The organism is Rhodobacter ferrooxidans (genome assembly GCF_000176015.1).
In the GTDB taxonomy this organism is placed as follows: domain Bacteria; phylum Pseudomonadota; class Alphaproteobacteria; order Rhodobacterales; family Rhodobacteraceae; genus Pseudorhodobacter_B; species Pseudorhodobacter_B ferrooxidans.
On the sequence record NZ_ACYY01000009.1, the window covers coordinates 1 to 110,624 of the forward strand.

A 110,624-nucleotide genomic window follows, 5' to 3' on the forward strand; every position below is an offset into this window, starting at 1 on the left:
ACGGGGTCGCACCGATGTGCCGAAAATCGTGGATTGGTACATGGACGGCAAGATCCAGATCGACCCGATGATCACCCATATCCTGACGCTGGACGACATCAACAAGGGGTTCGACCTGATGCATTCCGGCGAATCCATCCGGTCGGTCGTGGTGTATTGATGCAAATCCTGTCGCAAAGCCAAAGCCACGGCGGCACCCAGACGGTGTTCCGACACCGCTCGGCGGTTTGCGACTGCGAGATGACCTTTGGCGTTTTCCTGCCGCCGCAGGCCAAGGCGCATCCGGTGCCGCTGCTGTGGTATCTTTCCGGGCTGACCTGCACCCACGAGAACGCCATGACCAAGGCCGGGTTGCAGGCACATGCCGCGAGATACGGGCTGGCGCTGGTGTTTCCCGACACTTCGCCGCGCGGCGCCGGGGTGGCTGACGACGACGCTTATGATCTGGGCCAGGGCGCCGGGTTCTATGTCGATGCGACGCAGGAACCCTGGAGCCGCCACTACCGGATGTTCGCCTATGTGGTGCACGAATTGCGCGCCCTGCTGGCCGAGGCGCTGCCGCTGAACGGCAGCCACGGCATCACCGGTCATTCGATGGGCGGCCATGGCGCGCTGACCATCGCGCTGCGCAATCCGGCGCTGTTCCGCTCGGTTTCCGCCTTTGCGCCGATCAGCAACCCGACCCGCTCGGACTGGGGTCGGCGGCAGTTCTCGGCCTATCTGGGCGATGACGAGGCGGCCTGGGCCGGGCATGACGCCAGCCTCTTGCTGGCCGCACATGGCTGGCCGGGCGACATTCTGATTGATCAGGGCACCGCCGACCAGTTTCTGGACCAGTTGCGCCCCGAGGTGCTGGCCGGGCTGATCGCCAGCCGCCGCCAGCCCGCCACGCTGCGGCTGCAGGGCGGTTACGACCACAGCTATGCCTTCGTCGCCAGCTTTGGCGAAGACCACGTGCGCTGGCACGCCGAACGGCTGCTGGCGGCATGACCGCCCCGCCAGCCCCCGAAAGGAGACCGGATACCGACTGACACCAAGGATTTCGCGCGAAACCGATCCCGGAAAGAAGGAGGCCGCAAGGTCTTTCCGGGGCGCAGGGGGCAGGCCCTGATCGGGGACAATCACATGGGAGGTGACAATGAACAGAATAATTCTGCTGACCACCGCGCTGTCGCTGGGAGGTGCGCTGAGCGTAAGCGCCAACCCCGCGTTGCAGGCGCTGATCGACGACCCGAACCAATGGGTGATCCAGACCGGCGACTATGCCAACCAGCGCTATTCCGAGCTTGACCAGATCAACACCGGCAACGTCGCGGACCTGCAGGTGGCCTGGACCTTCTCGACCGGGGTGCTGCGCGGCCATGAAGGCTCGCCGCTGGTGGTGGGCGACATCATGTATGTCCACTCGCCGTTTCCCAACAAGGTCTATGCGCTGGACCTGAACGACAACGGCAAGATCATCTGGCGCTACGAGCCGGTGCAGGATCCGACGGTGATCCCGGTGATGTGCTGCGACACGGTGAACCGCGGTGTGGCCTATGCCGATGGCAAGATCTTCCTGCACCAGGCCGATACCACGGTGGTGGCGCTGGATGCGCTGACCGGCGCCGTGGTCTGGAGCGTCAAGAACGGCGATCCGACCAAGGGCGAGACCAACACCGCCACGGTGATGCCGGTGAAGGACAAGCTGATCGTCGGCATCTCGGGTGGCGAGTTCGGGGTGCGCGGGTCGGTGACGGCCTACAACATCGCCGATGGCAGCCTGGCCTGGCGCGGCTATTCGATGGGGCCCGACAGCGACACGCTGATCGACCCGGTCAACACCACGCATCTGGGCAAGCCGGTGGGGCCGGATTCCGGCACCAACACCTGGGAGGGCGACCAGTGGAAGATCGGCGGCGGCACCACCTGGGGCTGGTATTCCTATGACCCGGAGCTGAACCTGATCTACTACGGCTCGGGCAACCCCTCGACCTGGAACCCGTCGCAACGGCCGGGCGACAACCGCTGGTCGATGACAATCTGGGCCCGCGATGCCGATACTGGCGTCGCCAAATGGGTCTATCAGATGACCCCGCATGACGAATGGGACTTTGACGGCGTCAACGAGATGGTGCTGACCGAACAGCAGATCGGCGGAGTGGATCGCAAGCTTCTGACCCATTTCGACCGCAACGGCTTTGGCTATACGCTCGATCGGGTGACCGGTGAATTGCTGGTGGCGCAGAAATACGACCCGCAGGTCAACTGGGCCAGCGAAGTCGTGATGGACCCGGCCTCGGACCAGTATGGCCGCCCGCAGGTGGTGGCCGCCTATTCCACCCAGCAGAACGGCGAGGACGTGAACTCGACCGGCATCTGCCCGGCGGCTTTGGGCAGCAAGGACCAGCAACCCTCGGCCTATTCGCCGAAGACCCAGTTGCACTATGTGCCGACCAACCATGTCTGCATGGACTACGAGCCGTTCCGCGTCAGCTATACCGCCGGGCAGCCCTATGTCGGGGCCACACTGGCGATGTATCCGGCACCTGACAGCCATGGCGGCATGGGCAACTTCATCGCCTGGGACGCCAAGGAGGGCAAGATCAAGTGGTCGCTGCCCGAGCAGTTCTCGGTCTGGTCCGGGGCTTTGGCCACGGCGGGCGATGTGGTGTTCTACGGCACGCTGGAAGGCTATCTGAAGGCGGTCGATGCCAATACCGGCGCCGAGCTTTACCGCTTCAAGACCCCCTCGGGCATCATCGGCAACGTGATGACCTATGGCCACGGCGGCAAGCAATACGTCGCGGTCTATTCGGGCGTCGGCGGCTGGGCCGGGATCGGTCTGGCGGCGGGGCTGACCAACCCCAACGACGGTCTGGGGGCGGTGGGCGGCTATGCGGCGCTCAGCGACTATACCGCGCTTGGCGGCACGCTGACGGTGTTCGCGCTGCCCGATTGATCTGACCCTGCGCCAAGGGGGCTGGCGCGGTTTTCCCTGCCGCGCCAGCCCGATCCTTCGACTTCTGAAGCCTGCTCAAAGCCCGACTGCTCAAAGCCCGACTGCTCAAAGGACGCATGATGACCAAAGGAACGCTCTGCGCGGCGCTGGCGGTGATTGCCGCAACGACCCTGACCGATGGCGGGGCTTTGGCTCAGACCGCCCCCGACCCGAACGCTGTTGCCACACCCGACGCGACCCCCGCTGCTGCGGCGGCCGCCGACAACCTGACCGCCGTCACCTTCGAGGGCGGCCGCTATCTGACCGCCGATGGCGTGCCCACCTTCAAGATCGCCGCCGATGGCACGATGGACTGGGCCACCTATTCCGGCTTTCGCCGCTATCATTCCGAATGTCACGTCTGCCACGGCCCCGAGGGCGAAGGCTCGGCCTATGCGCCGGCCATCAAGAATTCGGCGGTGCGGCTGAGTTATTACGACTTCATCGCCGTGGTGGCCAATGGCCGCACCGTGGTGAACGCGGCGCAGAACCAGGTGATGCCGACCTTCGGCACCAACCCGAACGTGATGTGCTATCTGGACGACATCTACACCTATCTCAAGGCCCGCGGCTCCGAGGCGCTGCCGCGCGGGCGCCCGTCGAAAAAGGAACCCAAGCCCGATGCAATCCGCGATGCCGAAGCGGCCTGCCTTGGGCTGTAATGCCGCCCGGCTGGCGTTGGCGCTGCTGCTGGCCTGCGGCACGCCCGGTCTGGCGCAGACCTCGGATCTGGTGGCGAAAACCGAATTCCGGGTCTGTGCCGATCCGGCCAACCTGCCACTGTCCAGCACCGATGGCAGCGGGTTCGAGAACCACATCGCTGATCTCTTCGCCGCCGAGCTGGGCTTGCCGCTGCACTACACCTGGTTTCCGATGGCCACCGGTTTCATCCGCCGCACCTTGCAGGCCAACGAATGTGACGTGGTGATCGGCTATGCGCAGGGCGACGAGATGGTGCTGAACACCAACCATTATTACACCTCGGCCTATGTGCTGATCGTGGCGGCTGCGGGGCCGCTTGCGGGGGTGACCTCGCTGGCCGATCCGGTGTTGCAAGGGCAGCGGCTGGGGGTAGTGGCCGGAACGCCGCCCGCCTCGCATCTGGCGCGGTTGGGGCTGATGCCACTGGCCAAGGGCTATGAGTTGATGGTGGACCGCCGCTACCAGTCGCCGGCCGAGGACATGCTGGCCGATCTGGAGGCAGGGACGATCGACGCCGCCATCCTGTGGGGGCCGATCGGCGGGCCGCTGGTGGCGCAGGCGCATCCGGGTCTGAAAATCACGCCGCTGCTGGCCGAAACCGCGCCGCCCAAGCTTTTCTACCGCATCACCATGGGGGTGCGGCAGGGCGAAAAGGTCTGGGAGCGCAAGCTGAATTCACTGATCCGGCGCAATCAGGGCAAGATCAACAGCATTCTGGCCGAGGCGGGGGTGCCGCTGATCAACGACATGGGCACCGGACCGCTGGCGGTGGCACCATGATCCGCGTGGCCGTGCTGTGCCTGTGCCTTGCCCCTGTGATGGCGCTGGCGCAGGAAGACCCCGCCGCCTACCGGCAGGACAATTACCGCGCCCCGGTGCCGGATACCCTGGAAGGCGGCACGGTGATCTCGACCGAGGCCGCCTTTGCGCTGTGGAAAACCGACCGCGTGGCCTTCATCGACGCGCTGCCGCGGGCACCCAAGCCCGCCGACCTGCCCGAAGGCACGATCTGGCACGAGGCGCCGCGCGTCTCGATCCCCGGGGCGCTGTGGCTGGCCAATGTGGGCTACGGCCAGTTGGCGCCGGTGATGCATGACTATTTCCGCGCCGGGCTGGCCAAGGCCAGCGGCAATGACCCCGATCATCCGCTGGTGTTCTTCTGCCTCTCTGAGTGCTGGATGTCGTGGAACGCCGCCAAACGGGCGCAGGGTTACGGCTATACCCATGTGTTCTGGTATCCGCAGGGCAGCGACGGCTGGCTGGCACAGGGCTATCCGAGCGCGGAATTGCAGCCGGAGCCGGGCGGGCAATAGCGGCTAATCCGCCACGAACGTCCCGAAGGCGCGCGGGCCGTCGCCGGTGGCCACCTCGCCCAGCAGCGTCAGGCTTTGCGCGTCGATCACCGACAGGCTGTTGGAAAACCAGTTGGCCACCACGATGCGGCGGCCATCGGCGGTGGCGTCGATGCCTTCGGGATACTCGCCCACCGCCACCTCGGCCAGCACCGCCAAAGTCGCCAGATCGAACACCGTCACGCTGTCGGCATACTGGTTGGTGACAAAGCCGCGCCCGGCGGCGAAGGCCAGCCCGTAGGGTCGCTTGCCGGTGGCGACATGGCCCAGCACCGTGCCGGAGGCCGGATCGACCACGCTGACGGAATCGCTGCCGACATCGGCGGAAAACACCCGCCCGTCCGGCGCGAAGGCCACCCCGAACGGCCGCTGGCCAACCTTGACGCTGTGCCGCAGCGCCAGGGTTTCGGCATCAAAGATCGAAAGCTGGTCGGCATCGCGGTCCGCCGTCACCAGCCAGCGCCCGTCCGGCGACAGCGCCAGCCCCGCAGGCGCGCTGCCGGTGGCCAGTTCGCGCTGCACCGCCAGATCGGCGGCACCGATCACCCAGACCCGGGCGTTGAACCAGTCGGAGACGAACACCCGGCCCCGAGCGGCATCGACCGCCACCCCCATCGGCCCGCCGTCCAGCACCAGTTCGGCCTGCACCGCGCCATCGGTCAAGGCATGCCGGCGCAGGGTCTTGGATTCGGGGCTGACGGTGAATACCACGTCCCGCCCCAGCGCCACCCCGGCAGGATTTCCCGGCACCGGCACCCGCGCCACCTCGGTCATCGCTGAAAGGTCGATCACGCTCAGATCGCTGCTGGACTGGTTGGTGACATAGGCCACCTGCCCCGCTGCCGGATCAGCCAGCGCCAGCAGCAGGGCGGCGGCAAGCCTACTGGCCAAACCGCGCCACCAGCGCATCCAAGCCCGCCTGATACACCCCGTTCACCGCCGCAATCGCCGCGGCATCGTTCAGGTTTTCCGGCGGGTCATTGTTGGGATAGCCGCGATAGAACGCGCCTTTCCACTCGATATGGGTGCCGCCCGCCGCCGTTGGCGTCAGCGTCAGATGCGAGGAATAATTGGTGACCGGCAGCACCGCCACATCGACCGCCTCGATCATGTAGGAATAGCTCATCTTCTCGGCGCTGTATTTGGTCAGCACTTCTGCGATCGTCGGGCCATCGGCGGCACCCAGCGTCAACAGCCGCTTGGCATCGACCGCGTTGCCGCCCTCGCCGGTGGTGGAAAATACCAGCGGATGCCAGCTCATGTCGTGGAAATTGCCGATCACCGCCCAGACCTCGGCCGGCGGGGCCGCGACATCCACCGACAGCACGGTTTTCTGCCGGGTCGGGCCATGCGCCAAGGCCAGCGACGGCAGCACCGCCAGAACGATCAGCATCAAATATCGCCATATGCGCATCTTGGCCCTCATGGTTTGAAGAAGTGGTTTTTCAGGATGTAGCGGATGCCGCGCAGCCAACTGTCGTCGGTGTTGGAGCGGATATCGACCGACATGCCGCGCAGCATGGTGCCGCTGTCCACGTCGCGCAGCACCAGATTCATCGCCAGGATCAGGTTCGACACCTTCTGCACCTCGCCCACCAGCACATAGTCGGCCCCCAGCTTTGCCGCCATCCGCCGCTCGCAGCCATAGCAGTCGGCGGGGTTGGCGGTGGCGGCCAGTTCGGCGGCCAGCGCATCGGTGGGCAGCAGCACGAACCCTTCCTGCAAAAAGCGCTGGCGCACGGCGTTTTCCAGCAGCGGGATACGGGCGGTCTCGTCGGCGCGGACGCCGTTATAGGCGCCCTCGGTCGAGGTATCGAGGAAGGTGATGCCCAGGAATGCCACCTTGGCACCCGGTGCCAGGGGATCGTCCAGTGCGGCGAAAGCCAGCGCCGGCCACAGGGCCAATAGCAGGATCAGGATGCGTGCCATGGCCGGAAGTGTAACGGCGCGCCGGGGGGCGACAATGCTACATAAGTATCGGTTCCGCGGCGCGGATTTCGCGGCCACCATGCTGGTTCAAGCGGATGGAAACAGCCAGCAGGAATGCCGTCGATGCCCGGTTTGCGTGCCTTCATAGCCGTGGTTCTGGCCGCCCTTTTCGCCGCCGGTCCGGCGTTGGCGCTGGAGGTGAAGGTGGGCCTGCTGCAGATCGAAAGCGCGGCACCCCTGCCGCTGTCGCGGCTGGACCTGCCGCCCGCCGATCTGGGGCTGGCCGGGGCGGCGCTTGGCCAGCAGGACAACCAGACCACCGGCGGCTTTCTTGGCATCGACTACAGCCTGCAAACCGCCAGCGTGCCGCCCGATCAGGCGCAGGCGGCGTTCGACGCGCTGCGGGCCGAAGGCATCGGCATCGTCGTGCTGATGGCCGATGCCGCCACCCTGACCACACTGGCCGACAGTGCCGGGCCGCAAGTGCTGCTGCTGAACGCCACCGCCCGCGACGAGGCGCTGCGCAACGCCGATTGCCGCGCCAATGTGCTGCACGTCGCCCCCAGCCGTGCCATGCTGACCGATGCGCTGGTGCAGTTCCTGATGTGGAAGCAGTGGCCGAAACTGCTGCTGATCCACGGCTCGCACCCCGAGGATGTGGCGCTGGCCGAGGCCTACCGCGCCTCGGCGGCGAAGTTCGGCGCCAGCATCGTCGAGGAACGCGAATTTGCCGATACCGGCGGCGCGCGGCAGGCCGATACCGGCATTGCCCTGGTGCAGCGCCAGATCCCGGTGTTCACCCAGCGCGCTGCGGCGCATGACGTGGTGCTGGCCGCCGACGAGGCCGAGGTGTTTGCCGCCTACCTGCCGTATCACACCTGGGATGCGCGGCCGGTCGTTGGCTCGGCGGGGTTGCGCCCCGTCACCTGGGATGCGGCGCTGGAGGCCTGGGGGGCGGCGCAGTTTCAGGAACGCTTCGAAAAGCTGGCAGGCCGGTCGATGCGCGAGGCAGATTATCAGGTCTGGCTGGCGCTGCGGGTGATCGGCGAGGCGGTGACCCGCAGCCAAAGCGCCGACCCCGCCACCCTGCGCGCCTATGCCCTTTCGGACGGCTTTGAACTGGCCGCCTTCAAGGGGCAGAAGCTGACCTTCCGGCCCTGGAACGGCCAGTTGCGCCAGCCGATCCTGCTGTCGGACGGGCGGATGACGGTCTCGGTGTCGCCGCAGGACGGCTATCTGCATCAGGTGTCGCCGCTGGACACGCTGGGCACCGATGCGCCCGAAACCACCTGCACCGCGTTTGGAGGCTGACCGCATGAAACCCGCCCTGATCCTTGCCGCGCTGCTGCTGGCCGCCCCCCCGGCACTGGCCAACAAGGTGTTCGTCACCAACGAGCGCGGCAATTCCGTCACCGTGCTGGACAGCGCCACCTGGGAGGTGATCGCCACCTTCCCGGCAGGCAACCGTCCGCGCGGCATCACCATCAGCCCCGATGGCAAGGAGCTTTACGTCGCCGCCTCGGACGACGATACCGTGCGGGTGTTCGACCCCGAAACCTACCGCGAACTGCACACCCTGCCCTCGGGTGCCGACCCGGAACTGTTCGTGCTGCACCCCTCGGGCAACCCGCTTTATATCGCCAACGAGAATGACAATCTGGTGACGGTTGTCGATGTGAAAACCCGTCAGGTGCTGGCCGAGGTGCCGGTGGGGGTAGAGCCGGAGGGCATGGCGATTGCCCCCGATGGCCAGATGTTCGTCAACACCTCGGAAACCACCAACATGGCGCATTTCATCGACGCCACCAGCTATCAGATCACCGACAATGTGCTGGTGGACCAGCGACCGCGCTATGCCCAGTTCACCGCCGACGGCAACAAGCTTTATGTCAGTTCGGAAATCGGCGGCACGGTGTCGGTGATCGACCTGACCGCGGAAAAACCGGTGGTGACAAGGAAGATCGGCTTTGCGATCCCCGGCGTGCTGCCGGAATGGATACAACCCGTGGGGGTGCGCATCACCCGTGACGGCAGCCGGGTGTTCGTGGCGCTGGGGCCGGCCAACCGGGTGGCGGTGATCGACGGTGCCACCGACGCGGTGATCGACTATCTGCTGGTCGGCCAGCGGGTCTGGCAATTGGCCTTCACCCCCGACGAAGCCTTCCTGATCTCGACCAGCGGCAATTCCAACGATGTCAGCATCATCGACGTGCAGGCGCAGACCGTCATCCGCTCGGTTCAGGTGGGCGAACAGCCCTGGGGCGTGGTGGTGGCACCCGATTGATTGCACAGGCTTTCAGGGCAAGCGGCGCGCAAGGCCGCAATTCCCGCTCCGCAGCACCGCGCCCGAAACAGACCAAAGGGAGGAAACCACATGACGATTGCGACCTGGATGAAACGGCTGCTGGGCGGCCTTGCGGTGGCGGCATTGGCGGCTCCGGTGCTGGCCGAAGACCTGCCGGTGCTGCGCGCGGCGCTGCTGGCCTCGGGCACGGTGAACTGGGAGATCGCCACCATCAAGGCCAACGGCCTGGATACCGCCAACGGCTTCACGCTGGCGGTGCAGGACTATGCCGACAACGGCGCCACCCGGGTGGCGGTCGAGGGTGGCGAGGCCGATGTGATGGTCACCGACTGGATCTGGGTCGCCATGCAGCGGGCCGAGGGCAAGGATTTCGTGTTCATCCCCTATTCCCGGGCGGTGGGCGGGCTGGTGGTGCGCGACGACAGCGGCATCACCGCCCTGCCCGACCTTGCGGGCAAGAAGATCGGCATCGCCGGCGGGCCGCTGGACAAAAGCTGGCTGATCCTGCGCGCCTATGCCCAGCAGGAATACGGCTTTGATCTGGCCGGCCAGACCGAGCAGGTCTATGGCGCGCCGCCGCTGATCTTCAAGGCCGCCCTGGGCGGCGAGACGGCGGGGGCGATCAACTTCTGGCATTTCCTGGCCAAGATGAAGGTGCAGGGCATGCATGACCTGGTCACCGTGACCGAGGCCGCCACGGCGCTGGGGCTGGACCCCGACACGCCGCTGCTGGGCTATGCACTGCGCGGCGAATACGTCGCCGCCCACCCCGAACTTGCCTCGGGGCTTTACCGCGCCTCGCTGTCGGCCAAGGAAATGCTGCGCAGCAATGATGCAGCATGGGAGCCGCTGCGCGAACGGATGAACGTCGCCAATGACGCCGAATTTGCCGCGCTGCGCGACGGCTACCGCGCCGGTATTCCCAGCGGCGCGCCGGTCGATCTTGCTGCCGCCGACCGTTTCCTGCGGCTGCTGGCGGACCTCGGCGGTGCCGATCTGGTCGGCAAGGCCACCACTCTGCCGGATGGGGTGTTCCTTGCCACCCAATAAGGCGCAAACCCCGGCGGCAGTGGTGCGCGCCCTGTCGCTGGGGCTGCTGCTGCTGGTCTGGGTCGGCGCCGCCATTCTGACCGCCGATGCGTCGGTCTTGCCCGCCCCCTGGGCGCTGGCCGAACCCTTTGGCCGCGAGATGGCCAGCGGCGCACTGCCCTTTCATCTGGGTATGACGCTTTGGCGGGTGGTCTGGGCCTTCGCGCTGGCGATGAGCATCGGCATGGCGCTGGGGCTGGCGATGGGGCGCTATCCGGGCCTTGACCGCTGGCTCGACCCCTGGCTGGTGGTGTTTCTGAACCTGCCGGCACTGGTGCTGATCGTGCTGTGCTATCTGTGGATCGGGCTGAACGAGACCGCGGCGATCACCGCGGTGGTGCTGAACAAGATCCCCAATGTCACCACCCTGCTGCGCGAGGGGGCGCGGGCGCTCAGCCCCGATCTGGCGGCGATGGCGCGGGTTTACCGCATGGGACGGCTGGCGCGGCTGCGGCATGTCGTGCTGCCGCAACTGGCGCCGTTCATCACCGGGGCTGCAAGGTCCGGCATCGCAGTGATCTGGAAAATCGTGCTGGTGGTGGAATTCCTGGGCCGCTCGAACGGCATCGGCTTTCAGATTCACCTGTATTTCCAGCTTTATAACGTCGGCATGGTGCTGGTCTATGCCTTGTCGTTCATCGTGGTCATGCTGGTGGTGGAATGGCTGCTGCTGCAACCCGCCGAGGCGCGGGTGCGGCGCTGGAGGCTGGCATGATCCGGGTCGAAGTAGCGCGCAAGACGTTCGGCAGCACCGAGGTGCTGCGCGACATCGGCTTTTCGCTGGGCCGCAGCGAATGTATCGCCATCCTCGGCGCCTCGGGCATCGGCAAATCGACGCTGCTGCGGCTGATCACCGGCATCGACCGGGATTTCGAGGGCAAGATCACCACGCCGCCGCGCATGGGCATGGTGTTTCAGGAACCAACCCTGCTGCCCTGGCGCAGCGTGTTGCAGAACCTGACGCTGCTGCATCCGGGGCTTTGCGATGCCGCGGCGCTGGCGGCACTGGATCGGGTCGGTCTGGCCGACAAGGCACGCGCCTTTCCGCGGCAGTTGTCGCTGGGCCAGCAGCGGCGGCTTGCGCTGGCGCGGGCGTTTGCGGGCAAGCCCGAGCTTTTGGTGCTGGACGAACCCTTCGTGTCGCTGGATGCCGACACCGCCGAGGACATGCTGGCGCTGACCGAGGCGCTGATTGCCGAAACCCGCCCCGCCACCATCCTTGTCACCCATTCCGAGGCCGAGGCCAAACGGCTGGCCGGGCGCATCCTGCGGCTGGTCGGCCGCCCGGCGACGCTGGCCTGCGCGCCGCAGCCGGTGCCCGACCGCAGCAAGCCCGGTCGGCACAAGGGGGTGGCATGACCGGCTTGCAGATCGACGGGCTGGGCTTTCGCTACGGGCCGCGGGTGGCGCTGGAGGATGTCAGTTTTGCGGTGGCACCGGGGCAGTTCTGCGCGCTGCTGGGGCCGAACGGTGCTGGGAAATCGACGCTGTTTGCGCTGCTGACCCGGCTGATGGTCAGCCGTCAGGGCCGCATCCGGGTGGCCGGGTTCGACCTTGCCCAAGCGCCGCGTGCAGCACTTGCCCGCATCGGCGTGGTGTTCCAGCAACCGACGCTGGACCTTGATCTGACGGTGCGCCGCAACCTGCGCTACTTCGCCGGGCTGCACGGGCTGTCGGGGCGCGCGGCGGCCATGGCCATCGACGCGGCCCTTGACCGGCTGGGCATGCTGGAACGCGCAGGCGAGACGGTGCGGGTGCTGAACGGCGGCCACCGGCGGCGGATGGAGATCGCCCGCGCCCTGATCCACGCCCCCGCCGTGCTGCTGCTGGATGAACCCACCGTCGGGCTGGATGCCGCCTCCCGCCGCGCCATCACCGCCCATGTCCACGATCTGGCGGCTGGCGGCATGGCGGTGCTGTGGGCCACGCATCTGGTGGACGAGATCGGCCCTGCCGATCAGGTGGTGGTGTTGCACCGCGGCCGGGTGCTGGCGCAGGGCACCGCCGCCGCCATCGCAGCAGGCCAACCCCTCGCTGATGCGTTCATGGCCATGACCGCAGGCGAGGACGCATGAGCGCCTATGCCACCGCCCTTGCCGCCATCGTCAGCCGCGAGGCCATGCGCTTTGTGCAGCAACGCGGCCGGTTTCTGGCGGCACTGGTGCGGCCGCTGGTCTGGCTGGTGGTGTTCGCCGCCGGGTTTCGTGCAGCCCTTGGCCTGTCGATCATCCCGCCCTACCAGACCTACATCACCTACGAGGTCTATATCCTGCCCGGCCTCTGCGGCATGATCCAGTTGTTCAACGGCATGCAGTCGTCGCTGTCGCTGGTCTATGATCAGGAAATGGGCTCGATGCGGCTCTTGCTCACCTCGCCGCTGCCGCGCTGGTGGCTGCTGTTCAGCAAACTGCTGGCCGGGGTGGCGGTGTCGATCCTGCAAGTGGCGGTGTTTCTGGGCATCGCGGCGCTGACCGGAATCACGGTGCCGCCCTGGGGGTATCTGGCGGTGCTGCCTGCGCTGCTGGCCAGCGGGCTGATGCTGGGGGCGCTGGGGTTGGTGCTGTCCTCGACCATCCGGCAGTTGGAGAATTTCGCCGGGGTGATGAACTTCGTGATCTTCCCGATGTTCTTTCTGTCGTCGGCACTTTACCCGCTGTGGCGGATGGCGGAAAGCTCGCCCCTCTTGCGCGACATCTGCGCGCTGAACCCGTTCACCCATGCGGTCGAACTGATCCGCTTTGCGCTTTACGGCCAGTTGAACCTGACGGCACTGGCCTGGGTGGTGGGCTGCGGCGCGCTGTTCATGGCCGCGGCCCTCTGGGGCTACGACCCGGCGCGGGCGATGCAGCGGCGCCGGCCGGGATAGCCGCTGCCCGGCCAAAACCCCGACTTTCGGCTGTATTGCCGGAAGGCGGATTTGCGCAGAGGCTAAGGCCGGAACCGGGGCACGACGACCCCGCGGCTGGTCGGAAAACTGGCGGAGGAAACAATGTTCAAACTGTGGAGGAGAAAGAAAGTGCTGGCACTGCATCCCGCGATCGACAATGGCATCGCCCCGACCGCGCCGGGGTTTTCCGGCGGCACGCTGACCTGCCATTGCAAGACCAATCCGGTCAAGGTGCGCATCAGCGGCCAGACCGCGCACAACCACGCCTGCGGCTGCACCAAATGCTGGAAACCGGCGGGGGCGATCTTTTCGCAAGTGGCGGTGGTCGGACGCGACAAGGTCGAGGTGATCTCCGGCGCCGACAAGCTGGTGGTTGTGGACCCCAATGCCACCATCCAGCGCCATGCCTGCAAGGATTGCGGCGTGCATATGTACGGCCGGATCGAGAACAAGAACCACCCGTTCTATGGCCTTGATTTCATTCACACCGAACTCAGCGATGCCAAGGGCTGGGCCGCGCCGGAATTTGCCGCCTTCGTGTCGTCGGTGATCGAAAGCGGCGTCAGCCCCGACAAGATGCCCGCGATCCGCGCCCGGCTGACCGAGATCGGCCTGCCGCCCTATGACGCGCTGTCACCGGCGCTGATGGACGCCATCGCCACCCATGTCGCCAAACAATCGGGCAAACTGCCAGCCTGACGTCGATGGCCGCGCGCCGTGCCGTTGCCGTGCCGTTTCTGCGGCAGGGCAGCAGTCCGTCACCGATGGATGCAATCTTTCCGTCCTCGGCCCAAAGGGCAATCGGCGCCCTGTTTGAACGCACCGCGGGGCGTGGATCAGCGCGTCGTGGGAGCCAACGCCCGCAACGCCCGGATCTGCACCAGCGCCTGCCAGGGCGAGATGGTGCGGAAAATGTCGGTCATCATCGCCGCATCGGCGCGCAGACCGGCCAGCCGCCCGCGCTTGGCGGCCTTCGACGGGCTGGCGACATTGGGCCAGCGCACAATCTCTACCGGCGCTTTGGCGGCGATCAGCAGCCGGTTCAGGAACACCTCGAAGCCAAAGCGCGGCAGCGCCTCAAGTGCCACCAGATGCGCCACCAGCAGCGCCCGCGGGATCACCCGCTCGCCCGAGATGTAGTCGATGCCGATCAGCCGCCAGGTGCGGGGCGCATTGCCGCGCAAGGAAATCGTGGCCACCGCCCGATGCTCGATCACCGGGCGCAGCAGGGCGGTGATGTCCGCCGCGGTCAGCCCCAGCAGGTCGGCATCCAGCAGCAGCACATGCTCGGCATCGGTCTGCCGCAGCCCATGCGCCAGCGCCGCGGTCTTGCCGATGTTGCCCGGCGTCGCCAGCACCCGCGCGCCATGCTGATGCGCCACTTCGGCGGTGGCGTCGGTCGAGCCGTCGTCGATCACCAGAAGCTCGTCGATCAGCGGATGGTCTTGCGCCGCTTGCAGCACGCCGCCGATCCGGGCGGCCTCGTTCCAGGCCGGGATCAGGCAGGCGATGGTCATGGAGCGCCCCAGGCGACCAGCTTGTGCCGCAAGGTGACGGCCAGCACCAGCAACCCGATCACCGCCAGCGACGCCCAATAGAGGCCGTCAGCGATCTGGCCATAAGCCGCCCCCGCCAGAGAACCCAGCGCCACCAGGCTCAGGCTTTTCGGCACGGTGGCGATGAAGTTTGCAGCCAGAAACGCCGGAAACGGCATCCGCGCCGCCCCCGCCGCCAGCAGCACCGCAAAGCCCGCCGCATGGGTCAGTTTGCCGATGATCAGGATCTTCATGCCGCTGTGCTGGAACGTCCGCGCCAGCCGCACCATGCGCCGCCGGTTCAGCCCGATCCAGCGTTGCCAGCCCAGCGGCACCCGGCCCATGCCATAGCGGCCCACCAGATAAAGGATGCTGTCGCCCACCAGATCGCCGATGATCACGCAGACCAGCACCTGCCACAGCACCAGCACCCCAAGGCTGGCCAGCCAGGCCGCGATCAACGTGATGATCGGGCCTTCCAGTATCGCAAGCGGTGCCAGAATGGCGATGCCATGGCTGGACAGCAGCGCCAGCAGGTCCATTTCCGAGGTCATGCCGCCTGCCCCTTGTCCGCCATCGCCGTGCCGCGCCATTCAAAGCCGCGCCGCAGGAAGGTGGCCGCCCACAGCACCGGCATCGCCAGATCGCGCAGCGGCAGCGCCGCAATATCGCGCCAGCCGGCGGGCCAACCCGCCTGCCGCAGCAGCAGCACCTCGGCCCCATACCACAGCGCCAGCAACGGCAGCAGCCCCCACAGCGTCCCGCCCGAGGCCAGCAGTGCAGCGCCCGCCACCGCCATGGGCAAGGCCGCGCCATTGGCGATCTCGAACAAAAACAGCGCCGGGAAGGCATCGCGGCGCACCCGGCTCCAGCGCAACTGCCGCTTCCAGACCTGCACCACGCTTTTGCGGCCCACCGGCTGCGCAAAGGGCAGCGGCGGCAGCGTCACCTTCAGCCCCAGACGGCGGATCGCCAGCGTGGCGCAGGCATCCTCGGCCAGATGGCGGTGCAGCGCGGGCAGGCCCCCGGCGCGCTCCAGCAGCGGACGGTTGAAAAACATCGTCTTGCCCTGCGCATAGCCGAACCCCAGACTGTCGGCGGCAAATTGCAGCCGCGCCTGATTGCTGTTCAGAAACGCCGCCTCCAGATGCCCTCCCGCCCATTCGGGCCGCGTGCCGATGGCGGGCGAGGACACCATGCCGGTCTGCGGCCCCCAGCACCGCACCAGCGTTTGCAGATAGTCCGGCGGCAGCATCAGGTTGGCGTCGGTCATGCAGATCCAGTCGCTTTGCGCCGCAGCCCAGCCCTTCCAGACATTGTCCAGCTTGGGATTGGCCGATTTTCCGGCCGCGCCGATCAGCACCCGCGCCGGAACCTGCGGGTATTTCGCGATCAGCCGACGCAGCAGCGGCACGGCGGCATCATCGGCCCGGGCAGCACAGAAAATCACCTCGTAGGCCGGGTAATCCTGATGAAACGCGCTTTCCAGCGTCTCGGCGTCATGCGCGTCCAGCCCGCAGACCGGGCGCAGCAGGGTCAGCCTGGGCCGACCGATAATGCCCTCGCCCACCGGGCGGTGCAACCGCCGCAGATAGAGCGCGATGCTGGCCAGATGCGCCAGCAGAAAGCCACCCGCCACCAGCCACAGTACCAGCGCGATCATGGCGACACCCCGTTGCTTGCGTAAATCGGTCGCGGCAGGGGTGCCAAGGCGGCGCGCCCGCCCATCAGGCCAAGCCGCCCGTCGAAATCCTCGGCCAGGGCGGTGAAACTGTCCACCCAGTCGCCGCAATTGGCATAGATCAGCCCGTGGTCGTCATGCAGCGCCGCCAGATGGAAATGGCCGCAGATCACCCCGTGATAGCCGCCCGCGCGGGCCAGTTGCACCAGCCGCCGCTCGTGCCCCCGGGTGGGATAGAGGGCGGCGTTGAGACCCGACAACAACGCCTCGATCAGGCTGCGCCGCTGCGGCGCCGCCCGCCACGCCAGACGCCCCAGCCAATGGTCCAACAGCCGCAAGCCGTGATCCAGCCGGGTGCCCAGCCGGGTCAGGATGTGAAAGCGCAACAGCCGGTGGTCCTGACAATCGCCATGCACCACCAGAAAGCGGCGGCCATCGGCGGCGTGATGCACCATCTCGGTCAGCGCCTGGGCGGGAATACGGCGGGGGTGTGCTACGGTATCGGGATGCGGGTCGTGGTTGCCCAGCAGATACACCACTTCGGCCCCCTCGGCCTGCCGCGCCGCCAGATGGTCGATCACCCCCTGCGCCGCCTGGCTCCAATGCGCGGGCATCGGTCGCCACAGATCAAGGATGTCGCCCACCAGCACATAGCGCTCGGCGCGGTTGGCTTGCAAAAACGCCAGCGCCAGATCGGCGCGGCAGCTGAGCGACCCCAGATGCAGGTCGGACAGGAACAGGCTGCGGTGGTCGCGGACAGGCCGGACTGGGGTGTGAGGTGGCAGGCTCAAGATCGGCTCCTTCCCGCGGCACATGCCTTTCCTTGGCAGCCCCGCGCCTTGCGGCCTGCCCGGTGCAAGCCGCTTTGGTGATGGCCCGGAACTTACCGGCACTTTGTGACAGTTTTCGTCACGGCACCGAGTCTGTGCATTAACCTGGGTCGGTGTGATGTGCTTTTGATGGCAAACAGATCGCACGCGGCGATGGCAGGGCTTGGGTCCGCAGCCAACGGCGGGTTACGCCAGCGCCAGCCCGCCTTCGGCTTGCAGAAACGCCACCACCGCGTCCACCCCCTGCCCCGCCCGCAGCCGCGCCATCACATAGGGCCGGCTGCCACGGGCGGCCTTGGTATCCTGCTCCAGCAAGGCAAGATCGACGCCGACATGCGGGGCGAGGTCGATCTTGTTCACCACCAGCAGGTCCGACCGCGTCACCCCCGGCCCCTTCTTGCGCGGAATGTCCTGACCGGCGGCAGTGTCGATGACGTAGATCGAGATATCGGCCAGTTCGGGCGAGAAGGTCGCCGCCAGATTGTCGCCACCGGATTCGATCAGGATCAGGTCAAGGTCGGGGAAGTTGCGGCGCAGGTCGGCCACGGCCGCCAGATTGATGCTGGCATCCTCGCGGATCGCGGTGTGCGGGCAGCCGCCGGTTTCAACGCCGCGGATGCGGTCTGCGGCCAGCACCTGCGCCCGGGTCAGGTAATCGGCATCCTCGCGGGTGTAGATGTCGTTGGTGATCACCGCCATCGAGCAGCGATGCGCCAAGGCCCGGCACAACTGTTCCGTCAGCGTGGTCTTGCCCGCACCCACCGGGCCGCCGATCCCCACCCGCAGCGGGCCGTGCTTGCTGTTCATGACCGGAATATCCTGACCTCAAGGGTTTCATGCCGCATCGCCGCCAGATCGGCGGCAAAACCGGCGCTGGCAAGGTCGTCAAGGCTGGCCTGCGCGCAGCTTGCCGCCAGTTGCAGGATCAGCGGGGAAAGGGATGCCAGCACCGCCTGCCCATCGGCCCCGCCCAAGGGCAGAAACCGCACCGCCGCCGAAATCAGTTGTGCCGCCTGGGCGTGCAGCCACAGCGCCAGTATTTCCGGGGTTTGCAACGCCATGCCGCGCGTCGCATGGCCCACCGCCAGCGCATAAGGCAAGGGCGGTGGCGCGACCCCGGTCAGCCGCGCCACCACCTGCCCGAACGCCGCGCCCTGATCGCGCATCTCGGCGGCCCGTTCCGCACAGGGCGCATAGGCAAAGGCCAGATCGGCAAGGGCGTCCAGATCGCCGGTCCTTGCATGGGCCAGAAAAATCGCATCCATCCGGCCCGTGCCGCTGCGCAGCACCGCCGCCACCCAAGCCGCGAGGCTGGCGGCATTGCGCACCGATCCATCGACCATCGCCTGCTCCAGGCCCTGACTGTAGGCATAACCGCCCACCGGAAAGCCCGGCGACAGCAGTTGCGCCAGCGCCAGTCGGTCGGCGGCTTCAGTGGTCATGGCCCATGGTCCGGCCATGGCCATAGGCCCCGCCCTCGGGATGAAACGCCAACATCATCGGTTGCAGCGCCGCCCCAAGCTGCGCCAGCATTGCCTCCAGCACCGGGTCGCGGCGGATCAGCAGATGATCCTCGGCCACCTGGCAGGGGGTATGACGGTTGCCGATGTGCCAGGCCAGCCGCGGCAGGGCGCCACGGATCACCACCACCGGCTCTGCCGCCGCCGCAATCTCGATCACCCGGCCATCGTCCAGCAGCAGCGCCTGCCCGGGCAGCAGATTGGTCACCTCGGCCAGATCGAGCATGAAATCGGCACCACTGTCAGTCCCCAGCCGCTTGCGCCGCAGCAACCGTTGTTCATAGTCCAAAGTCACCCGGTCATGGGCGGTATCCCATTGGCCGGAAAGCAGAACCTGACGGGCGATGGCAAGCGGGGTCATCGGATCAATACAGGAAATAACGCTGCGCCAGCGGCAGTTCGCGCGCCGGTTCGCAGGTCAACAATTCGCCATTGGCCCGCACCTCGTAGGTTTCGGGATGCACCTCGATCTGCGGCAGCGCGTCGTTCAGCACCATATCGGCCTTGCCGATGTGCCGAGTATTCTCCACCGCCACGGTCTCCTTGGCCAACCCCAGGCTGCCGCGCAACCCGTCGGCCTGTGCGGCGGCGGATACGAACAGCACCGACCCCCGCTCCATCGCCCGGCCAAAGCTGCCAAACATGGGGCGCGAATACACCGGCTGCGGCGTGGGGATGCTGGCGTTGGTGTCGCCCATCTGCGCACAGGCGATGGTGCCGCCGACCAGAACCATCTCGGGCTTGGCCCCGAAAAACGCAGGCCACCACAGCACCAGATCGGCGCGCTTGCCGACCGCGATGCTGCCGATATGGCGGCTCATGCCTTGGGCAATCGCCGGGTTGATGGTGTATTTCGCCACATAGCGCCGGGCGCGGATGTTGTCGTTGGCGCCGGTTTCCTCGGCCAGCCGCCCGCGCTGCTGCTTCATCTTGTGGGCGGTCTGCCAGGTGCGGGTGATCACCTCGCCCACCCGCCCCATCGCCTGACTGTCCGACGACAGGATCGAAAACGCCCCCATGTCGTGCAGGATATCTTCCGCCGCAATCGTCTCGCGCCGGATGCGGCTTTCGGCAAAGGCCACATCCTCGGGGATCGAAGGGTCAAGGTGATGGCAGACCATCAGCATGTCCAGATGCTCTTCCAGCGTGTTCACTGTGTAGGGCATCGTCGGGTTGGTGGAACTGGGGATCACATTCGGGCTGGACACCACCTTGATGATGTCGGGCGCATGGCCACCCCCCGCGCCTTCGGTATGGAAGGCATGGATGGTGCGGCCCTTGATCGCGGCCAGGGTATTCTCGACAAAGCCGGACTCATTGAGCGTGTCGGTGTGGATCATCACCTGCACGTCCATGGCATCCGCCACCGTCAGGCAGCAGTCGATGGCGGCAGGGGTGGTGCCCCAATCCTCGTGCAGTTTCAAGGCACAGGCGCCGCCGCGCACCATTTCCACCAAAGCCTCGGGGCGGCTGGCGTTGCCCTTGCCCGACAGGCCGAAATTGATGGGGAAGGCATCCAGCGCCTGCAACATCCGCCCGATATGCCACGGGCCGGGGGTGCAGGTCGTTGCGAGGGTGCCATGCGCAGGCCCGGTGCCGCCGCCCAGCATGGTGGTGATGCCCGAATGCAGCGCATCCTCGATCTGCCCGGGTGCTATGAAGTGGATATGCGCGTCAAAACCACCGGCGGTGACAATCTTGCCCTCGCCCGCGATCACCTCGGTGCCGGGGCCGATGATGATGGTCACACCGCTTTGGGTGTCGGGGTTGCCCGCCTTGCCGATGGCATGGATCAGCCCGCCCCGCAGCCCGATATCGGCCTTGTAGATACCGGAATGGTCGAGGATCAGCGCGTTGGTGATCACCGTATCCACCGCGCCGCCCGCCCGGCTGACCTGCGATTGCCCCATGCCGTCACGGATCACCTTGCCGCCGCCGAACTTCACCTCCTCGCCGTAAGTGGTCAGGTCACGCTCGACCTCGATGATCAGATCGGTATCGCCCAGCCGCACCCGGTCGCCGGTGGTCGGGCCATACATCGCGGCATAGTCGGGGCGGGAGATGCGGGTGGGCATACCTAATCCTCTGAAATCATATACAAATACGGAACTACTTTTCTACGGGACCATCGTTCGCCACGGGCGTGCATAGGACCACGGCCAGATGTGTGAAGATTGGGAGGCTCCTCGCGGACACAGGTCCGCTCCACAAGGAGCCACACGAATGAAATTTAGTTCGCTTCTCAACATCGTTGCCATCACGTTGGCGATCCATTCCGAAGGTGTTTCACCTGAGTGCCTTGTTGCCTTTGTCGCCGCGTTGCTCGAAGTTGCCGAGCAATAGATCAAAATCACAAATCCCCCATCGCGGCGCCATTGAACCCGAACACCCGGCGCGCGCCGCCGTAGGGGACAAGGCGCACTTCGCGGCGTTGGCCGGGCTCGAAGCGGACGGCGGTGCCGGCGGCGATGTCCAGCCGCATGCCACGGGCGGCGGTGCGGTCGAAGGCGAGGCCTGCGTTGGTTTCGGCGAAATGGTAGTGCGACCCCACCTGCACTGGGCGGTCGCCGGTATTGGCCACCATCAGGGTGATCGCCGCCGCCCCGGCGTTGAGTTCAATCTCGCCCGCGGCACAGATCACCTCGCCGGGGATCATTCCTGCCGCCCCTTGTGCCACCAGACCGCCAGTGCCACGGCGACCACGGCGACGGCAAGCATTGCCAGATGGTCCGGCTCGGTCAGCAGGTGAAACAACCCGACATGGGAATGGTCGCCCGCATGGGCCAGGGCGGCGGTGGGCAGCAGGGTCAGCAGGAGGAGCATGCGCATGGGAAACCTTTCAGCGGATGGGATGGTGAACGGTGACAAGCTTGGTGCCATCGGGAAAGGTCGCCTCGACCTGCACCGACGCGATCATCTCGGGGATGCCGTCCATGCACTGCTCGGCACGGATCACTTGCGCCCCGGCCTGCATCAGATCGGCCACGGATCGGCCATCGCGGGCGCCTTCCACCACGAAATCGGTGATCAGCGCCACCGCCTCGGGGTGGTTGAGCTTCACGCCGCGTGCCAGCCGGTTGCGCGCCACCATCGCGGCCAGCGACACCAGCAGCTTTTCACGCTCGCGCGGGGTCAGGTTCATGGGAAGCCTCCGCCTTGCCAGACCCGCGGCAATTGCCGCCCGGTCAGTATCCGCAACACCTGCGCCAGTTGCTGCCGCAGCGGCCAGCCATCCGGCGCACAAAGCCGCACGATGCAGCGCCCATCCCAGCCGGACACAGCGCCATCGCCCAGCACCGCCCGCACCGGGCCGACCGCATCCTCGGCCCCCTGCGCCACCAGACAGACCACCGCCAAAGCCCGCGCGCCGTTCAGCAGCGCCGCTGATCCGTCGGCCAGCACGCCGCCGTCCAGATAAAAGCTGTCGGCCCAGACCGGGCGGCCGTCGCGGCGGATCATCCGGCGGTCTTGCAGGGTGGCGCTGCGCAAGGTCTCGCCCATCGCCTGCCGCCCCAGCACCAGACTTTCGGCCAGCAGACACTCGGCACCCGTGGCCAGATCAATCTCGGTCCGCCGTTCCAGATGCGCGTCCTGATACAGCAGCGTCTCCTGCGGCAGCCAGTCCAGCCGCGCCCCGGCCCCAATGCTTGCCCGAACCAAAACCTGCGCCGGAACCCCCAGGGCGGCATAGCCACGCTCGGCGGTCTGGGTGGTGGCCAAAACGCGACACCCCGCGCCGATCTGCAATTGGAAAGACAGCCGATCACCGCCGGTCAGCCCGCCCGAGGTGTTCAGCAGCACCACCTCCGGCACATCGCCCGGCACGCGCGGCAGCATCACCTTGGCCGACCCCGCCATTGCCAGATCGGCCAGCCTTGTGGCACCGCGGGCGTGGTGAAACGCCACCATCGCCGTGCCGCGACTGCGCTGCATCCGTGGAGGGTGGGTGGTATCCAGCATGTTGCGCCCCGATCTGACGTCCATCGTGGGCAGAGCGGTGCCTGTCGCAACCCGGCAGCCGTGCGGCGCTGGAATTTTGCTGTGGGGAAAGTTTGTATGCCCAAATTTCCGGCGTTGTGCCGGATTTTCGGGCGATTGCAGCAACGGCCCTAAGGTGCCAGTCCTGCGCTGCGCTTGCGGTCGTAAGAGGACAGGATGCCCAGTTGCTCGCGGTATTTGGTGACGGTGCGGCGGGCCAGCGTCGCCCCGGCGGCCTTGGCCAACGCCTGAATCGCCGCGTCACTCAGCGGGCGGGACTTGTCTTCACCGGCCACGATCTCGGCCACCAGGGCGATCAGCGCGTCTTGCGATTGCGCCTCGTCGCCGGTGTCCGGGCCAACCGCGCGGCTGAAGAAAGCCTGCAACGGCAGGGTGCCGCGCGGGGTTTCGATCAAGCGCGAGGCGGTGGCGCGGCTGATGGTGGAAGGATGCAACGCCAGTTCCGCCGCCACCTCGTCCATCGACAGGGGCTTGATATGCCGCGCGCCGTGCGACAGGAACGCCACCTGATGCTGCACCAGCAGCATGGCGGTGCGCAACAGCGTGGACTGCCGCCGCTCCATCGCCCGCAGCAAAAACCGCGCCTCGCTGCGGGCTTGCACCAGATAGGCGCGGGTTGCAGCATCGGGGGCGGGCAGATCGTCGCCGGTCAGCCGCAGGCGCGGCAGGGTCGAGCGGTTCAGCTCCACCACCCAGCCGCCGTCCTGCCAGAACACCCGCAGATCGGGCGGATGGATCGGCGCCGGGGCGGCGGCAAAGCGGGCGCCGGGCTTGGGATCGAAGCTGCGGATCACCGCCAGGGCGGCGCGGATGTCGTCGGGGGTGGCGTCGCAAAGGCTTGCGAGGTCAGCCAGCTTTCCCGCCGCCAGCAAAGGCAGGTTGGCCAGGAGGGTCTGCATCTCCCAGGTCAGCAGCCCCTGGTCGGCGGCTTGCAGGCTTAGACATTCCGCCAGATCGCGGGCGAAAAGCCCTGCGGGTTCAAACTGTTGCAGATGCTCCAGCACCGCCAGCGCCTCGGCCTCATCCACCCCGCAGCTTTGCGCCACGAATGCCAGCGGCACCCCCAGCCAGCCCGAAGGCTCCAGACCTTCGGCAAAGGCCAGGGCGATGCGGCGGTCCTCGGCCCCCGGAAACGCGGTTTCGATCTGCGCCGCGACATGGGCGTAAAGGCTGCGGGGGGCCGCGGCCAGCGTGGCGATCTCGTCCCAGTCGGCGCCCTGCGCCCCAGTCAGCCGCGTCACCTTGGGCGGGCGCAGATCGAGGCAGGGGTTTTCCAGCGCCTGCTGCGCCAGATAGTCCGTCAGGTCGAGGTTGTTCATCTGCAGGATGCGCAAGGCCGCCTGCATCGTGGTGGTCATGGCCAGAGCGGTGGTCTGGCGCTGGAAGCGTTGCATCTCCATGCGGACAGCCTAGCACGATGCTGCAGTTGCAGCGTGGTCAGATCGTCGCGCCAGGCCCCGCCGCGGCAGGGATCAGCCGAACTTGAACAGGATGCCGAAGCCGCCGCGCGGGTAGGACCATTCGATCTCGCCGGTGGCCTGGGTCAGGATACGGCACGAGCCACATTCCATGCAACCATCGGGCACCACTTCCACTCGGCCATCCTCGCCGGTGCGATAGCAGCCCGCCGGGCAGATCTCGGTCAGCGATTTCAGTGCTGCACTGTCGCCGCCGGGCTGCGAATGGATGGTGACATGCGGGTTGCCCTCGTCCACCAGATAGCGGTTCTGATACAGCCGCTCTTCCATCTGCGGCCCGGTCTTGTTGGTCTTGTCGGTCATCGCCAGGCCCTCGCCATTTTGAAAATATCCGTCACCACGCCCCACCAGCCGCCACGCGCCTTGGCCACGCCGCGCATCATCGCGGCCTCCTTGCTGGCCTTGTCCACGCCATCGACCCGCAGGAACATCTGCATCGCCTTGTTCACCACCGCGGGATAGGTGGTGAAGAACTGCCGGTTGCCTTCCAGCAAGCGCGGCACCTTGCGGTATTTCTTCAGGTCTTTCATCACGAAGCTGTCGGCCAGCTTGTCGCGGTAAAGCTTCAGGGTGGCCTCGGTGACCGGCTTGCCCTCGGCCCGAAGCTGGATCAGCGTTTCCGCCGCCAAGCGCCCCGAGGTCATCGCCAGATTCGAGCCTTCACGGTGAACGGCGTTCACGAACTGGCCTGCATCACCGACGATCAGCCAGCCATCCCCGGTCAGCCGCGGAATGGCGTCATAGCCACCCTCGGGGATCAGGTGCGCCACATATTCCTTCATCTCGGCGCCCTTCAGCAGCGGGGCCACCGACGGGTGCTGCTTGAACTTGTCCAAAAGCGCATAGGGCGCGATCTTGGTTTCGGCAAAATCCGACAGAAGACAGCCGACGCCGATCGAGATGGATTCCTTGTTGGTATAAAGGAAGCCGGTGCCGACCATGCCCGAGGAAACCGACCCCAAGACCTCGATCACCACGCCGTCCTCCTCGCCCGCCAGGTTGAAGCGTTCGCGCACGGTTTCTTCGGGCAGGAACAAGGTTTCCTTCACCGCCAAGGCCACATGGTTGGCCTTGATTTCCGGGCGCAGCTTGGCGCGTTGGCCGACGATGCCGTTCACGCCTTCGGCCAGCACCACGGCATTGGCATAGATCGGCCCGCCCTCGCGGTCGGTGATCACGCCGATCACCCGGCCGGCGTCGTCCTTGATCAGGTCTTTCACCGTGGTTTCGGTGATCAGCACCGCCCCCGCCGCCCGCACCTGCCGCGAGAACCACTTGTCGAACTGTGCCCGCAGAATGGTGTAGCGGTTCGGGCGTTCCTCGTTGAACTCGTCGGAGCGATACTGCGCGCCGGTGTGGGATTTTTCCGACAACATCCAGAACCGCTGTTCGATCACATGCCGCTCCAGCGGGGCATCGTCGCGGAAATCGGGGATGATGCGTTCCAGCGCGTCGGCATACAGAATGGCGCCCTGCACGTTTTTCGAGCCGGGATATTCGCCACGGTCGATCTGCAGCACGTTCAGACCGGCCTTGGCCATCACATAGGCGCAGGCATTGCCCGAAGGCCCGGCCCCCACCACGATTGCGTCGAAATGGTCAGACATCGCGGGTGCTCCTCAGCTTGCCAGCGCGCGCGCGCCAAGGCGGCGGGCGAAGGCTTCGGTCAGCGCCGGCAGAAGTGTCAGCGCATCGGCCACCACGCCCAGATGGGCGAAATCGAAGATCCTTGCGTTGGGATCGGTGTTGATCGCCACGATCAGATCGGCACCCTCCACCCCCACGCGGTGTTGAATGGCGCCAGAGATCCCCGCAGCAATGTAAAGCCGCGGCCGGATGGTGTTGCCGGTCTGGCCGATCTGCCGATCCGCCGTGGCCCAGCCCTTCTGCACCACCGGACGCGAGCAGCCCCATTCGCCGCCCAGCACCTGCGCCAGATTGCGCACCAGCCGCAGGTTGCCCTCGTTGCGCAGCCCCATGCCGCCCGCCACCACGATATCGGCATAGGCGAGGTTCGCATCCTTGCTGGTGTTGTCGGACACGAACTCCAGCACCTTGGTGATGATGTCGGCCTCTTTCATCTTGAAGCTGTCCCAGACCATCCGGCCAGAAAGGCTGGGGTCGGGCGTCGGCATCGCCATGACGCGGGGGCGCACCGTGGCCATTTGCGGGCGGTGGTTCAGCGAATAAATGGTGCAGAGCAGCGTGCCGCCAAAGGTGGGCCGCGTCGCGCCAAGGCACATGTCGTCGTCGATGGCCAGTTCGGTGGCATCCGCCGTCAGCCCGGTCTGCAAGGTGGTCGCCACCGACCCCGCCAGATCGCGGCCCAAGGGCGTCGCGCCCAGCAGCAGGATCTCGGGCTTGTGGGTATCGACCAGATTGGTCAGCACCTGGGTATAGGGCTCGTTGCGGTAGTCGGTCAGGGCGGCATGTTCGACGATGTAGCAAACGTCGGCGCCGTAATGGTAGGTCTGCTTGATGGCGCGCTTGGTGGTTTCGGCCTTGGGGCCGATCACCACGGCGGCCAGTTGGCAGCCCAGCTTGTCGGCCAGCTTGCGGCCTTCGCCCATCAGCTCCCACGACACCGGATGCACCCGGCCGCGTTCGACCTCGATGAACACCCAGACATCCTTGTAGTCGCGGAACCGCTCGGGCAGTTCCTTCTTCATGCCGGCGCGGCTGGCGGCTGGTGGTTTCGGGGCTTCGGCCATGGCGTGCTCCTTACGGGCGGGGGGCGGTCATCACCGCTTCAAGTTTCGGATCGCGGGCGAACAGCAGGTCGATCAGCGCGTCACCGATCTGCGCCGGCGCCTTGCCTTCGATGGTCACCATCTCGGCCTTCTCAGCCCGCGGGCTGGGGGCAAACACCCGCTTCACCACGGTGGGCGAGCCGCGCAGACCGCATTTCATCGGGTCGGCAACGCCTGCATCTTCCGCCGACCAGATCGCCACCGGGGCGCGGGCGGCGCGCAAAAGGTCCTGGATCGAGCCGCGGCGGATGGTGTTGGTATCCTCCAGCATGGTAATCAGGCAGGGCAGTCTGGATCGCAGCACCTGCACCCCGCCTTCCGAGCGCCGCCGCACCACGATGGCCTTCTGGCCAAGGTCAAGCGAGTCGATGGCCGAGACATAGGTCAGCTGGTTCAGCCCCATGCGCCGAGCAATGCCGGGACCAACCTGGGCGGTATCGCCGTCGATGGTCTGCTTGCCGGTGAACACGATGTCGATGGGCCGTTCCTCGGCAATCTTGCCCAGGGCGGTGGCCAAGGCGAAGGACGTGGCCAGAGTATCCGACCCGGCAAACCGGCGGTCGGTGATCAGCACCGCGCGGTCGGCCCCCAGCCCCAAGGCGCGGCGCAAGGCATCCTCGGCCATCGGCGGACCCATGCTCAGCACCGTCACCTGCCCGTCATACTGGTCGCGCAGCCGCAAGGCTTCTTCCAGCGCGAACAGGTCATAGGGGTTGATGATCGTGGGCACGCCTTGCCGCATGATGGTGTTGGTCACCGGATGCACCCGGATCTGCGCCGAATCCGGCACCTGCTTGATGCAGACCACGATGTTCAGCCCCTTGGGTTCGGGCTTTGGCGGCTCCAGGGCTTCGATGATCGGCTCATCCATGGCGGGCTTCCTTGTGGTCATTTCTTCAGGGTCATTTCAGGGTCGCGGGGCGGATCGCGCTCAGCGGCACCAGCCGCGGGCTGCGCTTGGCATTGGCATTGGCCAGCACCTTGAACACCTTTTCCTGCAACGGCGTGCTGGTTTCGAAATCGGCATGCGCCCGGCGCAGCGCGTCCTTGGCGGCGGCCAGAATGGTGGCATCGCTTTGCCCCGACAGGCTGGCGGGTTGCAGATAGACCCCCATGCGTTTGAGGATATGCAGGCGGGCGACGTTCACCACCTCGGGGTTGTAGGGCACGTCGAGGAATTCGAAGATCGCCTCGGTCGAGGGCAGCGCCTGGATCTGCGCCAGCACGGAAGCGCGCGGGGTGGCAATCGGTTTCTGGATCACACGGGTCATTCTGAAGCCTTTCCAAGGGGTTGAACACAGGCCAGCAAGGCCGCCAGATCGCCGGGGCCAGCCCAGCGTTTCGAACGGGATGCCCAGGTGCGCAGGCCCGGTTGCAGGGCGCGCACGGTGTCGGGGTCATGCGGCAGGCCGGCTTCGGCCAGCGCCCGGGCAATTCCCGCAGCGCCGGAGTGCTTGCCCGCCACCAGCCGGTGTTGCCGTCCAAAGCGTTCCGGCGGCAGGGCGGCACTTTCATAGGTGCGGCGGTCCTTCAGCAGCGCATCGACATGGATGCCCGCCTCGTGGGTGAACACCGCATCCCCGACGATGGGTTTTGCCGCAGGCACCGGCCGCCCGGAGGCCTTTGCCACCAGCGCCGACAGGGCAACCAACTTGTCCAGCGCGATGCCGGTTTGCCGCCCGCCCGCCGCCAGCACCGCCGCCACCTCCTCCAGCGCCGCGTTGCCCGCCCGTTCGCCCAGACCGTTGACCGTCACCGACAGATGGCTGGCCCCGGCCTTGGCAGCCGCCAGAGTGTTGGCGGTGGCCATGCCGAAATCGTTATGAGCGTGAAACTCCAGCGGCAGGGTCAGGCGCGGCAGCAATTGCGCCACCAGATCATGCGCCGCAAAGGGGTCGAGGATGCCCAGCGTATCGGCCAGCCGGAAGCGGATCGCGCCCGCCTTGGCCGCAATGCCCGCAATCTCGGCCAGAAAGCCGGGGTCAGTGCGCGAGGCATCCTCGGCGCCGACCGACACCGCAAAACCACCTTGGGTCGCCCGCCCCACCCAACCGGCCAGTTCGCGCTTCAGCCAGGCGGCATCCACCCGCAGCTTGCCCGCCATCTGCCGGTCGGAGGTGGGGGCCGCCACATGCAGCCGCCGCACGCCGCATTTCGCGGCCTGCTCCAGATCCTCGGGGCGCAACCGGCACCAGACCACCGGTTCCGCGCGGCGCAGATCGGCGGCCATGGCGCGGATGTCGGCAATCTCCGATGGCCCCATCGCCGCCACGCCAAGCTCGATCTCGGCCAACCCTGCGCCGTCCAAAGCCCGGGCGATCGCCCGCTTTTCGGCGCTGGAGAACGCCACACCGGCGGTCTGCTCGCCGTCGCGCAGGGTGGTGTCGCACAGCACCAGCGGTTTCATCGCACGGCCTCCCCGGCAAAGTCGGGCTGGCCCGCGCCAAACGGCGACAGCGCCCGCAGCTTTTCGACGATGCCCGGCAGCACCGCCAGCACATGATCGACCTCCGCGTCGGTGGTTTCACACGACAGCGACAGCCGCAGCCCGCCATGCAGCGCCGCAAACGGCAGCTTCATCGCCCGCAACACCGGGCTGGGTTCCATCGCCCCCGAGGCGCAGGCCGAGCCCGACGAGGCCGCAATCCCTTCGCGGTCCAACAGCATCACCAGCGCCTCGCCTTCGACGAAATCAAAGGCCAAGGCGCAGGTATTGCCCAGCCGGTCCAGCCGGTCGCCAAGCACCTGCACCCCGGCGATGCGGGACAGAATCCCCGCCTCCAGCCGGTCGCGCAGGGTGGCTATCTTGCGGAAATCATGGGTGGAAACCAGGTCTGCCGCCGCCCCGAAACCCACAATCCCCGGCACGTTCAAGGTACCCGCCCGCCGCCCGCGTTCCTGCTTGCCACCGCGCAGCAAGGGCTGGAACCGCGTGCCCTTGCGCAGATAAAGCGCGCCGACGCCCTTCGGCCCATGCAGCTTGTGGGCGGAAACCGAGGCCATATCCACCCCCGACGCCGCCAGGTCCAGCGGGCATTTCCCCGCCGCCTGCACCGCATCGGTGTGAAACAGCGCCCCCGCCTGATGCGCCAGTTCCGCCAGCCCCTCGATGGGGAAAATCGTGCCGGTTTCGTTGTTGGCCCACATCAGGCTGACCAGCGCCGTCTGCGGCCCCAGGGCGGCGCGATAGGCGTCGATGTCCAGCCGCCCCTGCCCGTCCACCCCGATGCGATGCACCCGCACCCCGGCGCTTTGCTCCAGAAAGCCGCACAGCGCCAGGATCGACGGGTGTTCGACGGTCGAGGTGATGATCTCGCGCCGCGCAGGATCGGCCAGCCCCGCCATGATCGCCGTGGTATTGGCCTCGGTGCCACCCGAGGTGAAAATGATCTCCTCCTCCAGCGCCGCCCCCAAAAGCCCGCGCACCTGTGCCCGCGCAACACCCACCGCCCGCGCCGCCTGATTGCCCAGCGCGTGCATCGACGACGGGTTGCCATAAGCCTCGGCCAGATGCGGCAACATCGCGGTCAACGCCTCGGAGGCAAGGCGGGTGGTGGCGTTGTTGTCGAGATAGCTGCGCATGGCCTGACCCTCAGCTTTTCGCCACGGGGATGACGCGGATCGGCCGGCCCAGCGCGTCGGCAATGCGCTTTTGCAAGCCGCCCAGCGTCAGCGAGGCCATCTGGCAGCCCTTGCAGGCGCCGGTCAGATGCACCTGCACCCGGCTGCCGGAGAACTCCATCAGCTCGACATCGCCGCCATCGGCGCGGAACACCGCCCGCATCTGCTCCAGGATCCGCGCCACTTCGGCGGCTTCCTCGGCGGGCGACAGCGGCACCTCGCGGGCAACGCGGGGCTGCGAGGGATGGGTGGGGGCAATCGGCACAAAGGATTGCCGCGGCGAGACGGTCAGCGGCGTCACCGGCTGCGGCACCGGCAACGGCTCGCCGGTGAACACCGCCAAGGCCGCGGCCAAAGCCTGCGCGCCCATCGCCGGGCTTTGCATCTGGTCTTCCGGCAATCCACCCAATGCCTGCGCGATATCGGCGCCAGTCAGCAGCCGCGCCTCGGCCACCGATTTGCCCTGCACCAGTTCGGTCAGCACCGACCCCGCGGCAATCGCCGGAAAGCCGCCAAAGCTCTGGAAACGGGCTTCCTCGATCACTTCGGTTTCCGGGTTGACCCGCAGCATCAGCCGCAGCGCATGGCCCGCGCTCAAGGAACCCGCCTCGCCCACCGCATTGGCACCCTCAAGGGCACCGCCATTGCGCGGGTTGAAGAAATGGTCGCGGACCTGATCGGAAGACCCCAGCATCGTCGCCCCCTAGCAGAAGGATTTGCCGCAGCCGCAGCTGCTGGTGGCATTCGGGTTGTCGAACACGAAACCCGCGCCTTCGAGGTTGGACACGAAGTCGATGGTGGCACCCTGCAGATGCGCCTGGCTTTCGGCATCGACCAGCACGGTCACGCCATCGGATTCGATCACCGCATCGCCGGGGGCGGCGTCAAGCTCCAGCGCCATGCCGTATTTCAGGCCGGCGCAACCGCCGGTCTGCACCATGACCCGCAGGCCAGCGACCGGTTGGGCGGCCCCGGCAATCGCGGTGCGGATGGCGTCACGGGCGGCGGGGGTGATTTCGATCATCGTCTGCTCCTGTTCCGACGGAGGGTTCGGGATAGGAGAAGCAGCAGCCGTGCCAAGTGTGGTTTTATCGGGATTTCAGCGGCTTGGCTGGGCCGTGTCGCAAGGGGCCAATCCGACAATGGCGGGTTTGCGACAGCGCGTCACGCCTCGGGGGCAAAGCAGACGGTCTTTTCCGGGCAATCTTCGCAATTCGGCGACAGGCACATCGTGGCACCGGTTTCGCTGCAGATCTGGCGGTAGAAGAACCGCTTCCAGCGCATGTTGCGGCTGTTGGCGGCGGCAAGCCGGGGAAATTCGCGGGCGATCAGGCGGCCAAGCGCCGGGCGGTCGGGCAGACCAAGGTCTTCCCACAGGTGCCGCGCCTCCATCGACCGGCGGGCAAGGATATGCGCCAGCCAGAAGCTTTCCTCGGAATTGGCGCCGCCGCGCCAGCGGATCATCAGGGTGATCGCCGCCTGATCCTCGGGCACCGCAGCCAGCGGGGCATCCAGATCGGGCAGCGCCAACCCCGGAAACCAGCGTTCGCCCAGCCGCGCCAAGGACTTGCCCTCCAGCCCCAGCAGGTCGGTCAGCCGCCCCCGGCCCTGCGCCCGTTCGGCCAACGCATGCAGCAGAATGGCGCCCAGATCGGCGCGCAGGTCGCCCAAGGGGGCCGGGTCAGGCTTCGGCGGCTGCATGGGTCTGGCAGTCCTTCGGGCAGACCCGGTTGCAGGCGCCACAGCCGACGCAGGCCCCGGCATCGACCATCACCATGATCTTGCGGACGATATCGCCGTCGTCGTCATCATCGTCGTCATCCTCCGACACCTCGACAATCGCGCCATCCTCGGTGACTCCGCGCAGGGTCATCACCGGGCGGCCACAAACCTTGTAGCAACGGCCGCAGCCGATGCATTTGGCGGCGTCGATCGCGGTCAGGAACAGCGGCACATATTCGGTGCCATCGCGGGTAAAGGCAGTGATCGGCATGAGTTTTCCTTTCCCGCAGACCTCAGGCCCGCGCGGCATCCGGGTAGGTTTCAATGGTGGCAACGGCATCGGCGGTCAGCTTTTCGCCCGCCTCGGCCAGCTTGGCCCAGGAGGCAAAGCCGAAACGGTGGATGTCGCGCAGGTGTTTCGAAAGCACCACCAGCTTGCCGGCAATCAGCACCATGCGGCCAAAGCCTTCATGGCTGAACTTGCTCATCGGCGTGGCCATGCAGCCCGATTGCCGTTCGATCAGCAACCCGATGGCGGCGTAGAACTTCTCCAGCCGCCAGACGGTATCGGGGTCGGGGTCGCCCATGATCGGCATGTCGCGGCGTTCCTCGGCGGTCAGGATGAATTCCGACAGCAATTCGGGGTCGGTCTTGTTGTCCCAGGCGCCATGGCCATCCTCGGCCCGCACCACCGCCACCAACTGTTTCAGAAAGGCGCTGTCCGGCCAGTCGCCGCCGCGCGCGGTGAGGGTCTGCGTGTCGGTCATTGGCCCACCTCGGCGTCGATGAAACTGCCGCGCGAAAGCCCCATCGCCTTGCGCAGGAACGGCGGCGGGCCGTTCTTCAGCATCTCCTGCACCTGCGCCAGCACCGCCGCAATCGGCTCGGGGTCGCGGCGCTTGATCGGATGCACCCCGGCCCGCACCACCCGCGCCGCCGACGGCCCGCCGATGGCCAGCACGAACATCAGCGCGCAACCCTCCAGCGCCTCGACCTTGGCAGAGATGCGGTCCACTTCGTCGTCGTGTTTCGCGGTCTGGCCGGTGACGCTTTCGAACGACACCGCCTCGACAAAGCGCGCGGCGGTGGCGCTGACCTCGTAGATCGCGAAGTTGCGGGCCGAGCCGAAATGCGCGTTCAGGTTTTCCATGTCATTGGTGGCAATGGCGATTTTCAGGGCGTTGGTCATGGCGGGCTCCGGGTCAATGAGTCGAAGGCGGCGGGGAGGCATGGTCGAACTCCTGCGCAACGGGGGTGGCGCCGAAATCCTCGGGCCTCGGGCGGTGGGGGTGGGCCAGCACGGCATTGGCAATCTCGTAATAAAAGGCGCGGGTTCCGGCATAGCCGACCCGGCACTGGTCCTGCGCACCCAGCCGGTCGAACACCGGAAATCCGGCGCGGACATGCGGCAGGTGCAGCCGTTCGGCGGCCATCCGGCCATGCGCGTGGGTCAGGATCAGGTGGGCCTTGGCCGTGGCAGCACCGCGTTCCAGATCGCCCAGATCGCCCAGGATCACCTCGGCGGCGGGGATATCTGCGGCGATGGGGTTCAGGCCAGAGGTGGTCACGGCGGTGACGATCTCGGCCCCCAGGGCGGTCAGCGCGGTGCCAAGGGCAAAGCCCAGATCGGGGTCGGCCCCCAGGGCGACCCGCAGCCCGCCAATCTGGAAATGCGCATCAAGGCAGGCGTCGGCCAGCCGCGCGCGGTCGCGCTTGATGGTCGCCGGGGCATCGCGGCCGGAAAGCTGCATCAGGGCGGTGACAAACGCATCGACCGCCTTCAGCCCGGTCAGTGACGCGAATACCTGCGGCGGCACACCCCGGTTTGCCAAAGCCTCCGCCGCAGGGCGCATCGCGGTGCCGATGGCCAGGGTAGCGATGCTTTGGCCCATGCGGGCGATCTCGGCCAACCGGGTGCCGCCCAGCGAGGTGCCCGACCAGTCATCCGACAGATGCCCATCCAGCGAGGTGGAAAGATCGGGCAGCACGATCGGGGTCAGGCCAAAGCCGCGGACCATATCGGCCACCGCCTCGACTTCCGCCGGGGTCAGGTGACTGCCCGCCAGCAGGTTCACCTGCCCGGCGATTTTCGGACCAGCCTGCGCAGGCACCAAGGCGGCGATGATCGCCTCGACCGCCCGCGCCCAACCATCCTCCAGCCCGCCGGCGAAATCCGGGGTGGCGGCGTAAACCACTGCCGTACCGGCGAAATCCGCCCGCCGCGCCAGCATTTCGCGCAATTCGCCCGCCACATCCTCGCCGCGGGTTTCCACCAGCGCGGTCGAGGCAATGCCGATGAACTTCGGTTTCGCCCGCTTGCGCAGGTTCTCGATCGCTTCCTCGATCTGCTCGCCACCGCCCAGAATGGCGGACACCTCGTTCATCGCCGTGGTCTGCAACGGGATCGACTCGCGGAAGTGCCGCACCAGATGCACCATGGCAAAGGCGGTGCAGCCCTGCGCGCCGTGAAACAGCGGAATTGCGCCCTCGATGCCCAGATAGGCCATCGCCGCCCCCAGCGGGGCGCTGGTTTTCAGCGGGTTGGTGGACAGCGCGCGCTGCGGGTGAACCAGATGCGCCATCTCAGCAATCCTCGAAATCGGCGGGCGAGCCGCTGGCAAGCCGCAGGGGGGCGGGCGCCGGGGCTTGCACCGCAACCTCCCACGGTGCCGGGCCGCGCAGGTCGGCCCACATCGGGTTGTTCATCTCGCGGTCGATGGCGCGCAGCAGGCCGATCATGCCCATGTAACCGGCATAGGGTTCGTGCTTTTCCTGGTTCACATCCACCCAGGGCACCCGCGCCTTCAGCGCCACGAACTGGCTGCGGCCGCCCGACATCAGCACATCGGCGCGGGCCTCGCGCAGCAGGGCATACATCTCGCGCGGGGCCATGTTGTCGAACATGTGGCTGTCGTCGCCCATGATCTCCACCACCCGGCCCTTGTCCTCCTCGGTGGCCTTGCGGACCGAGGTGCCCACGACCTCCATCCCCAGTTCCTGCAGCGCCGAGACCACCGACCAGCTTTTGTGCCCGCCGGTGTACAGCAGCACCCGCTTGCCCGCGACGCGCGGCCGGAACGATGCGAGGGCGGCCCAGGTTGCCGCCTCCTCCTGCGCAATCAATGCCTCGCAGCGCGGGATCAGATCGGCGGGGGCGCCGCGTTCGACCAACTTCATGCAAAGGGTACGAAGTGCCGCCGAAGTGTCTGAAATGCCGTAGAAAGAGCCTTCGAAGAACGGGATGCCATAGCCGTCTTCCAACTGCCGCGCCAGACCGATCAGCGCCTTGGAGCAGACCAGCATCGTCACTCGCGCCCGGTGCGCCATCGCCACCTGCGCATAACGGGCATCGCCGGAGATCGACCCCAGAATGCGGATACCCAGCCGATCCAGCAGCGGCTTGACCTGCCAAAGCTCGCCGGACAGGTTGAAATCGCCGATGATGTTGATGTCGCAAAGCCCCGGCTCGGCAGGCTCCATCGTGCCGATGACATGGGCATACAGCGCCGCCCCGGCCAGCTTGTTGCCGAGGTTTTTCGAGCCCACATAGCCCGGCGCGTTGATCGGGATCACCGGCGTGCCAAGGCGTTCGGTGGCGGCCTTGCACACCGCCTCGATATCGTCACCGATCAGGGCGGAAACGCAGGTGGCATAGACGAACACCGCCGCCGGCGCCTGTTCGGCAATCACCTCGCGGATGGCGCGGTACAGCTTCTTCTCGCCATTGCCCATGACGATATCAAGCTCGGTCAGATCGGTGGTGAAACCGGTGCGGTAAATCTCGGACCCCGACGAGGCAGAGCCGCGGTTGTCCCAGCCGTTGCCCTCGCAGGCCAGCGGCGCATGTACCAGATGCGCAACGTCAACAATGGGTTGCAAGGCGATCTTCGCACCGTCAAACGCACAGCCACCCGCCGCCGCACCCGGCGTCAGTTGCTTGGTGCAGCCCTTGCGGCGGCTGCCCTCGTCCTTGGCGCGGTTGGTGTCGCAGGCGGGCTCGTTCAGCAGCCCGGCGATCTGGGTCTTGAGTGCTTCGGCCATCGCTTGCCCCTTGGTTGCGGCCCCGGCATTGCGCCGGGGCCAGCGGTTTCAGCGGGTCAGATCGAAGGAGATGTCGCCCTCGCCAGCGCCGGTTGCCGCGCCATCCAGCTTGTCGAAGATGGTGTCCAACAGCTTGACCAGCACGTTGATCGCGCCCTGATAGCCCCAGGTCGGCGACCGGTGGTGGTGATGCCGGTCGAAGATCGGGAAGGACAGGCGGATCAGCGGCGTGCCGGTGTCGCGTTGCAGATACTTGCCGTAGGACGAGCCGATCAGCATGTCCACCGGCTCGGTCGCCATCAAGGACCGCATGGCCCACAGATCCTTGCCCGGCCAGACCTTGCAGTTGGCGCCAAAGGGCGACGAGGCCAGCAGCGCCTGCATCTTTTCTTCCCAGTCCTTGCCGCCGTTGGTGGCGAGGCAATGGATCGGCTCGCCGCCGGTTTCCATCACGAAACGCGCCATCGAATAGACGAAATCCGGGTCGCCGAAGATCGCGTAGGTCTTGCCGTGCAGGTAGGATTGGCTGTCGGCCATGGCATCGACCAGACGGCCCCGCTCCAGCCGCAGGCTTTCGGGGATTTCCTTGCCGGTCAGTTCCGACAGTTTCATCAGGAACTCGTCGGTGCCGGAAACGCCCATCGGGTAATGGAAGGCGGCGGTGTCCTGTCCATGCTCGGCGCAGAACGCGAGGGTCTTGCGGCTGCAATATTCCTGCATGGAAATCGTCGCCTTGGCGTTCAGCGCGCCCTTGATTTCATCCTGCGTGGTGCCACCGGAATACATGCGGAACTCGCCATCCGAGGGGGTGTCATAGACGTCCGAGACATCCGACAGGATGGTGGCCTTGACGTCCATCAGCGCCAGCACGCGCTTCAGCTCGCGGATGTTGCCCACGGCAAAGCCGTCGAAACCCGGGATGATGTTGATGCTGTCGTCGGCGACGCGGGCGACATCCTTCCAGAACGGCGTCAGGATGCCTTTCTGCATGTTGTCATAGCCGTCCACATGGCTGCCCACGAAGGCGGGCGTGTGGGCGAAGGGCACCGGGAAATCGGCGGGCACCGATTCCTTTTCGCGCGCCTTCAGGATGAAGGAGTTCAGGTCGTCGCCGATGACTTCCGCCATGCAAGTCGTTGAAACCGCGATCATCTTCGGGGAATACAGGGTGTGGGTGTTCTGCAACCCCTCGATCATGTTGTTCAAGCCGCCGAACACCGCCGCATCCTCGGTCATCGAGGACGACACTGCCGAGGCCGGCTCCTTGAAGTGCCGCGCCAGGTGCGAGCGGTAGTAGGCCACGCAACCTTGCGAGCCGTGCACGAAGCTCATGGTGGCCTCGTAGCCTGCGGCGGCGAACACAGCACCCAGCGGCTGACAGGCCTTGGCCGGGTTGATGGTCACACATTCGCGGGCCAGGTTCTTTTCGCGGTAGTCCCAGGACTTCGTCCATTCGCCGATCTCGGCGACCTTTTCGGCCGAGTGGCCGTTTTCGTAGGTGGCGCGCTTGTTGTCCAGCATCGCCTTGTATTCGGGTTCGTTGAACAGGTCGGCGTGGTCAAGCACCTTGTCTGCCGATTGGGGCATGGTCGCATTCCTTCTGCTGGCCGTCCGCATTCCGGGACGCGCCGCGAGGGTTGAGGGGAGTGGGGGGCAGAGGTGCCCCCCGCCGGATCAGGCCGATTTCTTCCACGGCGCGTCGAACAGACCCCAGACCGGGTTGTTGATCGCAAGGTCCATGTCGCGGGCGAAGATCGCAAAGCCGTCATAGCCATGGTAGGGGCCGGAATAGTCCCACGAGTGCATCTGACGGAACGGGATGCCCATCTTCTGCACCGGGTATTTTTCCTTGATGCCGGAACCGACCAGATCGGGGCGGATGGTCTCGATGAACTTTTCCAGCTCGTAGCCGGTCACGTCATCATAGATCAGCGTGCCTTCCTTGACGTATTCGCCGGTGCGCTTGTAGTCGTCGCCATGGCCGAATTCGTAGCCGGTGCCGGCGATCACCATGCCCAGGTCTTCATAGGCGGTGATGACGTGGCGCGGGCGCAGGCCGCCGACGTAAAGCATCACGGTCTTGCCTTCCAGCCGGGCCTGATACTTGGCCTTCACCGCATCGACCAGCGGCTTGTATTTGGCAATGACCGCCTCGGCGTTGGCCTGAATGGTGGCGTCGAACTTGGCGGCAATGGCGCGCAAGGACGCTTCGATCTGGCTGGGGCCGAAGAAGTTGTATTCCATCCAGGCGACGCCGTGCTTTTCCTCCATGTGGCGGCAGATGTAGTTCATCGACCGGTAGCAGTGGATCAGGTTCAGCTTGGCTTTCGGGGCGCGTTCGATCTCGGCCAGGGTCGCATCGCCCGACCAGTTGCCGATCACGTTCAGCCCGATTTCCTCCAGCAGGATGCGCGAGGACCAGGCATCGCCGCCGATGTTGTAATCGCCGATGACGTTGACATCGTAGGGCGTGCCCTCATAGCCCGCCCGCGCGCCCTCGCCCGCTTCCAGCACCCAGTCGCGGATGGTGTCGTTGGCGATGTGGTGGCCCAGGGATTGCGAGACCCCGCGGAAGCCTTCGCAGCGCACCGGCACGATGGTCTTGCCGATGTCCTTGTTCTTCTTGCGCGACACCGCCTCGATGTCGTCGCCGATCAGACCGATCGGGCATTCCGACTGGATCGAGATGCCGTTCAGCAGCGGGAACAGCGTGTTCAGCTCGTCAATCGACTTTTCCAGCTTCTTGTCGCCGCCGAAGATGATGTCGTTTTCCTGAAAATCGGTGGTGACCTGCATGGTCACGAAGCTGTCGATGCCGGTGGCGCCGGTGTAGTAGTTGCGCCGCTGGCTCCAGCTATACTGGCCGCAGCCGACCGGGCCGTGGCTGATGTGGACCATGTCCTTGATCGGGCCCCAGACCACGCCTTTCGACCCGGCGTAGGAACAGCCGCGGATGGTCATCACGCCGGGGATCGACTTGATGTTGGATTTCACCGTGTCGCATTTCGACAGGATTTCGGTCTCGCCTTCCTCCACCGCCCCGGCCACGTTCAGATGGCGGGCGCGTTTCTTGGCGGTCTTGGCGGGATAGGCGGCAAGCACCTCTTCGATCAGCTTGTTGTTCTGTTCGGCGGTATCGGCAATGTCTTTGGCCATCGGGCGGGCTCCTTGAGGGATGGGGGGACCGGTGGGGCGCACCGGTCCCGCGTGACGTCAGGCGCTGGCAGCAGCCTCGGTGGCGGCGATGGCGGCCAGACGGTCGTCCTCGGATTGCATGATGCCGAAATCCATCAGCATCTGCTCCAGCTCGTCCATGGTGATCGGGGTCGGAATGACGCCCTTGCCCGAGTTGGCGTGGATCTTGCGGGCCAGTTCGCGGTATTCGGCCGCCTGCGCGCTTTCGGGCGCATACTGGATCACGGTCTGGCGGCGCAGTTCGGCATGCTGCACGATATTGTCGCGCGGCACGAAGTGGATCAGCGTGCAGCCCAGCTTGGCGGCCATGGCTTCGGCCAGTTCAAGCTCCTGGTCGGTCTGACGCTCGTTGCAGATCAGCCCGCCCAGACGCACACCGCCGGAGTTGGCATATTTCAGGATGCCCTTGGCGATGTTGTTGGCGGCATACAGCGCCATCATCTCGCCCGACATCACGATGTAGATTTCCTGCGCCTTGTTCTCGCGGATCGGCATGGCGAAGCCGCCGCAGACCACGTCGCCCAGCACGTCATAGGACACATAGTCCACGTCCTCGTAGGCGCCGTTTTCTTCCAGGAAGTTGATGGCGGTGATCACGCCACGGCCCGCACAGCCAACCCCAGGCTCCGGCCCGCCGGCTTCGGTGCATTTGATGCCCTTGTAGCCGACCTTCAGCACGTCTTCGAGTTCGAGGTCTTCGACCGAACCCATTTCGGCCGCGAGGTGCAGCACGGTGTCCTGCATCTTGGTGTTCAGGATCAGGCGGGTAGAGTCGGCCTTGGGGTCGCAGCCGACGATCAGGATTTTCTGGCCCATTTCGACCAGCGCCGCGAGGGTGTTCTGCGAGGTGGTGGACTTGCCGATGCCACCCTTGCCGTAAAAGGCGATCTGCCGGAGTTTGCTCATCTTGATATCCTTTGCATCTGGATCAACTTCAGGAGTAAGGCGTCTCCGCCGATCTCGAAGACATAGAAGCAGGGGGCGTGCCAAGTGGTTTCCGAATGGTGAAACCTTTGTTTTTCAACGACCTGTCAGGTTCGTGTCGCAACCCGACGCATGTGGAGATTCCGACAATTCCGCGACAATCGCCCTGTCGCGCCCCTGAAATGCCAACGGCCCCCGCTTGGTGCGAGGGCCGTGCTGCCGTGTCAGAGTGTCAGGCCGGTTGCCCTGCCCCGATGCTCTCCACCACCGCCGACAGCGGCAGGTCCAGCCTTGTGATGCCCAGTTCGACCATGAACTGCTGCTCCATCCGGGTAAGCTCCCCGTCGATCACCGCCACATGGCCGCCACCCGAGCGTTTGGCGATCTGCCGGGCAAAGGTGCGCAGGGTCTGGTCGTCGAACCGGCAGCCGAGGAACAGGAAACCGCGGTTGGCCCTTCGCGCCTGCACCTCGTCGGGGATCGGGGTCTGGATGTCGATTTCGGTCAGCACTTCGACATAATCGGCGTCCGACACCAGGAAGGAATGGCCCGGCGCCGCCAGCCCGTGCGGCTTGTAAAGCAGGGTCTGCCAGTGCCGGTCGGCGCCATCCGGGCGCAGAACGCCCGCCGCATCATAGGCGCGGTGCCAGATTTCCGCCCATTCGCCATTGCGGCTGACCCCCTGCACCCAGCCCCAACTGCTTGGCCCTTCCCGAAGCGCCGCAATCAGATTGCCGTCATACCAGGCATCGACGATCATCGGGCAGCCCAGCCCCACCAGCCACTGATGCAGCGGGTTCGGCCCGGCTTGCGTGGCAAAGGCGCGGCGCACCAAAGCCTCCAGCGTGGCGCGAAACTTGCGGCTTTCGACATATTGCGCCACCGCCCACAGGTTGCCACGCGCCCGTTTCGGCGCCCGCACTTCCGCCTCGATCAGCGCGCAAAGCCCCTGCGGCTCGGTCGGCCCACCGCCCTGCCCCAGGGCGGAAACCGACGGCCCGAGGTAGGGCAGCAACCGCCCCGCCGCCAGATCGTCCAGCGCCACCCGCAGCCGTTTCCGGTCGTCCACCGCCTAATCCCCCGCGCCGGGGTGTTTGCGCGCCTCCACCGTCACCGGCAGCGACGGCGGTTCGGCAAAGGCCGGCAGGTCCAGCACCCAGCCGTTGCCCAGCCGCGCCCAGCCGCCCCAGATCGCCGGGGTTTCGGTTTCCACGATCATCTCCTCCAGGTCCTTCTTCGGGACATAACATTCCAGCCCCTTCGGCGTGCGGCGGATCATCACTTTCATCTGTCGTCCCCTTCGCTTGTCAACTCGCGGGCGCGCATACCGACGATGTTGCCGCGGTCAATGAAATCAACCGCATAGACATAGAATTCCTGCAGGTAGGTGCCGATGTCGCGCACGTAGCCCACGTCGCCCTTGCGCACGACGATGTGGCCCACCTCGACCCCCGGCATGGTGCCATCGTTGCGCACGGTCATGCGTGATCGCACTTTGTCGCCGGGTTGCCACAGCGGCGGTGAATAGACCTCCAGCGGCTTGTCATCGTTTTTCATCATCATCCTTTCGTGCCGCCAGCCGTTCGGCGGCGGTCTCGGCGATCAGCGGTTCGGGGTCGGCCAGCATCGCCCGCGCCAAGGCTTCGGGGGCGCGTTCGGCGACGGCGTGGCGCACCCGGATGTCGGGGTCGTGGGCCAGCCGGTGCAGCTTGTCGGGCGGCAGGCGCAGCGCGGTGGCGCGGCGCACCAAAGGTTCGGGGTCGGTGAGCAGATGCACCAGCCAGCTAGGGCCGATGCGATCGGCCACCAGACAGCGGATTTCCGGGTCGGGGTCGTGCAGCATCACCGGCAAGGCGCCCGCGTCAATCCGCCGCACCGCAATCAGCCGCACATAGGCGTCGGCGTCCGACAGCAACGGCAGCAGATCACCCGGAGGTAACCTGTGCGCCACCGCCAGCCGCACCGCCCGGTCAGGGTCGCGCAACCGGCGCAGCGCATGGGCGGCAGGCAGGCGCAGGATGGCGACCGAGCGCACCGCCGGGTCGGGGTCGTCCAGCAAGGGTGGCAGGCGGAACAGCGTTGCCGCCCGCGCCGCCTGCGCCCGCGCCTCGAAATACGGCAGGGTCAGGCAATCGTCGGCAAGGTCCGGGTTCAAAAGGAAAAACCGCTCGATCCGCCGGGACTGGCGGTCCTGCACGCAGGCCCAGCCCGGCGCACATTGCCCGGTTCCGGCCCGGCCCCGATAGCGGCAGGCGCTGCAATCAACGGCAGCGCCCAGCCAATCCACCGGGTCCGGGCCTTCGGGCATCGGCTCAGGCCGGGATGCAGGTTTTCGGCACCGGGCAGACCGCGACGCATTTGGGCGCATCGCCGTCACATTCGGTGCATTTCACCGGGTCGATCTTGTAGGTGTCGTTCTTGAACTTGATCGCGGCATTGGGACATTCGAACTCGCAGGCGCCGCAGACGGTGCAGGACGAGGTGACGATCTTGTAGGCCATGGGGGTCTCCTTCAGGGTCAGGCGGTCTTGGCCGCCGTTTCAGCGTTGCGGTCGCGGAACACGGCGGCAATCGCGGTTTCGATGTAGTCTTGCGCATGGGCGTCGATGACCTCGATGCCCGCCGCGGCCATATGGGCACGCGGCGCGTCACCGATGCGGGCGCACAGCACCACAGGCACGCCGTCCAGGCTGCGGATGATCTCGGCCAGCCGGTCGTCGGTGCCGTGGCCATCGGTGCAATAGTTGTCGGCGCGGCGGTGGGTCAGGAAGCGCACGCCGTCGCTGTCCACCTCGTAGATCTGGAACTCGGTGGCATGGCCGAAGTGCTGGTTGATGCGACCGCCGCCCTTGGTGGCCACGGCGATGCGCAGGGCGGCGGGGGCTTCGGGCAGGCTGGCGGTGGCTTGCTCGGTCGCGGCACGGCGGTCCTCGCGTTCGCGCGCCACCCAGTCGCGATAGGCGGCGCGGGCTTCGGGGGCATCCTCCACCACCTCGGGCAACTGGTCGAGGTTGAACTCCTGCCCGCGATCCTCGCCCAGCAGACCCACCGCATCGGCGCGGCACTGGCGGCAATGCCGCATCAGGTTGGCGCCACCGGCGCAAGCCTCCTGCACCGCCGCCAGTTCGGCAGCCGTCGGGCCGCGCTGGCCGGTCAGGCCGAAATGCGTGCCATGTGCCGGGTCGGAGATCAACGGCATGATGTTGTGCAGGAAGGCGCCCTTGGCCTTGACCACCTTGTTCAGTTCCAGCATCCCCGCATCGTTGATGCCGGGGATCAGCACCGAGTTGACCTTGACCAGAATCCCGCGTTCCACCAGCAATTCAAGGCTTTGCATCTGCCGCGCCAGCAGGATGCGCGCGGCCTCGACGCCCTCGTGGCGCTTGCCCTGGTAGTAGATCCACGGGTAGATCTGCGCGCCCACCTCAGGGTCGAGCGTGTTGATGGTCAGCGTCACATGGTCGATCCGCATCGCGGTCAGCTCGTCGATATGGTCGGGAAGGGCCAGGCCGTTCGACGACAGGCACAGCTTGATGTCGGGCAGCCGGTCGGAGACGGCGTCGAAGGTGGCCTTGGTCTTGCGCCAGTCGTAGGCGGCATCGCCCGGCCCGGCGATGCCCAGCACCGAAAGTTGCGGCACGGCGGCGGCGACGGCAATCACCTTGCGGGCGGCCTGATCGGGGGTCAGCCGTTCCGAAACCACGCCGGGGCGACTTTCGTTGGAACAGTCATACTTGCGGTTGCAATAGTTGCACTGGATGTTGCAGGCGGGGGCCACCGCCACATGCATCCGGGCGAAATAATGGTGGGCTTCCTCGGAATAGCAGGGGTGGTCCTTGACCTTGGCCCAGGTGGCCGGGTCCATGTCCGCCGGGCCTTCCTTCGATCCGCAGGAAGACGCCTCGCAACCGCCCAGCGACTTTTCCAGATCGTCGCGCGACGCCACCTGCAATGCGCCGAGTGAGATGATTTGCGCCATGATCCGCCCCTTTGCTGGTCTCGCAGGGGGAGAAGCAGCAAGCGTGCCAAGTGCCGGGCGTTGGGTTTTCAGGCGGTTTCGGCAGGGGTGTTGGTCGCAAAGCCGACAAAGCCGCGAAGGCCTGTCGCAAAGCGCCCCTTCAGAACCGCTCGATCGGAATGGCGTGCTTTTTCAAGGCATAGCCGATCTGGCGCGGGGTCATGCCCAGCAGCCGCGCCGCCTTGGCCTGCACCCAGCCCGCGCGTTCCATCGCATCGACCAGGGCCGCACGTTCGTCGGCATCCACCGGCAATGCGGCAGGCTTTTCCGCCACCGGCGCAGGCTCGGGTCGCCGCCCCAGCACCGGCAGCACGATGGCCCCGGCGGCCAGCCCGCCGATGGGCGAGGCCGCACCGGTCTGCAAGCGCCACAGGTCGGCCGACAGGCACTGGTTGGTGTGGCAGGCCAGATCGTCGGCGTTGATCACGCCCCCCGCCGACAGCGTCGCCACCCGGCTGATGCAGTTTTCCAATTCCCGCACGTTGCCGGGGAAATTGCAGGCCCGCAGCCCCTCCAGCGCCTCTTTCGACAGCTTCTTGTCCATGCCGTTGCGCTTGTTGAACCGGTCCAGAAAGCCCTTGGCCAGCATGTCGATATCGGTGCGCCGCTCGCGCAGGGGCGGCAGCGAAATCGGCACCACGCAGATGCGGAAATACAGATCGGCGCGGAAGCTGCCACTGGCCACCGCCTGTTCCAGATCGCGGTTGGTGGCGGTGATCAGCCGCACATCGACGTGCAGGGTTTTGGACCCGCCCACCCGTTCGAATTCGCCTTCCTGCAATATTCGCAACAGCTTGGCCTGAAATTCCGGGCTGATCTCGCCGATCTCGTCCAGAAACAGCGTGCCGCCATCGGCCAGCTCGAACCGGCCCTTTTTCTGCGCCAAAGCCCCGGTAAAGGCGCCCTTCTCGTGGCCGAACAGTTCGGATTCCAGCAGGCTGTGGCTGAGCGCGGCACAGTTCAGCTTGACAAACGGCTTGTCGCGCCGCGGGCTGAGGTTGTGCAGCGCCGAGGCAAACAGTTCCTTGCCGGTGCCGCTTTCACCGCGCAGCAGCACGGGGGCTTGCGTCGGGGCGACCTTGCGGATTTGTGCGATCACATGCTTGATCGCCGGGCTGTTGCCGATGATGCCGGCAATCGGTGTGGCCTGCGCCGGGGCGCCCTGCCCGGCCACATCGGCGGCGGCATGGATGGCGGCGCGGGCTTCCTGCAAAATGCGGTCGCGGTCGCGCGCCACGTTGCGGCGGAAGCGGATCGACTGCTCCAGTATCGCCGCGATCATGTTCAGCACCCGCAGGTCGGTATCCAGATGCCGCACCGCGCCGCCCGCATGGTCGCGGTAGGCACACAAGACCCCCAGCACGAATTGCGAATGGGCCTGATCGCGGATCGGCACCGCCAGCAGCGCCATCCGGCTTGATCGCGCCCCGGGCGGCAGCGCCTCGGGTCCCAGTTCCGACACCAGATCGCGCGACACCATCGACACGCCGTTGCGGAACACATGCCGCGCCACCCGCTGCGGTATCGCCTGACAACTGGCGGGGCTGGCCACCGCCCCCTTGGTGGTGGCGGCGATGACATAGGGGTTGACCGCAGCGGCACCGCCCGGCGTGCCGCCCTCTTGCAGCAGCGCCAGGGCCGCGTGCCGCAAGCCCATGAACGAGGCCAGCATCTGCAACACCGACGGCATCGCCGCAATCGGATCGGCGGCGCCGGTCAGAATCTTGGCGGCCTCGCAGACCGCGTCCAGCGGGTGATATTCATCGCTGGCGACAGGTGCGGTGCTGAAGGTTGTGGCAGGGTCTTGTTGCATCGGAACCTCGCGGGCTGCACCTTTCAAGATGGGCGGTTTCTGCGCAAAGTCCACGGCAGAGCAAGGTCGGAAGGATCACTTTGGCCGCAGCGGGCGCTGGCAGATCGGCCAAATGCTGCAACTGCACAAAATCGCGCCGCTTCTGCTGCAAGTTGATGCGGATTGGTAACGCGCAGGTGCCGCAGGGCCGGGTGGCGCCGCATTGCAGCCCGACCACGGCACCCGCGACAGGCGGGTTTATTCCAGCCGCGCCGGAAAGCCCTCGGCCCGCAGGTCGGTTTGCAGCAGGTCTTCCAGCAGCTTGACGATCTGCGTCGATTGCGCCCTTCCGCCATAGGCGGCCTTGCCCTTGACGAAGGTCTGCTGGGTCATCGAGGCCAGATCCAGCGGCACGCCGAATTCGCGGCCAAAGCCCATGGCAAAGCCCAGATCCTTCAGCGCCAAGTCCATCGAAAACGCGATGTCATAGCTGCCGTTCAGGATCAATTGCCCCTCGGTTTCATGCACGAAACTGCTGCCCGACGAGGCCGAAATCGCCTCCCACGCGGTTTTCAGGTCCAGCCCGCCGCGCTTGGCCAGCATCAGCGCCTCGCCATCGGCCACCAGATGAATGAAGGCCAGCATGTTGGTGATGACCTTGATCACCGCCGCCGAGCCCAGCGGCCCCATGTGGAAAATCCGCCCCCCCATCGCCTGCAGGGCGGGCAGGTGCAGGTCGTAAAGATCGCTGTCGCCGCCCGCCAGCACGGTAATCTCGCCCTGTGCCGCCAGATGCACGCCGCCCGTCACCGGCGCCTCCATCAGCCGCACGCCGCTTTCCGAGGCCAGTTGCCCCAGCCGCAGCACGTCGTCGCGCCCCAGCGTCGAATTCTCGATCCAATGCGCGCCGGGGCGCATGTCGGGCAGCAGTTGCGCCAGCACCGCCTCGGAAATCGCGGGCGACGGCAGGCAGGTAAAGACGTGATCGACCATGCCCGCCAGTTCCGCCGGGCTGTCGGCCCAACCCGCCCCCAGCGCCAGATGCCGCTGGGCAAGCGCGGGGTCGATGTCATGCACCGTCACCTGAAAGCCCTCGCGCAGCAGGCTGGCCGCCAGATGGCCGCCGAGGTTACCCAGACCGATATAGCCGTAATGCATCACGCCTCTCCATAGCCGACGATGGCCTTGACCTCGCAGAAATCGTGGATGCCCCAGTCGGCATATTCGCGGCCGTTGCCCGACTGCTTGTAGCCGCCGAACGGCGCGAAGGTGTCCCAGTCGGGGTAGTTCAGGCTGACCTGCCCCGCCCGCAGCCGCCGCGCCACCGCCCGCGCCTCGGGCAACGGCCCCTGCACATAGGCGGCAAGGCCATAGACCGTGTCATTGGCCATCGCCACCGCCTCGTCCACCGTGTCATAGGGCAGGATCGACAGCACCGGGCCAAAGATTTCCTCGCGCGCGATGGTCATCTGGTTGGTCACGTCGCCGAACACCGTCGGCTTGACGAAATAACCGCGGTTCAGGCCGGCGGGCCGCCCGGTGCCGCCGGTCACCAGCGTGGCGCCTTCGTCGATGCCCTTCTGGATCAGCCCCTGAATCTTGTCGAACTGCGCCTTCGAGATCACCGGCCCCTGCGTGGTCGCCGCCTCGCGCGGGTCGCCCGGCACCATCGCCTCGGCGGTGGCTTTCGCCACTTGCAGCGCCTCGGCGTGGCGGTCGCGCGGCACCAGCATCCGGGTCGGCGCGTCGCAGCTTTGCCCCGTATTGCCAAAACAGCCCTCGACCCCCGCCGCCACTGCCGCGGCAATATCCGCCCCCGGCAAAAGGATGTTGGCCGACTTGCCGCCCAATTCCTGCGCCACCCGCTTCACCGTCGGCGCCGCCGCCGCCGCCACCGCCGTGCCCGCCCGGGTCGAGCCGGTAAAGCTGACCATATCGACCTGTGGGTGGCTGGCCAGCCGCGCCCCCACCACCGGCCCGGTGCCGTTGACCAGATTGAACACCCCCGCAGGCACCCCCGCGGCATGGCAGACCTCGGCGAACAGCACCCCCGAAATCGGAGCGATTTCCGAGGGTTTCAGCACCACGGTGCAGCCCGCAATCAGCGCCGGCGCCACCTTGCAGGCGATCTGGTTCATCGGCCAGTTCCACGGCGTGATCAGGGCGCAGACGCCAATGCCCTCGTGGACGATGCGGGAATTGCCGCGCGAATATTCCCATTGCATCGTCTTCGCCGCAGCAATGGTGCTTTCGATATGCACCTGCCCGGCCCAGGCCTGCGCCGAACGGGCAAACTCCAGCGGCGCACCCATCTCCAGGCTGATGGCCTGCGCAAATTCCTCGTAGCGGGCGTTGTATTCGTCAAGGATGCGCTGCACCAAAGCGATCCGCTCGGCCACCGGCCAGACGGAAAAGCTGTCAAACGCCGCCCGCGCCGCCGCCACCGCAAGGTCGGCATCGGCCTCGTTGCCCAGCGCCAGTTCCGCCACAATCTCCTCGGTCGCCGGATTCTCCACCCCCATGCGAGCCTTGCCCAGCGGTTCCACCCAGGCGCCGTTGATGTAGAATTTCAACAGGTTCAAGCAATCCATTGTTTCCTCACCTGAAATAGATGTTGTGCGTGGCCCGGATCGCCGCGTCGATCTGCGGGTCAATCTGGCAGCCCGCCTTGGCCAGGATATCATTCTTCCGCGCAATCGCCCGGTCAAGCAAAAGCGGCCGCCCGGCCTCGACCCATTCCTTGGGCGACATGCGGTTGCCCAGCACCGGATAGACATATTCGGTCTGCATCAGGGCCAGAGTCTGATCGGACCCCAGGTAATGCCCCGGCCCGCCCAGACAGACCGCCTTCATCGCCTCGATGCTGGTGGAATCTTCCGTCACGTCTATCCCTCGCACCGTCCGCAGCACCTGCCCCAGGATGTCGTCGCCCAGCACCAAGGATTCCATGCAAAAGCCCAGCAGCGAGGCATGCATCCCCACCGCCTCATAGACCATGTTCAGCCCGGAAAGCCCGGCCAGGGTGTTGGTGATCGCCTGCTCCCAGCCCGCCTGCATGTCGGGCATCTTGCTGTCGGAAATTCCCGCCGCCGCCCCGCCCGGCAGGTCGTAGAACCGGTGCATCTGCGCGCAACCGGCGGTCAGCAACGCCTGTTCCGCCGACCCGCCCGACATCGCCCCCGTTCTCAGATCGGAAACAAACGGCCAGGTGCCGAAGATGCAGTGCGCGCCGGGCTGGATGGCGTTGGCATAGACCACGCCCGCCAGACACTCCGCCATCGCCTGCACGATCGCCAGCGCAATCGGCGCCGGTGCTGTGGCTCCCGCCTGCCCCGCCGACAGCAGCAGCATCGGCATGCCCGCGCGGATGCAGGCCTCCATGGTGATGCAGCTTTCTTCGGCAAACTTCATCGGCGGCACCACGAAGCAATTGGAATTGCTGACAAATGGCCGCGCCCGCCAGGCCGCCTCGCCCCCAGCTACCTGATGCAGCAGATCAAAACAGCCCTTCACATGCGCGGGGTCACTGAACGAGGTGCCAACATGCTTGGTGGTGCCGCTGAGGCAGGCATAGAGCGTGTTGATATCCATGTCATAGTTGTCAGGCACGTCGCGGCAGACCATGGCGCGCTGAAAGAAATGCACGTTATCAAGGTGATGGGTGATCCGCGCCGCATCATACAGGTCCTGCGCCGTGCTGTCGCGATACTCGCCCGAGATCGCATCGACGATATGCACCGCCGCCCCCGCCGTGCCAAAATGCACCTTCGTGCCGCTCAGATGCAGGTCATGCTTCTCCTCGCGGCCAAACAGCGTGATGTCGCGCGCGGCCACCGCCAGCATGTCCTCGACCAGCGCCCGTGGAAAGCGGATGCGCCCGTCATCCCCCTGCACCGCCCCCGCCCCGGTCAGCAATTCCACCCCCGAAGGCGGCGCCTGCGAAAGCCCGATCACCTCCAGCGCCTCCAGCGCAGATTCATGGATCTTCGCCATCCCCGCGTCAGTCAAAGGCCGATACTGCCCCCCCGGCAACCCCGCCCGAATCGGCCGCAGCCCCTCCGCCAAAGGTGCCGCCCGCAACGCCACCCGGCTCGCCCGCCCGCCACTGCGCCGCCCACGCGCGGGTTCGCAAATCTCGCCGGTATCGCTCATCGCAAACCCTTTCTTCTCTGGAAAAATATCCCGGGGGTGCGGGGGCTGGCCCCCGCTCCGGCCCAAGTCACCCGCGCACCCGCAAGGCTTTCGGATCATGCATCGCCACCAGCGACGCCACCGCCTCATGCCGCCGGCCGGCGATCTCGATCTCGTAGCGCGACCCAAGCACCGCCTCGGCGCTCTCCCCCTTGCACGGCACATAGCCCAGGCCCACCGAGGCCCCCCAGGAAATGCCCGTAAGCCCCCGAGGTCACCGGCCCGACGATCTTGCCATCGCGCACCACCGCCTCGTTGTGAAACAGCATCGGCTCGGGGTCGGTCAGCCGGAACTGCACCAACCGCCGCTCCAACCCGGCCTCCGCCTTGCGCAACACCGCCTCGCGGCCAATGAAATCGCCCTTGCCGGTCTTCACCGCAAAGCCCAGACCCGCCTCCAGCACATGATCCTCGTCAGTGATGTCATGGCCGAAATGTCGATAGGCCTTCTCCATCCGGCAACTATCCAGCGTGTGCAGCCCGCAGAGCTTCAGCCCCGGATCGGCCTCCAGCAAAGCCTCGAACACATGCGCCGCCTGATCGGTGGAGACATAAAGCTCCCAGCCCAATTCACCGACATAGGTCACCCGATGCGCCCGCGCCACGCCCATGCCAATCTCGATTTCCCGCGCTGTGCCAAAGGGATGCGCGGCATTGCTGAAGTCGTCCGGGCTGACCGACGCCAGCATCTCCCGCGACTTCGGCCCCATCACGCACAGCACCGCCTCGGCCGCCGTCACATCCGTCACCACGGCGAAAGCCTCGCCCAGATGCCGCCGCAGCCAGGCCAGATCGCGCTGCAACGTCGCCCCCGGCACCACCAGCAGGAACGCCGTCTCGGTCAACCGCGTCACCGTCAGGTCGCTTTCAATGCCGCCGCGCGCATTCAGCATCTGGGTATAGACAATCCGCCCCACCGGCACATCGACATCATTGCCACAAAGCCGTTGCAGCAATGCACGGGCATCCCGGCCCTCGACCCGGATCTTGCCGAACGAGGTCATGTCGAACAACCCCACGCCGTTGCGCACCGCCAGATGCTCGGCCTTCTGGTTGGCAAACCAGTTCTGCCGCCCCCAGCCATACTGATACTCCGCCACCTGCCCCGGTTCGGCAAACCAGTTCGCCCGCTCCCAACCCGCCACTTCGCCAAACACCGCCCCGCGCGCCGCCAGATGCGCGTGCAGCGGCGAGCGCCGCACCCCGCGCGCCGTCGCCATCTGCCGGTAGGGGAAGTGGTCGGCATAAAGCAGCCCCAGCGTCTCGCTGACCCGCTCCTTCAGATAACGCCGGTTGCGCTGGAACGGCTGGGCGCGGCGAATATCCACCTCCCACAGGTCGAACGGCGGCTCGCCCTCGGTGATCCAATGCGCCAGCGCCATCCCGGCCCCACCCGACGACACGATGCCGACCGAGTTATACCCCGCCGCAATCCAGTAGCCGCCCAGCTCCGGCGCCTCGCCCAGATAATAGCGATCATCCGGCGTGAAACTCTCCGGCCCGTTGAAAAACGTGTGAATCCCCGCGGTCTGGAACAGCGGCATCCGCTGCATCGCCGCCTCCAGGATCGGCTGGAAATGGTCGAAATCCTCGGGCAGCGTGTCGAAGCAGAAGTCTTCCCGAATCCCCCCCATGCCCCAGGGCTTTGCTTTCGGCTCGAACGCCCCCAGCATCATCTTGCCGGCATCCTGCTTGTAATAGGCACATTCATCCGGCACCCGCAGCACCGGCAAATGCCCAAGCCCGTCAATGGGTTCGGTGACGAGGTAAAAGTGCTCGCAGGCATGCAGCGGCAGCGCCACGCCGTTCTGCGCCGCCAGATCCCGCCCCCACATACCGCCGCAGTTGATCACCATATCGGCGGCAATATGGCCCTTTTCGCCATCAACTTCATAATCCACCCCGGTCACCCGTCGCCCGGCCTCCGTGACGCCGGTGACCTTCACCCCCTCGATGATCCGAGCGCCCCGCAGCCGCGCCCCCTTGGCCAGCGCCATGGCGATATTGGCCGGGTCGCATTGCCCGTCCAGCGGCAAAGCCACCGCCCCCACCACGTCCGAGACATTCAGATGCGGATAGCGCGCCTTGACCTCGGCAGGCGAAATCTCATGCACCTCGACATCGAAAATCCGCGCCACCGTGGCCTGCCGCAGTAACTCCTCATGCCGCGCCGCCGTCAGCGCCACCGAGATGCTGCCCACCTGCCGCATCCCGGTCGCCACCCCGGTCTCGGCCTCCAGCTTCACATAAAGATCGGCGGAATACTTCGCCAACCGCGTCATGTTGGCCGAGCCGCGCAACTGCCCGATCAGCCCCGCCGCGTGCCAGGTGGTGCCGCAGGTCAACTGCTTGCGCTCCAGCAGCACGATGTCGGTCCAGCCGGCCTTGGCCAGATGATAGGCCACCGAGCAGCCCGAGACCCCCCCGCCAATAATCACCGCCCGCGCCGTCTTCGGAACCTCAACCATCCGCCCAACCTCATTCATCTTTGCACAAATATCCCACGGGGGTCCGGGGGTGTGAAACCCCGGCTCCGGCTCATCAGCCGCGCAAGCGTTCGTTCTTGCTATCCCACAACGGCGCATCCGCCTGCACCACCGCCGGATACCGCTGCCCGAACACCTCGACCTCCAGCGCCACCCCCGGCACCGCCAGATCGGCCCGCAGCATGCCCAGCGCCACGCAAGCCGCCACCCGATGCCCCCAATCGGCGCTGGTGGTCTCGCCCACCACCGCGCCGCCGTGCCACAGCGTTGACATGTAGGGCGGATCGCAGTCGCCCGCCTGCACCACCAGCGTCACGAACCGCTTGGCAACCCCCGCGTCCCGCTCGCGCGTCAAGGCCCCACGACCGCGGAACGCGGGTTTGGCGAAATCGACGAACCGCTCCAGCCCGCCCTGCAACACCGTGTAATCGGTGGACAGATCGCCCTTCCAGGCGCGGTAGCCCTTCTCGATCCGCAAGGAATTCAGCGCAAACATCCCGAAGGGCCGCAGCCCATGGCCCTGCCCCGCCTGCATCACCCGATCAAACACCGCCGCCGTATCGGCAACGCGCGAATGGATCTCCCAACCCAATTCTCCGGCAAACGACACCCGGAACAGCAGCACCTCCGCCCCGCCGATCCGCGCCGCCTGCCAAGTCAGCCAGGGCCGCGTCAGGTCCGCATCGCAAACCTGCGCCAGAATCGCCCGGCTGCTTGGCCCGGTCAGAATCTGGCAGGCCCAGGCGTCGGTCTCGTCCGACAATTCCAGCCCCGCCGCCAGATGCCGCTGCAACCACTCGCGGTCATGCGCCTGCGCCGTGGCGGCGGTGATCAGCAGCACCTCGTCCTCGGCCAGACGCGCGATCGACATCTCGGTGACGATCCGCCCCTTGCCATCGGCAAAATACCCCAGCCCCAGCCGCCCCACCCCCGGCACCTTGCCGGTGATCTGCGCCCCCAGCCAGGCCGCCACATGGCCGCCCTTCACCCGGAACCGCGAGAATCCCGGCAGGTCCAAAATCCCCGCCGCATCCCGCACCGCCAGACATTCCTCGCGCACCGCGCCAAACCACGGCCCCGCGCGCTTCCAGGTCTGCTGCCCGGCGTCCGACACATCATCGCCCGGGCGCGCATACCACAACGCCCGCTCCCAGCCGGCATAGGCGCCAAACTGCGCGCCCAAAGGCGCCACCCGATCATGCACCGGGCTGAGCTTCATGTCGCGCCCCTCGGGCCAGGCGTGGCGCGGGAACTGGATGGCGTATTCGTGGCCGTAAACCTCCATCCCCTTCTTCACGCAGTAATCCTGATCCTCGAAACCGGTAAAGCGGCGCGGATCACACGACCACATGTCCCATTCGGTCGCCCCTTCGGTCACCCATTCCGCCAGCACCTTGCCCGCGCCCCCGGCCTGACAGATGCCAAAGGTGAAAACACAAGCCTCATAGGCATTGCGCACCCCCGGCATCGGCCCGATCAGCGGATTGCCGTCCGGCGTGTAGGGGATCGGGCCGTTGATCACCTTGGAAAGCCCCGCCTTCTGCAACAGCGGCACCCGGGCCATGGCGTCGTTGATATAGCCCTCCAGCCGCTCCAGATCGTCGGGGAACAACTGGAAACTGAAATCCTGCGGGAAGGGATCGTCGGGCGTCACCCAATGCGCGCGGCAGTTCCGCTCATAGGGGCCAAGGTTGAAGCCGTGCTTCTCCTGCCGCAGGTAATAGCTGCTGTCCACATCGCGCAGCAGCGGCAGCTTGTGGCCGACCTCGCGGCTCCAGGCTTCCAGTTCCGGAATGGTGTCGAACAGCATGTATTGATGGCTCATCACCATCATCGGCAACTCGCGGCCAAACCAGCGGCCGACCTCGCGGGCATAATATCCCGCCGCATTGACCACGATCTCGCAGCGGATATCGCCCTTCGGCGTCGAGACCACCCAGTCATCGCCGTCGCGCCGCACCCCGGTCGCTGGGCAGAACCGCTCGATCCTGGCCCCCATCGCCCGCGCGCCCTTGGCCAGCGCCTGCGTCAGTTGCGCGGGGTCGATGTCGCCATCGTTGGGGTCATACAGCGCCCCGGTCAGGTCGTGGGTTTCCAGAAACGGATAGCGCGCCCGGATTTCCTCGGGCGCCAGAATGTCCAGATCCATGCCCTGATAGCGGCCCATCCCGACCACCCGGCGAAACTCTTCCAGCCGTTCGGGCGTGTGCCCCAGCCGCACCGAGCCTGTGACATGGTAGTTCATCGGATAATCCACCGCCGCCCCAAGGCCACGGTAAAGCCCCGCCGAATAGCGCTGCATGTTCATGATCGACCAACTGGAGGAGAAGGTCGGCACGTTGCCCGCCGCATGCCAGGTGGAGCCTGCGGTCAGTTCGTTCTTCTCCAGCAGCACGGCGTCGGTCCAGCCCGCCTTGGCCAGATGGTAAAGTGCGGAAACCCCCACCACCCCGCCGCCAATGATCACCACCCGCGCCTGCGAAGGAAATTCCGCCATGCCCGCCCCCCTGTTTGCCACCCTACTATCAACCGGCCCCTTCAGGCTTTCAATTCGCCATTTCCGGTCTTATTGATCGGAAAACCCGATCAGAGCGCCAAATGCACATCGACCAGCTTGAAACCTTCCTCGACCTGATCCAGACCCGCAGCTTCAACCGCAGCGCCGAGCGGTTGGGCGTCACCCAATCCACCGTCTCGGGCCGGATCGCGGCGCTGGAGGCGGCGCTTGGCACCCGCCTCTTCACCCGCTCCCGCGCGGGCACCGATCTGACCACCGAAGGGCTGAAGTTCGAAGCCCACGCCCGCGCCCTGCGCCACGGCTGGACCGAGGCGCAACGGGCAGTGCGGCCCAGCGGCACCGCGGCGCTGTCGCTGCGCATCGGCATCCAGAACGATCTGGCGGCGGGCCATATCGGTGACTGGGTGGCCGAGTTCCGCAGCAAACTGCCCGATTGCGCCTTCTATCTGGAACCTGACTACTCCGCCCAGATGTGCACCGACCTGGCACAAGGGGCCCTTGATTTCGCGGTGATCTTCACCCCGCGCGCCCTGCCCGACCTGCATTTCGCCTCCGTAGGCGAGGTGCGCTACCGGCTGGTCAGTTCCGACGGCGACAGCCGCGAAAGCCTGACCGCCGCCCGCTACATCCGCGGCAATTACGCCCCGGCGTTCGAGCAAACCCAGCGCCAGCTTTTCCCCGACCTCGCCACAGCCCCGCTGGCCGCCGGGCAGAACGCCGCCGTGGCGGGCCTGCTGACCAGCCTTGGCGGTGCTGCCTTCGTGCTGGAGGAAACTGCGGCGCAACTGATCGCCCAGCACGGCTTTCGCGCCGTCACCGATGTGCCCGCGATCACCCAGCCGGTCTATGCCGCCATGCACCTGCGCCACCGCCCCGCCCCGCTGCACCGCCGCCTGACCCGTATCGTGCAACGCCAACTCGCTGGCCGCTAGTCATTCATCTGTTCTCAAATATCCCCGCCGGAGGCTCCCGCTGCCAGCACAGACGCTCCGCGGGGGATATTTGAGAACAGATGAAAGCCTTAGACCAGCGTGTGCAGCCGATAGCCCGGCGCGTGGGCCAGTCGAACGGCAGTGATCGGTTGCGCCTCGCTCCAGGTGCTGCGTTCGGTGACAAACAGCGCGGTGCCTTTGGGCAGACCCAGGATCGCCGCCTCGGCGTCGCTGGCGTTTTCGGCGGAAAAGGCAATGTCGCCAGAGGTATAGGCCACATGCGTCACCAGCCATTCATTGGCCGAGATCGCGGCAAAGTCCGGTAGCGGCTGCGGCAGGGCGGCGGGGTTCAGCCAGCGGTCCTCGTGCAGGAACGGCTTGCCATCGGCCAGATGCAGGGTGCGCAGGTGCAAAAGACGCGACCCCGGCGCCAGACCCAGTTTCAACGCCACCGGCACCGGCGGCAGCGCCATCTCCGACTGCAGCAGCCGGAAGCTGTAGCTTTGGCCGCGCGCCTCGACCTCGGCGCGGGTCACCGGGATGTCCAGCGTCGCCTTGCGCACCGGGTGCAGCGCCACGCGGGTGCCGGCCTTGCGGCGACGTTCCAGAACCCCGGCGGCGGCCAGATCGCGCAGCGCCCGGTTCACCGTGGCGCGGGCGCAGCCGAATTCCGCCGCGAGGTCCGCCTCGTTCGGAATGGCCTCCCCCGGCGCCCAATCACGCGCTCGGATGCGGCGCAGCACCTCGGCGCGGATCGCCTCCCAGCCCTTGGGTTGCCCGCTCACAGCCGCCCCCGCAGCCGCTGCGTGCAGGCGCGGTAGGCGGCGGTGATGGCGTCATGCGCGTGGTGGCGGCCACCTGTCACCAGATGCCGCCCGGCCGACCAGACTTCGCTGATCATCCGGTCGTCGCCTGCGAAAATCCAGGCGTCGAGCGTGGCATCGCCCGCCGTGCCCGCCAGATCGACCGCCCCCCTATCCAGCGCCAGCATATCGGCCCAGCCGCCGACCCGCAGCCCGCCAGGCCCGCGCCCGCAAGCCTGCGCGCCCCCGGCAACCGCGCCGTCATACAGCACCCGGCCGGTCGAGCGGTCCGGCGTCGCCAGCACCGCGCGGCCATGATCGCGCAGCCGCTGGCCGTATTCCAGCAGCCGCAATTCCTCGGCCAGCGCGATCCGCAGGTTGCTATCCGACCCGATGCCGAAGGCGCCGCCCGCCGCCAGATGGCGCGCGCCGTCAAAGATGCCGTCACCCAGATTGGCCTCGGTGATCGGGCACAGCCCGGCCACGGCACCCGATTGCGCCAGAGCCACAGTCTCGGCGGCGGTCATCTGGGTGGCATGAATGGCGCACCAGCGGGCATCGACCGAAGCATTGGCCAGCAGCCATTCGGTGGGGCGCGCGCCGTAAGCCGCCTGCACTTCGGCCACCTCGGCCTGCTGCTCGGCCAGATGCAGGTGGATCGGCGCTTGCGGGGCCAGGGCCGCGGCCATCTGCAAGCCCTGCTTGCTGACCGCGCGCAGCGAATGAGGGGCCACGCCCAGCACGGCATCGGCGGGCAAGGCCGCAAGCGCCCGCGCCGCCCCCTGCCACAGGTCGGCAAACCGCGCGTTGTCATTGCCAAAGCGCATCTGCCCCGGCCCAAGGCTGCGCCCGTCGCAACCGCCCTGCTGATACAGCACCGGCAGCAGCGTCAACCCGATGCCGGTCTGATGCGCCGCCGCCACGATCCGCGCCGCCATCTCGGCCAGATCGGCGTAGGGTGCCCCGCCCGGCTGGTGGTGCAGATAGTGGAACTCGCCCACCGCGGCATAACCCGCCTCCAGCATTTCCATCTGCACGAAGGCGGCGATGGCCTGCACGTCGTCGGGGCTCAGGTGGTCGAGGAAGCGATACATCAGCGCCCGCCAGGTCCAGAAGCTGTCGGTGCCGGAGCCGCGCCGCTCGGTCATCCCAGCCATGGCGCGCTGAAAAGCGTGGGAGTGCAGGTTGGCAGGTGCGGGCAGCAGGCATCCCAGCCGCTGACCCGAGGGGGACGCCCCCGGCGTGATCGCGGCAATCCGGCCCCCGGCCAGATCGACCCGCACCGATTGCGCCCAGCCATCAGGCAGCAGCGCGGTTTCGGCCCAAAGCGTCGTGGCGGTCATGGCGGCCCTCTTGACAGCGGTTATTATGTGCAGACATATTAGCCGCATCGGCAGCGATATGGCAAGGGGCGGCGATGATTCTGACCAATGCCCGGGTGGCAACCATGGCGACAGGCTACGGCCTGATTTCGCATGGCGCGATCATGGTGCAAGAAGGCCGCATCGTCTGGGTGGGTGCCGAGGCTGACCTGCCCGACGCCAGCGGCCCGCGGCACGACATGGGCGGTCGGCTGATCACCCCGGCGCTGATCGACTGCCATTCGCATGTGGTGTTCGCGGGCAGCCGGGCTGCGGAATTCGAGATGCGGCTGAACGGCGCCAGCTATGCCGATGTCGCCCGCGCCGGCGGCGGGATCATGGCCACGGTCACCGCCACGCGGGTGGCATCGGAGGATGATCTGCTGGCGCAGGCGCTTGCCCGTGTTGACCAGATGCTGGCGCAGGGCGTGGCGACGCTGGAGATCAAGTCGGGCTATGGCCTTGATGTGGATACAGAACTGCGGATACTGCGGGTGGCGCGGCGGATCGGGCACCTGCGTGCGGTGACGGTGCGCACGACCTTTCTGGGTGCCCATGCCGTGCCGCCCGGCCTGACCGCCGACACCTATATCGACCAGCAGGTGCTGCCCGCCCTGCATGCCGCCCATGCCGAAGGGCTGGTGGATGCGGTGGACGGCTTTTGCGAAACCATCGCCTTTTCCCCCGCCCAGATCGAACGGGTGTTCACCGCCGCCCGCGCGCTTGGCCTGCCGGTGAAACTGCATGCCGAGCAGCTTTCCAACCTGCATGGCGCCGCCCTCGCCGCCCGCCATTCCGCCCTGTCCGCCGACCATCTGGAGTATCTGGACGAAGCCGGCGCCGCCGCGATGGCCGAGGCGGGCAGCGTGGCGGTGATCCTGCCCGGTGCTTTCTACACCCTGCGCGAGACGCAATTGCCCCCCATCGACCTGCTGCGCAGCCATGGCGTGCCGATGGCGGTGGCCACCGATTGCAACCCCGGCACAGCGCCAATGACCAGCCTGCCGCTGGCGATGAACATGGCCTGCACCCTGTTCCGCCTGACCCCGCTGGAGGCGCTGCAAGGCACCACGCTGCACGCCGCCCGCGCCCTTGGCCTGGCCGACCGGGGGCACCATTACCCCCGGCCAGCGCGCCGATCTGGCGGTGTGGGACGCCGCGCATCCCGCAGAACTTTCCTATCGCATCGGCGCCACCCCGCTGTTTGCCCGCATGGTCGGAGGCCATCTTGACGCCTGAAATCCTGACACCCGGTGCCACCACGCTTTCGCAACTGGAACGGCTTTTCCGCACGGAAGCCCCCGCCCGGCTTGACCCCGCAGCCCGCCCCGGCGTTGAAGCCGCTGCCGCCTGCATCGCCCGCGCGGCGGCGGGCGAGGCCGCGGTTTACGGGGTGAATACCGGCTTTGGCAAACTCGCCAGCCTGAAGATCGCCCCCGCCGACACCGCGACGTTGCAACGCAACCTGATCCTGTCGCATTGCTGCGGTGTGGGCGATCCGATGCCGCGGGCCGTGGCGCGGCTGATGATGGCGTTGAAATTGCTGTCGCTTGGCCGTGGTGCCTCGGGCGTGCGCTGGGACATCGTGGCGCTGCTGGAGGGGATGCTGGCGGCAGGCGTGACCCCGATTGTCCCGGCCCAGGGCTCGGTCGGCGCTTCGGGCGATCTGGCCCCCTTGGCGCATATGGCGGCGGTGATGATTGGCGCGGGCGCGGCGGAATACCTTGGCGAAACCCTGCCCGGCGCGCAGGCCTTGGCGCAGGCTGGCCTGACCCCGGTGGTGCTGGGGCCGAAAGAGGGGCTCGCCCTGATCAACGGCACCCAGTTTTCCACGGCCTATGCGCTGGTCGGCCTGTGGGGTGCCTGGCGCGGCGCGCAGAACGCGCTGGTGACCTCGGCGCTATCGACCGACGCCATCATGGGCTCCACCGCCCCCCTGCACCCCGAAATTCACACCCTGCGCGGCCAACCGGGGCAGATCCTCGCCGCCGCCACCCTGCGGGCGCTGCTGGACGGCTCGGTGATCCGCGAAAGCCACCGCGACGGCGATACCCGCGTGCAAGACCCCTACTGCATCCGCTGTCAGCCGCAGGTCACCGGGGCGGCGCTGGACGTGCTGCGGATGGCCGCGACCACCCTGCAGACCGAGGCCAACGCCGCCACCGACAACCCGCTGGTGCTGTCGGACGGCAGCATCGTTTCGGGCGGCAATTTCCATGCCGAACCGGTGGGCTTTGCCGCCGACATGATCGCGCTGGCGATCAGCGAGATCGGCGCGATAGCCCAGCGGCGGGTGGCGCTGATGGTCGATCCGGTGCTGAGTTGCGACCTGCCCGCCTTCCTGACCCCGCGCCCCGGCCTGAACTCCGGCCTGATGATCGCCGAGGTGACGACGGCGGCTTTGATGAGCGAAAACAAGCATCTGGCCCATGCGACGGTGATTGATTCGACGCCCACCTCGGCCAATCAGGAGGATCATGTGTCGATGGCCGCCCATGGCGCGCGGCGGCTGGGGCGGATGGTCGAAAACCTGAATGTGATCCTCGGGGTCGAGGCGATCTGTGCCGCGCAAGGCGTGGATTTCCGGGCGCCGCTGGCGACATCCGCGCCGTTGCAGCGGGTGGTGGCGCGGCTGCGGGTCGATGTGGCCACGCTGGAAAACGACCGCTACCTGGCCCCCGACCTCGCCGCCGCCGCGCGTCTGGTCGCCGCTGGCGCGCTGACCGATGCCGCCGCGATCAGCCTGCCGGAACTGCCATGAAACCGCTGCAAGGCATCCGCGTGCTTGATCTGACCCGCGTCTTGGCCGGGCCGTTCTGCACCGCTCTGCTGGCCGATCTGGGGGCCGAGATCATCAAGCTGGAACCCCCGGCGGGCGATGATTACCGCCACATCGGGCCGTTCCTGCAGGGCGAATCGGCGCTGTTCACGCTGGTGAACCGCGGCAAGGACTCGATCGTGATCGACCTGAAAGCGCCGAAAGGTCAGGCGCTGGCCGCCGCGATTGCCGCGCAATGCGATGTGGTGGTGGAAAACTTCCGCCCCGGCGTGGCCGCGCGGCTTGGCCTTGGCGCCGAGACGCTGCGCGCCGCCAACCCGGGCCTGATCTACGCCTCGATCTCCGGTTTCGGCCAGACCGGGCCGAACACCCTGCTGCCGGCCTATGATCTGGTGGCGCAGGCGATGTCGGGGCTGATGGCGGCGACCGGCGAGGAAGGCGGTGCTCCGCTGAAGGTTGGCGAAAGCTACGGCGACCTGATGGCGGGGCTTTACGCCAGTTGGGCGATCCTCGCCGCGCTGCTGCGCCGCAATGCCAGTGGTGAAGGGGCGACGCTGGATGTCGCCATGTTCGACGCGCTGTTCTCGCTGCTGCCGACCAGCCACGCGCTGCAATTCTACGCCGGGCGCGCGCCGCAGCGGGTCGGCAATCGCCACCCCCTCTCCACCCCCTTCGGCTGCTACCCCTGCGCCGATGGCCAGGCGGTGATCGCGGTGCTGGGCGACGGCCAGTGGAGCCGCCTTTGCACCCTGATCGGCGCGCCGGAAGCGGCAACCGACCCGCGCTTTGCCACGGATGAGTTGCGCACCGAGCATGAACCTGCGGTGAAAGCCCTGATCGAGGCCTGGACCAAACCCCGCCCCGCAGCCGAAGTGACCGCCGCCCTGTCCGCCGCGGGCATCCCCACCGCGCAGGTGCAAAGCCTGGCCGAAGCCGCCGCCTCGCCGCAGGCCACCGCCCGCGGGCTGGTGAGCGCCCTGCCACACCACAGCCTCGGGTCAGCCCCCACCATCGGCCAACCCGTTCATTTCGATGGCGAAAAACCCATCGCTGCCGCGTCGGCCCCGGCGCTTGGCGGCCAGTCCGACGCCATCCTGACCCGGCTTGGCATGGCCGACCAGATCGCCGCCCTGCGCGCCGCCGGTATCCTGCAAGGAGGCAGCGATGATTGACCTCTTTCACATGCTGACCGACGAAGAACGCGCCTTCCTCGCCATGCTTTCCCGCTTCTGCGCCGCCGAAATCGCGCCCAAAGCCGCGGCAACCGACGCCACCGCCCGCTTCGTCGCCCCCCAGATCAAAGCCCTTGCCGAAACCGGCATGTTGGGCGCCAACCTGCCCGAGCCTTGGGGCGCAGGCATCTCGGCGCAAGCCCTGCTGAAAGCGGTGGAGATTGTCGCCGGTGCCTGCGGCTCGACCGTTTCAGCGCTGACCGCGCATTATCTGGCCACCGACAGCCTGCTGCACGGCGGCGATGATGCGATCCGCGCCCGCTATCTGCCCGCCGCCGCCGCTGGCACCAGCCTCGGCGCCTTTGCCCTGACCGAACCCAACGCCGGCTCCGACCCCGCCGACATGCGCAGCCGCGCCACCCGCACCCCGCAGGGCTACCACCTGAAGGGGCGCAAATGCTTCATCTCCAACGGCGGCGTGGCGGATTTCGTGGTGGTTTATGCGGTGACCGACCCCGCCGCCGGGCATCGCGGCATTTCGGCCTTCGTGGTGGACAAGGGCACGCCCGGCTTCACCCCCGGCCGGGCCGAACAGACCATGGGCCTGCGCGGCGGCCATGTCTGGGAACTGGATTTCGACTGCCACCTGCCCGAAACTCAACGCCTTGGCCAAGAAGGGTCCGGCTTCAAGACCGCGATGAAAGTGCTGGACGCAGGTCGGGTGGAAGTGGCCGCCATGTGCATCGGCATCGCCCAGCAAGCCCTTGATCTGGCAACGCAATGGGCGAAAACCCGCATCATCGGCGGTGCGCCGCTGGCCGACCGGCAAGGCATCCGCTGGCAACTGGCGGATATGGCGCTTGATCTGCAATCCGCGCGCCTGCTGGCCCTCGAAGCCGCCCGCCAACGCCAGAACCACGAACGCTTCAGCCTTGCCGCCAGCATGGCCAAACTGCACGCCTCGGAAATGGCGCATCGCGTCACCGATGCTGCCCTGCAACTGCACGGCGGCTACGGCTACACCCGCGATTTCCCGCTGGAACGGCTGGCCCGCGACGTCCGCATCATGCGAATCTACGAGGGCAGTTCGGAAATTCAACGCAACATCATCTCGGCCTATCAGCTTTCCTGAGGACACCATGACCCGCCACAACACCCGCGACATCTACCCCGCCGTAGGCTCCGAAATCACCGCCAAATCCTGGCTGACCGAGGCGCCGATGCGGATGCTGATGAACAACCTGCACCCTGATGTGGCCGAAAACCCGCATGAATTGGTGGTTTACGGCGGCATCGGTCGCGCCGCCCGCACCTGGGAGGATTTCGACCGCATCGTGGCCAGCCTGAAAACCCTGAACGACGACGAGACCCTGCTGGTGCAGTCGGGCAAACCGGTCGGCGTGTTCCGCACCCACAAGGACGCGCCGCGGGTGCTGATCGCCAACTCCAATCTGGTGCCGCATTGGGCCACCTGGGACCACTTCAACGAACTCGATAAACGGGGTCTGGCGATGTATGGCCAGATGACCGCGGGATCGTGGATTTACATTGGAACTCAAGGCATTGTGCAGGGAACCTTCGAAACGTTTGCCGAGGCCGGGCGGCAGCATTACGGCGGCGACCTGAAGGGCCGCTGGATTCTGACAGCCGGCCTGGGCGGCATGGGCGGCGCGCAACCCTTGGCGGCGGTAATGGCCGGGGCCTGCTGCCTGGCGGTGGAATGTGACGAGACCAGAATAGATTTTCGCATCAGAACCAGATACCTGGATGCCAAAGCTCAGACTCTGGATGAAGCCCTTGCAATGATCGCCGGCTGGACGGCCAAGGGCGAGGCGAAGTCGGTGGGCCTGCTGGGCAACGCCGCCGACATCTTCCCCGAACTGGTCGCCCGGATGAAACAGGGCGGCCCCCGCCCCGATATCGTCACCGACCAGACCTCGGCCCACGATCCCTTGCACGGCTACCTGCCGCAGGGCTGGGGCGTGGCGCAATGGCGCGCGGTGCAGGAAACCGACCCGAAAGCGGTGGAAAAGGCCGCCCGCGCCAGCATGAAAACCCATGTGGCGGCAATGGTCGATTTCTGGAACGCACGCGTGCCGACCCTCGACTATGGCAACAACATCCGGCAGGTGGCGCTGGACGAGGGGCTGGAAAACGCCTTCGCCTTCCCCGGCTTCGTGCCCGCCTATATCCGCCCGCTGTTCTGCCGCGGCATCGGCCCGTTCCGCTGGGTGGCGCTGTCGGGCGACCCCGAGGATATCTACAAGACCGACGCCGCGATGAAGAAACTGTTCCCGGAAAACACCCATCTGCACACCTGGCTCGACATGGCCGCCGAGCGCATCGCCTTTCAGGGCCTGCCCGCCCGCATTTGCTGGATCGGCCTTGGCGACCGCCACCGCGCCGGGCTGATGTTCAACGACATGGTGGCCTCGGGTGAACTCAAGGCCCCGATCGTGATCGGCCGCGACCACCTCGATTCGGGTTCCGTCGCCAGCCCCAACCGCGAGACCGAGGCGATGCAGGACGGCTCGGATGCCGTCTCTGACTGGCCGCTGCTGAACGCGCTCTTGAACACCGCCTCGGGCGCCACCTGGGTCTCGATCCACCACGGCGGCGGCGTCGGCATGGGCTTTTCGCAACACTCCGGCATGGTCATCGTCGCTGACGGCACCCCGGACGCCGCCCGCCGCCTGCAAAACGTGCTGTGGAACGACCCCGCCACCGGCGTGATGCGCCACGCCGACGCGGGTTACCAAACCGCCCTCGACTGCGCCCGCGAGCACGACCTGAACCTGCCCGCCATCCTCGGCACCTGATTTCTCCTTTGCTCAAATATCCCCGGGGGGTCCGGGGGGCAGGCAGCCCCCCGGCCTCTCCACCAGACCGGAGCCTGCCCATGCACTACGCCCCCGGCACCGAGCCCTGCCCGCTGCCGTTCAGCCCGTTCAAATCCTGCACCGTGCCGCGGCCGATCGGCTGGATCTCCACAATCTCGAAAACCGGCCGCCCCAACCTCGCGCCCTACAGCCAGTGGCAGAACCTCAGCTTTGACCCACCGATGGTGATGTTCGCCGCCAACCCCTACAGCGACGGCCGCCGCAAGCACACGGTGATCAATGCCGAGGATACCGGCTGGTTCGTCTGGAACATGGCCACCTACGCGCTGCGCGAGGCAGTCAACATCTCGGCGATGGAATGGCCCGAAGGCGTGGACGAGTTCGAAAAGGCCGGCGTCACCCACGCGCCTTGCATCGACGCCCCCGGCCCGCGGGTGGCCGAAAGCCCGGCGCAGTTCGAGTGCCGGTTTCATTCGACCCACCGGCTGCGCGGCAACTCGGCGCATGGCGGGGTGGATGTGGTTTACGGCGAGGTGGTGCGGATTCACGTGGCCGACCATGTGCTGACCGCCGAAGGCAAGCTCGACATCGCAGCGATCCGGCCGCTGGCCCGGCTGGGGTATTACGATTACACCACCGTCACCGAGGTGTTCGAGATGCGGATTCCGGGGGCCTCGGGCATGGCGGCGGCGGGGCTGGAGGGCAAGGCTTGAGCAAGGGGGGCTCGCCCCCCTCTTGGCCTTTGGCCAATTCACCCCGGAGGATATTTGTCCAAAGGAGAAATGCGCAGGTCAGGGGGTGGCGCGCAGCACGGCGCCGGGGTTCATGATGCCAAGCGGATCGAGGGCGGACTTGATTGCCCGCATTGCCGCCAGTTTGGCGGGGTCGGCGTAGTTCTCCAGATCATCGACCTTCAGCCGCCCGATGCCGTGTTCGGCAGAGACCGAGCCGCCCATCGCATCGACCATGTCATGCACCAGGGTCTTGATCGCGGCGCGCTGATCTTCATGCGCCGCCCGGTGGCCGCCGCGCGGCGGAAAGACGTTGTAATGCAGGTTGCCGTCGCCCAGATGGCCAAAGCAGTTGATCCGCCAATCGCCCAAAGCCGCCAGCGCCGGGGGAGCCGTGGCAAGGAACTCGGGGATCAGGCTCAGGGGCAGCGAGATGTCGTGGCTGGACACCGCGCCGATGCGGCGGTTGGCCTCGGGCAGGCTTTCGCGCAGGGTCCAGAAGCTGGCGCGTTGAGCGGCGGAACTGGCGATCACCCCGTCGAGGGCCAGGCCTCCGGCTTCGGCGGCGGCGAACAGGCCTTCCAACGCCGCGGTCGGATCAAGCCCCATCGGCATGCCGATGTCGATCAGCACCATCCATTCGGGCGGCGTGGCGAAGGGTTGCCGCACGCTCGGCATGGTCTCGGTCAGGAAATCGAGGCCGGTGCGGTGGATCAGCTCGAAGGCCGAGATCATCCCGCCCAGCCGCGCCTGTGCCAGGGCCAGCAGATGCAGCGCCGCTTGCGGGTCGGGCACCGTCAGGAAGGCCGCCCCTTCCGCAGCAGGCCGCGGAAACAGCTTCAGGCTCGCGGCGGTGATCACCCCCAAGGTGCCTTCCGACCCGATCAGCAGGTTCTTCAGATCATAGCCGGTGTTGTCCTTGCGCAGCCGTTTCAGCCCGTGCCAGATGCTGCCATCGGGCAAGACCGCCTCCAACCCCAGGCACAGGTCGCGCGCATTGCCATAGCGCAGCACGTTCACCCCCCGGCATTGCAGGCCAGATTGCCGCCGATCCGGCAGGAGCCTTGCGCGGCAAGGGTCAGCGGGAACAGCCGCGCCGCCGCTTCCGCCGTCGCCTGCACATCGGCCAGAACCGCGCCCGCCTCGGCGATCAGCACGTTTTCCTCCGGGTAGATCGCCCGCACTTTCGCCATGCGTTCCAGCGAGATCAGCAACGGTGCGGGGCCATCTGGCATCACCTGCCCGCCCACCAGCCCGGTGCCCCCGCCCAAAGGCACCACGCCGACACGGGCCGCGGCACAGGCGCGGATCAGGGTCGCCACCTGTTCCACCGTCCGCGGCAAAGCCACCGCCGCCCCCTGCCCGTGCCAGCGCCCGCGCGGCTCGGACAGGTGGCGCGGCTCGGGGGGGCGCAGGGTGTCGGGGGGCAACTGGCTGGCCAGCATTTCCAGAAAGGCGGGGGCGGCGGGGTTCAGCATCAGGGGCCTTTGCGGTTCAGGGCAGAGTTCGGGCAATCTTTGCCAGCGCCTGCACCGTGCGCAGATTGCGCGCAGTCACCGGCAGTTTCAACCGCCCCAGCGCCTCGGCAAGGCGCGAGCGGCCGATGCCGACCGGGGCGTGCAGCCAAGCGAGATCGTTGGCGACCACCAGCGTCTCGCCATCCACGGCGCGGGCTTGCAGCGAAACCTGAAGATCGTCCGACAACCCATTACCAAGAAAGAAGAAATGTAGTGCGGTCGGTGCGGCTTCGGGAAACGGATTGGCCGCCAGTGCCGCCTCGATCTGCGCAAGGCTGCGCAGCAGCACCGGGGTGGCAATGCCGAACCGGCGGGCAAGGCCGTGCGAAATCCGCGCCGCCAACACCTCGGGCGCCTCCGCCGCGCGGAACACCGCATTGCCGCTTTGGATATGGCTGACCGCCCCCGGCAGGCCCAGATCGGCCAGCAGCGCGCGAAACTCCGGCATCGGCAACCGGTTGGCGCCGCCGACATTCACCCCCCGCAGCAGGCAAACCCACACCGTCATCGCCACGAAGACCGCGCGGCAGCGAGGGATGAGGGTGCCCTAGCCCGCATCGGTGCGCCCGCGCCGATCACCGCGCAGGTTGGCGTAAAGCACATGGTTGCGCCAGCGCCCGGCGATCTGCAGATAGCTTTGCGCGACGCCCTCATACTTGAAGCCGGTCTTTTCCAGCACCCCGCGCGACGGCGTGTTTTCGGGCAGGCAGGCGGCCTCGATCCGGCTCAGGTCCATCACCGTGAAGGCGTGATGCACCACCGCCAGGATCGCCTCGCGCATGAAGCCCTGCCGCGCGAAGGGCTGGCCGATCCAGTAACCCAGCGTTCCCGCCTGCACCGGGCCACGGCGGATGTTGTCCAGCGTGATCGCCCCCAGCAACTGACTGTCGCTGCGCCGGATCAGCACCAGCGGCAGCGCCGTGCCCTGCGCCTGCGCCCGCGCCGCCCAGGTGACGCGGTTCACAAACGCCTTGCGGCCCAGGTGGTCTTCGGCCCAGACCGGTTCCCACGGCACAAGGAATGTGGCGGAAACCTCGCGCAACCCCGCCCAGGCGCGGAAATCGCCCTGCACCGGCAGCCGCAGCGTCATGCGTTCGGTCTCGACCCGCAGTTTGCGCCGCAGCCCCAGCATCAGCCGACCAGCCCGGCGCGGATCACCTCCAGCGTCGGCGCGTCCTGCACCGGGCCATACAGTGCCAGTGCGGCAGGCGAGGCCGCCATCTGGCCGGCATAGCGGCGCACATCCGCCGTGGTCACGGCGTCGATCTTGGCCACGGCTTCGGCCACATCCGGCACCCGGCCAAAGATCGACAGCAGCCGCGCCAACCGTTCGGCCCGGCTGGAGGGGCTTTCCAGCCCCATCAGCAGCCCCGCCTTCAGTTGCGCCCGCGCCCGCGCCACTTCGGCCTCGGCCATGTCGCCCGCCGCACGTTTCAACTCGTCGATGGTCAGTTGCGTGAGGTCACCGATCTCCTCGGCCGAGGTGCCAGCATAGATGGTGATCTGGCCGGTATCCTCGTAAGCGCCCGACTGCGCGAAGATCGAGTAGCAAAGCCCTCTTTCTTCACGGATTTTCTGGAACAGGCGGCTCGACATGCCCCCCCCCAGTGCCGTCGCATAGATCTGGGCGATATAGACATCGGGGTGCAGATAGCTTGGCGCCTCGAAGGCGAGAGCGAAATGCACCTGCTCCAGATCCTTGACCTCGCGCCGTTCGGCCCCCGAGAACCGCGCGGGCTGGATCGCCGATGCGCCCACCGGTTTCAGCCCGCCAAAGATCGCCTGCGCCTGCGCCAGAATGGCGTCGTGATCCACCCCGCCCGCCGCCGCCAGGATCATCTGGTCCGGCCCGTAATGTTCCGCCACAAAGCCGGTCAGATCGGCGCGGGCGAAGGCCGAGACCCGCTCGGCGGTGCCCAGAATGGTGCGGCCAAACGGTTGGTCGGGATAGCTGACCTCTTGCAGCCAGTCGAAGATGATGTCGTCGGGCGTGTCCAGCGCCTGACCGATTTCCTGCAGGATCACATGGCGTTCAACCTCGATCTCCTTGGGGTCGAACACCGGGTTCAGCACGATATCCGAGATCACATCCAGCGCCAGCGCCACATCGGCCGACAGCACGCGGGCGTAATAGGCGGTCATTTCCTTGGAGGTATAGGCGTTGATGAAACCGCCAACGTCTTCAATTTCCTCGGCAATCTGCAGGGCCGTGCGCCGCTTGGTGCCCTTGAATGCCATGTGTTCCAGAAAATGCGCGATGCCGTTCTGTTCGGGGCGTTCATGCCGCCCGCCTGCCTGCACCCAGATGCCGACCGAGGCCGATTGCAGCCCCGGCATGGCTTCGGTCACCACCCGCAGCCCGTTGGGCAGGGTATCGAGTCTGACGGTCAAAGGGCGATCCTCTCGCGGATAAGGGCTTGCAGCGCGCATAGGTCGTTGGGCACCCGGGTCACCCGTTCGGGGCGGTCGTAAAGGTCGGCCATATGCGGCGGCAAGGCCGGACGGATGCCGCAGGCGGCCTGCACCGCATCGGGGAACTTGGCGGGATGCGCCGTGGCAAGGGTGATCATCGGCACCGGGCCAAGGTGGTCGGCGGCGACCTTCACCGCCACGGCGGAATGCGGGCACAGCACCTCGCCGGTGGCCGCCAGCGTGGCCGCGATGGTGGCCGAGGTCTCTTCCTCCGAGCAGCGCCCCGAGGCGAAGGTTTCGCGCAGGCTCTGCAACGCCCCCTGGCTGATGCGGAACCCGCCCGATTTCATCTCGTCCATCACCGCCGCCACCGCCGCGCCATCGCGCCCGTAGGCATCGAACAGCGCGCGTTCGAAGTTCGACGACACCTGAATATCCATCGACGGGCTGATCGAGGGTTTCACCCCGTTGGTGCGATGGTCGCCGGTCCGCAGCGCCCGGTCCAGAATGTCGTTCTGGTTGGTGGCGATCACCAGCTTTTCGATCGGCAGACCCATCTTGCGCGCGATGTAACCCGCGAAGATGTCACCGAAATTGCCGGTGGGCACGGTGAAGCTGACCGCCCGCCCCGGTGCGCCCAGCGCCACGGCGCTATAGAAATAGTAAACCACCTGCGCCAGCACCCGCGCCCAGTTGATGCTGTTCACCCCTGCCAGATGCACGCCGTCGCGGAAGGCGAAATCGTTGAACATGTCCTTCAGCCGGGCCTGACAATCGTCGAAATCGCCCTCCATCGCCAGCGCATGCACGTTGCTTTCGGTGGGCGTGGTCATCTGCCGCCGCTGGACCTCTGACACCCGTCCATGCGGGAACAGGATCACCACGTCGATGTTTTTCAGCCCCCGGAACGCCTCGATCGCCGCCGAGCCGGTATCGCCCGAGGTGGCACCCACGATGGTGATCCGCTGGCCGGATTTCGCCAAGGCCGCCTGCATCATCTGGCCGATGATCTGCATGGCGAAATCCTTGAACGCCAGCGTCGGACCGTGGAACAGCTCCAGCACGAAATGGTTCGGGCCGATCTGCACCAGCGGCGCGCGGGCGGCATGGTCGAACCCGGCATAGGCGGCGGCAATCAGGCGGCGGAACTCGGCGTCGGTGAAGGTGTCGCCCAGAAACGGCCGCATCACCCGGAACGCGGTTTCCTCGTAGGACAGCCCGGCCAGCGCGGCAATTTCCGCGGCGGGCAGCACCGGCACCGTTTCCGGCACATAAAGCCCGCCGTCGCGGGCAAGGCCGGTCATCATCGCCTCGCCAAAGCTCAAGGCAGGCGCCTGCCCCCGTGTCGAGATATACCGCATCAAAGCCTCGTCCTGCCGCGCAATCCTGTCCGACGCCTGATACGCCAGACTGCAAGAACTGTCATCCCCGCCCGGGCTTCTGCAAGCGAAAACCGCAAGATATCGGGCCAGCCGCAGATTGCCATTGTTCCCAAGCCCGCCCACACCATATCAAGCGGCAACGCCCAGGAAGGAACCCGCATGACCGACACCGCCTTTCGCCCGTTCGAGACGCATCTGGACGAGGCCACAGCATTGCGCGTGCTGCGCGCCGCCACTGACGGCGCCGATGATGGCGAGCTGTTTCTGGAACGCCGCCGGTCGGAACAACTGGTGCTGGATGACGGGCGGGTGAAGAACGCCAGCTACGATGCCTCCGAAGGTTTCGGCTTGCGGGCGGTGAAGGGCGAGGTGGCGGGCTACGCTCATTCCACCGAGATATCGGAACCAGCGCTGAAGCGGGCAGCGGAAACCGCGCGGCTGGCGGTGGGCAATGGTGGCGGCACCCTGGCCGATGCCCCCGCCCGCAGCAACGCCCGGCTTTACACCGACGCCGACCCGATGCTGGACGCCAGTTTCGCCGGCAAGATCGACCTGCTGCGCGAGATCGACGCCTATGCCCGCGGCCTTGACCGGCGGGTGGTGCAGGTCTCGGCCACCATCTCGGCGGGCTTGCAGGAAATCGCCATCCTGCGCCCGGAAGGCCAGCAGTTCCGCGACACAAGGCCGATGGCGCGGCTGAATATCTCGGTCATCGTCGAGCAGGGCGGGCGGCGCGAAAGCGGTGGCACGGGGGGCGGCGGGCGGCACGGGCTGGAGCGGCTGATGCAGCCGGCGCATTGGCAGGGCGTAGCGCGCGAGGCGCTGCGGATCGCGCTGGTGAACCTTGAGGCGGTGCCCGCCCCCGCCGGCACCATGGATGTGGTGCTGGGCGCGGGCTGGCCGGGGATCCTTTTGCACGAGGCCATCGGTCACGGGCTGGAGGGTGATTTCAACCGCAAGCAGACCTCGGCCTTTGCCGGCAAGATCGGCCAGCAGATCGCCGCGCGCGGGGTGACGGTGCTGGACGACGGCACCATCCCCGACCGCCGCGGCTCGATCTCGGTCGATGACGAGGGCACGCCCTCGGGGCGCAACGTGTTGATCGAGGACGGGATTCTGCTGGGCTACATGCAGGACCGCCAGAACGCCCGGCTGATGGGGGTGGCGGCCACCGGCAACGGCCGGCGCGAAAGCCATGCGCATATCCCGATGCCGCGGATGACCAACACCTACATGCTGGGCGGGCACACGCCCCCGGCGGAAATCGTGGCCAGTCTCAAGGACGGCATCTATGCCGTGGGCTTTGGCGGCGGCCAGGTCGATATCACCAACGGCAAGTTCGTGTTCTCCTGCACCGAGGCTTACCGGGTGCAGAACGGCATCATCGGAGCACCAGTGAAGGGTGCCACCCTGATCGGCGACGGTGCCACCGCCCTGCGCAACATCCGCGCCCTTGGCAACGACATGGCGCTGGACCCCGGCGTCGGCAATTGCGGCAAGGCCGGGCAATGGGTGCCGGTGGGGGTCGGGCAACCGACGCTGTTGATCGGCGGGCTGACGGTTGGCGGCTCGGCTGCATGACGACAGGCGGGGGTGAGGCGCGCCCGGAAAACCTTCCAGTGGAAGGTTTTCAGCGCCGAACGCCCGGCCCGTGGCCGGGCTGGGTCTGCCCCCCACACCCCCCGAGGATATTTGGACAAAGGAGAAGCCAAAGAACGAAGTATTCAGGTTTCACCTTTGCCCAAATATCCTCGGGAGGTGAATTGGCCGCAGGCCAAGAGGGGGGCAGACAGCCCCCCTTCCTGTCTCAGTCGCGCTTGAACGCCCCGCGCAGGGCATCGAACGGGCTGGAGCTTGCGGTCGTTGCCGGGCCCGCCGATTGCGGCAGCGGCTTGCTGGGGCCGCGCGGTGGTTGCGGGGCGCGGTGGGACACAGCCTCGCGGGCGCTGCTGCTGTCGGATTTCATCGTCAGGCCGATGCGTTTGCGCGCCACATCGACCTCGACCACCCGCACCTTGACCACATCGCCCGCCTTCACCACCGCATGCGGGTCTTTCACGAAGGCGTCGGCCAGTTGGCTGACATGCACCAGCCCGTCCTGATGCACGCCGATATCGACGAAGGCGCCGAAGGCCGCGACGTTGGTCACCGTGCCTTCCAGCATCATGCCGGGCTTCAAGTCCTTGATATCCTGCACCTCCTCGGAAAAGGTCGCGGTCTTGAAACTGGGCCGCGGGTCACGCCCGGGCTTTTCCAGCTCGGCCAGGATGTCCTTCACCGTCGGCAGACCGAACCGTTCGTCGATGAAATCGCGCGGATCAAGGGCGCGCAGCACGCCGGGTTCCGCCATAACCGCCCGCAGGTCGCGGCCGCAGGCGGCCACGATCTTGCGCGCCAGATCATAGGCTTCGGGGTGCACGGAACTGGCGTCCAGCGGCTCGGTGCCGCCCGAGACCCGCAGGAAACCTGCCGCCTGTTCGAACGCCTTCGGCCCCAGCCGCGGCACTTTCAGCAAGGTGCTGCGGCTGGTGAAACGGCCATTGGCGTCGCGATGCGCCACGATGGCCTCGGCCAGCCCCGGCCCGACGCCGGACACCCGCGCCAGCAGCGCGCTGGAGGCGGTGTTCAGATCGACCCCGACCGCGTTCACCGCATCCTCGACCACCGCCTCAAGGCTGCGGCCCAGCCGGTGCTGATCGACATCATGCTGATACTGGCCGACGCCGATGGCTTTCGGTTCGATCTTTACCAGTTCGGCAAGCGGGTCTTGCAGGCGGCGGGCAATCGACACCGCACCGCGCAAGCTGACATCCAGATCGGGAAACTCCGCCGCCGCCAGCGCCGAGGCCGAATAGACCGAGGCGCCGGCTTCGGACACGATCACCTTCACCGGCTTCGGCCCACCCCCCGGCAGCAGCGCCAGCAGGTCGGCCACCAGCTTTTCGGTCTCGCGCGAGGCGGTGCCGTTGCCGATGGCGATCAGCCCGACACCATGCTTGCGGATCAGCAGCGCCAGTTCGGCCTGCGCCCCGCGCAGGTCGTTCTTCGGCTGGAACGGATAGACCGTGCTGGTGGCCAAGAGCTTGCCGGTGCCATCGACCACCGCCACCTTCACCCCGGTGCGGATGCCGGGGTCAAGCCCCATGGTGGCCTTGCCGCCAGCAGGCGCCGCCAGCAGCAAGTCCTTCAGATTGCGCGCGAAAACCCGGATCGCCTCGGCCTCGGCGCGCTCGCGCAGGTCGGCCATCAGATCGAGCGTCAGCGTGGTTTTCAGCTTGATCCGCCAGGCCCAGCTTGCCGCCTCGCGCAGCCATTTGTCGCCGGGGCCGTTTCCATGTGCGGCCAGTTCCGCCGCCGCCATCTTTTCCCCGGGGCTTTCGCCGCGCGGCGCATCGGCGTCCACCGCCAGGTCGACCGACAAGAAACCATCATTCCGGCCGCGCAGCATCGCCAGCACCCGATGAGACGGGGCCTTGGCCCAATCTTCGGAATGGGCGAAATAGTCCGAGAACTTGGCGCCCTCGACCGCCTTGCCCTCGACCAGCCGCGCCTCCAGCCGGGCGACCTTCTGCATGTGGCGGCGCAAGCGGCCCAAGAGGTCGGCATTCTCGGCCAGCCCCTCGGCCAGAATGTCGCGCGCGCCTTCCAGCGCCACTTTCACGTCCGGCACGGCTTCGGTGACGTAAGCCGCCGCCAGCACCGCAGGATCGCTGCCGCGCTGCGCAAGGATCGCCTCGGCCAGCGGGCCAAGGCCGTTTTCCCGCGCGATCATCGCCTTGCTGCGGCGCTTGGGCTTGAAGGGCAGGTAGATGTCCTCCAACTCGGCCTTGGTCGCGGCCTTGCCGATGCCGGCCTCCAGATCCGCGGTCAGCTTGCCCTGGCCGCGGATCGAGTCCAGCACCGCCAGCCGCCGCGCCTCCAGCTCGCGCAGGTAATCCAGCCGCTCGGACAGGTTGCGCAACTGGGTGTCGTCCAGCCCGCCGGTGGCTTCCTTGCGATAGCGGGCGACGAAAGGCACGGTGGCGCCGCCGTCCAGCAGGGCGATGGCGGCATCGACCTGGGCGGGGGTGGCGGCAATTTCGGTGGCGATCGTGCGGGCGATGCGGCGGGCGGTCTCGGGGGTCATGGATATTCCGGTGCTGAACGAGGCGGAGGCCGACCTTAGCTGCCGTCCGCGGCAAGGGAAAGCCCGCGCGCGCGCCCGTCAGCCGGGAAGGCGCCGCACCGCCCGGCGCAACAGCGGCTTTGCCGCCTCCAGCAGCAGCAGAACGCCAAGTCCGGCCAGCGGCGGCACCAGAAGCCAGCGCGGTTCCAGCGCGCCAAACCCCAGCAGCGCCCGCGCCGGTTGCCACAGCAGCACCACCGCCAGCATTGCCGCCACCAGCGGCAGCACGACAAACAGCGCCCGGTTCGGCCGGATCAGCGCCGCCACCAGCGAGGCCGAGGCCGACCGGTTCACCAGGATCAGCGCCACGATCCCCAGCACCAGTGCGGCGAAGGTCAGCCCGCGCACCTGATCGGCGGCCAGCCCGAAACCCGGCGCAAACCAGAAGATCGCCGCCACAGCCGCAAAAACCGTGAGACCCTGCAACAGGCTCCACAGCACGGTCTGGCCGGAAAACAGCGGCTGATCCGCCGGTCGCGGCGGGCGGCGCATCACGCCCGCCTCCTCGCCCTCGGCCTCGAACACCAGCGAGCAGACCGGGTCGATGATCATTTCCAGAAAGGCGATATGCACCGGGCCGAACAGGATCGGCAGGCCGGTCAGCAGCGGCATCAGCGCGAGGCCGGCAATCGGCACATGCACCGCCAGAATGAAGCGCATCGCCTTGCGCAGGTTGTCATAAATCCGCCGCCCCAGCCGCACCGTGGTAACGATGGAACCGAAATCGTCGTCCAGGAGCACGATGGCGGCCGCCTCGCGCGCCACATCGGTGCCACGCCCGCCCATCGCCACGCCGATATGCGCGGCCTTCAAGGACGGTGCGTCGTTGACCCCGTCGCCGGTCATCGCCACCACGGCGCCACCCGCCTTCAGCGCCTGCACGATGCGCAGCTTCTGTTCGGGCATGATGCGGGCAAACACCGTCGCGGTCTTGACCGCCTTTGTCAGATCGGCGTCCGACATGGTTTCAAGCTCTGGCCCGGTGATCACCGTCCCGGCCGCCAGTCCCGCAGCAGAGGCGATGGCCCGGGCGGTGGCGGGATAGTCGCCGGTGACCATGATCACCCGGATGCCGGCGGTGCGACACTCGGCCACCGCTTGCGGCACCGTGGCGCGCAACGGGTCGGCCAGACCGACCAGCCCGGCAAAGGCCAGGGCAAAGCCTGCCTGCGCCTCGGGCAGGTCCGCCCCCGGTGCCAGCGTGCAACTGGCAATGCCCAGCACCCGCAGGCCGGCATCGGCCATGCCCTGCACCTGGTCTGCCAGCACCGCCCGCGCCGCGGGCGTCAGGGCGCAGAGGTCGGCCATCGCCTCGGGCGCGCCCTTGGCCGCGGCGATGCGCTGATCGCCGTCCTGCCAGACCTGGGTCATCGACAACTGGCCCGGCGACAGCGGGTAAGACCGGATCAGCCGCATCGCAGGGTCTGGCAACGCCAGGGCGAAGAACGCCTTTTCCATCGGGTCGAACGGCTGCGGCGTTGATGCAGCCGCACCCATGAGCGCAAGGTTCAGCAGGTCGGGCGGCATCGGCCCGTCGCCCACCGCAAAGCTGGCGCTGCCCGGCCGCTGCAACCGGGCAATCGCCATGCGGTTTTCGGTCAGCGTGCCGGTCTTGTCGGTGCACAGAACCGTTGCCGCCCCCAGCGTCTCGATCGCCGAGGCGCGGCGGGTCAGCACCCGGGCCTGCGATATCCGCCAGGCCGCCATCGCCATGAACACCGCCAGCACCATCGGAAATTCCTCGGGCAGCATCGACATGCCCACCGCAATCCCCGCCAGCACCGCCTGCAACCAGTCACCGCGCGTCAGCCCGTGCAAGGCGACAACGGCAAGACTGACCGCCGCCCCCGTCGCCGCGAACACCAGCACCAGCCGCCGCATCTGGCGTTGCAGATGCGGCACCTCGACCTCCAGCATTCCCAGCGATTTGCCGATCCTGCCGATTTCGCTGCGCGCGCCGGTGGCGGTGACTTCCGCCAGCCCGGAGCCGCGCACCACCAATGTGCCGGCAAAGACAAACGGCAGGTCATTGCCGCCCGGGCGCGGCGGGCTTGCCACCTGACCCGGCAGTTTGGAAACCGGTATCGCCTCGCCGGTCAGCAAGGATTCATCGGCAAAGACGCCGCTGGCCTGCAACAGCCGGGCATCGGCGGGCACCCGGTCGCCCTCGGCCAGCACCAGCAGATCGCCACGCACCACCTCGCGCCCGGCAATGCGCTGGCGTGTGCCATCGCGGATCACCAGCGCCCGCGGGCTGGTCAGGTCGCGCAGCGCCTCCAGCACCCGTTCGGTGCGGGCCTCTTGCACGGCGGTGATGCCGACCGAAAGGCAGGCGAAGGCCAGCAGGATCAGCGCCTCTTGCCGGTCGCCCAGCAGCAGATAGACCACGCCGCCCCCCAGCAGCAGCGCCAGCATCGGCTCGCGCAGCACGTCAAAGGCAATGCGCAGCCCCGAGCGGCGCTGCTGCCGCGGCAACTCGTTTGCCCCTTCCGAGGCCAGACGCGCCTGCGCCTGCGCTGCGGTCAGCCCCTGCGGCAGGCTGTCGTCGGTCGCATCCTGCATCAGACCCCACACCATGACAGCCTGTCTTGTGATAGCCTGATCCGCCGCCGAAGTCGCGCCAGTTCGCGCGCCCCGGCAGCCTTAGCCCCCGACAGCCTTAGCCGACGTGGAACAGCGTGCCGAACAGCCGCGGGTCCAGGCTTTCCTGCGCGAAGGTCGGGCCTTGGGTCAGCAGGCTGACCGCATCATGGCTGTGCAGGCTTTCCTGATGGCTGGCCAGCACCCGGAAATCACCGATCCGCGGGTCGTCCAGCAGTTTGGCGCAGAAGCTGCGGGCGGCATCCTCGACAAAGATCGGGTTGGCACCGTTCAGCTCGGCAAAGGCCTGTTCATCCTCGCGTTTCACCATCACCTGGGTCTCGGTCGGCACCGCCGCGCGCGCGAGGTCAATCAGGTCTTCGAACCACAGACATTCGCCGTCGTTCACCACCACCGAGATGCGCGCCACCGAGCGTTGCGAATGTGGCGTGGCCAGTTGGCCGCGGCTGCGGCGGGCGTGTTCGGACAGTTCCAGCGAGCAGGGGCAGGTGCTGGAATAGACGAAATCCAGATGCATGATCTTCTTGCGCACGCCACCCGCATCGACCAGTTCCAGCGCGATGTCGTAATACTGCCAGCCGGTCAGACCCGAGCGCAGCGATTGCACCTTGGCCGGGAAGGAAAGCCGCATCTGGATGCGGGCGTCAAAGCTTTGCAGGTCGCGCTTGTAGTCTTCCAGCGCGTGCTCGATCACCTCGAAGCTGAAATCGCGTTCGGCATGGGCATAGAACGACCGCATGATGCGGCTCATGTTGATGCCCTTCTTCTCGGCCTCCAGACTGACGGTGCCGGTCACCGAGGTTTCCAGCGTCAGGTCGCCATTGTCGCGGGTGTGATAGCGGATCGGCAGGCGGAAGTTGGAAATCCCCACATGCTGAATCTGCGTGCGGGTGCCGACGATCAGGCTGGCCGGGCCGTTCTGCAGGTCGGGCAGCGTGGCCTTGTAGGCCTCGGTCGCCACGAAATCCTCGGGGTAGGCGCGGCTCAGCACCGTCTCGCCCTGCCCCAGCAGCAGCAGCGCGTCGGGGTCCACAGCGGCAATCTCGGCATCCGAGGCCGTGCCCGCCCATTGCCGCAGCAGGGCCAGCGCCGCCTCGGCCTGCGCGCGGCTGGGCTTGCGGTCAATTTCCGGCATATGGATGTTCATGGCGCGTCCCCCTGAGGTCATGGTCGCAGGGATATTATGTGGGATGATTTTCATCAAAGCCAAGCCCTGCAAGACCAGATACGCCGCGCGCCCGACATCAGATCACCGAAAGCGCCGCTTTCACATCGGCAATCAGGTCGCCCGCATCCTCTAGCCCCAGCGACAGCCGGATCAGCCCCGGCGTGATGCCAAGTCCGGCGCGCTGCGCATCGGTCAGCCGCTGGTGCGTGGTGGTGGTGGGGTGGGTGGCAATGGTCTTGGCATCGCCGAGGTTGTTGGAAATCTTGATGATTTTCAGCGCGTTCATGAAGCGGAAGGCCGCATCCTTGCCGCCCTTGATATCGAAACTGACCATGGTGCCGCCCGAACCGATCTGCCGCGCCGCAAGGTCGGCCTGCGGGTGGCTGGGCAGGCCGGGATAGATCACTTTCGTGAGAGCCGGGTGCCCTTCCAGCGCCACCGCCATCTTCGCGGCCGTTTCCGCCATCGCCCGGCAGCGCAAATCGAGCGTCACCATGCCGTTCAGCATGATCCAGGCGGTGAACGGGCTCATCGCCGCCCCGGTGTGTTTCAGGTAAGGCTCGGCCACCTTGCGGATGAAATCGCGCGTGCCGCAGATCACACCGCCCAGGGCGCGGCCCTGACCGTCGATATGCTTGGTTGTGGAATAGACCACCACATCGGCGCCCTGATCGACTGCACGGGAGAAGATCGGCGTGGCAAAGACGTTATCGACGATCACCAGCGCGCCGACCGCGTGGGCGATTTTGGAAACCGCTTCGATATCAATCAGTTCCAGCGTGGGGTTGGAGATCGACTCGAAAAACACCGCCTTGACCCCCGGCACCACGCCGGCCTTCCACTGGTCCAGATCGGCACCATCGACGAAGGTGACCTTGACGCCATAACGGGTCAGCACCTCCTCCAGAATATACAGACACGAGCCGAACAGCGCGCGGGCGGACACCACATGATCCCCCGCCTTCAGCATCGACACCAGCGCGCCATTCACCGCCGCCATGCCGCTGGCGGTGGCAAAGGCATCCTCGGTGCCCTCGATCGCGGCGATGCGGTCTTCGAACATCCGGGTGGTGGGGTTGCCGTAGCGGGCATAGATGAACTCGTCGTCACCGGCCTTGATAAAGCGCGCCTCGGCCTGTTCGGCGCTGTCATAGGCAAAGCCCTGGGTCAGAAAGATCGCCTCGGCCATCTCGCCATACTGGCTGCGGCGGCTGCCCTCGTGCACCAGTTGCGTGCGTTTCTGCCAGTCCTTGCTCATGCCCGTCTCCGCCAACAAAAAACCCCCGAACCATCAAAGGGCCGGGGGTGAAAACCCTGACCATTTTAGCGGCATGTTTAACGTGGCCCGCAATCCGGTAACAAATCGCCACGAAGCCCGGATTACGCCTTTGCCAAGGCGCGGTCAACCGCCGCGGCTTGTGCTTTGCCGCCATGCTGGCATCATGGCGGCAAAGGAGCATCCCATGCCGCAACCGATCACGCTTTACTATTGGCCCACCCCGAACGGTCACAAGATCAGCATCGCACTGGAGGAGATGGGGCTGCCCTACAGCATCCATCCCGTAAACATCGGCAAGGGCGAGCAGTTCGACCCCGAGTTCCTGAAGATCGCGCCGAACAACCGGATGCCCGCGATCACCGACCCCGAGGGGCCGGACGGCGCGCCGATCTCGATCTTTGAATCCGGGGCGATCCTGCAATATCTGGGCCGCAAGACCGGGCTGTTTTATGGCACAACCGAACGGCAGCGGGTGGCGGTTGAAGAATGGCTGATGTGGCAGATGGGCGGCGTCGGGCCGATGGCGGGGCAAGCGCACCACTTCCTGAAATACGCCCCGGCGATGGAGCCACCGCAAGACCTGCCCTATGCCAAGGACCGCTACCGGCGCGAGGTGGCGCGGCTTTACGGCGTGCTGGACCGACAATTGGCGACGCATGAGTTCGCCGCAGGCGATTTCCTCAGCCTCGCCGATTTCGCCATCTGGCCCTGGGCGATGGGCTGGGAAGGTCAGCAGCAAAGCCTTGACGACAAACCGCATTTCAAACGCTGGCTGGAGGCGTTGGCGCTGCGCCCCGGCTTCATCCGCGGCAAGGCGGTGGGGGCCGAGTTGCGGGAGCCGCCCGATGCGCAGGCCATGCAGGTGCTTTACGGCATCAAGCCGGCCTGACCCCCGCCGCCTCTGCCGCCGCGACGTGCTGTTTCACCGCCAGGAAACTGTCGGGCGTCACCGAAATCGCGTCGATACCTGCGGCCACCAAGAGCCGGGCAAACTCGGGGTCGTTCGATGGCGCCTGCCCGCACAGCCCGATATGCCGCCCCGCCGCCTTTGCCCGCGCGATCACGGTTTCAATCATCCACAGCACCGCCGGGTCGCGTTCGCGGAACAGCCCCGCCAGTTCGGCGGAATCGCGGTCCACGCCAAGGGTCAGTTGCGTGAGGTCATTCGAGCCGATGGAGAAGCCGTCAAAGCGTTTGGCAAATTCATCCGCCAGGATCACATTCGACGGAATCTCGCACATCACATAGACTTGCAGGCCGTTCTTGCCGCGCTCCAGCCCGTTTTCGGCCATCACCGCCAGCACGCGGTCGGCCTCCTCGGGCGAGCGGCAGAACGGGATCATCACCACCACATTGTCAAACCCCATGCCCTCGCGCAGGTGCTTGATCGCCCGACATTCCAGCGCGAAACCGTCGCGGTAGGCGTCGGAATAGTAGCGCGAGGCGCCGCGGAAACCGATCATCGGGTTTTCCTCGGCCGGTTCGAACTGCGCGCCGCCCATGAGGCCCGCGTATTCGTTGGTCTTGAAATCCGACATCCGCACAATGGCCGGGTGCGGATACCAGGTGGCGGCGATACGCGACAGGCCCATCGCCAGCTTCTCGACGAAATAGGCCGGTTTGTCGGGGTAGCCGCGGGTCAGGTGGGCAATCTCGGCGCGGGCGGCGGGGTCGGTCAGGCTGTCGAACCGGGTCAGCGCCAGGGGGTGCACCCGGATGGCGTTGGAGATCACGAATTCCATCCGCGCCAGCCCGACGCCATCCACCGGCAGCCGCCACCAGCGGGCGGCAGCGGCGGGGTTGGCAAGGTTCAGCATCACCTCGGTGCGGGTCTGCGGCACCTGATCCAGCTTCAGTTCGGTCACCTCGAATTCGGCAATGCCATCATAGACAAAGCCATGGTCGCCCTCGGCGCAGGACACGGTGACCGCTTGGCCGTCATGCAGCAGATGCGTGGCGTTGCCGGTGCCGACGATGGCGGGCAGGCCCAACTCGCGGCTGACGATGGCGGCATGGCTGGTGCGGCCACCATGGTCGGTGATGATGGCGCGGGCGCGTTTCATCACCGGCACCCAGTCGGGGTCGGTGGTCGAGGTGACCAGCACCGATCCATCGACAAATTTGGCGATATCGGCGGCAGAGCGGATCAGGCACACCTCGCCCGCGGCCACTGCATCCCCGACGCTGAGGCCTTCGAGCAGCTTCTTGCCCCTGGATTTCAGGGCATAGCTGCGCAACGCCCCGACATCGGCGCGCGATTGCACGGTTTCCGGCCGGGCCTGAACGATCCAGATCACCCCGGTTTCGCCGTCGCGCGCCCATTCGATATCCATCGGCGTGCCATAATGCGCCTCGATCACGCAGGCCTGGCGGGCCAGATCAAGGATTTCGGCGTCGCTGAGCACAAAGGCCTCGCGCTCGGCCTGGCTGGTCGGCACGTTTCGGGTGGCGGCAGCGCCGGTGGCGTGGATCAGCTTGCGCTCCTTCTCGCCCAGCGATTTCTGCAGGATCGGCACCAGCGACGGATTGCCAAGGAACGGCTTGTAGACCTGATATTCGTCCGGGTTCACCGTGCCCTGCACCACGTTTTCGCCAAGCCCCCAGGCGGCGTTGATCAGCACCACCTTGTCGAACCCCGATTCGGTGTCGATCGAGAACATCACCCCGGCGCCGCCAAGGTCGGATCGCACCATCAGTTGCACCCCGATCGACAGCGCCACCGAGGTGGGGGCAAAGCCCTTCAGCCGCCGGTAGGTGATGGCGCGGTCGGTATAAAGCGAGGCATAGCAGCGCCGACAGGCCTCCAGCAGCGCGGTTTCGCCGACAATGTTCAGATAGGTTTCCTGCTGACCGGCGAAACTGGCGTCGGGCAGGTCTTCGGCGGTGGCGGAAGATCGCACCGCCACGGCGGGATCGGTCTTGCCGACCCGCTGGCCAAGGCTGCGGTAGGCTGCGACAATTTCGGCGGCGATGGCGTCGGGCCAGTGGCCTGCGGCGATGGCCGTGCGCAATTCCTGCCCCACGGCGGCCAGTGTCGCCCGGCCTTCGGCCAGTGCGGCCATCCGGGCGTCCAGCAGCGCGGGCAGGCCGTTTTCGGCCAGATAGCGGCGGAAGGCCTGCGCCGTGGTGGCAAAGCCGGGCGGCACCCGGATGCCTTTGGCGCCAAGCCCCTGCACCATCTCGCCCAGCGAGGCGTTCTTGCCGCCGACAATGCCGACATCGGCGCGCGAGGTATCTTCAAACCACTTCAGGAATTCGGGTTTCGCAGACATGGGCCAGCCCTCCACGATTGCAACCAATACAGACATAATGCCTGAAATAACGGCAATTTGCATTGATGCCGCGCAAGCTACCGGGCTATTCGCGACATTAACGGACTTGACTCCCGCAGGCGCTCCACGCTCAAAAAGGCGGCCGACGCGAGAGTCGGGCTGGTGCCGCTGCTGACCGATGTCCTGCTGTCATTGGTTCCGAAAGGCTTGGGAGACAATGATGGCGACTGTAGCTGACGCGCGGACCGCAAGGCACCGGGGCGGTTTTTCGGGGTCATTCGGGCGGCTTGCGGGCCGGACGAAGCGCTTGGTGCTTGCGGCGCTGGTTCTGGCGCTGGCGGCCTGCGGGTCCACCAACACCGACACCGGCAGCATTGGCCGAACGCTGGCCAACACGCCGCTGCAAGACTGCTGCACCGGCGCCGAAAGCTTTCCGCCGGCCCTTGTCGGTCTGGTCGATCCGATCGCGCCGGTGTTTGGCGTGGTGGTTGGCAACATGGTGTTGCGGCCCGGATATGTGCTGCAAACCGGGGCACAGCAAAAGCTGTTGCGCGAAGTGCAGCCGCTGGATGTGCTGGTGCTCAGTTCCAAGGGCCATATGTCGGGCAACCTGATCCCGGGCCTGTTCGGGCATGTCATCACCTATCTGGGCACCGAAGCCGAGCTGCGCAAGCTGCGGGTCTGGGACGATCCGCGCGTGGTGCCGCATCACGACAGCATCCGTGCCGGGGCGGTTTTCATTGAATCCGACCTGCATGGCGTGCATCTTTCAACCCCGGATCAGGCGCTGGATACCGACCGGATCGCCGTTCTGCGGCCCAATCTGGCCGGGACGCAGCGCCGCAGGCAGGCGCTGGTGGGTTTCTATGCCCGGATCGGCACCAAGTTCGATTTCCGCATGGACAATGCCACCACGGCCAAACTGTATTGCGGCGAACTGGTGGCGCAGGTGATGCCGGAACTGTCGCTGCCGGTGCGCCCGATGTATGGCCGTCAATCCATCATGCCGGACGATGTGGTGGCCGAGGCCGCGGTGCAACGTTCGCGGCTTGATCTGGTCTATTACCTGCGCGCCAACCGCAATGGCGCGGCGTCGGGCAGCCGGGCCACGCTGATCAGGGACATTTCCGGCTATTGGGCCAACCAGAACCGCAACAGCCGCCCGATCTGAAGCCGCGGCATCTGGCGGGGCGGGCTACAGCAGCCCACGCAGAAACGCCGAATGAGACAGGAAGCGCACGAGGAAACTGATCTCGCCCGGCCCGCGCAGCCGCACGGAATCTGTCAGATATTCGTTGAACAACGGTTGCAGGCGGCGGTTGAACGCAGGGTCCAGCACCGCCACGCCATTCTCGGTATCGTGCAGAAATGCCCGCTGGTTGAAGTTGACCGAGCCGAGGATGGTCAGCCGCCCGTCGATCATCACGATCTTGGAATGAAGGATGTTGGTGGGGTGGATGTGCTCGTAAAGCGCCGCCTCGGCAACAAATTCCCGCACGAACAGCCGGTTCAGGTCGCTTTTCTGTTTGCCCAGCGGGTCGTTGTCCATGTTCAGCGGCAGGATGAAGCGCACGCGCACCCCGCGCGCCTCGGCCCGCCGGAAGGCCGCGGCCAGCGCAGGCGTCAGGTTCATGTAGGGCGACACGATGTCGATCGAGTGCCGTGCTGCATCGAACAGCGCCACATACCAGCGTTCCAGCGCCCGGCCATCGACATAGGGCACTGACAGGAAATGCGTCATGCCGGTCTGCGGCGCCGGGCCTTCGGTGGCCAGCGTGAACGGTCGGTACACGCTTGTTGCGGCATCGCGGTGCCAGAAGGTTGACAACTGCGCCATCAGCGCCCGCACGGTGGCATCGGACCGCAGGTCGATATCCAGGTCGTCATAAGCCGAAAAGAACGCCGCCACGCTTTTAGGGCGGTCGGCGTAGTTGTAAAGCTCGGGGAAGGCCGACAGATCGCGCGGGGTGCTGAACAGGAAACCGTCGTGCAGGTTGCGCCCCGAGGCCATGAAATGCGACTGGCCGGGGCGGGCGGAAAGCGTGGCGAAAACCTTGATATGGTTGCCGCGATGCAAGCGATCCAGCAGATCGCGCGGCGCGGGCAGCGCGGGCGGGGTCCATTCGAACCGCTGGATCTGCACCAACGGGTATCTGGCGGCGAGTTCGCGCAGCATGGTGTTGCTTTTGCCGCCGGTCATGTGGCCGGTGACCAGCACCCGCACCGGCGTGCCACGGGCGGCGTGATATTCCAGCGCCCGGAAGATCAGCCGCCCCGAGAAATCCGCCCGCAGGTGCAGGTAGGACAGGTAGATCAGGTCAAGCTTCGGCGCGTTGGAAAAATCCAGCGGCATCTCGGGGTTGCCCGCCGCGATCTGCGCCCGGGTCAGCCGCCGCCCGGTCAGCGCCGCGATCTTGGCGTTGAAGGCATCGAACGGGTCGGCCAGCAGGTCGGCCTGCCCCAGCGGCCCGGTGCAGCTGCGCGACAGCGCGCCCGAGGCGAAGAACGCCCGCTCCAGCGGGTCCAGCCCGCGGGGGCTTGGCTGGGTGCACAGGTCATAACGCTGATCCAGCCGCGCCAGTGCCGGGTCGGCCAGTTCCTCGCGTTGCAGGGTCAGGGTGTAGCTGGCGGGTTTGCCCAGCGGGCCGATGGCAAGGTTGCAGGTGTCGGTCTGCGGCGGCAGCAGCAGCCTTGTGGCATCGGGGGCGGCGTTGGTCATCGCCAGCAGGAAATGCCGCCCCGCGGCCACGCCGCGCTCCTCGTCGGCGGTGCGCATCTGCAACGGGCCGTCGCAGATGCCGCGCAGCGACAGCGCCCGAGGACCGTTGAGATGCAGCGTGACCGCAGTGTCCGCCGCTTGCAGGCCCGAGAAGCGGAACACCGCTCCTGCCACCGGCCCCGTCGCGTCCAGATAGACATCCGCCGCCGCCCGCCGCCAGCGCTGCTGGAACAGCCGCGGGCCGGGGGCGGCAGCCAGACTGCCGGCGGTCAGCGGAGCGATAGCGCCCGGCTTGCCCTGCACCACGGCTTGCAGTTGCGCCTGATAGGCGGCCTCAACCCGGCCTTGCGTTGGCTGTGCGTTCAGCAGGCGGTTGGCGCTGGTCCGGGCCGGATCGGCACAGCCGCCCATCAGGGCGAGTGCTGCCAGCATTGCCGCGACCGGCCCCCTCACCTGACGCCCCTCCCTGCTGCGGCCGACATTTTGGCCTTTCCTGTCCATGACATAGCACCCGCTCCCCAAGCAGACAATGTGCGGGGCGGTCGCGGGGGGCTGCGACAGAACGGCCCGCTGCCCGGCGTTGCCATATGCGCCCGCCTGCCGCAATGATGACCGGGCAGGCAACGGAGGAACGCGCGATGTGCTGGAGTTCGGGAGCCACGATCGCCATGGTGGCCGCAGGGGCGGTGGCCACGGCGATCAGCATCCGGCGCGGCGATCCGGTGGCGATGCCGCTGGCGCTGGCCTATTTCACCTTCATGGAGGCGTTGCAGGTCGGCGGCTACATGGTGATCAACCAGTGCGGCAGCCCGGTCAACCAGAGCCTGACCCTGCTGTCGATCCTGCATATCGTGTTTCAGCCGCTGTTCATCAACGCCTTCGCCATGGAACTGGTGCCGCGCGAGGTGAAGCTGCGGGTGCGGATGGCGGTGTTCATCGGTTGCGCGCTGTCCTCGGTGATCATGCTGTTGCAGCTTTACCCGTTCGACTGGGCCGGGGTCTGCGCGCCGGGGTCGATCCTGTGCGGCAAGATCCTGTGCACGGTGTCCGGCGTCTGGCATCAGGCCTGGGACGTGCCCTACAACGGCTTGCTTGTGCCGCTGGAAAACCTGCTGGGCACCACGCTGGGCTTCCCCAGCTACATGATCGCGGCCTTCGTGCTGCCGCTGCTGTATGGTGCCTGGCGCTTTGCGCTGTTCCAGTTCCTGATGGGGCCGGTGCTGGCCGGGCAACTGACCACAGCACCCAACGAGGTGCCGGCGATCTGGTGCCTGTTCTCGATCGGTCTGGCGCTGGTATCGCTCAGCCCCGCCATCCGGCAGCGGATGACGGTGCGGGCCTGAGGGCTTTGGGGCAAGTGCTGGATGGTACCGACGCCCCGGCTCGAACGGGGGACCCCCAGATCCACAATCTGGTGCTCTAACCAACTGAGCTACGTCGGCACTTGGCGGCCATTTAGCCGGGCACCCGGCGGATTGCAAGGGCCTTCGCGCTTGCCTGCGCGGCCGTTCGGCGCTACCCGAAACAGGCAGCAACGCCGGAGACCGCCATGAGCATCGACAAGCAAAGCGACATCGCCGCCAACATCCAGATCGGCCCGACCAGCGTCGGCATGGTGCGGATCTATATCGAGGCCGAGGGGATCGAGCTGCCGCTGGATTTCGACCCCGAAGAGGCCGAGGAGATTGCCGAAGAGCTGCGCGCCGCCGCCGCCGCCGCCCGCACGCTGGCCACATCCGGCCCCAAGGGCAAGAAGCGCTAAAGCGTCGCGGTCACCAGCCCGGCCACGCCGGGATCGCGCAAGGCGTGCAGCCGCGCCGCCGCGTGGCGGGCGAATTTCTGCAGCATCACCCGCCGCCGCGCCGAGGCCAGTGCGGTATCCGGCCCCATCCGCAAAATCTCGGCGTCATAGGCGTCGGCGACGATCAGCCCGGTGCCTTCGGGCAGCAAGTCGGTCGGGAAATCGGCATCCACCGCCCAGAAGAACCGGTCGCACCATTCCAGATAGCCCTGCCACTTGCGGTCGGTGGCATAGTCGGTGCGCGAGGATTTGCACTCGATCACCCAGATCTCGCCCTTCGGCCCCAAAGCCATCACATCGACCCGCAGGCCGGGGGTGGGCACCAGTTCCTCGACGGTGACGAAATCATGGCTGCGCAAATGCCGACAGACCCCGCGCGCAAGGCGCTGGCCGGGCATCGGCGGCAGGGGTTCCAGAGTGTTCATGCGCAAAATATGAACCAAAGGTGAACATCACGCAAGCCTTGCGTTGCGGGGCAAGGCCGCCTATCTGTTGGGGTGGCGGGTTCTGCTCTTCTCGTGCGAGGCCCTTTTCCAGTGGCCGATAAGCATCTCCGAGGGAGCTGGCTCTGCCAGGGTTCTGGCCCTGGTATCTGGCGACCAACCTGAACACTCAGGCTCTCGGGAAATTCACGTCTCCACGGCCGCTGCGGATCCCGCCACTTTCCGCAGCAAACCACCTTCCAAGGATTTACTTGCCGACCTTACTTGCGACGCGGCGCTGCGGTCACTTCAACCCGCACCGGCACCGGACGCACCCGGGGCGCGCGCCGCCCGCCGGTCGGGGCTTCGGGCTTTTCCGCCATCCGCATCACCGCGATGGCGAACTGCACTCCGGCGAACACCACGCCGTTGAACATCACCATCATCAGCCCGGCCAGCCAGCCCATTTCGGTTTCCAGCACCAGATGCCGCAGTTGCGCCACGTCCAGCGCCACCAGACCAACCACGAAGGCCAGCGCCACCGCAAAACCGATGGCCACGTTGACGATGTAAAGCCGGATGAGTTTGGGCATGATGGTCCCTTTCATTGTGAAAAAGATTAGCCCAGCTTGCAGCAATGTCCAGCAGGAAAGCGCGAACCGGCGGCTGACGCCGGGGTCAATCGGCTTTCGGCGCGAATTCCATGTGCCGCCCGTCGGGGCCGGTCAGCCGCAGAACCGGGCCTTCGGACAGTTCGGCCTGCGTCATCGCCGCCAGCGCCGCCAGGAAATCGGCCTCCAGCCGCAGATCGGCGCAGGCCATGCGGGTGGCCCAGATCGGGCCGGGCCGAAACGCCGGCAGCGGTGCCAGCAGCTCCGCGCCATAACGATTGCAGGGCGCTTGTCCGGCAAGCTGGCCGGGGGTGGCAAGCTCGACCGTGGCGGTGGCGGCAAAGGCCGCGCCATCCAGGCTTTGCAACTGCCAGATCGTGGCCAGCGCGTCGGCGGGCAGGTCTTGCGCCCGCGCCGCACCACCCGCCATTGCCAGCGCCAGCAGCAGTCCTGCAACGGTTTTCATCACATTCCCCCTGAGATCTGCGCCAAGGCCGGTCAGAACGCCTCGGGCTTGGCTTCCCGTGCCATGTGGTCCAGCACGGCATTGACGAAGCTGGCTTCCTTGCCCTCGGGGAAGAACGCCTTGGCGACATCGACAAACTCGGTGATCACCACCTTGGGCGGCGTCGGCATTTCCAGCATTTCCGCCCCGGCCGCGCGGAACAGCGCCCGCAGCACCGGGTCAATCCGGCTGATCGGCCATTTCGCCACCAGCGCGCGGTCGGTCAACTGGTCGATCTTGGCCTGCCAGTTCACCGCATGGCCGACCAGCGCGCGGAAATGCACCACATCGCCCTCGGCCATTTCGTCGCCGTCATAGACCGCGCCAAAACGATGGGTCTCGAACTCGCGCTGCACCGCCTCGACGGTCTGGCCGGAAACCTCCATCTGGAACAGCGCCTGCACGGCGTAAAGCCGGGCCGCCGATTTCATCTGCTTCTTGTCGGGCTTGGGCACCTTGTCGCTCATGCCCGCGACGCCCCTTCGGGGGCGCGAAAGCCGATGCCCTTGCGCGCATCCGCCCAGCGCCGCGACAGCGCAATCAGATGCAGCGCCGCCGCCACCGCCGCCCCGCCCTTGTCCTGCCCCGCCGGATCGGCCCGCACCACGGCCTGCGCCATATTTTCCACCGTCAGGATGGCATTGCCGATGCAGGCGCCCTGCAAGCCCAGCAGCATCAACCCGTGCGAGCTGTCATTGCACACCGTGTCGTAATGCGTGGTCTCGCCGCGGATCACGCAGCCCAGCGCCACATAACCGTCGAAGTTCGAAAGCGCCTCGGCAATCGCCACGGCGGGCGGAATCTCCAACGCCCCCGGCACCTCGATCACCTCCAGATCAGCGCGGCAAGCCGCAGCCTTGGCGCGCGCCCCCGCCAGCATCAGGTCGGTCACGTCCTTGTAATAGGGCGCCACCACGACCAGCAGCTTGACCGGCCGGATAAATTCCGGATCGGGCAGAATGTGGTGGGTTTCGGTAGATGCCATGGCTCAGCCCTCGATTGCCTGGGTGCCCGAGATGGTCAGCCCGTAAGCCTCCAGCCCTACCACTTTCGGCGCTTTGGAGTTGGTGACAAGGGTGATCTCGCTCAGCCCCAGCGCCGACAGGATCTGCGCGCCGACCCCGTATTGCCGCAGGGTCTGCGGCGAGGCCTCGCCGTCCATCACCAGCTTCATCGTGGTGTCGCGCAACAACACCACCACGCCACGGCCTTCCGCCGCGATCAGCCGCATCGCGCCCGGCACTTCGCCCGGCCCCGTGACGCCAATGCCCAGCACGTCCTCCAACGGGTTCAGCGCGTGCATCCGCACCAGCACCGGCCCGGGCGCGGTCAGATCGCCCTTCGACAGCACCACATGCTCGGCGCCTTGCACCTCGTCGGTGAACACCCGCATCAGCCAGTCGCCGCCATGCAGCGATGTCACCCGCTTTTCCGCGGTTTCGGCCACCAGATGGTCGTGACGGCGGCGGTAGGCGATCAGGTCGGAAATCGTGCCGATCTTCAGCCCGTGCTTTTGCGCAAAGGCAATCAGGTCGGGCAGCCGCGCCATGGTGCCGTCGTCGTTCATCACCTCGCAGATCACGCCCGAGGGGTTCAGCCCGGCCAGACGGCTGATATCCACCGCAGCCTCGGTATGCCCCGCCCGCACCAGCACGCCGCCATCGCGCGCCCGCAGCGGGAACACATGGCCGGGCGTGGCAATATCCGACGGCCCCTTGCTCGGATCAATCGCCACCGCCACGGTCAGCGCCCGGTCCGCCGCCGAAATGCCGGTGGAAACCCCCTCGCGCGCTTCGATGGAAATCGTGAACGCCGTCTCGTGGCGCGACAGGTTCTTGGTGGACATCAGGTGCAGCCCCAGCGCGTCGATCCGTTCGCCCAAGAGCGACAGACAGATCAGCCCACGGCCATGCGTTGCCATGAAGTTGATCGCGGCCGGCGTGCACATCTGCGCCGGGATCACCAGATCGCCCTCGTTCTCGCGGTCCTCATGATCGACCAGAATGAACATCCGGCCGTTGCGGGCATCGTCGATGATCTCCTCGATGGTCGAGATTGCATCGGAAAAATCGGTCTTCGGTCCGGTCATCGCATCACTCCAGGGCGTTTGCCTGCCCATACCGCGACCGGGCGCCAAAGGCCAGAGGCGGAAACGGCGAGGGGGGACCGCGCAAATGCACAGATGCCCGCCCCTTCGGGCCTGAAAAGCCCTTTAGCTTCACCTTTGCTCCCGGCGCTCCGCGCGTTCGGGCCTGAAACGCTCCACTGGAGCGTTTCCGAGACGGCCCTCACCCCCGCCGGAGGCTCCCGCGCCTGCCGCAAGATCATCGCCCGAAATACCGCTCCGCCGCCAGATACCCCGCCAGCCGCCCCGCAGCACACCAGTCACGCTCCAGCCCGTGATCGCCCACCAGCAGCACCCCGTCCGGTGCCAGCTTGCCCAGCGCCGCCCGCAGCGCCTCACGCGCCTGCCGCCAGTTGCCCAAGGCCAGCGGTGCCACATGCGCCGCGTCAATCAGCCCCGGCGTCGCCCCGGCCACCTGCAGCGGCGTCAAAGGCCGCTGCGCCAGCGCCAGCCGCCCGCAACCGGCAATCGCCGCCAGCTTCGCCGCGCGCTCGGCGGGCAGCACCGGCACCGGCGCCAGCAGCCGCAAGGCATTGGAGGAAAACAGCAAGGCAATCACGTCATGGCCGCTGGCCGCCCGCACCGAGGCATAGGTGCGATAGTCCAGCCCCAACTCGCCGGCCCGCCGCACCCGGTTACGCAGCACCTCGATCGGCAGATGCGGCAGCAGATCGGCCCGCGCCTTTTGCCAGCAATGCCGCCGCCAGCCGAACCCCGGGGCCAGACCTGGCCCGCCGTTGTGGCCCGGGCCGGGGCTCACTTGCCGTCCCAGTCGCGCAGCCGCGCCACATAGCGGGCCATGGTGTCCACCTCCAGATTGACCCGGTCGCCCAAAGCCACAGAACCCCAGGTGGTTGCGCTGCGGGTATGCGGGATGAAATTCACCCCGAAATCGCAACCCTCCACCTCGTTGACCGTCAAGGACGTTCCGTTCAGCGCCACCGACCCCTTGGGGGCAATGAACTTCGCCAGAGCCTCAGGCGCCCGGAAGGTCACGCGCAGGCTGTCGCCCTCGGGGTGCAGCCCCACCACCTCGGCCAGCCCATCGACATGGCCCGACACGATATGGCCGCCCAATTCGTCGCCCAGCCGCAAGGCCCGCTCCAGATTGACCCGACTGCCCGCCTGCCAGCCGCCCAGATTGGTCTTGCTGACCGTCTCGCCCGAGATCTGCACCTCGAACCAGCCTTGCGGATCGCTGCCCACCGCCACCACCGTCAGGCAGACCCCGTCGCAGGCGATCGAGGCGCCGATGTCGATGCCCGCCACGTCATAGCGCGTGCCGATGCGGGCGCGCAGATCGCCCTTGCGGTCGCAGGCCAGAACCTGGCCGATATCGGTGATGATGCCGGTGAACATGGGCGGCCTTCCTGTTGCTGTTTTCCAATGCGTAACGGGATGGGGGCTGCCGTGCAAGACCGCCCTGCCCCGGCCCGACCCGTGCCACATTGCCGCCGCGGGGCCTGGATAATGGTTACTGCACGTTAGGAAATTCTGACTATGGTGGCCGAAATCCGGTGATCCGGTCAAGTTGTGGACGATTGATGGCTTTGTCGGGCGAAAACCGCCGCTTTTTGTTCCTGCAAGGGCCGCATGGTCCCTGGTTCCACCGGCTTGGCCGGATGCTGGCGGCTTCGGGGGCGGCGGTCTGGCGCGTCGGCTTCAACCGCGGCGACCGGGCGTTCTGGCCGACCTCTGCCAGCTACATCGGCTTTGACGGCAAGCCCGAGGCCTGGCCCGACACCCTGCGCGGCCTGATCGCCGCCAAAGCCATCACCGACATCGTGCTTTACGGCGACACCAGGCCGGTCCACGCCCAGGCCGTCAGCATCGCCCGCGAGCTTGGCTTGACCGTGCATGTGTTCGAGGAGGGCTATTTGCGGCCCTACTGGGTGACCTATGAACGCGGTGGCGCCAACGGCCATTCGCGGCTGATGCAGACCCCGGTGGCGCAGATGCAGGCGGCGCTGGCGCAGACCGACATCGACCTGCCCGACGCCCCGGCGCATTGGGGCGACATGCGCCAGCACATGTTCTACGGTGCCCTTTATCACTGGTTCGTGCTGTCCGGCTTCTGGGATTACCGCAATTTCCGCCCGCATCGCGCCCTGTCGGTGCGCCAGGAATTCTGGCTGTATTGCAAGCGCCTGGCCTTGCTGCCGCTGCACAGCGCCCAACGGCTGCGGGCGACGCTGCGCATCCGCTACGGCGGCTTTCCCTATCATCTGGTGCTGCTGCAACTGGAACATGACAGCAGCTTTCAGATGCACAGCCCGTTCGCCTCGATGACCGAGTTTCTGGCGCTGGTGATCGACGGCTTTGCCAAGGGTGCTGCCCCGCATCATCATCTGGTGTTCAAGGCCCACCCGCTGGAGGATGGCCGGGTGCCGGTGGCGCGGGAAATCCATAGGCTGGCCAAGACCCAAGGCCTTGAAAACCGTGTGCATTTCGTGCGCGGCGGCAAGCTTGCGCAACTGTTGAACCAGGCGCGGTCGGCGGTCACCGTCAATTCCACTGCCGGGCAGCAGGTGCTGTGGCGCGGCCTGCCGCTGAAAACCTTCGGCGCCGCGGTCTATGCCAAACCCGAGTTCGTCTCGACCCAGAGCCTGCCCGATTTCTTTGCGCAGCCGACGCGCCCCGACAGCCGCGCCTACCGCGCCTTCCGGCATTACCTGCTGGAAACCAGCCAGGTTCCGGGCGGCTTTTACTCGGCCCGCGGGCGGCGCGCCCTGCTGCGGCAGGTGGTGGACATGATGCTGTCGCCCGAAGACCCCTATGATGCGCTGACCTCGGGCAACGCGGCACCACGGCAACAGTTGCGGCTGGTGAACTGACCGCCGAACGCAAGACTGGCGTTTTATCGCGTCTTTCTGTAGGGTTGTAAAAAAAACTTGAGGCAGTAATCCATAAAGGAGCCCGGGCAGTGAAAATTTCGGCTTTCGAGGGGGCCAGATCTCTGGTCCTTGTTGCGCTTGTGGCGTCGGTGGCCGCCTGTGGCCTGCCCCGCGCCGGGCCGAACAAGAAAGAGATCTACGCCGGTTCCGTGCTGCAACAGGGCGATGCTTTCGTTGTCACCGTGAACAGCCGCGTTACCCGTGCGACGTCTGTCACCCCCGCTTTCGGCTTTGGCTCTGATTTCCGCAATGCCGGCGTCGTCGGCTCTGACACCATCAATGCTGGCGACGTGCTGGCGCTGACGGTGTTCGAAAACGTCAAGGACGACCCGCTGCTCGGCAACACCGGCCAGCGGGTGTCGCTGCTGGATCAGGTGCAGGTTGATGGCCAAGGCTATATCTTCGTGCCCTATGCCGGGCGGATCAAGGCCTCGGGGCAAACGCCTGACGGGTTGCGCCAGGCCATCACCCGCAAGCTGGACACCCAGACCCCCGACCCGCAGGTGACCGTGCAGCGGCTGGCCGGCGACGGCTCGACCGTCACGGTGTCCGGCGCGGTCACTGGCCAGGGCGTCTATCCGATCGAACGCCCGACCCGCACGTTGTCCGCGATGCTCGCCAAGGCCGGCGGCATTTCCATCGAGCCTGCGGTGGCCATCGTGCGCGTCACCCGTGGCGGCAAGACCGGCAAGGTGTGGCTGCAAGACCTGTGGGAAAACCCCGGGCTGGACATCGCGCTGCGCGGCGGCGACCGCATCGTGGTGGAAAACGACACCCGCGCCTATGTGGCGATGGGGGCGACCGGAGCGCAGAACCGCATCCCGTTCGAGACCCAGACCCTGTCGGCGATCGAGGCGATTGCCCAGGTCGGCGGCTTGAACACTGCATTGGCCGACCCGACCGGGGTTTTCGTGCTGCGCAACGAACCGGCCGAGATTGCCAATTCGGTGCTGGGCCGCAACGACCTGACCGGCGATCAGCGGATGGTCTATGTGCTGGATCTGACGCAACCGACCGGCATGTTCGAAGCGCGCGATTTCCTGATCCGCGATGGCGACACGGTCTATGTGACCGAGGCGCCCTTCGTGCAGTGGCAAAAATCCATCAACGCCATCACCGGCACGGCAAGTGCCGCCAATACCGTCACCACCGCCGCCGGCGGCTGAGGCTTTTTTGGCCGGGCTTGGTCCAGACGACAACGCCGCCGGGGGTCTTCCCCGGCGGCTTTTCTTTTACAACGCCGGTTTCCTGCGCCAGTCCCGGCTGCGGCGCATCATCACGCTGGCCGGGCACGAGTTGCGGCTTGGCCTGCCCGCGCCCGGCGATGGCGTGGCGGTCTGGGGCCGCAGCCCCTATGCCGCCCGCGGCGAGGCGGTGGCTGTGCGGCGCGGTGTGCCACTGGTGCGGATCGAGGATGCGTTCCTGCGGTCGGTCCGCCCCGGGCGGATGGGCGATGCACCGCTGGGCCTGTTGCTGGACGGTGCGGGCGTGCATTTCGACGCGACGGTGCCTTCGGCACTGGAGCGGTTGCTGGCATCGCATCCCTTGGACAATTCGAACCTTTTGCTGCGCGCGCGCGACGGTATTGGTCGAATTCAGGCGCATCACTTGTCAAAATACAACATTCACGATCCGGCCCTGCCGGCGCCTGCCCCGGGCTACGTGCTGGTAGTGGACCAGACGCTGGGCGACGCTTCGATCCGCCATTCCGGCGCTTCGGCCAGCACCTTCCGCGAGATGCTGGTGTTCGCGCAGGAGGAAAATCCCGGTGCGCGGGTCATCGTCAAAAGCCATCCGGAAACCGCGCAGGGCCTGCGCCCTGGCCATTACGGGCCGGAACATGCGGTGGGCAATGTCAGCCTGCTGGCCGATCCGGTGTCGCCCTGGGCGCTGCTCGACGGCGCGGTGGCGGTCTATACCGTGTCGTCGCACCTGGGGTTCGAGGCGATCATGGCCGGGCACAAGCCGCGGGTGTTCGGCCAGCCGTTCTATGCCGGCTGGGGGCTGACGGCCGATGAAAACCCGGTGCCGCGGCGGCGCCGGGTGCTGACCCGCGCGCAGCTTTTCGCTGCCGCGATGATCCTCGCGCCGGTCTGGTATGACCCCTGCCGCGACCGGCTGTGCAGCTTCGAGCAAGCCGTCGATCAACTGGAGGCCGAGGTGCGCGCCTTCCGCGAGGATCGCGCGGGCCATGTGGCGCTGGGGATGCGGCTTTGGAAACGTGGCCGGTTGCAAGCGGTGTTCGGCCGGGAAAAACCACTGGTGTTTCTGGACGATCCGGCGCGCGCGCTGGCCCGGGCGCAGGCCGAGGGGCGCGGGCTGCTGGTCTGGGCGGGGAAAGAACCGCAGGGACTTGCCGCCCCGGTGATCCGGCGGGTCGAGGATGGTTTTTTGCGCTCGCGCGGGTTGGGGGCGGACCTGATCCCGCCGCTCAGCTTGGTGGCCGACGATCTGGGCATCTATTACGACCCGCTCCGCGAAAGCCGTCTGGAACGGTTGATCGCGGCGCCCTTGCCACCGGGGGGCGGGTTGCGGGTGACACGGCTGCTGGAAAAGCTGATTGCCGCCAACTTGAGCAAATACAACATCGGCAGCGCCGCCCTGCCCGATCTTCCCGACGGCCCCCGCATCCTGGTGCCGGGCCAGGTGGAGGATGATGCCTCGATCCGCTTGGGCGCGGGTGAGGTGCGCACGAATCTGGGGCTGTTGCAGGCGGCGCGGGCGGCCAATCCCGACGCGGTGCTGATCTACAAGCCGCATCCCGATATCGAAGCCGGTCTGCGCCCTGGTGCGATTTCCGCCAATGATCTGAACGGTCTGGCCGATGCTGTGGTGCATGGCGCCGATGCCGCGGCGCTGATTGCCGCGTGCGACGAGGTTTGGACCATGACCTCGCTTCTGGGGTTCGAGGCCCTTCTGCGCGGCAAGCCGGTCACCTGCCTTGGCGCGCCGTTCTATGCCGGTTGGGGCCTGACCCACGATCTGGGGCCGGTGCCGGAACGCCGTTTGCGCGCTGCCGATGGCCACCCGTTGCCACGCCCTGATCTGACTCACCTGACCCATGCGGCGCTGATCGGCTATCCGCGCTATTTCGATCCGGTGAGCCGCCGCCCCTGCCCGCCCGAGGTGGTGCTGGACCGCCTGACGCACGGGCCGCTGCCGCATCCCGGCCCGGTCAACCGGCTTCTGGCCAAGATGCAAGGCGCTTTTGCCGGGCAAGCCTGGCTGTGGCGGCGCTAAGGCTCAGTAGATGTAGCGGATCTGTTCCGTCCAATAGCGTTCCATGCGCTTCAGCGACGCGTTGATATCCTCCATCCCCGAGGCACCGATCAGACCGCGGCGTTCCAGCCCTTCGGCATGGCGGCCGAACAACTCGTTCAGGACCGAACGCACCCGCCGCCCCTTTTCGGTCAGCTTGACCCGCACCGAGCGGCGGTCGATCTCGGACCGCTGGTGGTGCATGTAGCCCAGTTCCACCAGCTTCTTCAGGTTGTAGCTGACATTCGAGCCCTGGTAATAGCCGCGCGATTTCAACTCGCCCGCCGTCACCTCGTTCTCGCCGATGTTGAACAGCAAAAGCGCCTGCACCGGGTTGATTTCCAAGAGGTTCAACCGCTCGAATTCATCCTTGACCACATCCAGCAGCAATCGGTGCAGCCGTTCGACCAGCGCCAGATTTTCCAGATAGCCCAGCATGAAGGCTTTTTGCGAGCCGTCCAGAACATTTTGCTGCATACTCATTCCTGATCTCCGCATCGGTTTACCGAGGGTAGAATCAGCACAAAACGCAAACATTCCGTAAACTCGCACCGAAATCGTGGCAAATTCGTTCTATCACCGTCCGGGTTGCAACCGATTGCGCGCAAATTGGCCGATTTCAGCGATCAGATCGGCCAAAGCCGGCGGCGGCGGCACATGGCCCAGCACCCAGGGCAGCAGATCCTGGTCATTTTCGGCCAGCAGAACCTCGAAAAGCGCCAGGGTCGGCGCGTCCAGCCCCGCCAGATGCGCGTCCGACCACGGACCGAGAATCAGGTCCATCTCTTTGGTGCCGCGCCGCCAGGACCGCATCCCCAGGCGTTTCAGCCGCGATTCCGCCGTTTCCATGCTGCCATTCCTGCTTGCCGGTTGCTGCGGCGCAACCTAAGACAAGCCGCGCGAAACCACCAGCCGGAGCATGCCATGGCCTTTCTGTCCGACACCCTTGCCCGCGTCAAACCCTCGCCCACCATCGCCGTGACCACCAAGGCGAACGCGTTGAAGGCGGCGGGGCGCGACGTGATCGGCCTTGGCGCTGGCGAGCCGGATTTCGACACGCCGCAGAACATCAAGGATGCCGCCAAGCGGGCGATTGATGCCGGGAAAACCAAATACACTGCCGTCGATGGCATCCCCGAGCTGAAAGCCGCGATCTGCGACAAGTTCCGGCGCGAGAATGGCCTGAGCTACACGCCCGCGCAGGTATCGGTGGGCACTGGCGGCAAGCAGATCCTTTACAACGCGCTGATGGCCACCTGCAATCCGGGCGACGAGGTGATCATTCCGGCGCCCTATTGGGTCAGCTATCCTGACATGGTGCTGCTGGCGGGCGGCACGCCGGTGGCGGTGGCGGCGGGGATCGACACCGCGTTCAAGCTGACGCCCGCGCAGCTTGAAGCAGCGATCACCCCGAAAACCAAGTGGTTCATCTTCAACAGCCCGTCCAACCCGACCGGTGCCGGCTATTCCCGTGCGGAACTCAAGGCGCTGTGCGACGTGCTGCTGCGCCACCCGCAGGTCTGGATCATGTCGGACGACATGTATGAACATCTGGTGTTCGACGATTTCGAGTTCACCACCCCGGCGCAGGTCGAGCCAAAGCTTTACGACCGCACCCTGACCTGCAATGGCGTCTCGAAGGCCTATGCGATGACCGGCTGGCGCATCGGCTATGCGGCGGGGCCGGTGGCCTTGATCAAGGCGATGGCGACCATCCAGAGCCAGTCCACCTCGAACCCCTGTTCGGTGTCGCAATACGCAGCACTGGAGGGGCTGACCGGGCCGCAGGAGTTCCTGACCACCAACAAGGCAGTATTCCAGCGCCGCCGCGATCTGGTGGTGGGGATGCTCAATCAGGCCAAAGGCATCACCTGCCCGACGCCCGAGGGGGCGTTCTACGTCTATCCCGATATTTCCGGCTGCATCGGCAAGACCTCGGCCGCGGGCACCCGCATCACCGATGACGAAACCTTTGCCACCGCCCTGCTGGAAGAAACCGGGGTTGCGGTTGTGTTCGGTGCCGCCTTCGGGCTTTCCCCGAACTTCCGCGTCAGCTACGCTACTTCGGACGCGGCGCTGGTCGAGGCCTGCACGCGCATCCAGCGGTTCTGTGCCGCGCTAAGCTGAGGGAACCGGATGGCGGGCGATCTGCCGGACTATTACTTTCGCATCCGTGAAAACGGCGCCGTGGTGTTCCGGGTCGATACCGAGAACCGCCAGCGCCGCATCGACATGGACGAGATCGCCACCGTCAACGTGAAGAACGGCAACATCAAGCCGCATGGCGATACGGCGCTTTCCCCGCAGGACATGGCGGCGATTGCCGACTGGCTGGCGGCCAGGGTGGCGCTGCTGGCGCAGCGCGACATCGACGACATCCACCGCGCGGTGGATTATCTGAACCTGACGACGCAATGGGTGCAGACCAAGGCCGACGATGCGGCGCTGGAAAGCGTCACCGACCCGTTGCTGATGGCGATGCACGATCTGCGCAGCGCGCTGGTGCGCAAGAAGGCCGAGCGGCTGATGAAAGACGCGCCAAAGGCCTAACGCGGCGCCCTTATCCAGAATCGTGCCATCAGCAGGCTGGCGGCCAGACTGAGGCCGATCACCAGCCCCAGCCACAGCCCGACCCCGCCGAAGCCCAGCGGAAACGCCAGCACATAGCTGCAGGGGATGCCGATCACCCAATAGCTCAGCACCGCCATCAGCATCGGCACCCGCGTGTCCTGCACGCCGCGCAAGAGACCCAGCGCCATCACCTGCATGGCATCGGCAATCTGGAACAGCGCCGCCAGCGCCAGCAGGGTGGAACCAAAGGCGATGATCGCCGCACTTTCGGGTTTGGAGGCATCGGTGAACAGCGCGATGATCGGCGCGGGCCAGGAAAGGAACACCGCGACGATCAGCGCCCCGAACCCCAGCGACAGCCCCAGCGCCACCTTGGCGCCATCGCGCAACCCCTGGGCATCGCCACCGCCCTGCGCCCAGCCGGTGCGCACCGTCGTGGCATTGGCCAGCCCCAGGTGCACCATGAACGCCAGCGCCGCCGCCTCCATGGCGATGCCGTGGGCGGCAAGCTCCACCGTGCCGATCCAGCCCATCATCAGCGCCGTGGCCTGAAACAACCCGCCTTCCGCCAGCGAAGTCAGACCGATCGGCCAGCCCAGCCGGAACACCTGGCCCATGGCATGCCAGTCGGGTCGCCAGAACCGCTGGAACAGCGCGAAGCGCCGCAGCGCCGGCAGGGCGGCGGCATAGCCGGCCAACCCGCCCACCGTCAGCACCTGCGCCGTCACCGACGAGATCGCGGCCCCTCGCACCCCAAGCTCTGGTGCGCCGCCATTGCCGAAGATCAACATCCAGTTCATCCCGGCATTCACCACCACCGCGGCAATCGTGGTCCACAGCACCACCTGCGTCCGCTCCAGCGCGCCCAGGTAGCTTTTGAACACCATCACCAGCAGCGCCGGTATCATCCCGAGGCCCGCGATGCGCAGGAAATCCTGTGCCAGTGCCGCCACCTCGGGTTTCTGCCCCAGGGCCAGCAGGATGGTGCCGGATTGCCAGAACAGCGGATAGCTAATCACGCCAAAACCGATGGACAGCCACAGCCCCATCCGGGTGTCGCGGCGCACCTGCACCTCGTCGCCACGACCGATGGCCTGGGCCACCATCGGCATCACCGCCTGCGCGAAGCCCGAGCCGAGGATGAACACAATGAAAAACGCCGATGACCCCAACACCACGGCGGCCAGTTCGGTCACGCCATACCAGCCCAGCATCACCGTATCGGTGACGTGCAAGGCCATCTGCGCCAGATGGCTGCCGATCATCGGCAACCCCAGCACCAGCGTGGCGCGGGCGTGGTCGGATTTGGTCATGGGAAAGCTCATGCGCCCCGGCATACGCGGGGTCGGCGCTTGCTGCAAGACGATGGCTCAGGCTAAAGCGTGTCCGGCAAAAGTGGCACCCGGTTTTGCCGCCAGACACGCGCCGAATCGAAAGGCCAGGGACCGTCTGTCGATTCTGTCATCGACGGACGGGCGCTGGCGGTTTGCGGGCCACGAAATCAATCAAGGCCGAGGCACCGACATGGGCGCTGCCTTCGGCAATCTCGGCGTCGTAATCGGCGGCTTCCAGCACTTGCCAGCCCGCAAAATCGGCGCGCAACCCGTCCAGAGTATACAGGTTTTCCACCGCCGAAGGCCCGCCGGTGCCGTTATGCACCTGCCGCGGCGCATAGCCGTGCAGCAAGACCAGCCCGCCCGGCACAACCGCCTGCGCGATGCCCTGATGGATAATGGCGCGCAAAGGCGGGGCGGCGAACTGGATGAACACGCCAAGAATGGCGTCCCACTGGCCCTGCCCCCAGTCCCATGTGGCGATATCGGCCTGATGGATGCTGACGCTGACGCCCCGCGAAGCTGCCAAGGCCCGCGCCTTGGCCAAGGCCACGCTTGATGCATCCATGGCACTGACCCGGTGCCCCAACCCGGCAAGATACACCGAGTTGCGGCCCTCGCCGTCGCCCAGGCACAGCACCCTGGCTGCGGGCGGCAACAGCCCGGCAAATCGCGGCACGAACCCCGCAGGCTCGGTGCCGAACAGATAGCCGTCCCCGGCGTAGCGTTTGTCCCACATGGCGCATCTCCCTGCCCCCAACCAAGCTAGGTCCGGGGCGGGCAAGCTGCAAGGTATCAACGACCTGCGGTCACACCCCCTTTGCCTTGCGCACCTCGGGGTGAACGGCGGCTTCCAGAATACGCCCGGCGCCCGAGATCACCTGACTGGCCCGCCCGACAATCAGCGGATCGGGCGGCTGCACCACCGACAGATCCTTGCCCGGATAATCGACCGATGACAGGAAATGCCGCATGCAGTTCAGCCGCGCCCGCTTCTTGTCGTTCGATTTCACGATCACCCAGGGCGCGTCGGCGGTGTCGGTATAAAAGAACATCGCCTCCTTGGCCTCGGTGTAATCGTCCCACTTGTCCAGACTGGCCTTGTCGATGGGCGACAGCTTCCACATCTTCAACGGATCGGTCTCGCGCGCCTTGAAGCGGGCATATTGCTCCTCGCGCGTCACCGAGAACCAGTATTTGAACAGCCTGATGCCCGAACGCACCAGCATCCGCTCCATCTCGGGCGCCTGGCGCATGAATTCCAGATATTCCGAGGGCGTGCAGAAGCCCATCACCCGTTCCACCCCGGCGCGGTTATACCAGCTGCGGTCGAAGAACACGATTTCGCCGCGCGTCGGCAGATGCTCGATATAACGCTGGAAGAACCACTGGCCGGTTTCCTTTTCGCCGGGCTTGGTCAGCGCCACCACGCGGGCATAGCGCGGGTTCAGATGCTCCATGAAGCGCTTGATGGTGCCGCCCTTGCCCGCGGCATCGCGCCCCTCCATCAGGATGACGAATTTCTGCCCGGTGTCCTGCGCCCAGATCTGCACCTTCAAGAGTTCGGCCTGCAGCCGGGCCTTTTCCGCCTCGTAGGTGGCGCGGCCCATCGGGCGGGCATAGGGAAAGCGCCCGGATTCAAAGGCTTCGCGGATGGCATTGTTGTCAATGGCGGGAAAGGATTTTGGCCCCGGCGCCACGGTCGGGGTCTCGGGCACGGCTTCGGCCACAGGATCTGCATCCACTGCCGCAACCGGCGAAATCATCGGACCTTCGTCTTCCATGCGGCTCTCCCTTTCATGCAAACACCGCAAGCCTAGGACAAGGTGCCGCGGCCATCATTGATCCCGGTCAAACTTTGAAAACAGGTTAACGGTGTTGGAAATTTGCCAAAAAAAACCGGCGGCACCTGAAGGCGCCGCCGGACAATGCTGAAAAAGCATGGGGAAAAAAGGGGAAAGGCGAAATCCCAGCGCCATTCGTAAAGGCTAGCCATCGGCCAGAACCCGCGCATACCCCAATCGCGGTAAGCTTGCGAAAAACCCCCGTTCAGCGCGGCAGAAACGGTTCCAGCGCCGCCAAAGCCTGCTGCCAAGCCGCGAAAAACAGCAATTGCCCGGTGTGCGGCACGAAGCTGATCTGCAAATGCGGGAAATCGCCCATCAATTCGCGAATCGTCTGCATCGGCGTCTGCGGGTCCTGATCGCCCTGCAACAGCACCACCGGCACCACGCAGGCCCGCACGATGCCCGACCAGTCCTTTTCCGAACTGATACATTCGCGGGTGAAGGCCTCGTGCACCGACAGCTTCGGCCCCAGCGTCACCTCCGACCCCGCCAGCACCGCCTCGCGCACATCGGCGCGGGCAAAGGTCTCCATATCGGCAGGCGAGCCGCCGTTGACCTTGGCAAAGAACGCCTCCTTGCCCAGACGGCGGGCGAGGCTGAACCCGGCCTGCACCAGAAACGGCAGCACGCGCGGCGCATAGCGGGCATTGGCCAGGATGAAGCGTTGCCACTTGTCCATCCGGTCATACTGCGCTGCGGTGCGCAGCGGCAGTTGTGCGGCACAACCGACGATGCCGCGCACCAGACCGGGGCGCAGCAGCGACAGGTTGATGGCAAAGCGCAGGTCGGCCCCCAGCGCCAGAATGGCCACCGACGTCACGCCCAGATGCTCCAGCACCGCCGCATAATCCTCGGTGCAGCCGGTCAGATGGTCCACCCCCCGCGCGTGCAGGTCGCTGCGCCCGTAACCTGCCCGCACCGGCACGATCACCCGGATGCCGCGGGCGCGGGCCTGCCGCTCGGCGGTGGCGGTCCAGCGGATCAGACCGTAATCGAGGTGCATGTATAACAGCGGTGCCCCGGCCGGGTCGCCAAACTCGATCCAGGTCAGCCGCCGCCCGTCGGGCAGGTGCAGGCTGTGAAACGGCAGATCGTCCAGGCCGCCCTGCCGTGGCAACGGATCGGCGCCGACCGAGGGGATCAGCGACACGTCCATCAGCCCCAGCACCACCCGCACCAGTTCGGACTGGCCGTGGGTTTCGGTCTTGGCCAGGATCGAGCGCACCTGGGTCCGCACGGTTTCCAACGACCGGCCGCGCGCCTCGGCAATGTCTTTCAGCGGCAGGCCAAGGGTGATGCTGCGCACAATCTCGACCTCGGCGGCGGTCAGGTCGAACGCCTCCTGCACCGTCACCTCAAAGCCCTCGGGCCAGACCAGTTCGGTCGAAAGCACCAGCGCCAGGGGCGGCTTTTCGGCACTTTCCACCGGGCTGACGCGCATGATCACCGGCCCGCCGGTCAGCGTGGAACGGATGCGCAGGGTGATGACCTTTTCCGCCCGCCCGGCGGCCACCTTGCGGATCACCGAACGCAGGGTGGTGATATCCTCGGCGTCCAGCGGCAGGGCGCTGATCGGCGCGCCCTCGGCAATGCCAAAGGCCTGCGCCGCCGCACGGTTGCAGGCCGCGACCGTGCTGCCGCCGTTGGAGATGAACGCCGCCGCGCGCGGAATATCGGCCAGGATCGAGCGATAGCCGCCATCCTCGCGCGTCGCCTCGAACCGGTCGAGAAACACCCGGGCACGACCGATATGCGCCTCGATTTCCGGGTCTTCGATCGGGATCGCGGTTTCCACCGGGCCGACCCGCAGGGGGGCGACGCGGCCTTCCCAGACCTCCAGCAATTCGTCCAGCCTTATCGGGTCCAGCGCCACATCGTATAGCCGATCGACGATCTCGGCACGGTGGTCGCGGGCCACGATCTGTGCAGTCTGGTTTTTTGGCCCGGTTTCCTTCATGGCCCAAAGCCTGCCGCAAGCCCTGCCCGGCGTCCAGCCCATTTAACCCGTTCAGTGCCGCAGGCCGCGACCGCGCCTGATTTTCGGGCTTTCCGCCCAAGCTCTGCCCGGCTACCCTGCACGCCCAACCCGACAGGAGCCATCATGCTGACCCCTTACGGCGTTTACCGCTCGCGCGCCTCGCGCCCCCTGTGGCTCTTGGCGGAAATCGGCCTGCCTTTCAGCCATGTGCCGGTTATTCAGGCCTACCGGTTGGCGCAGGGTGCCGCAGCCCCCGGCCCGCATACCGCCACCCCGGCGTTTCTGGCGATCAACCCCTTGGGGCAGATACCGGCGATGACCGATGGCGATCTGGTGCTGACGGAATCGCTGGCGATCACCCTGCATATCGCGCGCAAATATGGCGGCGCGCTGGGGCCGGACGGTCTGGACGAGGCGGCGCTGTTCGAGCAGTGGGCGCTGTTTGCCGCCACCAGCATCGAAGGCCCGGGGATCGAGATCCTCTATGCGCCTGCGGGCGATACCGCGGTGATTGCCGCCAATCTGGAAAAGCTGGCGCGTCCGCTGGCCCGGCTGGAAAGCCATCTGGCGGGGCGCGAATGGCTGGTGGGCGACCGCTTCACCGCCGCCGACATCATGCTGGCCGAATGTCTGCGCTATTCACAAGGCCAGACCGCGCTGATCGACGCCCACCCCGCTGTGAAGGCATGGCTGGCCCGCTGCCAATCCCGCCCGGCGTTTCAGGCGATGTGGGCCGCCCGCATGGCCGAGCCGGCCTGACCCGCCCCACATCTTGCGTTTTGCGCCGCGATGATGCCTACTGCTGCCTCAAGCAACCGAAGAAACGAGCCCCCCTTGCCCAACGACCTGTTGTCCGGCGACCATGCCTCCAACGCCTATATGGCCTCGTCGATCGAGGTGCTGGAGGGACTGGAGCCGGTGCGCAAACGCCCCGGCATGTATATCGGCGGCACCGATGAACGGGCGCTGCACCATCTGGTGGCCGAGGTGCTGGACAACGCGATGGACGAGGCGGTGGCGGGCCATGCCAGCCGCATCGAGGTGGAACTGCACGCCGATTACGCGCTGACCGTGCGCGACAATGGCCGTGGCATCCCGGTCGATCCGCACCCGAAATTCCCCGGCAAATCGGCGCTGGAGGTGATCTTCTGCACGCTACATTCGGGCGGCAAATTCTCGGGCAAGGCCTATGAGACTTCGGGCGGCTTGCACGGCGTCGGCGCAAGCGTGGTCAATGCGCTGTCGGATGTGATGCGGGTCGAGGTGGCGCGCAACAAGGAGCTTTACGCGCAAAGCTTCTCGCGCGGCATCCCGCAGGGGCCGTTGCAGAAGATCGGCCCGGCCCCCAACCGCCGCGGCACTTCTGTCACCTTCCACCCCGATGCCGACATCTTTGGCAGCCTGCATCTGAAACCGGCGCGGCTGCTGAAAATGGCGCGCTCCAAGGCCTATCTGTTTTCCGGCGTCGAGATTCGCTGGAAATCGGCGGTCAGCGATGGCGAGACCCCGCAAGAGGCGGTGTTCCACTTCCCCGGCGGGTTGTCGGATTATCTGGGCGAGCAACTGGCGAAAACCACCACCTATGCCGACCGGCCCTTTGCCGGCAAGGTGTCGTTCCCCGATAAATTCAACGTCCCCGGCTCGGTCGAATGGGCGATCAACTGGACCCCGGCGCGCGACGGCTTTCTGCAATCCTATTGCAACACCGTGCCGACGCCGGAAGGCGGCACCCACGAGACCGGCTTCTGGTCAGCGATCCTGAAGGGCATCCGCGCTTACGGCGATCTGGTGAAAAACCGCAAGGCCGAGCTGATTTCGCGCGACGACATGCTGACGGGCGGCTGCGCGCTGATCTCGGTGTTCATCCGCGAGCCGCAATTCGTCGGGCAAACCAAGGACCGGCTGTCCACCGAGGAGGCGGCGCGCTACGTCGAACTGGCGGTGCGCGACCATTTCGACAACTGGCTGGCCAGCGACACCAAATCCGCCGGGGCTATCCTGGATTTTCTGGTGCTGCGGGCCGAGGAACGGCTGAAGCGGCGGCAGGAAAAGGAGACCGCCCGCAAGACGGCCACCAAAAAGCTGCGGCTGCCGGGGAAACTGACCGACTGTTCGTCGAAAACCCGCGAGGGGACGGAGCTGTTCATCGTCGAGGGCGACTCGGCGGGCGGTTCGGCCAAGGGCGCGCGCGAACGCGAGACCCAGGCGATCATGCCGTTGAAGGGCAAGATTTTGAACGTGCTGGGCGCGGCGTCTTCGAAGCTGAACGAAAACTCGGAAATCCGCGACATCTGCGAGGCTTTGGGCGTGCAGATGGGCACCCGTTTCAAGGTCGATGACCTGCGTTACGACAAGATCATCATCATGACCGATGCCGACGTCGATGGCGCCCATATCGCCAGCCTGCTGATGACATTTTTCTTCACCCAGATGCGCCCGCTGATCGACCGCGGCCATCTGTATCTGGCCTGCCCGCCACTCTATCGGCTGACGCAGGGGGCCAAGCGGATGTATGTCTCGGACGATGCCGAAAAAGAGGAATGGCTTGCCAAGGGCTTGGGCGGCAAGGGAAAGATCGACGTGCAACGCTTCAAGGGTCTGGGCGAGATGGACGCCAAGGACTTGAAGGACACCACGATGAACCCCGAAACCCGCAAGCTGATCCGGGTCAGCATCGACGAGGATGAACCCGGCGAAACCTCGGATCTGGTGGAACGCTTGATGGGCAAGAAACCGGAACTGCGGTTCCAGTACATTCAGGAAAACGCCCGGTTTGTCGAAGAACTGGACGTCTGAGCCACCGGCCCCCTGCCCGCCTGAAACACACGGAGTTGAGCATGATCCTTTACGGCATTTCCACCTGCGACACCTGCAAGAAGGCGCTGAAGGCGCTGGAGGCGGCGGGGAAACCGGTGACCTTCCGCGACGTGCGCGCCAAGCCGCTGTCCGAGGCCGAGATTGCCGAACTGGTGCAGGAATTCGGTGACCGGATCATCAACAAATCCTCGACCACCTGGCGCGGGCTCAGCGACTGGCTGCGTAATTCCGAGGCCGAGGCGCAACTGGCCGCCCAGCCGACGCTGATGAAGCGCCCGGTGATCCGCGATGGTGCTGTCTGGCACCTCGGCTGGGACGAGGCGGTGCAGGCCGCGGTTCTGCAATAAAAGAACCCCCGCTGAAGCGGGTCGTTTCCAGGCCGACAGACCGCCTTACAGCAGCCGTAGATCGCCCGCAGACTGTTTGCCGTCGCGGCCCGACTGCAATTCGAAGCCGATTTTCTGGTTGTCGTTCAAGCCCTTGAGCCCGGCGCGTTCCACCGCCGAGATATGGACGAACACGTCCTTGCCGCCGTCATCCGGCGCAATAAAGCCGTAACCTTTGGTGCTGTTGAACCACTTCACGGTGCCCGTCGGCATGCCGTCACTCCTTGACCAATCCTCCCGAGGCGCAATTGCCACGGGCCGTGCTATCGGGTGCGGGAACACCCGGTTCACAAGGAAAATCATGCCAAAAGCGCGCTAAAAATCAAGCCTCAAAGATCGGCGCGTTGTTTCAGCTGCCCGTCATCCGGCGCAGCACCCGGTCCAGCGACAGCGGGCCTGCCCCCAGCAGGATCGGCACCGTCAGCAGGAACACCCACATCGCCCGCTGGTCAGCGATCAGCCCGTCAGAGGCGGTGTCGAACCAGGCATCAAGCATGATGCCATGGCCGAGAACGTCGGTCAGGCTTTGCACCAGCACGAAGATGATCATGCCCAGCGCCGCGATGCGGGTGGCCAGCCCCAGCACGATCAACGCCGGCAAGGCAAACTCGGCCCAGGCGCCCAGCACTGCCACCAGCCAGTGAAAACTGCCAAGCCGGTCGAAATCATAGCCCAGTTCCTCGACCAGACGCGGAAAGATCTGGATATAGGCGCCATCGGTCGGCGTCAGCGGCCCGGCCAGCTTGGTTGCGGCCGAATTCCAGAAGTACCGCGCCAGCACCGCGGCAAACACCAGCCGCGCCAGTGTCGGCAACACCACCGGTGCCAGCAAGGCAAGCCGCCGCATCAGATTTTCATGCAGGGAAATCAGGCGGTTCACAGGTCATCCTCCACCAGGCCGACAATACCGCCGCCCTGCCGCAACAGGGCCAGGGTTGCGGCCAGATCATGCTGCGGGCCCGCCGCGGTCAGCGCCTGAGCGACCGGTTCCCCGGCCAGTAGCGCCGCAAGAAAGCTGCCCGCCGCAGGGGTCAGCAGATGCGGCTCCGGGTCGAAATCGGGGCGCAGCACCAGCAGGCTTTCCGCTGCCATCCGCGGCGGCGGCGCATCGGCCACGCTGTTGGCCCGCCAGATCGAAAACACCGGCCAGGGCGACCGGATCAGCCGCAGCGCCGGCGCAAGCCGCAGCCGCGCGGCCAGAAACCGCTCGGCCGACAGGCCGGCCAAAGTGGCGGCGGGCAACGGCGCCGCATCGGCGGCATGGTAGGACTGGCGCAGCGCCAGCTCCAGCCGGGCCAGATCGGGCAGGTATGGCAGATGGGCGACGGGTGGAAATTCGTGCAGGAAATCCGGCAGTTGTGCGCCATAGAACATCAAAACCGGCGAGGTGGGCGGAT

Annotated in this window: 106 protein-coding genes, 1 tRNA gene, 4 pseudogenes and 1 riboswitch (1 of these 112 running past the window's edge); of the genes and pseudogenes, 34 read left to right on the forward strand and 77 right to left on the reverse strand. The window is 66.5% G+C overall.

Annotation, left to right across the window (positions count from 1 at the left end; all coding sequences use genetic code 11):
• The 6 genes and pseudogenes from RSW2DRAFT_RS17405 to RSW2DRAFT_RS08120 form a co-directional block, all read left to right on the forward strand.
• A pseudogene (locus RSW2DRAFT_RS17405) lies at nucleotides 1–160 on the forward strand (S-(hydroxymethyl)glutathione dehydrogenase); the annotation flags it as partial.
• On the forward strand, nucleotides 160–990 hold the full coding sequence (fghA, locus tag RSW2DRAFT_RS08100) for an S-formylglutathione hydrolase (protein WP_008029843.1): 831 nt from the start codon (nucleotides 160–162) through the stop codon (nucleotides 988–990). The pseudogene RSW2DRAFT_RS17405 and the gene fghA, both read left to right, overlap by 1 nt.
• Before the next feature lie 148 nt (nucleotides 991–1,138).
• Complete coding sequence (xoxF5, locus tag RSW2DRAFT_RS08105) at nucleotides 1,139–2,941, forward strand: lanthanide-dependent methanol dehydrogenase XoxF5 (protein WP_008029845.1); 1,803 nt, start codon at nucleotides 1,139–1,141, stop codon at nucleotides 2,939–2,941.
• Between the two features lie 119 nt (nucleotides 2,942–3,060).
• On the forward strand, nucleotides 3,061–3,642 hold the full coding sequence (locus tag RSW2DRAFT_RS08110) for a c-type cytochrome, methanol metabolism-related (RefSeq protein ID WP_008029847.1): 582 nt from the start codon (nucleotides 3,061–3,063) through the stop codon (nucleotides 3,640–3,642).
• Nucleotides 3,602–4,462 carry a substrate-binding domain-containing protein gene (locus RSW2DRAFT_RS08115; RefSeq protein ID WP_008029849.1) on the forward strand — a complete coding sequence of 287 codons (861 nt, stop codon included), beginning with the start codon at nucleotides 3,602–3,604 and terminating at the stop codon, nucleotides 4,460–4,462. The genes RSW2DRAFT_RS08110 and RSW2DRAFT_RS08115 overlap by 41 nt, the downstream gene beginning before the upstream one ends.
• The gene (locus tag RSW2DRAFT_RS08120) at nucleotides 4,459–4,995 is read left to right on the forward strand and encodes a PQQ-dependent catabolism-associated CXXCW motif protein (protein ID WP_008029851.1); all 537 of its coding nucleotides are present in this window, start codon (nucleotides 4,459–4,461) and stop codon (nucleotides 4,993–4,995) included. The genes RSW2DRAFT_RS08115 and RSW2DRAFT_RS08120 overlap by 4 nt, the downstream gene beginning before the upstream one ends.
• 3 nt (nucleotides 4,996–4,998) lie before the next feature.
• Here the strand turns inward: RSW2DRAFT_RS08120 and RSW2DRAFT_RS08125 are convergent, their stop codons facing one another.
• From RSW2DRAFT_RS08125 to RSW2DRAFT_RS08135, 3 genes are read right to left on the reverse strand one after another with little or no spacing between them, the layout of a single operon-like run.
• Complete coding sequence (locus RSW2DRAFT_RS08125; protein WP_008029853.1) at nucleotides 4,999–5,943, reverse strand: beta-propeller fold lactonase family protein; 945 nt, start codon at nucleotides 5,941–5,943, stop codon at nucleotides 4,999–5,001.
• Nucleotides 5,915–6,448, reverse strand: a complete 534-nt coding sequence (locus tag RSW2DRAFT_RS08130; RefSeq protein WP_008029855.1) for an SRPBCC family protein — start codon at nucleotides 6,446–6,448, stop codon at nucleotides 5,915–5,917. Before RSW2DRAFT_RS08130 ends, RSW2DRAFT_RS08125 begins: the two co-directional genes overlap by 29 nt.
• An 8-nt stretch (nucleotides 6,449–6,456) precedes the next feature.
• Nucleotides 6,457–6,963: a DUF3280 domain-containing protein gene (locus RSW2DRAFT_RS08135; RefSeq protein ID WP_008029857.1), complete on the reverse strand. Its 507-nt coding sequence runs from the start codon at nucleotides 6,961–6,963 to the stop codon at nucleotides 6,457–6,459.
• Between the two features lie 123 nt (nucleotides 6,964–7,086).
• Here RSW2DRAFT_RS08135 and RSW2DRAFT_RS08140 point away from each other — a divergent pair, with 123 nt between their 5' ends.
• From RSW2DRAFT_RS08140 to gfa, 8 genes are all read left to right on the forward strand, one after another.
• A complete protein-coding gene (locus RSW2DRAFT_RS08140; protein WP_008029860.1) occupies nucleotides 7,087–8,274 on the forward strand; it encodes an ABC transporter substrate-binding protein in 1,188 nt (395 codons plus the stop codon).
• Nucleotides 8,275–8,278: 4 nt separating this feature from the next.
• Nucleotides 8,279–9,247 (forward strand): PQQ-dependent catabolism-associated beta-propeller protein, encoded by a 969-nt coding sequence (locus RSW2DRAFT_RS08145; RefSeq protein WP_008029862.1) that lies wholly within the window; start codon nucleotides 8,279–8,281, stop codon nucleotides 9,245–9,247.
• Between the two features lie 90 nt (nucleotides 9,248–9,337).
• Nucleotides 9,338–10,318, forward strand: a complete 981-nt coding sequence (locus tag RSW2DRAFT_RS08150; RefSeq protein WP_008029863.1) for an ABC transporter substrate-binding protein — start codon at nucleotides 9,338–9,340, stop codon at nucleotides 10,316–10,318.
• Complete coding sequence (locus tag RSW2DRAFT_RS08155) at nucleotides 10,293–11,072, forward strand: ABC transporter permease (protein WP_008029864.1); 780 nt, start codon at nucleotides 10,293–10,295, stop codon at nucleotides 11,070–11,072. The genes RSW2DRAFT_RS08150 and RSW2DRAFT_RS08155 overlap by 26 nt, the downstream gene beginning before the upstream one ends.
• Nucleotides 11,069–11,716 (forward strand): ABC transporter ATP-binding protein, encoded by a 648-nt coding sequence (locus tag RSW2DRAFT_RS08160; protein WP_008029865.1) that lies wholly within the window; start codon nucleotides 11,069–11,071, stop codon nucleotides 11,714–11,716. The genes RSW2DRAFT_RS08155 and RSW2DRAFT_RS08160 overlap by 4 nt, the downstream gene beginning before the upstream one ends.
• Entirely contained in the window at nucleotides 11,713–12,432 is a 720-nt protein-coding gene (locus RSW2DRAFT_RS08165; RefSeq protein ID WP_008029866.1) for an ABC transporter ATP-binding protein, read from the forward strand. Before RSW2DRAFT_RS08160 ends, RSW2DRAFT_RS08165 begins: the two co-directional genes overlap by 4 nt.
• Complete coding sequence (locus tag RSW2DRAFT_RS08170; protein WP_008029867.1) at nucleotides 12,429–13,223, forward strand: ABC transporter permease; 795 nt, start codon at nucleotides 12,429–12,431, stop codon at nucleotides 13,221–13,223. The genes RSW2DRAFT_RS08165 and RSW2DRAFT_RS08170 overlap by 4 nt, the downstream gene beginning before the upstream one ends.
• A 123-nt stretch (nucleotides 13,224–13,346) precedes the next feature.
• Nucleotides 13,347–13,943, forward strand: coding sequence for an S-(hydroxymethyl)glutathione synthase (gene gfa, locus RSW2DRAFT_RS08175; RefSeq protein ID WP_008029868.1), 597 nt, complete (start codon nucleotides 13,347–13,349; stop codon nucleotides 13,941–13,943).
• Between the two features lie 137 nt (nucleotides 13,944–14,080).
• On the opposite strand, the gene RSW2DRAFT_RS08180 is transcribed toward gfa, so the two are convergent.
• From RSW2DRAFT_RS08180 to RSW2DRAFT_RS08385, 43 genes and pseudogenes are all read right to left on the reverse strand, one after another.
• Nucleotides 14,081–14,761, reverse strand: coding sequence for a glycosyltransferase (locus RSW2DRAFT_RS08180; protein ID WP_008029869.1), 681 nt, complete (start codon nucleotides 14,759–14,761; stop codon nucleotides 14,081–14,083).
• Complete coding sequence (locus tag RSW2DRAFT_RS08185; RefSeq protein ID WP_008029870.1) at nucleotides 14,758–15,333, reverse strand: DedA family protein; 576 nt, start codon at nucleotides 15,331–15,333, stop codon at nucleotides 14,758–14,760. The genes RSW2DRAFT_RS08180 and RSW2DRAFT_RS08185 overlap by 4 nt, the downstream gene beginning before the upstream one ends.
• The gene (locus tag RSW2DRAFT_RS08190; protein ID WP_008029871.1) at nucleotides 15,330–16,442 is read right to left on the reverse strand and encodes a ceramide glucosyltransferase; all 1,113 of its coding nucleotides are present in this window, start codon (nucleotides 16,440–16,442) and stop codon (nucleotides 15,330–15,332) included. The genes RSW2DRAFT_RS08185 and RSW2DRAFT_RS08190 overlap by 4 nt, the downstream gene beginning before the upstream one ends.
• Nucleotides 16,439–17,251, reverse strand: a complete 813-nt coding sequence (locus tag RSW2DRAFT_RS08195; protein WP_198008082.1) for a UDP-2,3-diacylglucosamine diphosphatase — start codon at nucleotides 17,249–17,251, stop codon at nucleotides 16,439–16,441. The genes RSW2DRAFT_RS08190 and RSW2DRAFT_RS08195 overlap by 4 nt, the downstream gene beginning before the upstream one ends.
• A gap of 225 nt (nucleotides 17,252–17,476) precedes the next feature.
• Nucleotides 17,477–18,097: an urease accessory protein UreG gene (gene ureG, locus RSW2DRAFT_RS08200; protein WP_008029873.1), complete on the reverse strand. Its 621-nt coding sequence runs from the start codon at nucleotides 18,095–18,097 to the stop codon at nucleotides 17,477–17,479.
• A complete protein-coding gene (locus tag RSW2DRAFT_RS08205) occupies nucleotides 18,094–18,732 on the reverse strand; it encodes an urease accessory protein UreF (RefSeq protein ID WP_040671862.1) in 639 nt (212 codons plus the stop codon). The genes ureG and RSW2DRAFT_RS08205 overlap by 4 nt, the downstream gene beginning before the upstream one ends.
• Entirely contained in the window at nucleotides 18,722–19,171 is a 450-nt protein-coding gene (locus tag RSW2DRAFT_RS08210) for an urease accessory protein UreE (protein ID WP_008029876.1), read from the reverse strand. The genes RSW2DRAFT_RS08205 and RSW2DRAFT_RS08210 overlap by 11 nt, the downstream gene beginning before the upstream one ends.
• Nucleotides 19,172–19,175: 4 nt before the next feature.
• Nucleotides 19,176–20,885: an urease subunit alpha gene (ureC, locus tag RSW2DRAFT_RS08215; RefSeq protein WP_008029878.1), complete on the reverse strand. Its 1,710-nt coding sequence runs from the start codon at nucleotides 20,883–20,885 to the stop codon at nucleotides 19,176–19,178.
• Nucleotides 20,886–21,160: 275 nt separating this feature from the next.
• On the reverse strand, nucleotides 21,161–21,466 hold the full coding sequence (locus RSW2DRAFT_RS08220) for an urease subunit beta (protein WP_008029884.1): 306 nt from the start codon (nucleotides 21,464–21,466) through the stop codon (nucleotides 21,161–21,163).
• Entirely contained in the window at nucleotides 21,463–21,639 is a 177-nt protein-coding gene (locus tag RSW2DRAFT_RS18275; RefSeq protein ID WP_008029885.1) for a hypothetical protein, read from the reverse strand. Before RSW2DRAFT_RS18275 ends, RSW2DRAFT_RS08220 begins: the two co-directional genes overlap by 4 nt.
• A 10-nt stretch (nucleotides 21,640–21,649) precedes the next feature.
• On the reverse strand, nucleotides 21,650–21,952 hold the full coding sequence (locus RSW2DRAFT_RS08225) for an urease subunit gamma (protein WP_008029887.1): 303 nt from the start codon (nucleotides 21,950–21,952) through the stop codon (nucleotides 21,650–21,652).
• On the reverse strand, nucleotides 21,949–22,770 hold the full coding sequence (locus tag RSW2DRAFT_RS08230) for an urease accessory protein UreD (RefSeq protein ID WP_040671872.1): 822 nt from the start codon (nucleotides 22,768–22,770) through the stop codon (nucleotides 21,949–21,951). The genes RSW2DRAFT_RS08225 and RSW2DRAFT_RS08230 overlap by 4 nt, the downstream gene beginning before the upstream one ends.
• 149 nt (nucleotides 22,771–22,919) lie before the next feature.
• Nucleotides 22,920–24,209, reverse strand: a complete 1,290-nt coding sequence (rpoN, locus tag RSW2DRAFT_RS08235) for an RNA polymerase factor sigma-54 (RefSeq protein WP_008029891.1) — start codon at nucleotides 24,207–24,209, stop codon at nucleotides 22,920–22,922.
• Between the two features lie 72 nt (nucleotides 24,210–24,281).
• Entirely contained in the window at nucleotides 24,282–24,590 is a 309-nt protein-coding gene (locus tag RSW2DRAFT_RS08240) for a ferredoxin family protein (RefSeq protein WP_008029892.1), read from the reverse strand.
• Nucleotides 24,587–25,894 carry an FAD-dependent monooxygenase gene (locus tag RSW2DRAFT_RS08245; RefSeq protein ID WP_008029894.1) on the reverse strand — a complete coding sequence of 436 codons (1,308 nt, stop codon included), beginning with the start codon at nucleotides 25,892–25,894 and terminating at the stop codon, nucleotides 24,587–24,589. The genes RSW2DRAFT_RS08240 and RSW2DRAFT_RS08245 overlap by 4 nt, the downstream gene beginning before the upstream one ends.
• A 12-nt stretch (nucleotides 25,895–25,906) precedes the next feature.
• Nucleotides 25,907–26,998 carry an electron transfer flavoprotein subunit alpha/FixB family protein gene (locus tag RSW2DRAFT_RS08250; RefSeq protein ID WP_008029896.1) on the reverse strand — a complete coding sequence of 364 codons (1,092 nt, stop codon included), beginning with the start codon at nucleotides 26,996–26,998 and terminating at the stop codon, nucleotides 25,907–25,909.
• 10 nt (nucleotides 26,999–27,008) lie between these two features.
• Nucleotides 27,009–27,908, reverse strand: coding sequence for an electron transfer flavoprotein subunit beta/FixA family protein (locus RSW2DRAFT_RS08255; protein ID WP_008029898.1), 900 nt, complete (start codon nucleotides 27,906–27,908; stop codon nucleotides 27,009–27,011).
• 31 nt (nucleotides 27,909–27,939) lie between these two features.
• Nucleotides 27,940–28,308, reverse strand: a complete 369-nt coding sequence (gene nifW, locus RSW2DRAFT_RS08260) for a nitrogenase stabilizing/protective protein NifW (RefSeq protein WP_008029900.1) — start codon at nucleotides 28,306–28,308, stop codon at nucleotides 27,940–27,942.
• Nucleotides 28,305–29,444 carry a homocitrate synthase gene (nifV, locus tag RSW2DRAFT_RS08265; protein ID WP_008029901.1) on the reverse strand — a complete coding sequence of 380 codons (1,140 nt, stop codon included), beginning with the start codon at nucleotides 29,442–29,444 and terminating at the stop codon, nucleotides 28,305–28,307. Before nifV ends, nifW begins: the two co-directional genes overlap by 4 nt.
• Nucleotides 29,441–30,619, reverse strand: a complete 1,179-nt coding sequence (nifS, locus tag RSW2DRAFT_RS08270) for a cysteine desulfurase NifS (RefSeq protein WP_008029904.1) — start codon at nucleotides 30,617–30,619, stop codon at nucleotides 29,441–29,443. Before nifS ends, nifV begins: the two co-directional genes overlap by 4 nt.
• 10 nt (nucleotides 30,620–30,629) lie before the next feature.
• Nucleotides 30,630–31,352, reverse strand: a complete 723-nt coding sequence (locus RSW2DRAFT_RS08275; RefSeq protein WP_008029907.1) for an iron-sulfur cluster assembly scaffold protein — start codon at nucleotides 31,350–31,352, stop codon at nucleotides 30,630–30,632.
• A 9-nt stretch (nucleotides 31,353–31,361) separates the two neighbouring features.
• Nucleotides 31,362–31,682, reverse strand: a complete 321-nt coding sequence (locus tag RSW2DRAFT_RS08280) for a HesB/IscA family protein (RefSeq protein ID WP_008029910.1) — start codon at nucleotides 31,680–31,682, stop codon at nucleotides 31,362–31,364.
• Between the two features lie 140 nt (nucleotides 31,683–31,822).
• Entirely contained in the window at nucleotides 31,823–32,359 is a 537-nt protein-coding gene (locus RSW2DRAFT_RS08285; protein WP_008029912.1) for a nitrogen fixation protein NifQ, read from the reverse strand.
• Nucleotides 32,340–32,651 (reverse strand): ferredoxin III, nif-specific, encoded by a 312-nt coding sequence (fdxB, locus tag RSW2DRAFT_RS08290; RefSeq protein WP_008029914.1) that lies wholly within the window; start codon nucleotides 32,649–32,651, stop codon nucleotides 32,340–32,342. Before fdxB ends, RSW2DRAFT_RS08285 begins: the two co-directional genes overlap by 20 nt.
• 22 nt (nucleotides 32,652–32,673) lie before the next feature.
• On the reverse strand, nucleotides 32,674–33,147 hold the full coding sequence (locus tag RSW2DRAFT_RS08295; protein ID WP_008029916.1) for a NifX-associated nitrogen fixation protein: 474 nt from the start codon (nucleotides 33,145–33,147) through the stop codon (nucleotides 32,674–32,676).
• Nucleotides 33,144–33,611 (reverse strand): nitrogen fixation protein NifX, encoded by a 468-nt coding sequence (gene nifX / locus RSW2DRAFT_RS08300; protein WP_008029919.1) that lies wholly within the window; start codon nucleotides 33,609–33,611, stop codon nucleotides 33,144–33,146. Before nifX ends, RSW2DRAFT_RS08295 begins: the two co-directional genes overlap by 4 nt.
• The gene (gene nifN, locus RSW2DRAFT_RS08305) at nucleotides 33,583–34,962 is read right to left on the reverse strand and encodes a nitrogenase iron-molybdenum cofactor biosynthesis protein NifN (RefSeq protein WP_008029921.1); all 1,380 of its coding nucleotides are present in this window, start codon (nucleotides 34,960–34,962) and stop codon (nucleotides 33,583–33,585) included. The genes nifX and nifN overlap by 29 nt, the downstream gene beginning before the upstream one ends.
• A gap of 1 nt (nucleotide 34,963) precedes the next feature.
• On the reverse strand, nucleotides 34,964–36,421 hold the full coding sequence (gene nifE, locus RSW2DRAFT_RS08310; protein ID WP_008029923.1) for a nitrogenase iron-molybdenum cofactor biosynthesis protein NifE: 1,458 nt from the start codon (nucleotides 36,419–36,421) through the stop codon (nucleotides 34,964–34,966).
• Nucleotides 36,422–36,469: 48 nt separating this feature from the next.
• Complete coding sequence (gene nifK / locus RSW2DRAFT_RS08315; RefSeq protein WP_008029924.1) at nucleotides 36,470–38,008, reverse strand: nitrogenase molybdenum-iron protein subunit beta; 1,539 nt, start codon at nucleotides 38,006–38,008, stop codon at nucleotides 36,470–36,472.
• Between the two features lie 87 nt (nucleotides 38,009–38,095).
• Nucleotides 38,096–39,577 carry a nitrogenase molybdenum-iron protein alpha chain gene (gene nifD / locus RSW2DRAFT_RS08320; protein WP_008029926.1) on the reverse strand — a complete coding sequence of 494 codons (1,482 nt, stop codon included), beginning with the start codon at nucleotides 39,575–39,577 and terminating at the stop codon, nucleotides 38,096–38,098.
• A gap of 57 nt (nucleotides 39,578–39,634) precedes the next feature.
• Entirely contained in the window at nucleotides 39,635–40,522 is an 888-nt protein-coding gene (gene nifH / locus RSW2DRAFT_RS08325) for a nitrogenase iron protein (RefSeq protein ID WP_008029927.1), read from the reverse strand.
• Between the two features lie 250 nt (nucleotides 40,523–40,772).
• Nucleotides 40,773–41,609: an SIR2 family NAD-dependent protein deacylase gene (locus RSW2DRAFT_RS08330; protein ID WP_008029930.1), complete on the reverse strand. Its 837-nt coding sequence runs from the start codon at nucleotides 41,607–41,609 to the stop codon at nucleotides 40,773–40,775.
• Nucleotides 41,610–41,612: 3 nt separating this feature from the next.
• Nucleotides 41,613–41,828 carry a putative nitrogen fixation protein NifT gene (gene nifT, locus RSW2DRAFT_RS08335; RefSeq protein ID WP_008029931.1) on the reverse strand — a complete coding sequence of 72 codons (216 nt, stop codon included), beginning with the start codon at nucleotides 41,826–41,828 and terminating at the stop codon, nucleotides 41,613–41,615.
• Nucleotides 41,825–42,097 (reverse strand): nitrogen fixation protein NifZ, encoded by a 273-nt coding sequence (locus tag RSW2DRAFT_RS08340; protein ID WP_008029934.1) that lies wholly within the window; start codon nucleotides 42,095–42,097, stop codon nucleotides 41,825–41,827. Before RSW2DRAFT_RS08340 ends, nifT begins: the two co-directional genes overlap by 4 nt.
• Nucleotides 42,084–42,848 (reverse strand): 4Fe4S-binding leucine-rich repeat protein, encoded by a 765-nt coding sequence (locus tag RSW2DRAFT_RS08345; protein ID WP_008029936.1) that lies wholly within the window; start codon nucleotides 42,846–42,848, stop codon nucleotides 42,084–42,086. The genes RSW2DRAFT_RS08340 and RSW2DRAFT_RS08345 overlap by 14 nt, the downstream gene beginning before the upstream one ends.
• Before the next feature lie 4 nt (nucleotides 42,849–42,852).
• Entirely contained in the window at nucleotides 42,853–43,041 is a 189-nt protein-coding gene (locus RSW2DRAFT_RS08350; RefSeq protein ID WP_008029938.1) for a 4Fe-4S dicluster domain-containing protein, read from the reverse strand.
• A gap of 17 nt (nucleotides 43,042–43,058) precedes the next feature.
• Nucleotides 43,059–44,519: a nitrogenase cofactor biosynthesis protein NifB gene (nifB, locus tag RSW2DRAFT_RS08355; RefSeq protein WP_008029939.1), complete on the reverse strand. Its 1,461-nt coding sequence runs from the start codon at nucleotides 44,517–44,519 to the stop codon at nucleotides 43,059–43,061.
• Nucleotides 44,520–44,658: 139 nt separating this feature from the next.
• Nucleotides 44,659–46,371, reverse strand: a complete 1,713-nt coding sequence (gene nifA, locus RSW2DRAFT_RS08360) for a nif-specific transcriptional activator NifA (RefSeq protein ID WP_008029940.1) — start codon at nucleotides 46,369–46,371, stop codon at nucleotides 44,659–44,661.
• A 237-nt stretch (nucleotides 46,372–46,608) separates the two neighbouring features.
• Nucleotides 46,609–47,508: an NAD(P)-dependent oxidoreductase gene (locus tag RSW2DRAFT_RS08365; protein WP_008029942.1), complete on the reverse strand. Its 900-nt coding sequence runs from the start codon at nucleotides 47,506–47,508 to the stop codon at nucleotides 46,609–46,611.
• The gene (locus tag RSW2DRAFT_RS08370; RefSeq protein WP_008029944.1) at nucleotides 47,508–48,941 is read right to left on the reverse strand and encodes an aldehyde dehydrogenase family protein; all 1,434 of its coding nucleotides are present in this window, start codon (nucleotides 48,939–48,941) and stop codon (nucleotides 47,508–47,510) included. Before RSW2DRAFT_RS08370 ends, RSW2DRAFT_RS08365 begins: the two co-directional genes overlap by 1 nt.
• Before the next feature lie 7 nt (nucleotides 48,942–48,948).
• The gene (locus RSW2DRAFT_RS08375) at nucleotides 48,949–50,502 is read right to left on the reverse strand and encodes a trimethylamine methyltransferase family protein (RefSeq protein ID WP_008029945.1); all 1,554 of its coding nucleotides are present in this window, start codon (nucleotides 50,500–50,502) and stop codon (nucleotides 48,949–48,951) included.
• Between the two features lie 67 nt (nucleotides 50,503–50,569).
• Nucleotides 50,570–53,009, reverse strand: a pseudogene (locus tag RSW2DRAFT_RS08380) (GcvT family protein).
• 73 nt (nucleotides 53,010–53,082) lie between these two features.
• Nucleotides 53,083–55,524: a GcvT family protein gene (locus tag RSW2DRAFT_RS08385; protein WP_008029951.1), complete on the reverse strand. Its 2,442-nt coding sequence runs from the start codon at nucleotides 55,522–55,524 to the stop codon at nucleotides 53,083–53,085.
• Nucleotides 55,525–55,625: 101 nt separating this feature from the next.
• On the opposite strand from RSW2DRAFT_RS08385, the gene RSW2DRAFT_RS08390 reads away from it, so the two are divergent.
• Nucleotides 55,626–56,477, forward strand: a complete 852-nt coding sequence (locus tag RSW2DRAFT_RS08390; RefSeq protein ID WP_008029955.1) for a LysR family transcriptional regulator — start codon at nucleotides 55,626–55,628, stop codon at nucleotides 56,475–56,477.
• A gap of 89 nt (nucleotides 56,478–56,566) precedes the next feature.
• Here the strand turns inward: RSW2DRAFT_RS08390 and RSW2DRAFT_RS08395 are convergent, their stop codons facing one another.
• Complete coding sequence (locus RSW2DRAFT_RS08395; protein WP_008029956.1) at nucleotides 56,567–57,262, reverse strand: GntR family transcriptional regulator; 696 nt, start codon at nucleotides 57,260–57,262, stop codon at nucleotides 56,567–56,569.
• Nucleotides 57,259–58,623, reverse strand: coding sequence for a formimidoylglutamate deiminase (locus RSW2DRAFT_RS08400; protein ID WP_008029958.1), 1,365 nt, complete (start codon nucleotides 58,621–58,623; stop codon nucleotides 57,259–57,261). The genes RSW2DRAFT_RS08395 and RSW2DRAFT_RS08400 overlap by 4 nt, the downstream gene beginning before the upstream one ends.
• Before the next feature lie 74 nt (nucleotides 58,624–58,697).
• On the opposite strand from RSW2DRAFT_RS08400, the pseudogene hutI reads away from it, so the two are divergent.
• From hutI to RSW2DRAFT_RS08430, 6 genes and pseudogenes are all read left to right on the forward strand, one after another.
• A pseudogene (hutI, locus tag RSW2DRAFT_RS08405) lies at nucleotides 58,698–59,880 on the forward strand (imidazolonepropionase).
• Nucleotides 59,870–61,402, forward strand: coding sequence for a histidine ammonia-lyase (hutH, locus tag RSW2DRAFT_RS08410; protein ID WP_008029960.1), 1,533 nt, complete (start codon nucleotides 59,870–59,872; stop codon nucleotides 61,400–61,402). Before hutI ends, hutH begins: the two are co-directional and overlap by 11 nt.
• On the forward strand, nucleotides 61,399–62,592 hold the full coding sequence (locus RSW2DRAFT_RS08415; protein ID WP_008029961.1) for a CaiB/BaiF CoA transferase family protein: 1,194 nt from the start codon (nucleotides 61,399–61,401) through the stop codon (nucleotides 62,590–62,592). Before hutH ends, RSW2DRAFT_RS08415 begins: the two co-directional genes overlap by 4 nt.
• Nucleotides 62,585–63,724, forward strand: coding sequence for an acyl-CoA dehydrogenase family protein (locus RSW2DRAFT_RS08420; RefSeq protein WP_008029962.1), 1,140 nt, complete (start codon nucleotides 62,585–62,587; stop codon nucleotides 63,722–63,724). The genes RSW2DRAFT_RS08415 and RSW2DRAFT_RS08420 overlap by 8 nt, the downstream gene beginning before the upstream one ends.
• A 7-nt stretch (nucleotides 63,725–63,731) precedes the next feature.
• Nucleotides 63,732–65,411, forward strand: a complete 1,680-nt coding sequence (gene hutU, locus RSW2DRAFT_RS08425) for a urocanate hydratase (RefSeq protein WP_008029963.1) — start codon at nucleotides 63,732–63,734, stop codon at nucleotides 65,409–65,411.
• Nucleotides 65,412–65,491: 80 nt separating this feature from the next.
• Nucleotides 65,492–66,145: a flavin reductase family protein gene (locus RSW2DRAFT_RS08430; protein WP_008029964.1), complete on the forward strand. Its 654-nt coding sequence runs from the start codon at nucleotides 65,492–65,494 to the stop codon at nucleotides 66,143–66,145.
• A gap of 78 nt (nucleotides 66,146–66,223) precedes the next feature.
• Here the strand turns inward: RSW2DRAFT_RS08430 and RSW2DRAFT_RS08435 are convergent.
• The 5 genes and pseudogenes from RSW2DRAFT_RS08435 to thrC form a co-directional block, all read right to left on the reverse strand.
• Nucleotides 66,224–67,641: pseudogene (locus RSW2DRAFT_RS08435) on the reverse strand (FAD-binding oxidoreductase).
• 16 nt (nucleotides 67,642–67,657) lie between these two features.
• Entirely contained in the window at nucleotides 67,658–68,188 is a 531-nt protein-coding gene (locus RSW2DRAFT_RS08440; protein WP_008029967.1) for a DUF1697 domain-containing protein, read from the reverse strand.
• A 39-nt stretch (nucleotides 68,189–68,227) separates the two neighbouring features.
• Nucleotides 68,228–68,812 (reverse strand): GNAT family N-acetyltransferase, encoded by a 585-nt coding sequence (locus RSW2DRAFT_RS08445; RefSeq protein WP_008029968.1) that lies wholly within the window; start codon nucleotides 68,810–68,812, stop codon nucleotides 68,228–68,230.
• Complete coding sequence (locus RSW2DRAFT_RS08450; protein ID WP_008029970.1) at nucleotides 68,812–70,071, reverse strand: M16 family metallopeptidase; 1,260 nt, start codon at nucleotides 70,069–70,071, stop codon at nucleotides 68,812–68,814. Before RSW2DRAFT_RS08450 ends, RSW2DRAFT_RS08445 begins: the two co-directional genes overlap by 1 nt.
• Nucleotides 70,068–71,453 (reverse strand): threonine synthase, encoded by a 1,386-nt coding sequence (gene thrC, locus RSW2DRAFT_RS08455; protein WP_008029971.1) that lies wholly within the window; start codon nucleotides 71,451–71,453, stop codon nucleotides 70,068–70,070. The genes RSW2DRAFT_RS08450 and thrC overlap by 4 nt, the downstream gene beginning before the upstream one ends.
• Before the next feature lie 180 nt (nucleotides 71,454–71,633).
• Between thrC and tldD the strand changes: the two genes are divergently transcribed.
• Nucleotides 71,634–73,055, forward strand: a complete 1,422-nt coding sequence (gene tldD / locus RSW2DRAFT_RS08460) for a metalloprotease TldD (RefSeq protein WP_008029973.1) — start codon at nucleotides 71,634–71,636, stop codon at nucleotides 73,053–73,055.
• 226 nt (nucleotides 73,056–73,281) lie between these two features.
• Here tldD and RSW2DRAFT_RS08465 read toward each other — a convergent pair whose 3' ends face one another.
• From RSW2DRAFT_RS08465 to metZ, 4 genes are all read right to left on the reverse strand, one after another.
• Complete coding sequence (locus RSW2DRAFT_RS08465) at nucleotides 73,282–75,600, reverse strand: Tex family protein (RefSeq protein WP_008029975.1); 2,319 nt, start codon at nucleotides 75,598–75,600, stop codon at nucleotides 73,282–73,284.
• Nucleotides 75,601–75,678: 78 nt separating this feature from the next.
• The gene (locus RSW2DRAFT_RS08470) at nucleotides 75,679–78,216 is read right to left on the reverse strand and encodes a cation-translocating P-type ATPase (RefSeq protein WP_008029977.1); all 2,538 of its coding nucleotides are present in this window, start codon (nucleotides 78,214–78,216) and stop codon (nucleotides 75,679–75,681) included.
• A gap of 82 nt (nucleotides 78,217–78,298) precedes the next feature.
• Entirely contained in the window at nucleotides 78,299–79,387 is a 1,089-nt protein-coding gene (folE2, locus tag RSW2DRAFT_RS08475; RefSeq protein ID WP_008029978.1) for a GTP cyclohydrolase FolE2, read from the reverse strand.
• A 97-nt stretch (nucleotides 79,388–79,484) separates the two neighbouring features.
• A complete protein-coding gene (metZ, locus tag RSW2DRAFT_RS08480; RefSeq protein WP_008029981.1) occupies nucleotides 79,485–80,666 on the reverse strand; it encodes an O-succinylhomoserine sulfhydrylase in 1,182 nt (393 codons plus the stop codon).
• Between the two features lie 44 nt (nucleotides 80,667–80,710).
• Nucleotides 80,711–80,788: riboswitch (SAM riboswitch) on the reverse strand.
• Between the two features lie 83 nt (nucleotides 80,789–80,871).
• Here metZ and RSW2DRAFT_RS08485 point away from each other — a divergent pair.
• Entirely contained in the window at nucleotides 80,872–81,576 is a 705-nt protein-coding gene (locus RSW2DRAFT_RS08485) for a glutathione S-transferase N-terminal domain-containing protein (RefSeq protein ID WP_008029982.1), read from the forward strand.
• On the opposite strand, the gene ppsA is transcribed toward RSW2DRAFT_RS08485, so the two are convergent.
• Nucleotides 81,563–83,959 carry a phosphoenolpyruvate synthase gene (gene ppsA, locus RSW2DRAFT_RS08490; RefSeq protein ID WP_008029984.1) on the reverse strand — a complete coding sequence of 799 codons (2,397 nt, stop codon included), beginning with the start codon at nucleotides 83,957–83,959 and terminating at the stop codon, nucleotides 81,563–81,565. The two genes, RSW2DRAFT_RS08485 and ppsA, sit on opposite strands and share 14 nt — an antisense overlap.
• Before the next feature lie 310 nt (nucleotides 83,960–84,269).
• On the opposite strand from ppsA, the gene RSW2DRAFT_RS08495 reads away from it, so the two are divergent.
• Nucleotides 84,270–85,130 carry a YiiX/YebB-like N1pC/P60 family cysteine hydrolase gene (locus RSW2DRAFT_RS08495; RefSeq protein WP_156790673.1) on the forward strand — a complete coding sequence of 287 codons (861 nt, stop codon included), beginning with the start codon at nucleotides 84,270–84,272 and terminating at the stop codon, nucleotides 85,128–85,130.
• 24 nt (nucleotides 85,131–85,154) lie between these two features.
• Here the strand turns inward: RSW2DRAFT_RS08495 and RSW2DRAFT_RS08500 are convergent, their stop codons facing one another.
• Entirely contained in the window at nucleotides 85,155–87,131 is a 1,977-nt protein-coding gene (locus tag RSW2DRAFT_RS08500; RefSeq protein WP_008029989.1) for a phospholipase D-like domain-containing protein, read from the reverse strand.
• A gap of 185 nt (nucleotides 87,132–87,316) precedes the next feature.
• On the opposite strand from RSW2DRAFT_RS08500, the gene RSW2DRAFT_RS08505 reads away from it, so the two are divergent.
• Entirely contained in the window at nucleotides 87,317–88,021 is a 705-nt protein-coding gene (locus RSW2DRAFT_RS08505) for a DUF5765 domain-containing protein (RefSeq protein WP_008029991.1), read from the forward strand.
• Between the two features lie 22 nt (nucleotides 88,022–88,043).
• Here the strand turns inward: RSW2DRAFT_RS08505 and RSW2DRAFT_RS08510 are convergent.
• A tRNA-His gene (locus RSW2DRAFT_RS08510) sits at nucleotides 88,044–88,120 on the reverse strand.
• 107 nt (nucleotides 88,121–88,227) lie between these two features.
• Here RSW2DRAFT_RS08510 and RSW2DRAFT_RS08515 point away from each other — a divergent pair.
• Entirely contained in the window at nucleotides 88,228–88,440 is a 213-nt protein-coding gene (locus RSW2DRAFT_RS08515) for a DUF6324 family protein (protein WP_008029993.1), read from the forward strand.
• Here the strand turns inward: RSW2DRAFT_RS08515 and RSW2DRAFT_RS08520 are convergent.
• The 8 genes from RSW2DRAFT_RS08520 to RSW2DRAFT_RS08555 all read right to left on the reverse strand — a co-directional run bounded on the left by RSW2DRAFT_RS08520 (nucleotide 88,437) and on the right by RSW2DRAFT_RS08555 (nucleotide 93,501).
• On the reverse strand, nucleotides 88,437–88,904 hold the full coding sequence (locus RSW2DRAFT_RS08520; protein ID WP_008029997.1) for an MmcB family DNA repair protein: 468 nt from the start codon (nucleotides 88,902–88,904) through the stop codon (nucleotides 88,437–88,439). The genes RSW2DRAFT_RS08515 and RSW2DRAFT_RS08520 overlap by 4 nt on opposite strands.
• Before the next feature lie 278 nt (nucleotides 88,905–89,182).
• Nucleotides 89,183–89,494 (reverse strand): hypothetical protein, encoded by a 312-nt coding sequence (locus RSW2DRAFT_RS08525; protein ID WP_008029999.1) that lies wholly within the window; start codon nucleotides 89,492–89,494, stop codon nucleotides 89,183–89,185.
• Between the two features lie 85 nt (nucleotides 89,495–89,579).
• Nucleotides 89,580–89,978 carry an META domain-containing protein gene (locus RSW2DRAFT_RS08530; protein WP_008030001.1) on the reverse strand — a complete coding sequence of 133 codons (399 nt, stop codon included), beginning with the start codon at nucleotides 89,976–89,978 and terminating at the stop codon, nucleotides 89,580–89,582.
• A gap of 32 nt (nucleotides 89,979–90,010) precedes the next feature.
• Nucleotides 90,011–90,484, reverse strand: a complete 474-nt coding sequence (nusB, locus tag RSW2DRAFT_RS08535) for a transcription antitermination factor NusB (protein WP_008030002.1) — start codon at nucleotides 90,482–90,484, stop codon at nucleotides 90,011–90,013.
• Nucleotides 90,481–91,002, reverse strand: coding sequence for a 6,7-dimethyl-8-ribityllumazine synthase (locus tag RSW2DRAFT_RS08540; RefSeq protein ID WP_008030006.1), 522 nt, complete (start codon nucleotides 91,000–91,002; stop codon nucleotides 90,481–90,483). Before RSW2DRAFT_RS08540 ends, nusB begins: the two co-directional genes overlap by 4 nt.
• Nucleotides 91,003–91,005: 3 nt before the next feature.
• On the reverse strand, nucleotides 91,006–92,106 hold the full coding sequence (gene ribB, locus RSW2DRAFT_RS08545; protein WP_008030008.1) for a 3,4-dihydroxy-2-butanone-4-phosphate synthase: 1,101 nt from the start codon (nucleotides 92,104–92,106) through the stop codon (nucleotides 91,006–91,008).
• Nucleotides 92,107–92,341: 235 nt separating this feature from the next.
• Nucleotides 92,342–92,902: a hypothetical protein gene (locus tag RSW2DRAFT_RS08550; RefSeq protein WP_008030010.1), complete on the reverse strand. Its 561-nt coding sequence runs from the start codon at nucleotides 92,900–92,902 to the stop codon at nucleotides 92,342–92,344.
• Entirely contained in the window at nucleotides 92,899–93,501 is a 603-nt protein-coding gene (locus RSW2DRAFT_RS08555; RefSeq protein WP_008030011.1) for a riboflavin synthase, read from the reverse strand. Before RSW2DRAFT_RS08555 ends, RSW2DRAFT_RS08550 begins: the two co-directional genes overlap by 4 nt.
• A 185-nt stretch (nucleotides 93,502–93,686) precedes the next feature.
• Here RSW2DRAFT_RS08555 and RSW2DRAFT_RS08560 point away from each other — a divergent pair, with 185 nt between their 5' ends.
• The 3 genes from RSW2DRAFT_RS08560 (at nucleotide 93,687) to RSW2DRAFT_RS08570 (ending at nucleotide 98,276) form a co-directional block, all read left to right on the forward strand.
• Complete coding sequence (locus tag RSW2DRAFT_RS08560; RefSeq protein WP_008030013.1) at nucleotides 93,687–94,976, forward strand: capsule biosynthesis protein; 1,290 nt, start codon at nucleotides 93,687–93,689, stop codon at nucleotides 94,974–94,976.
• An 89-nt stretch (nucleotides 94,977–95,065) separates the two neighbouring features.
• Nucleotides 95,066–96,202, forward strand: coding sequence for a polysaccharide biosynthesis/export family protein (locus tag RSW2DRAFT_RS08565; RefSeq protein WP_008030015.1), 1,137 nt, complete (start codon nucleotides 95,066–95,068; stop codon nucleotides 96,200–96,202).
• A 7-nt stretch (nucleotides 96,203–96,209) separates the two neighbouring features.
• Nucleotides 96,210–98,276 (forward strand): capsular polysaccharide biosynthesis protein, encoded by a 2,067-nt coding sequence (locus tag RSW2DRAFT_RS08570; protein ID WP_008030017.1) that lies wholly within the window; start codon nucleotides 96,210–96,212, stop codon nucleotides 98,274–98,276.
• A gap of 3 nt (nucleotides 98,277–98,279) precedes the next feature.
• On the opposite strand, the gene RSW2DRAFT_RS08575 is transcribed toward RSW2DRAFT_RS08570, so the two are convergent.
• Together RSW2DRAFT_RS08575 and RSW2DRAFT_RS08580 are read right to left on the reverse strand one after the other, a co-directional pair.
• Nucleotides 98,280–98,777, reverse strand: coding sequence for a MarR family winged helix-turn-helix transcriptional regulator (locus RSW2DRAFT_RS08575; RefSeq protein ID WP_008030020.1), 498 nt, complete (start codon nucleotides 98,775–98,777; stop codon nucleotides 98,280–98,282).
• Nucleotides 98,778–98,870: 93 nt separating this feature from the next.
• Complete coding sequence (locus RSW2DRAFT_RS08580; protein WP_008030021.1) at nucleotides 98,871–99,143, reverse strand: FAD assembly factor SdhE; 273 nt, start codon at nucleotides 99,141–99,143, stop codon at nucleotides 98,871–98,873.
• Nucleotides 99,144–99,218: 75 nt separating this feature from the next.
• Between RSW2DRAFT_RS08580 and RSW2DRAFT_RS08585 the strand changes: the two genes are divergently transcribed.
• Entirely contained in the window at nucleotides 99,219–100,421 is a 1,203-nt protein-coding gene (locus RSW2DRAFT_RS08585) for a pyridoxal phosphate-dependent aminotransferase (RefSeq protein WP_008030023.1), read from the forward strand.
• Between the two features lie 9 nt (nucleotides 100,422–100,430).
• The gene (locus tag RSW2DRAFT_RS08590; protein WP_008030025.1) at nucleotides 100,431–100,844 is read left to right on the forward strand and encodes a hypothetical protein; all 414 of its coding nucleotides are present in this window, start codon (nucleotides 100,431–100,433) and stop codon (nucleotides 100,842–100,844) included.
• Here RSW2DRAFT_RS08590 and RSW2DRAFT_RS08595 read toward each other — a convergent pair.
• The 4 genes from RSW2DRAFT_RS08595 to RSW2DRAFT_RS08615 all read right to left on the reverse strand — a co-directional run bounded on the left by RSW2DRAFT_RS08595 (nucleotide 100,841) and on the right by RSW2DRAFT_RS08615 (nucleotide 106,003).
• On the reverse strand, nucleotides 100,841–102,178 hold the full coding sequence (locus tag RSW2DRAFT_RS08595; RefSeq protein WP_008030026.1) for an MATE family efflux transporter: 1,338 nt from the start codon (nucleotides 102,176–102,178) through the stop codon (nucleotides 100,841–100,843). The two genes, RSW2DRAFT_RS08590 and RSW2DRAFT_RS08595, sit on opposite strands and share 4 nt — an antisense overlap.
• A 148-nt stretch (nucleotides 102,179–102,326) precedes the next feature.
• A complete protein-coding gene (locus tag RSW2DRAFT_RS08600) occupies nucleotides 102,327–102,938 on the reverse strand; it encodes a class I SAM-dependent methyltransferase (RefSeq protein WP_008030028.1) in 612 nt (203 codons plus the stop codon).
• 70 nt (nucleotides 102,939–103,008) lie between these two features.
• The gene (ppk2, locus tag RSW2DRAFT_RS08605; RefSeq protein WP_008030031.1) at nucleotides 103,009–103,983 is read right to left on the reverse strand and encodes a polyphosphate kinase 2; all 975 of its coding nucleotides are present in this window, start codon (nucleotides 103,981–103,983) and stop codon (nucleotides 103,009–103,011) included.
• 265 nt (nucleotides 103,984–104,248) lie between these two features.
• Complete coding sequence (locus RSW2DRAFT_RS08615; protein WP_008030034.1) at nucleotides 104,249–106,003, reverse strand: LuxR C-terminal-related transcriptional regulator; 1,755 nt, start codon at nucleotides 106,001–106,003, stop codon at nucleotides 104,249–104,251.
• 144 nt (nucleotides 106,004–106,147) lie between these two features.
• On the opposite strand from RSW2DRAFT_RS08615, the gene RSW2DRAFT_RS08620 reads away from it, so the two are divergent.
• From RSW2DRAFT_RS08620 to RSW2DRAFT_RS08630, 3 genes are all read left to right on the forward strand, one after another.
• The gene (locus tag RSW2DRAFT_RS08620) at nucleotides 106,148–106,783 is read left to right on the forward strand and encodes a glutathione S-transferase family protein (RefSeq protein WP_008030036.1); all 636 of its coding nucleotides are present in this window, start codon (nucleotides 106,148–106,150) and stop codon (nucleotides 106,781–106,783) included.
• Nucleotides 106,784–106,858: 75 nt separating this feature from the next.
• Nucleotides 106,859–108,820 (forward strand): DNA topoisomerase IV subunit B, encoded by a 1,962-nt coding sequence (gene parE, locus RSW2DRAFT_RS08625; RefSeq protein WP_008030038.1) that lies wholly within the window; start codon nucleotides 106,859–106,861, stop codon nucleotides 108,818–108,820.
• A 41-nt stretch (nucleotides 108,821–108,861) separates the two neighbouring features.
• Complete coding sequence (locus tag RSW2DRAFT_RS08630) at nucleotides 108,862–109,188, forward strand: arsenate reductase family protein (protein ID WP_008030042.1); 327 nt, start codon at nucleotides 108,862–108,864, stop codon at nucleotides 109,186–109,188.
• Between the two features lie 45 nt (nucleotides 109,189–109,233).
• Here RSW2DRAFT_RS08630 and RSW2DRAFT_RS08635 read toward each other — a convergent pair whose 3' ends face one another.
• From RSW2DRAFT_RS08635 to RSW2DRAFT_RS08645, 3 genes are all read right to left on the reverse strand, one after another.
• Entirely contained in the window at nucleotides 109,234–109,440 is a 207-nt protein-coding gene (locus tag RSW2DRAFT_RS08635; protein ID WP_008030044.1) for a cold-shock protein, read from the reverse strand.
• Between the two features lie 136 nt (nucleotides 109,441–109,576).
• Nucleotides 109,577–110,074: a DoxX family protein gene (locus RSW2DRAFT_RS08640; RefSeq protein ID WP_040671884.1), complete on the reverse strand. Its 498-nt coding sequence runs from the start codon at nucleotides 110,072–110,074 to the stop codon at nucleotides 109,577–109,579.
• Nucleotides 110,075–110,103: 29 nt separating this feature from the next.
• Nucleotides 110,104–110,624, reverse strand: partial view of an HvfC/BufC N-terminal domain-containing protein gene (locus tag RSW2DRAFT_RS08645; RefSeq protein ID WP_008030046.1) — the 3' portion only. 223 nt of this gene lie beyond the right edge of the window; the window shows 521 of its 744 coding nt (coding positions 224–744); the start codon falls outside the window, past its right edge; the stop codon is at nucleotides 110,104–110,106.

Coding starts and splice junctions, on each gene's coding strand:
- fghA (WP_008029843.1), top strand. CDS start 160: ATGCAAATCCTGTCGCAAAGCCAAAGCCACGGCGGCACCCAGACGGTG.
- xoxF5 (WP_008029845.1), top strand. CDS start 1,139: ATGAACAGAATAATTCTGCTGACCACCGCGCTGTCGCTGGGAGGTGCG.
- RSW2DRAFT_RS08110 (WP_008029847.1), top strand. CDS start 3,061: ATGACCAAAGGAACGCTCTGCGCGGCGCTGGCGGTGATTGCCGCAACG.
- RSW2DRAFT_RS08115 (WP_008029849.1), top strand. CDS start 3,602: ATGCAATCCGCGATGCCGAAGCGGCCTGCCTTGGGCTGTAATGCCGCC.
- RSW2DRAFT_RS08120 (WP_008029851.1), top strand. CDS start 4,459: ATGATCCGCGTGGCCGTGCTGTGCCTGTGCCTTGCCCCTGTGATGGCG.
- RSW2DRAFT_RS08125 (WP_008029853.1), bottom strand. CDS start 5,943: ATGCGCTGGTGGCGCGGTTTGGCCAGTAGGCTTGCCGCCGCCCTGCTG.
- RSW2DRAFT_RS08130 (WP_008029855.1), bottom strand. CDS start 6,448: ATGCGCATATGGCGATATTTGATGCTGATCGTTCTGGCGGTGCTGCCG.
- RSW2DRAFT_RS08135 (WP_008029857.1), bottom strand. CDS start 6,963: ATGGCACGCATCCTGATCCTGCTATTGGCCCTGTGGCCGGCGCTGGCT.
- RSW2DRAFT_RS08140 (WP_008029860.1), top strand. CDS start 7,087: ATGCCCGGTTTGCGTGCCTTCATAGCCGTGGTTCTGGCCGCCCTTTTC.
- RSW2DRAFT_RS08145 (WP_008029862.1), top strand. CDS start 8,279: ATGAAACCCGCCCTGATCCTTGCCGCGCTGCTGCTGGCCGCCCCCCCG.
- RSW2DRAFT_RS08150 (WP_008029863.1), top strand. CDS start 9,338: ATGACGATTGCGACCTGGATGAAACGGCTGCTGGGCGGCCTTGCGGTG.
- RSW2DRAFT_RS08155 (WP_008029864.1), top strand. CDS start 10,293: ATGGGGTGTTCCTTGCCACCCAATAAGGCGCAAACCCCGGCGGCAGTG.
- RSW2DRAFT_RS08160 (WP_008029865.1), top strand. CDS start 11,069: ATGATCCGGGTCGAAGTAGCGCGCAAGACGTTCGGCAGCACCGAGGTG.
- RSW2DRAFT_RS08165 (WP_008029866.1), top strand. CDS start 11,713: ATGACCGGCTTGCAGATCGACGGGCTGGGCTTTCGCTACGGGCCGCGG.
- RSW2DRAFT_RS08170 (WP_008029867.1), top strand. CDS start 12,429: ATGAGCGCCTATGCCACCGCCCTTGCCGCCATCGTCAGCCGCGAGGCC.
- gfa (WP_008029868.1), top strand. CDS start 13,347: ATGTTCAAACTGTGGAGGAGAAAGAAAGTGCTGGCACTGCATCCCGCG.
- RSW2DRAFT_RS08180 (WP_008029869.1), bottom strand. CDS start 14,761: ATGACCATCGCCTGCCTGATCCCGGCCTGGAACGAGGCCGCCCGGATC.
- RSW2DRAFT_RS08185 (WP_008029870.1), bottom strand. CDS start 15,333: ATGACCTCGGAAATGGACCTGCTGGCGCTGCTGTCCAGCCATGGCATC.
- RSW2DRAFT_RS08190 (WP_008029871.1), bottom strand. CDS start 16,442: ATGATCGCGCTGGTACTGTGGCTGGTGGCGGGTGGCTTTCTGCTGGCG.
- ureG (WP_008029873.1), bottom strand. CDS start 18,097: ATGAACAGCAAGCACGGCCCGCTGCGGGTGGGGATCGGCGGCCCGGTG.
- RSW2DRAFT_RS08205 (WP_040671862.1), bottom strand. CDS start 18,732: ATGACCACTGAAGCCGCCGACCGACTGGCGCTGGCGCAACTGCTGTCG.
- RSW2DRAFT_RS08210 (WP_008029876.1), bottom strand. CDS start 19,171: ATGACCCCGCTTGCCATCGCCCGTCAGGTTCTGCTTTCCGGCCAATGG.
- ureC (WP_008029878.1), bottom strand. CDS start 20,885: ATGCCCACCCGCATCTCCCGCCCCGACTATGCCGCGATGTATGGCCCG.
- RSW2DRAFT_RS08220 (WP_008029884.1), bottom strand. CDS start 21,466: ATGATCCCCGGCGAGGTGATCTGTGCCGCGGGCGAGATTGAACTCAAC.
- RSW2DRAFT_RS18275 (WP_008029885.1), bottom strand. CDS start 21,639: ATGCGCATGCTCCTCCTGCTGACCCTGCTGCCCACCGCCGCCCTGGCC.
- RSW2DRAFT_RS08225 (WP_008029887.1), bottom strand. CDS start 21,952: ATGAACCTGACCCCGCGCGAGCGTGAAAAGCTGCTGGTGTCGCTGGCC.
- RSW2DRAFT_RS08230 (WP_040671872.1), bottom strand. CDS start 22,770: ATGCTGGATACCACCCACCCTCCACGGATGCAGCGCAGTCGCGGCACG.
- rpoN (WP_008029891.1), bottom strand. CDS start 24,209: ATGGAGATGCAACGCTTCCAGCGCCAGACCACCGCTCTGGCCATGACC.
- RSW2DRAFT_RS08240 (WP_008029892.1), bottom strand. CDS start 24,590: ATGACCGACAAGACCAACAAGACCGGGCCGCAGATGGAAGAGCGGCTG.
- RSW2DRAFT_RS08245 (WP_008029894.1), bottom strand. CDS start 25,894: ATGTCTGACCATTTCGACGCAATCGTGGTGGGGGCCGGGCCTTCGGGC.
- RSW2DRAFT_RS08250 (WP_008029896.1), bottom strand. CDS start 26,998: ATGGCCGAAGCCCCGAAACCACCAGCCGCCAGCCGCGCCGGCATGAAG.
- RSW2DRAFT_RS08255 (WP_008029898.1), bottom strand. CDS start 27,908: ATGGATGAGCCGATCATCGAAGCCCTGGAGCCGCCAAAGCCCGAACCC.
- nifW (WP_008029900.1), bottom strand. CDS start 28,308: ATGACCCGTGTGATCCAGAAACCGATTGCCACCCCGCGCGCTTCCGTG.
- nifV (WP_008029901.1), bottom strand. CDS start 29,444: ATGAAACCGCTGGTGCTGTGCGACACCACCCTGCGCGACGGCGAGCAG.
- nifS (WP_008029904.1), bottom strand. CDS start 30,619: ATGCGCAGCTATCTCGACAACAACGCCACCACCCGCCTTGCCTCCGAG.
- RSW2DRAFT_RS08275 (WP_008029907.1), bottom strand. CDS start 31,352: ATGCTGGGGTCTTCCGATCAGGTCCGCGACCATTTCTTCAACCCGCGC.
- RSW2DRAFT_RS08280 (WP_008029910.1), bottom strand. CDS start 31,682: ATGATCGAAATCACCCCCGCCGCCCGTGACGCCATCCGCACCGCGATT.
- RSW2DRAFT_RS08285 (WP_008029912.1), bottom strand. CDS start 32,359: ATGCAGCCGCCGAAGCCTGACCCGGCCCCCTTGGGCGACCTGCGCGCC.
- fdxB (WP_008029914.1), bottom strand. CDS start 32,651: ATGCCGATCACTGCCTTTACCCGCGATGGCACCGAATATGTGCCGCTG.
- RSW2DRAFT_RS08295 (WP_008029916.1), bottom strand. CDS start 33,147: ATGACCGACACGCAGACCCTCACCGCGCGCGGCGGCGACTGGCCGGAC.
- nifX (WP_008029919.1), bottom strand. CDS start 33,611: ATGCCTCCCCGCCGCCTTCGACTCATTGACCCGGAGCCCGCCATGACC.
- nifN (WP_008029921.1), bottom strand. CDS start 34,962: ATGGCGCATCTGGTTCACCCGCAGCGCGCGCTGTCCACCAACCCGCTG.
- nifE (WP_008029923.1), bottom strand. CDS start 36,421: ATGGCCGAAGCACTCAAGACCCAGATCGCCGGGCTGCTGAACGAGCCC.
- nifK (WP_008029924.1), bottom strand. CDS start 38,008: ATGCCCCAATCGGCAGACAAGGTGCTTGACCACGCCGACCTGTTCAAC.
- nifD (WP_008029926.1), bottom strand. CDS start 39,577: ATGGCCAAAGACATTGCCGATACCGCCGAACAGAACAACAAGCTGATC.
- nifH (WP_008029927.1), bottom strand. CDS start 40,522: ATGAGCAAACTCCGGCAGATCGCCTTTTACGGCAAGGGTGGCATCGGC.
- nifT (WP_008029931.1), bottom strand. CDS start 41,828: ATGAAAGTGATGATCCGCCGCACGCCGAAGGGGCTGGAATGTTATGTC.
- RSW2DRAFT_RS08340 (WP_008029934.1), bottom strand. CDS start 42,097: ATGAAAAACGATGACAAGCCGCTGGAGGTCTATTCACCGCCGCTGTGG.
- RSW2DRAFT_RS08345 (WP_008029936.1), bottom strand. CDS start 42,848: ATGCCCGAAGGCCCGGACCCGGTGGATTGGCTGGGCGCTGCCGTTGAT.
- RSW2DRAFT_RS08350 (WP_008029938.1), bottom strand. CDS start 43,041: ATGGCCTACAAGATCGTCACCTCGTCCTGCACCGTCTGCGGCGCCTGC.
- nifB (WP_008029939.1), bottom strand. CDS start 44,519: ATGGCGCAAATCATCTCACTCGGCGCATTGCAGGTGGCGTCGCGCGAC.
- nifA (WP_008029940.1), bottom strand. CDS start 46,371: ATGCAACAAGACCCTGCCACAACCTTCAGCACCGCACCTGTCGCCAGC.
- RSW2DRAFT_RS08365 (WP_008029942.1), bottom strand. CDS start 47,508: ATGCATTACGGCTATATCGGTCTGGGTAACCTCGGCGGCCATCTGGCG.
- RSW2DRAFT_RS08370 (WP_008029944.1), bottom strand. CDS start 48,941: ATGGATTGCTTGAACCTGTTGAAATTCTACATCAACGGCGCCTGGGTG.
- RSW2DRAFT_RS08375 (WP_008029945.1), bottom strand. CDS start 50,502: ATGAGCGATACCGGCGAGATTTGCGAACCCGCGCGTGGGCGGCGCAGT.
- RSW2DRAFT_RS08385 (WP_008029951.1), bottom strand. CDS start 55,524: ATGGCGGAATTTCCTTCGCAGGCGCGGGTGGTGATCATTGGCGGCGGG.
- RSW2DRAFT_RS08390 (WP_008029955.1), top strand. CDS start 55,626: ATGCACATCGACCAGCTTGAAACCTTCCTCGACCTGATCCAGACCCGC.
- RSW2DRAFT_RS08400 (WP_008029958.1), bottom strand. CDS start 58,623: ATGACCGCCACGACGCTTTGGGCCGAAACCGCGCTGCTGCCTGATGGC.
- RSW2DRAFT_RS08415 (WP_008029961.1), top strand. CDS start 61,399: ATGAAACCGCTGCAAGGCATCCGCGTGCTTGATCTGACCCGCGTCTTG.
- RSW2DRAFT_RS08420 (WP_008029962.1), top strand. CDS start 62,585: ATGATTGACCTCTTTCACATGCTGACCGACGAAGAACGCGCCTTCCTC.
- hutU (WP_008029963.1), top strand. CDS start 63,732: ATGACCCGCCACAACACCCGCGACATCTACCCCGCCGTAGGCTCCGAA.
- RSW2DRAFT_RS08430 (WP_008029964.1), top strand. CDS start 65,492: ATGCACTACGCCCCCGGCACCGAGCCCTGCCCGCTGCCGTTCAGCCCG.
- RSW2DRAFT_RS08440 (WP_008029967.1), bottom strand. CDS start 68,188: ATGACGGTGTGGGTTTGCCTGCTGCGGGGGGTGAATGTCGGCGGCGCC.
- RSW2DRAFT_RS08445 (WP_008029968.1), bottom strand. CDS start 68,812: ATGCTGGGGCTGCGGCGCAAACTGCGGGTCGAGACCGAACGCATGACG.
- thrC (WP_008029971.1), bottom strand. CDS start 71,453: ATGCGGTATATCTCGACACGGGGGCAGGCGCCTGCCTTGAGCTTTGGC.
- tldD (WP_008029973.1), top strand. CDS start 71,634: ATGACCGACACCGCCTTTCGCCCGTTCGAGACGCATCTGGACGAGGCC.
- RSW2DRAFT_RS08465 (WP_008029975.1), bottom strand. CDS start 75,600: ATGACCCCCGAGACCGCCCGCCGCATCGCCCGCACGATCGCCACCGAA.
- RSW2DRAFT_RS08470 (WP_008029977.1), bottom strand. CDS start 78,216: ATGGTGTGGGGTCTGATGCAGGATGCGACCGACGACAGCCTGCCGCAG.
- folE2 (WP_008029978.1), bottom strand. CDS start 79,387: ATGAACATCCATATGCCGGAAATTGACCGCAAGCCCAGCCGCGCGCAG.
- metZ (WP_008029981.1), bottom strand. CDS start 80,666: ATGAGCAAGGACTGGCAGAAACGCACGCAACTGGTGCACGAGGGCAGC.
- RSW2DRAFT_RS08485 (WP_008029982.1), top strand. CDS start 80,872: ATGCCGCAACCGATCACGCTTTACTATTGGCCCACCCCGAACGGTCAC.
- ppsA (WP_008029984.1), bottom strand. CDS start 83,959: ATGTCTGCGAAACCCGAATTCCTGAAGTGGTTTGAAGATACCTCGCGC.
- RSW2DRAFT_RS08505 (WP_008029991.1), top strand. CDS start 87,317: ATGTGCTGGAGTTCGGGAGCCACGATCGCCATGGTGGCCGCAGGGGCG.
- RSW2DRAFT_RS08515 (WP_008029993.1), top strand. CDS start 88,228: ATGAGCATCGACAAGCAAAGCGACATCGCCGCCAACATCCAGATCGGC.
- RSW2DRAFT_RS08520 (WP_008029997.1), bottom strand. CDS start 88,904: ATGAACACTCTGGAACCCCTGCCGCCGATGCCCGGCCAGCGCCTTGCG.
- RSW2DRAFT_RS08525 (WP_008029999.1), bottom strand. CDS start 89,494: ATGCCCAAACTCATCCGGCTTTACATCGTCAACGTGGCCATCGGTTTT.
- RSW2DRAFT_RS08530 (WP_008030001.1), bottom strand. CDS start 89,978: ATGAAAACCGTTGCAGGACTGCTGCTGGCGCTGGCAATGGCGGGTGGT.
- nusB (WP_008030002.1), bottom strand. CDS start 90,484: ATGAGCGACAAGGTGCCCAAGCCCGACAAGAAGCAGATGAAATCGGCG.
- RSW2DRAFT_RS08540 (WP_008030006.1), bottom strand. CDS start 91,002: ATGGCATCTACCGAAACCCACCACATTCTGCCCGATCCGGAATTTATC.
- ribB (WP_008030008.1), bottom strand. CDS start 92,106: ATGACCGGACCGAAGACCGATTTTTCCGATGCAATCTCGACCATCGAG.
- RSW2DRAFT_RS08555 (WP_008030011.1), bottom strand. CDS start 93,501: ATGTTCACCGGCATCATCACCGATATCGGCCAGGTTCTGGCCTGCGAC.
- RSW2DRAFT_RS08560 (WP_008030013.1), top strand. CDS start 93,687: ATGGCTTTGTCGGGCGAAAACCGCCGCTTTTTGTTCCTGCAAGGGCCG.
- RSW2DRAFT_RS08575 (WP_008030020.1), bottom strand. CDS start 98,777: ATGAGTATGCAGCAAAATGTTCTGGACGGCTCGCAAAAAGCCTTCATG.
- RSW2DRAFT_RS08580 (WP_008030021.1), bottom strand. CDS start 99,143: ATGGAAACGGCGGAATCGCGGCTGAAACGCCTGGGGATGCGGTCCTGG.
- RSW2DRAFT_RS08585 (WP_008030023.1), top strand. CDS start 99,219: ATGGCCTTTCTGTCCGACACCCTTGCCCGCGTCAAACCCTCGCCCACC.
- RSW2DRAFT_RS08590 (WP_008030025.1), top strand. CDS start 100,431: ATGGCGGGCGATCTGCCGGACTATTACTTTCGCATCCGTGAAAACGGC.
- RSW2DRAFT_RS08595 (WP_008030026.1), bottom strand. CDS start 102,178: ATGACCAAATCCGACCACGCCCGCGCCACGCTGGTGCTGGGGTTGCCG.
- RSW2DRAFT_RS08600 (WP_008030028.1), bottom strand. CDS start 102,938: ATGTGGGACAAACGCTACGCCGGGGACGGCTATCTGTTCGGCACCGAG.
- ppk2 (WP_008030031.1), bottom strand. CDS start 103,983: ATGGAAGACGAAGGTCCGATGATTTCGCCGGTTGCGGCAGTGGATGCA.
- RSW2DRAFT_RS08615 (WP_008030034.1), bottom strand. CDS start 106,003: ATGAAGGAAACCGGGCCAAAAAACCAGACTGCACAGATCGTGGCCCGC.
- RSW2DRAFT_RS08620 (WP_008030036.1), top strand. CDS start 106,148: ATGCTGACCCCTTACGGCGTTTACCGCTCGCGCGCCTCGCGCCCCCTG.
- RSW2DRAFT_RS08630 (WP_008030042.1), top strand. CDS start 108,862: ATGATCCTTTACGGCATTTCCACCTGCGACACCTGCAAGAAGGCGCTG.
- RSW2DRAFT_RS08635 (WP_008030044.1), bottom strand. CDS start 109,440: ATGCCGACGGGCACCGTGAAGTGGTTCAACAGCACCAAAGGTTACGGC.
- RSW2DRAFT_RS08640 (WP_040671884.1), bottom strand. CDS start 110,074: ATGCGGCGGCTTGCCTTGCTGGCACCGGTGGTGTTGCCGACACTGGCG.